This is a genomic window from Geodermatophilus sp. SYSU D01186 (genome assembly GCF_054050215.1).
Map to the genome: position 1 here is coordinate 1 of NZ_JBJGYW010000005.1, position 113289 is coordinate 113289.

Genomic DNA, 113289 nt, shown 5'->3' on the forward strand with positions numbered 1-113289 from the left:
ACCGGACCCCGCGGGGTCCGGTCCCCTCCCCTCGGTGCTGATCGCCAGACAGGGGCCGGACCGGGCCGTCAGTCAGGGAGCCGCTGGCTCCCCGGGCGCGGCAGGCCGGGTGGCGCGGTACAGCTGCAGGGCCATCTGCATCTCCAGGGCCCCCTGCGGTTCCCGCCAGCCGGCACCGCCGAGCACCCGGTCGACCCGCTCCAGCCGCTGGTAGACGGTGTTGACGTGCACCTGCAGCCGGCGCGCCGCCTCCGGCGGGCTCTGCCCGCAGGCGAAGTAGGCCTCCACGGTGTCGAACAGCGCCGCCGAGTGCTGGGTGTCGTAGGCGGTCAGCGGCCCGAGCACGCGGTCGACGACCCGCTGCACCCGCCCGGGTGTCGCGCCCTCCAGCAGCTGGCCGACGATGCCCAGCTCCTGCAGCGTCGCCCCGTCCCCCTCCCGCCCGAGGGCGAGCAGGAGCCGGTGCCCCCGGGCCGCCTCCCGGTGCAGGGCGCGCAGGTCGGTCGCCGTCGCCGCCTGCCCGGAGGCGCCCGCGGTGACCGGGGCGCCCACGGATCTGCCGAGCTCGGCGGCGACCGTCCGCGCCGCCGCCCCGCCGTCCGTGCCCGGCAGGAGGACGACCACCGACCCGCTGTGCTCGCTGGCCAGGCCGCTCGACCGCGCGGCCAGGTCGGCCGCGGCGGCCAGCAGCGCCGACAGCGGCACGTCGGTGGCCGAGCAGACCACCAGCGTCTGCGGCTCTCCCGGGCGCAGCACGCCGAGCCGCTCGGCGCGCCGGCGCACGACGTCCCGGTCCGGGGTCCCGTCGGCGAGCAGGTCGTCGAGGAGCTCGGCGCGCAGCTCCTCCTCCAGGAGCGCAGTCTGTCGCTCCATGAGGACCAGCAGGGCGGCGGTCTGCGCCGCGCGCTCCAGCGTCCGCGTCTCCGCCTCGGTGAGCGGGGTGACGCGGGTCAGACGCAGGCTGCCGAAGACCTCCTTGCCGGCCCGCACCCGGACGACCGCCGCCGCGGCCGGGCCGGCGTCGTCCCCGGCCGGGCCGTCCGCCGCGGCCAGCAGCCGGTCGTCGGTGTCCACGAGCTCGACGGCACCGTCCAGGATGCGGGCGACCGTCTCGGCGAACTGGCCGAGGTCGGCGCGGCTGAGGGCCAGCGGCATCAGCTGCTCGTGGGCCTCGCTGGCCCGCTCCAGCACGTGCCGCTGCGCGGACAGGCGGGCGTTGGCCTCGCGCAGCTCCTCGGTGGAGGCCCGCACGCCGGCGAACAGGCGGGCGTTCTCGATGACCACCGAGGCGTGGTCGGCCAACGACGAGAGCAGGGCGATCTCGGCCTGGTCGAACGTCCGCCGGCGGCGGTCGGCGGCGAAGAGCGCACCCACCACCTGCGAGCCCAGCTTCATCGGGACGCCGACGATGCCGACGATGCCCTCCTCGCGGACGGCCGCCGAGACCGAGGGCGAGAGCGTGAGGCGGGGATCGGCCAGGTAGTCGGCCGTGGCGATCGGCTGGCCGGTCTCGATGACCCGGCCACCGATGCCCCAGCCGCGCGGCTGGCGCACCGACTCGATCGGCACGGTCCGCGCGCCCGAGGTGACCCGCATGTACGCGTCGCCGGTCTCCTCGTCTACCAGCGCGATGTACGTGAGGTCCGCGCCCAGCAGCCGGCGCACGCGGTCCACGATCGCGTGCAGGGCGCCGTCGACGTCCCGCAGCGACGTGAGGTCGCGGGCGGTCTCGTACAGCGCCTGCATCTCCGCCTCGCGCCGCTTCCGCTGCGCGAGCAGCTCCCGGATGCGGCGGGCGTCCTCGGCGGCGAGCAGCAGCACCTGGCGGTCCGGGAGCTGCGGCGCCTCGCGCACCTGGGCGGCGAGGGCGTCGATCTCCGTGATCGGCCCCTCCTCGGCGAGCACGTCGAGCAGCCGGGCCAGGACGGCGGACGGCGCCGGGGCGCGGCCGGTCGGGGCGGGGCGCTGACCCGGGCCGTTCACGAGCCGACCAGCACCTCGATCGGGACCTGCTGGACGACCCGGTGGAGCTGCAGGGCCATCTGCATGGTCAGGGCGCCCTGCGGCTCGCGCCACGTCCGGTGCCCGAGGACGACGTCGACCCGCTCGAGGCGCTGGTAGACGGTGTTGGGGTGCACCCGGAGGGAGCGGGCCGCCGCCCGCGGGTTCTGCCCGGCGGCGAAGAAGACCGACAGCGTCTCGACCAGCGGGGTGCCGTGCTCCTCGTCGTAGCGGACGACCGGACCGAGGGTCTCGGCGAGCACCTGCTCCAGCTGCTCGCGCGAGGTGCCGCTGAGCACCAGGCCGATGACGCCGAGGTCCTCCACCCCGGCGGCCTGCCCCTCGCGGCCCAGCGCCAGCAGCAGCCGGTGGCACCGGTCGGCGCTGCGGTGCAGCTCGCGCACCGCGGCCGCCGAGGTAGCCGGCCCGGCCACGCCGCAGGTGACCTGCCCGCCGGTCATCCGGTCCAGCTGCGGCTTGACGGTGCGGCCGACGGTGGCCTCGTCGACCCCCGGCAGCAGCAGCACCACCTTCCCGGCGTGCTCGCTGGCCAGCCCGCGGCGCGTGGCCGCGTAGTCCGCCGTCGCCCGGAGCAGACGCCGGCGCGGCACTCCGCCCGCGGTGAGGACGAGCACGGTGTGGGGGACGTCGAAGTCGATGCCGCTGGCGCGCTTGGCCCGGCGGGTGAAGGAGTCCCAGCGGGGCTCCCGCTCGGCGAGCAGGTCGGCGATGACCTCTCCCCGGACGTGCTGCTCGGCCGCCGCCGCCTGCCGCTCCATCAGCAGCAGGAGCGCCGCCGTCTGCGCCGAGCGCTCGAGGACGCGCACGTCGGCCTCGAGCAGCGGCTCGGCGGCACGGAACACCAGGTGCCCGAAGGAGTCCGGGCCCGCCTGCACCGGCACCGCCCAGCTCTCGCCCCCGGCGTCGGCCGGCCCGTCGAGCCGGCGCGCGCCGCCCGGGCGGGCCGTCGCCGGCGCATCCGGTCCCGCGGCCGCCAGGTCCGCGGCCGGCGATCGGCCGCCGGCCCGGGTGGTGGCCACGACCTGGCCGTTCGGGTCGACGAACGCGACCTCACCCTCGAGGATCGCGCCGATCGCGTCGAGCAGCTCGGCGAGGTCCGCCCGCCGCAGCACCGTGCGCATCAGCTGCCCGTGCGCCGAGGTGCCGCGTTCCAGCGCCTGCCCCTGCACGCGCTGCTGGGCGTTGGCCGTCCGCAGCTCCTCTGCCGTCCGCTCCGCCCGCTCGAACAGCCGCACGTTCTCGATGACGATCGCGGCGTGGTCGGCGAGCGAGGACAGCAGCGCGACCTCGCTCGGCTCGAACGAGCGCTCGTACCGGTTGGCGCCGAACAGGGCGCCGACGACGTCCCCGCCGACCCGCAGCGGTGCGCCGATGATGCCGACGATGCCGTCCTCGACCACCGCGTCGGCGACGGAGGGATCCCGGTCCAGGCTCCGGTCGGCCTGGTAGTTGGCCGTCGCGTAGGGCCGGCCGGTCCGGATGATCCGCCCGCCGATGCCCTGCCCCGGTCGCTGGCGGACCGACTCGATCCGCGTGGTGACCGTGCCGAGGGTCAGCCGCATGTAGACCTCGCCGGTGTCCTCGTCCACCAGCGCCAGGTAGGCGGCGTCGGTGCCGAGCAGCTGGCGGGTCCGGTGCACGATCGCCTCGAGCACCTGCTCGCCGTCCCGCAGCGAGGCGAGGTCCCGGGCGCTCTCGTACAGCGCCTGGGTCTCCTTCTCCCGGCGCTTGCGGTGGGCCAGCAGCTCCCGCACCCGCCCCGCCCGCGCCAGCGCGGTCAGCGCGAGGTCCCGGTCGGCGGGGGCGGTCGCGTCCAGCACGCTGCGCGAGAGCCGGTCGAAGGCCTCGGCGGGCGCCTCCTCGGCGAGCAGGTGCAGCAGGTGGGCGATGGCCCGGTGCGCCGGCCCGGCAGCCCCGCTGCGCGGGAGCCCGCCGTTGCGGGCGGCCGGGACGGTGGCCGCGGGCACGCGCCGGCCCGACGCCGCGGCTGGTGCGCTGGTCATGTGGCCCGGGTCACCTCCGTGTCCTCACCGTACGGCAGCTCGCCACCCGGTCGGACGCGTCTCCGCAGGGGCGCCCACCCGTGTGACCGACCTCACGTCCGCCCAGTGTGCGGAGCAGGCGGACCGGCGGAACAGGGTTAACCGCACACACCTCACGCATGTGGGGTGGACATCTCTCCACCGCGGTCGTCGCCGTCGGTCGTCCGTCCGCGGTCGCCGGACGGGTGTGACGCTGCCCACCGCTCCCCGGGCACGAGTGGACGGACGTCCGTTGTCCGGGGCTGCCGGGCCGTTCGACAGTGGGCCCGTTCCCAGCGGCGACGAGGACGCGACAGTCCGGGATGAGGCGACGATGAAGTTCCACTGGTTCGCGGAAGTGACGTACGACGGGCTCCCTGACCAGTTCCCGGCCCCCGGCCAGGGGGCCTGGGTGGACAGCCCGATCGACATGGCCGACCCCGAGCGCGTCGGTGAGAACTACCGGATGTTCATCCGCCTCATGCAGCAGGCCGACCGGGACGGCTTCGACGGCCTGGCGGTCAACGAGCACCACCAGACGCCGTTCGCGATGACGCCGTCGCCCAACCTGCTGGCCGCCAGCCTCGCGAGCAGCACCGAGAACGCGGCGATCCTGGTGATCGGCGACTCCCTGGCGCTGTACAACCCGCCGACGCGGGTCGCCGAGGAGATGGCCTACCTGGACTGCCTGTCCGAGGGACGGCTCATCGCCGGCTTCGTCTTCGGCACCCCCATGGACTCCGCCTTCGCCTACGCCCGCACCCCGGTGGAGCTGCGCGACCGCTTCCACGAGGCGCGCCGGCTCGTCCTGCGCGCGTGGGAGGAGCGGGAGCCGTTCGCCTTCAACGGCAAGTACACCCAGCTGCGCTACGTCAACCTCTGGCCCCGGCCGATCCAGCCGCGGCCGCCGATCTGGATCCCCGGGTCGAGCAGTGTCGAGACGTGGGAGCTGGTGACCCGCGAGAACTACTGCTACGGCCACCTCTCCTTCTCCGGCCTCCAGGCGGCCAAGCCCCTGGTCGACGGCTACTGGGACTACGTCGCCGCCAACGACGGCGACATGAACCCGCACCGCATGGCCTTCACCCAGCTGGTCTGCGTGGCCGACACCGACGCCGAGGCGGAGGCCAAGTACTACGAGGCGGTCAAGTACTTCCAGCGGGTGCGCAACCCCGCCATGCGGTACGCCACCCCGCCCGGCTACAACTCGACGACCTCCCTCGCCCAGACGCTCAAGCACACGACCAACCCCGCGGCCGCCGCCGACCGCGAGCGGGCGGTGCGCGGGGAGATGAGCTTCTGGGAGTACGACGAGAAGGGCTACATCGTCGCGGGCACCCCCGACCGCGTGGCCCAGCGCCTGCGCGAGCTGGCCACCGAGCTGCGCGTCGGCCAGCTGATCGCCTCCCTGCACATGGGCAACCTCCCGGAGGAGACCGCGGCCGAGAACACCCACCTGTTCGGCACCCAGGTCATCCCGCAGCTGCGCGACCTGTGGGCCGACCAGCCCGACCACTGGACCCCGGAGGTCAGCCAGCGGCGGGTCGCCGCCGCGAGCCGGCCGGCCGTGCCGGCGGGGGCCTGACGTGGCCGCGGCGACCACCGCCCGCCCGGACCCGGGACGGGACGGAGCGCGGCCACTGCACGTCGTCGGCCTCGGCGGCACGGTGCGCCCCGGCTCGTCCAGCGAGCAGGCGCTGCGCACCGCGATGCGCCGGGTCGAGGCGCTCGGCGCCACGACCCGCGTCTTCTCCGGCGCGGAGCTCACCCAGCTGCCGATGTACGCCCCGGAGTGCGGCAGCGGTGGCCCCGTGGCCGAGGACCTCGTCGCCGAGCTGCGGCGGGCCGACGGGGTGATCGTCGCCTCGCCGGGCTACCACGGCTCGCTGTCGGGCCTGGTGAAGAACGCCCTCGACCACACCGAGGACATGCGGTCCGACCGGCTGCCCTACCTCGCCGACCGGTCGGTCGGGCTGATCGTGACCGCGTACGGCTGGCAGGCGTCGGTGACCACGCTGACCGCGCTGCGGGCGATCGTGCACGCCCTGCGCGGGTGGGTCACCCCGTACGGCGCGGCCATCAACTCCGCGCAGTGCAGCTTCGCGGACGGGACGTGCAGCGACCAGCGCGTCGTGGAACAGCTGCACACCGTCGCGGACGAGGTGGTCCGCTTCGCCGAGCTGGTGTCGGCCCGCCGCGACACCGCGGTGCCCGCCGGACAGGGGGCCGGGCGATGACCGTGCTGGCCGAGTGCCCGGAGCGGGTCGACGGTGTGCCCGGCGCCCTGGCGGCGCTGCGCCGCGGCGAGCCGGTGGTCCTCACCTGCGCCGGCGAGCGGCACCTGGTGATCGCCGCCGAGCGGGTCACCGGCGAGACCATGGCCCTTCTGGTCCGCTACAGCAGCGGCTTCGCCTGCGTGGCCCTCGAGGGGGAACGGCTGGCGGCCCTCGACATCCCTCTGATGGAGGCCGACGACGCCGGCCGTGAGGCGTTCGCCGTGTCGGTCGACGCGTGCGCCGGCCTAACCACGGGCATCTCCGCCCTGGAGCGCGCCCGGACCGCCCGCGCGCTGGCCCACCCGTCGACGACCCCGGCGGACCTCGTCCGTCCCGGGCACGTCGTGCCGGTGCGGGTGCGCCCGGGTGGCGTGCTGGAGCGCTCGGCGCCGCCGGAGGCCGCGACCGACCTGTGCCGCCTGGCCGGGCTGGTTCCCGCGGCGGTGCTGGCGGCGGTGCCGGAGTCGGGGTGGGAGCCCCTGCCGCCGGCGCTGGACGCCCTCGCCGCCGTCGACGTGGAGGACGTCGTCCGGCACCGGGAACGGGTCGAGTCCCCGGTGCGGCCGGCGGGCACCGTCTCCCTGACCACCCGGCACGGGGAGTTCCGGCGGCACGTCTACGTCGACGCGGCCGACGGCACCGAGCACCTGGCGGTCGTCGCCGGGGACGTCGACGGCGGCCACGCCGTGCCGGTCCGCGTGCACGTCGAGTGCCTGGCCGGTGACCTGCTCGGGTCGGTGCAGTGCCGCTGCGCCGGCGACCTGGACGCCGCGCTCACCGCGGTGCGGACGGCGGGCCGCGGCGTGGTGGTCTACCTGCGGGGACGCCGGCCGATGTGCGAGGACGGCGGCGACCCGGCGGAGGCCGCGCACCGCCTGACCGCGCACGTGCTGCGCGACCTCGGCGTCGGCTCGGCGGTCGTGCTCACCGACGACCCGGGCGACGCCGACGGCCTGGGCGGGTTCGGCGTCCCGGTCGTCGGTGTCGCCCAGCTGTAGGGCAGACGGCTCGGGGCGGGAACGCCCCGCTCAGCCGGCCGGCCGGGCGACCCGCCCGGCCGGCGGCTCCGGGACCGCGCCGGGGTGCAGCGCCCAGGCGAGGGCCTCGACCCCGTCGACGAGGCCCGGTCCGGCCTGCACCACGCAGCGGGCGGAGTCGATCGCCAGCAGGGGCATCCCCGGCAGCCGCTCCGCGACCGCCGCGCACTGCTCGAGCGCCGCCGCCAGGCCCAGCCCACACGGCGCGACGACGACCAGGTCCGCGGCCGGCAGGTCCGCCCAATCCGCCGCCACGCTGCGGTCGCCGTCGAGGGCCCCCACCGGCTCGCCCCCTGCCCGGCGGACGAGCTCGGGCACCCAGTGACCGGGGAGGTAGGGCGGGTCGGTCCACTCCAGGACGAGCACCCGCGGCCGGGGCCGGCCCGCGACCGCCCGCTCGACGGCGGCCAGCCGGCCGCGCAGCTCCCCCACCAGGTCCGCCGCGACGTCGGGGACGCCGGCCGCGCGCCCGACCGCCGCGAGCGCGTCGAGCACCTCGTCCAGGGTGTGCGGGTCGATCGAGACGACCTCGGCGTCGGTGCCGATCGCCCGGCACGCCTCCTCCACGGTCGCCGCCGGGAGCGCGCAGACCCGGCAGAGGTCCTGGGTCAGGATCAGGTCGGGGTCGGCCGCGGCCAGCGCCGGGCGGTCGAGCTCGTAGAGGGGCAACCCCGCGGCGACCCGGTCGCGCACCCAGGCGTCGACGTCCGCCGGCGCGAGCCCCTGCGGGAGGGCGGTGTCGACGACGACGGGGCAGCGCTGCCGGGCCTCGGCGGGACACTCGAAGGTGACCGCGACCAGCCGGTCGGCCAGCCCGAGTGCCGTCACCATCTCCGTCGCGGCCGGCAGCAGGGAGGCGATCCGCACCGCGCCACGGTAGCCACGCGGCGGGCAGGATGACGCCGCACCGGGACCGGCGGGAGGGGACGACGTGGCGACGATCGACCAGGTCCGGCAGCGCATCGCGGCGACGTCCGCGGAGGAGGTGCTCGCCGAGAGCCTGGAGCGGGCGCGCGCGATCGCCGACCTGGGCGCCTTCATCACCGTCGCCGACACCGCGGCGGGCGGGTCCGGGCCGCTGGCCGGCGTCCCGCTGGCGGTGAAGGACAACCTCGACACCCGCGACCTGCCCACCACCGGCGGGACCCCGGCGCTGCGGCACTCCCGGCCGGGCCGCGACCAGCACGCGGTCGAGCGGCTGCGGGCGGCCGGGGCGGCGGTGGTCGGCAAGACGAACCTGCACGAGCTGGCGCTCGGCGTCACCAGCAACAACGCCGCGTTCGGCCCGGTCCGGAACCCGCACGACCCGAGCCGCTCGGCCGGCGGCTCCTCGGGCGGTTCGGCGGTCGCCGTGGCCACCGGCGTCGTCCCCGTCGCGCTGGGCACCGACACCGGCGGCTCGGTGCGGGTGCCGGCGGCGCACTGCGGTCTGGTCGGCTGGCGCCCGACGGTCGGCCGCTGGGGCTCCGGCCGCACGGTGCCGATCTCCAGCACCCGCGACACCGCGGGGGTGCTCGCCACGACCGTCGCCGACGCCGCGCTGGTCGACGAGCTGGTCACCGGGCAGCAGGCACCCGCCCCCGACGACCGGCCGCTGCGGCTCGGCGTCCCCCGGATCGGCTTCCACGACGACCTCCACCCGGAGGTCGCGGCCACCACGCAGCGGGCGCTGGACCGGCTCGCCGACGCCGGCGTGGAGCTGGTCGAGGTCTGCGTGGCGGACGCGCACGCGCTGGACGCGGAGTGCGGGTTCCCGATCGTGTTCTTCGAGATCGCCCGCGAGCTGCCGGCCTACCTCGCCACGCTGCCCGGGCCGGAGAGCCGGCTGACCCTCGCCGACGTCCTGGCCCAGGTCGCCTCCCCCGACGTCCGCGGGGCGCTCGAGCTCGCCGCCGGCGGCTCGGTCACCGAATCGGTCCACCGGGAGAACCTCGCCGTCCGGGAGCGGCTGCGCGCGGCCTACGCCGCCGCGCTGCGCCTCCCGGACGGCGACCCGCTCGACGCGCTCGTCTACCCGACGGTGCCGATGCCGGCGCCACCGGTCGGGGACGACGACACGACCGAGCTGGCCGGCCGGCAGGTGCCGGTCTTCCTGACCACGATCCGCAACACCGGGCCGGGGTCGACCGCCGGGATGCCGTCGATCTCGCTGCCGGCGGGCGCGACGGCCGCCGGGCTGCCGATCGGCCTGTCCCTGGAGTCACTGCCCGGCACCGACGGCGCGCTGCTCGCGGCGGCCGCCCGGGTGGAGGCGGTCCTGGGTGCCGCCCGCCGGTAGCCGGCGTCCTCAGCCGCGGGCGGCGCACACCTCGGCGAGCCGGCGCAGCTCGTCGAGCACCACGTCGGGGCGCTCCAGGGGCAGGAAGTGCGACGTCGGGTACTCCCGGTACCGGGCGCCGGGGACCGCCGCGGCGGCGGCCCGCACGTCGGCGGCGTCGACGAGCACGTCGTAGCGGCCGGCCAGGAAGGTGGCGGGGGCGGCCAGCGGCGACAGGTCGAGCGGCGCGTGCTCGGCGGCCGCCACGGCCGCGTGCCGGAACCACGCCCAGTCCTGACCGGCGAACTCGTGCGCGACCTCCAGCAGCCCGGTCAGCCGGGCGGCCTCCGGCGCCCCGGGGTCGGCGCCGGCCATCGACAGCAGGGGCTGCCACTGCTGCAGGCCTGCGGTGACCAGCGGCAGGAACGGGCCGACCACCGGCAGCAGCCGGCTGCCGTGCCGGCCGGCCGTGGACCGCAGCCGGCGCGGCACGCCGAGCGACCCGAACAGCGACGAGAAGCTGCCGCCGGGCACCCCGGCCACGGCCAGCACGCCGCGGGCCCGCTGCCGGTCGGCCAGGGCCAGCTCGAAGGCGATGTTGACCCCCAGCGACCAGCCGACGACGAGCGCGGGCGGGAGGTCGAAGGCATCCAGGACGGCACGGGCGTCGGCGACGTGGTCCTCGACGCGGACGCGCTCGGGGTCGGCCGGACGCTCCGAGCCGCCCAGCCCGCGGTGGTCCCAGCCGACCACCCGGAAACCGCTGTCCGGGGCGAGCAGGGCCGACCACGCGGCGGGCGAGGCACCGAGGCCGTTGCACAGGAGGACGGGGACACCGTCCTGCTCGTTCGACCAGGCGCGCAGGAGCGTCCCGTCCGCACTCGGCACCGGGCGCGGGCGGACCGGGGGCTGACCAGCGGTGATGGGTGCCCTCCCCAGGACGGGCGCCCCGGACCGGTCCGCGGCCGGGGCTGGATCTGCGGCCGCCTCCGAGGCTAGGCCACCGGCACCGGGTCCGGCCGCGGTGTGGCAGAGCCGACAGGCCCGGGGCGGGTCAGCCGACAGCCGTCGCGCGCGGCCGGCCGAGGGCGAGCCCGGTCAGCGCGAGGACGAGGCCCAGTGCCGGGACGGCGACCATCGCCACCCCCACCGCTCCCCCGCCGGCCGTCCCGTGGTGCGCGTGCCCGGCCGCCACCAGCGGGTGGGCTCCCACCATGGCCGCGGACACGGCGGCGGCCTGCACCCAGGCGCGCCGGCGCGGGAGCAGGGCCAGGTGCACCGCGCAGGGCAGGCAGGCCATCGCCATGCCGAGGAGCACCAGCACCTGCGCCGACGACGGCGGGGCGCCGGTGGCGAGGGCGAGCACGTGCACCGCAGCCGACCCCAGCGCGGCCGCCGCGGCCGCCCCCCGGACAGTCCGCGGCACCGACCCTTCATTCGACTTTAGGGCACGGTCTTCACATAGCGAGACAGCACTTGTAACGTGGGTCACGCAGTCTTTCTACACCCGTAGAACCAAAACAGGGAGCCCCCATGGCCGCACCCACTGCCGCCCCCTCCGTCACCCACCCGCTCGAGCTGCTGACCGCCGAGGAGGTCGCCACCGCCCGGCAGGTGCTGGTGGACGCCGGCCTGGTCGCCGACTCCACGCGCTTCGTGTACGTGGGCCTGGAGGAACCGGAGAAGGCCGCGCTGTACACCGGCGCACCGGTCGACCGCCGGGTCCGGGTCCTGCTGCACGACGTCGAGCGGCCCGACGCCCACGACGTCGTCGTCTCGGTGAGCCGCCGGGCAGTCGTCTCCGACCGCGCGCTCGACGCCGCCACCGACGGGCAGCTGCCGGTGCTCGACGAGGAGTTCGCCCTCGTCGAGGAGGTGCTGGCCACCGACGAGCGCTGGCTGGCCGCGCTGGCCGCCCGCGGCCTCGACGTCGCCGACGTCCGGGTGGCGCCCCTGTCGGCGGGCGTCTTCGAGTACCCCGAGGAGACCGGGCGGCGCATCCTGCGCGGCCTCGCCTTCCGCCAGGACCACCCGCGCGACCACGCCTGGGCCCACCCCGTCGACGGACTGGTCGCCTACGTCGACGTCATGAACAGGACGGTCGACCAGGTCCTCGACCTCGGTCCGGTGCCGGTGCCCGAGGAGTCGGGCAACTTCGACGACCCGGCGGTCACCGGGCCGATGCGCACCACGCAGCGGCCGATCGAGATCACCCAGCCCGAGGGCCCGAGCTTCACCCTCGACGGCAACCTGCTGACCTGGGAGGGCTGGCAGCTGCGGGTCGGGTTCGACGCCCGCGAGGGCCTGACCCTGCACCAGATCGGCTTCGAGGACGGCGGCCGGCTGCGCTCGGTCGTCCACCGGGCGTCGATCGCCGAGATGGTCGTGCCCTACGCCGACCCGTCCCCCGTCCGCTCGTGGCAGAACTACTTCGACACCGGCGAGTACCTGGTCGGCCGGTACGCCAACGCCCTGGAGCTGGGCTGCGACTGCCTCGGCGACATCACCTACCTCGACGCGGTCATCGCCGACGAGCGCGGCAACCCGCAGGTGCTGCGCAACGCCATCTGCATGCACGAGGAGGACTTCGGGATCCTCTGGAAGCACACCGACGCGTGGGCCGGCTCGTCGGAGACCCGCCGCCAGCGCCGCATGGTGATCAGCTTCTTCACCACCATCGGCAACTACGACTACGGCTTCTACTGGTACCTCCACCTCGACGGCACCATCGGCTTCGAGGTCAAGGCCACCGGCGTCGTCTTCACCTCCGCGCACCCGGGCGAGGGCTACCCGTACGCCTCCGAGATCGCCCCGGGCCTGGGGGCGCCGTTCCACCAGCACCTGTTCAGCGCCCGGCTGGACATGGCCGTCGACGGCCCGACCAACACCGTCGAGGAGCTGGACTTCGTCCGGGTCCCGATGGGGTCGGGCAACCCGCGCGGCAACGCCTTCGCCCAGCGCCGGACGACGCTGCGGACGGAGTCCGAGGCGCAGCGGATGGCCGACCAGTCCGTCGGCCGGGTCTGGCACATCAGCAACCCGGACAGCCGCAACCGCCTCGGTGAGCCGGTCGCCTACGCGCTGCTGCCGGAGGGCCAGCCACCGCTGCTGGCCGACCCCGACAGCCCCATCGCCCGCCGGGCCACCTTCGCGACCAGGCACCTGTGGGTGACGCCGTACGACCCCGCGGAGCGCTACGCGGCCGGCGACTTCGTCAACCAGCACCCGGGCGGCGCCGGCCTGCCGGAGTACGTCGCCCGCGACCGCGGGGTGGAGGCCACCGACCTCGTCGTCTGGCACACCTTCGGGCTCACCCACGTCCCGCGGCCCGAGGACTGGCCGATCATGCCGGTCGACCACACGGGCTTCCGGCTCAAGCCGGTCGGCTTCTTCGACCGCAACCCCACCCTCGACGTCCCGCCCAACGCCAGTGCCCACTGCCGCTCCCGGTCCACCGGCGGCCCGACCGAGGGCGGTTCCTGCCATGAGTGAGCTCTCCCCCACCGCGACCCCGGCCGCCACCCCCACCGAGGAGCCGGCCGGCCGCGGCCTGCGCGGCTCGATCGGCGTCGTCGGGATCGTGTTCCTGGTCGTCGCCGCGGCCGCGCCGCTGACCTCGATCGGCGGCGCCCTGCCGGTCATGCTCGCGATCGGCAACGGTCCCGGGAGCCCGCTGGCCTACGTGGTGGCCGCCGTCGTCCTGCTGCTGTTCAGCGTCGGGTACGCGGCGATGAGCCGGCACGTCGTCGACGCCGGCGCCTTCTACGCCTACGTCAGCAAGGGGCTCGGCACGCCGGTGGGCGTCGGCGCCGCCGGGCTGGCCCTGCTCACCTACACCGCCATCCAGGCGGCGATCTACGGCCTGGCCGGCGCCACCGCCCGGGGCCTGGTCGTGCAGTACGGCGGCCCGGACCTGCCCTGGTGGGTCTGGTCGCTGCTGCTCATGGCGGTCGTCGGGCTGCTCGGGTACCGCAACATCGACGTCGGCGCCAAGGTCCTGGGCGTCCTGCTGACGCTGGAGATCGGGGTCATCGCCGTCGTGGCGATCGCCGTGCTGGTGCAGGGCGGGGCCGACGGCATCGACGTCCGGTCGTTCACGCCGTCGGAGTTCTTCTCCGGCGCACCCGGCATCAGCATCATGTTCGCGATCGCGTCCTTCATCGGCTTCTAGGCCACCGCCATCTACGGCGAGGAGGCGCGCAACCCGCGGCGGACGGTGCCGCTGGCCACGTACGTGGCCGTGGTCCTCATCGGCGGGTTCTACGCCCTGGCCAGCTGGGCGGTCGTGCTGGCCTTCGGCACCGACGGCGTGGTCGCGGCCGCCCGGGCCGACACCGCGGGACTGGTCTTCAGCGCGACCGCGCAGTACCTGAGCCCGGCCGTCGCCGACGCCATGGTGGTGCTCCTGCTGACCAGCCTGTTCGCCGCGCTCCTGGCGTTCCACAACGCGATCTCGCGGTACCTGTTCGCGCTGGGCCGGCAGGGCGTGGCACCGGCCGGGCTCGGCCGGACCCACGACCGCCACGCCTCCCCGCACGTCGGCTCGCTGGTGCAGACGGCGTCGGCGTTCGTGGTGGTCGCGGTCTTCGCCGTCGCTGGCTCGGACCCGGTGCTGCAGCTGTTCACCTGGATGTCGGGCCTGGCGACGGTCAGCGTCCTGCTGCTCATGGTGCTGACCAGCGTGGCCGTCCTGGCCTTCTTCGCCCGCAGCCGGGTGGACCGGCGCGTCTGGCACACCCGGGTCGCTCCGCTCCTGGGCACGCTCGGCCTGCTCGGCATCGTGGCGCTCGTGCTGGCCAACTTCACCACGCTGATCAGCGGGTCCGCCGGGCTGGCCGCCGTGCTGCTGGTCGTCATCGCCGTCGCGTTCGCCGCCGGCGTCGCCGTCGCGCTGGCCCGGCGGCCGCAGCGGACCGGCGCCTGATCCCGGCACCGCGGCCCCGTCCCCTCGTCGTCCAGACTGGGACGTCGGATCGTCGAGGGGACGGGAGCCCGGTGCCCAAGCTCGTAGACCACGGGACCAAGCGTCGCGAGATCCTCGAGGTGACGTGGCGGCTGATCGCCACCCGCGGCGCGGACGCCGCCACCATGCGGGAGATCGCCCGCGAGGCCGGCTACGCCAACGGCGCCCTCGCCCACTACTTCGCCAACAAGGACGCGCTGGTCGAGGCGGCCTACGGCTACGTCTTCGACCGGACCAACGACCGCATCCGGGCGGCCACCGCCGGGCTGCGCGGCCGGCCGGCCCTGCGCGCGTTCCTCGTCGAGGTGCTGCCCACCGCCGAGGTCACGCGGCTGGAGGCCCGGATCGTCCTGCCCTTCTGGAGCCGCACCGTCGCCGACCCGCGGTTCGCCGCCCTCAACGACGCGGCGATGCAGCAGTGGCGGGGGGAGCTGCGGCGCCTGCTGGCCGAGGCACGGGAGGACGGCGACGTCACGGTCGGCACGCCCGACGACGTCCTCGCCGAGCAGCTGCTCGCCATGGCCATGGGCCTGCAGGTCCTGGCCACCCTGCCGGAGAGCCCCACACCGGGGGCGACACAGCTCGCGCTGCTCGACACCTTCCTGGCCGGGCTCTCCGCCGGCTGACCGCCGGTCACGCCAGCGGGCCCAACAGCGCCCGCAGCCGCTGAGCTGCACCTAGCCCGCCGTCGGGCTCCCATCGCGCGACTCGGGAGTGAGCAACGAGAGCAGCCCGCGCAGGTACCCGAGGGCTGCCTGGGTCCGGTCCGGGTGACCGAGTGCGAGCTCCTGGAACACCATCCCGTCGACGGCGGCGAAGACCAGGTGGACGAGCGCGTCGTCGCAGTCGATGCCGGCGCACTCGAGCTCCCGCCGGAGCGCTGCTCGATACGCCGCGTACATCGCCTCGACGTGCGGGCGCAGCTCCGGCTGCCTCCGCGACTCCAGGATCAACTCGAACCCGAAGACCTGGTCGTCGGAGAAGTCCTCGAGGAGCTGGGCGAGGCCGGCGAACAGTGAGTCGATGTCCCCACTGCCGGGCCGCGTGCTGATCGACGCAACGCTGTTCTCCAGCGAGTACTCGAGTGCCGCCTCCAGGAGCGCGTCTCGCGTACCGAAGTGGTGCGCCACCAGCCCGTGAGCGACGCCGGCCTCCTGGGCGACGGCGCGGTACGTGAGGTGGCGCAGGCCCCGGGTGGCCACGACGTGGACGGCCGCGGCCAGGAGGGCGCGTCGCCCTTCGCCGTACCGGGGACCGGCACGCCCCGCGGGGGATGCGCTCGTCATGTCGCCTCTCTCCTGGGTCACGCCCCGCCCTCGCGACGCGGTTCGGTCCCGGACACGGTGCGTTGCGTTCGAGGTTGCCAGAGATGTCTGTGGCTGTCCACTTGACCAGTTTGCCGCCATGCGTCACCGTCTGTGCCACCGCTCACAACTGTCCAGATGGACAGTCCGAATGGAAGGCAGCCGCATGACGATCCCCACGACAACCGCGTTCAGCTGGGACAAGAACGACTGGACCGCCCTCAGCGACATGGCGGAGGGCTTCGACGAGTACCGACCCCCACTGTCGGCCGGCCTCGAGGGGCAGACCCTGACGCTCCGCTGCCGAGTGCCGGAGGTGACCGGCAGCGATCACACGCTCGTGCACGACTTCGGCGCACGCGAGCTGCGATGGACCCTGCTGGACGGCGACGGTCGGCACGAGGGCAGCGCACCCTACGAGTTGTTCGAGATGCAGCCGGGCCTGTTCTTCCTGCACTACCTCCGGGACGGCGGGGACCACCCGGTCGCGGTCAGCCTCGCGCTCGACACGACGACCGGTCAGGCGACGGGCGCAATCGGCGAGCTCGGCCTACAGCCCGAGCCGCACCGCGCTCGCCAGACCTGGTTCCAGGGATGGACGGGCGTGGCGGACACGGCGGTGGCCATTCCCCATCCGGCCACGACGGAGCTCATCGGTCACCGCATCCGCTACGCGTACAGCAGTGACGACGTGTACGACCACGTCTACCTCAACGAGCACCTCTTCACCTGGATCTGCGTCGGCGGGGCCGAGGCGGGACTGGGTGACACCGACCACTGCACCCACTGGAAGCTGCGCGACAGGACGTACCTCTTCTCCTGGTTGGAGAAGAACGTCGGCGTGGAGGGCATGGTCCTCATCGACCTGACGGCGCTGCGAACGGTGGGGATCCAGTTCGGTCTCGACCAGAAGACCGGCGAGCTCGTCAACATCACGATGGGCGCCTACGCCATCGACCTCGGCCGCGCACCCGGCATCGACTCGTGCCGACCCGGCCCCGCCTGACGAGGCGAGTGGTCACCGAACCGTGACCAGCACGCACGTACGAGTTCGACGGCGCACGGAGCGAGCCCTCATCCGTGACACCCGTCGGAGACCACGGCGCCGAGTCGGCACCCCTCCAGGTCGGCAGACCGGGAGAACCGTCCCGACTCCGGGCGAGCAGACACAGCCGCGCAGTCGTCAACCGAGAGCAGCAGCCATGACCGAGAACAACACCGCCCCTCGCCCACCAGCAGGCACGACCGACGGAGGAGCCGTGGCCGTCGACGAGCCGGCACCCACCCGCCTGGCGCCCGACAAGCTCGGCGTCCTCGCGATCGCCTTCTTCGTCGTCGCCGCCGCCGCCCCGATGGCGGCCGTCGTGGGGGCGAGTCCGGTGCTCTTCTCCGCAACGGGCCCCGGCACACCGGTCATCTACGCACTCGCCGCCCTGCTGATCGCGTTGTTCGCCGTCGGCTACCTGCGCATGAGCCACCACATCACCAACGCGGGAGGCTTCGTCGCCTACATCGCCAAGGGCTTGGGCAACGTCTGGGCCACCGGCGGCGCCGGCCTGGCCCTCCTGACCTACCTCGCCCTCCAGGTCGGCCTGTGGTCGCAGTTCGGCGTCTTCGCGCAGGGGCTCGTCGCGCAACTGTCCGGCATCGACATCCCCCCGCTCGCCTGGATCCTGACCGTCTTCGCCGCGGTCACGATGCTCACGATGCGCGGGGTCGACGCCAGCCTGAAGTTGCTGGGCGTCCTCATCGTCGGGGAGGCAGCCGTCGTCGCCATCCTGGTCGTGGTTCTGATCGTGGACCACGGATTCGGCGTCTTCAGCATCGCCGGGTTCACCGCTGACAACGTCTTCGGCCCTGGCCTCGGCATCGCGCTGCTCTTCGCACTCCTGTGTTTCACCAGCTTCGAAGCCACCGTCGTCTTCTCCGAGGAGGCCAGGGACCCCCGCCGCACGATCCCGCGAGCCCTGTACCTGGTCATCGCGTTCGTGGGCGTCTTCTACACGCTCTCGACCTGGGTGATCGGTGGCGCCGTCGGCATCGGCTCCATCCAGCAGACCGCCACCGCAGATCCCGCGGGCTTCATCTTCGGCCTGGCCGAGGACAACGGCGGCCACGCACTGAGCCTCGCCATGCAGATCCTGGTGGTGACGAGTTTCGTCGCGATGCTGCTCGGGCTGTGCAACATGTTCGCGCGCTACCTGTTCGCCCTGGGCCGCGCCGGCGTCCTGCCCAGGGGGCTGGCCGCCGTCTCGCGTCGCGGCAGCCCTGGCACCGCGGCACTCGTCAACAGCGCGACGGTCGCGGTCGTCATCAGCGCCTTCCTGCTCGGCGGCGCCGATCCCATCACCGTGGTCTTCGCGTGGTTCAGCGCGCTCGGCTCAGCGAGCTTCATCGCGATCCTCCTGCTCACCTCGGTGGCGGTCGTCGCGTTCTTCCTGCGTCATCGACTCGTCGACGACGTCTGGCAGACCGTCGTGGCGCCCGTGCTGTCGATCGCGGCATTCGCCTACGCCGGATACGTGACGCTCACCAACTACACCGTGCTGACCGGCTCCGGCGGCACCGCTCAGTGGCTCCTCGTCCTGATCCCGGCCGTCCTCCTCGCGGGCATGGTCCGCGGGTTGGGCAAGAGGTCCATCGACTACTCGGCACAGGTGTTCTGACCAGCGGGACGGCACGTCCGGGCTGCCGACCGCGGGAGTGCGCCGGCCTGCTGCCGGCGGACACGACCGAGCCGCAGCGCCATGGCCACCGCATCGATCGACATGGCCTGGATGCCGGTCGGCTGACCGCTCCCCGCCCCCGCGCCCGGGGCCGCCGAGGTCCACCTCGGCGACCCCGGGCGCCGTCGTCTCCAGGCGCCGACCGCCTCCGGGAGAACGGCCGTGGGGGTTGTGTCGGCGACCACAGCCGCGTACCGTTCGAGTCGGTAAGAGAACGTCGCATTCGTTTATCGAACATCTACCACTCACCCCCCAGGAGACCGACCCATGGCCGCGAAGCCCTTCGCCTCCTCCGCCGACCTGGGCGTGAAGGAACAGACCCTCGAGGTGCTCGCCGACGGCGTGTACGCGCTGACCGCGGAGGGCGACCCGAACCTCGGTGCCATCGAGGGCGAGGACTTCCTCGTCTGCTTCGAGGCGCTGGCCACCCCGGTCGCTGCCCGCCGCTGGCTGGCCAAGCTGCGCGAGCACACCGACAAGCCGGTGCGCTACCTGGTGCTCAGCCACTACCACGCCGTCCGCGTGCTGGGTGCCAGCGCGTTCGACGCCGAGGTGATCGTCAGCTCCGAGCAGACCAGGCACCTCATCGAGGAGCGCGGCCAGCAGGACTGGGAGAGCGAGTACGGCCGGATGCCGCGGCTGTTCGAGGAGCCCGAGTCCATCCCCGGCCTCACCTGGCCGACCATGACCTTCCGCGACAAGCTGACCATCGAGCTCGGCGGCGACCGGGGCGAGCTGGTCCTGGAGTTCCTCGGCCGCGGGCACACCGAGGGCGACATCGTCGCCTGGCTGCCCAAGCAGGAGATCGTCTTCGCCGGCGACCTGGTGGAGTCCCAGGCGGCGCTCTACACCGGCGACGCGTTCCACTTCGACTGGGCCGCCGGGACCCTCGACCGCGTCAAGGCCCTCGGCGCGCGGCAGCTGGTCGGCGGCCGGGGCGCCATCGCCCGCGGCCGCGACCAGGTGGACGCCGCCATCGAGCAGACCCGCGACTTCCTGCTCACCATGCAGCGCACCGTCGGCGAGGCGCACCGCTCCGGCGGCACCCTCAAGGACGCCTTCGCCGCCACCCACGAGGCGCTGGCCCCCCAGTACGGCACGTGGCCGATCTTCGAGCACTGCCTGCCGTTCGACGTCCAGCGGCTGTGGGACGAGTTCTCCGGCATCGAGCGCCCCGTGATCTGGACCGCCGAGCGCGACCGCCAGGTCTGGGACGAGCTGCAGGGTGCGGATCCCCGATGACCCCCGACCTCCCCGTGCTGGTCGTGGGCGCCGGCCCGGTCGGCCAGACCACCGCGCTGCTGCTGGCCCGCTGGGGCCTGCGGGTCGTCGTCCTCGACGGCCGTGCCGAGCGCGACGCGATCGGCAGCAAGGCGATCTGCCAGCAGCGCGACGTCCTCGACGTGTGGGACGCCGTCGGCGTCGGCGCCGAGGTGGCCCGCCGCGGCGTCACCTGGACGACGGCGCGCACCTTCCACCACGACACCGAGCTGTTCAGCTTCCGGTTCGCCGACCGCGGGCGCTCCCCGTTCCCGCCGTTCGTGAACATCTCCCAGTGCGAGACCGAGCGGCTGCTCGACGAGCGCATCGCCGCCGAGCCCCTCATCGAGGTGCGCTGGGGGCACCGGGTCACCGGCATCCGGCAGGACGACGCGGGCGTCACGCTGACCTGTGCGGACGGCCGGTCGGTGCGCGGCTCGTACGCGGTGGCCTGCCCCGGCCCCCGCAGCGACGAGGTGCGGTCGGCCCTCGGGCTCACCTTCGACGGCGAGACGTTCGACGACCACTTCCTCATCTGCGACATCCGCACCGACCTGCCCGGGTGGGAGACCGAGCGCCGCTTCTACTTCGACCCGGTGTGGAACCCGGGCCGCCAGGTGCTCATCCACCCCTGCCCGGACTCCACCTTCCGCATCGACTGGCAGGTGCCGCCGGACTTCGACCTCGCCACCGAGGAGGCCTCGGGCGGGCTGGACCGGCGCATCCGCCAGGTCATCGGCGATCGGCCCTACGAGATCGTGTGGAAGTCGGTCTACCGCTTCCACTCCCGGGTGGTCGACCGGATGCGGGTCGGCCGGGTGCTCGTCGCCGGCGACGCGGCGCACCTGGTCTCCCCCTTCGGCGCCCGCGGGCTGAACTCCGGCGTGCTCGACGCCGAGAACGCCGCCTGGAAGATCGCCTTCGTCCTGCGCGGGTGGGCGCCGGAGTCGCTGCTGGACAGCTACCACGCCGAGCGGCACGCCGCGGCGCTGGAGAACATCGAGGTCACCGGGGCGACCATGCGGTTCCTGGTGCCCGGCAGCGAGGCCGAGGCCCGGCACCGGCTCGACGTCCTGGAGCGGGCCGCCACCGACCCCGCCGCCCGGGCGCAGGTCGACTCCGGCCGGCTGGCCGAGCCGTTCTGGTACGTCGACTCCCCGCTCACCACCCCCGACGAGCGCCGGCCGTTCCCGGGCCGCCCCGCCCGCGGCGACGTCCCCGTCCCCGCGCCCGGCGTCCTGGTGCCCGACTGCCCGGTCACCGTGGCCGGCCGGCCGGACGTCGTCCGGCTGCGCCAGCTCGTCCGCGAGGGCGTCACCGTGCTCGTGGGGGACGACGCGGAGGTCCCGGCGCTGCCGCCGGCCTCCTCGCAGGGGCCCGCCGCGAGCTCGAGAGTGGCGGGGGGCAAGGAGGTCCTCCCACTGCCGGTGGCGGTGCACCGCATCCGCGACCTCGATCCCGGCCCCGTGCTCCGGGCGGCCCTCGGCGCCCGGCCCGACGAGGTCTGGGTGCTGCGCCCGGACGGTCACGTGGCCGCCGTCCTCACCCGCACCGCCGACGTCGCGCCCGCCGTGGCCCGGTTGCTCGCCCGCCCCGTCCCGACCCCCGTCCCGGCCTGAGACAAGGAGGCACACCCGATGGCGTTCTACCGGCAGGTGGGCAGCATCCCGCCGAAGCGGCACACCCAGCACCGTCGTCCCGACGGCGGGCTGTACTACGAGGAACTGGTCGGTGAGGAGGGCTTCTCCTCGGACTCGTCGTTGCTGTACCACCGCGGCGTCCCGTCGGCGATCGTCGACGCCCGCCCGTGGCAGCTGCCCGACCAGTCGCTCACCCCGAACGCGCCGCTGGTGCCCCGGCACCTGAGGCTGCACGACCTGTTCCCCGGCGAGGAGCACAAGGCCGTCGACCCGGTGACCGGCCGCCGGCTGGTGCTGGGCAACGCCGACGTGCGCATCTCCTACGCGGTGTCGTCGCTGCCCTCGCCGTACTACCGCAACGCGACCGGTGACGAGTGCGTCTACGTCGAGCGCGGATCCGCCACCGTGGAGACGGTGTTCGGCGCCATCGACGTGGCGCAGGGCGACTACCTCGTCATCCCGCGGACGACGACGCACCGCTGGATCCCGACCGGCAGTGAGCCGCTGCGCACCTACGCCGTCGAGGCCAACAGCCACATCAGCCCGCCCAAGCGCTACCTGTCCCGGTACGGGCAGTTCCTCGAGCACGCCCCGTACTGCGAGCGCGACCTGCGCGGCCCGGCCGAACCGCTGCTCGGTGAGGGCACCGACGTCGAGGTCTACGTCAAGCACCGCGGCAACGGCCCGGGCGGGCTGGCCGGCACGATCCACGTCGTCCCGGAGCACCCGTTCGACGTGGTCGGCTGGGACGGCTGCCTGTACCCCTACGCGTTCAACATCGCCGACTTCGAGCCGATCACCGGCCGGGTGCACCAGCCGCCGCCGGTGCACCAGGTGTTCGAGGGCGCCAACTTCGTGATCTGCAACTTCGTGCCGCGCAAGGTGGACTACCACCCGCTCTCGGTGCCGGTGCCCTACTACCACTCCAACGTCGACTCCGACGAGGTCATGTTCTACGTCGACGGCGACTACGAGGCGCGCAAGGGCTCGGGCATCGGCAAGGGCTCGATCTCCCTGCACCCGGGCGGCCACAGCCACGGCCCGCAGCCGGGCGCGGTCGAGAAGTCCCTCGGCGTCGAGTTCTTCGACGAGACCGCCGTCATGGTCGACACCTTCCGCCCGCTGGACCTGGGGGAGGCCGGCACCGCCTCGGACGACGGGAAGTACGCCTGGAGCTGGTCGGGCCGGGGGCCGTCGGCATGAGAAACCCCCACGACGACGCTCCGCCGGCGCTCCACGTCTCCGCGGGGACCCCGAGAGGGAGCTGGCTGGACCTCCCACCCGGCACCGGCTTCGGCCTGGCCAACCTGCCCTACGGCGTCTTCTCCACCGCCGGCACCGCACCGCGCACGGGGATCGCCATCGGCGAGCACGTGCTCGACCTGGCCGCCGCCACCGGGGACGACGTGCACGCCACCGGCTCGCTCAACGCGTTCATGGCCCGCGGGCCGCAGCCCTGGGCGCAGCTGCGGGAGCAGCTGACCGACTGGTTCACCGACGCCGCGCACCGGGAGGCGGTCGAGCCGCATCTCGTGCCGCGGTCCGAGGTGACGCTGCACCTGCCGGTGGAGGTCGCCGACTACGTCGACTTCTACAGCTCCCAGCACCACGCGGAGAACCTCGGCCGGATGTTCCGCCCGGACTCCGCGGCGCTGACGCCCAACTGGAAGCACCTGCCGATCGGCTACCACGGGCGCTCGGGCACCGTGCAGGTCTCGGGCACCCCCGTGCTCCGCCCCAGCGGGCAGCGCAAGGCGCCGGCCGACGACGCGCCCACCTTCGGCCCGTCGCAGCGGCTGGACATCGAGGCCGAGGTCGGCTTCGTCGTCGGGACGCCGTCCGAGCTGGGCCGGCCGGTGCCGGTGGCCGACTTCCCGCAGCACGTGTTCGGCGTCTGCCTGGTCAACGACTGGTCGGCCCGCGACCTGCAGGCGTGGGAGTACGTGCCGCTGGGCCCGTTCCTCGGCAAGTCCTTCCTCACCTCGGTGTCGCCGTGGGTGGTGCCGCTGGCCGCACTGGAGGCGGCCCGGGTGGCCGCCCCGGCCCGCGACGTGCCGCTGCTGCCCTACCTCGACGACGCCGAGCACCCCTGGGGGCTCGACCTCACCCTCGAGGTCCGGCTCAACGGCGAGCTCATCAGCTGCCCGCCGTTCGGCCAGCTGTACTGGACCCCGGCCCAGCAGCTCGCGCACATGACGGTCAACGGCGCCTCCCTGCGCACCGGCGACCTCTACGCCTCGGGCACCGTCTCCGGCCCCGGCAGGGACCAGCGCGGCTCGTTCATCGAGCTCTCGTGGGGCGGCACGGAGCCGCTGACCCTCGCCGACGGCACCACCCGCACGTTCCTCGAGGACGGCGACGAGGTCACCATCACCGCCACCGCGCCCGGGCCCGACGGCACCCGGATCGCCTTCGGCGAGGTGTCCGGCCGGATCGAGCCGACGCCGTGAGCTCCCCCTCCCCCACCACACCGAAGGACATCGGATTGACTCCGTACGAGAGCCTGCTGGCCGCCGTCACCGACCCCGCCGGCCGCGCGGTCCTCGACCCGGCGACCGGCGAGGTCGTGGGCCGGGTGGCGCTGCGCTCCACCGACGACCTCGACCGCGCCGTCGCCTCCGCCCGCGCGGCGCAGCCGGCCTGGGCGGCCCGCGCCGACGCCGACCGCGTCGACCTGCTGCTGCGCGCGGCGGACGCGGTCGAGGCGGCGGCCGAGCCGCTGGCCGAGTTGCTCTCCCGGGATCAGGGCAAGCCGCTCAACGGCCCCAACGCGCGTTTCGAGGTCGGCGCCTGCGCCGCCTGGCTGCGCGCGACCGCCGCCACCGAGCTGCCCGGCGGGACCGTGGTCGACGACGGGGAGACCTCCGCGGTGCTGCGCTACCGCCCGGTCGGCGTGGTCGGCGCCATCGGTCCGTGGAACTGGCCGATGATGATCACGATCTGGCAGGTCGCCCCGGCCCTGCGCATGGGCAACACCGTGGTGGTCAAGCCCTCGGAGTACACCCCGCTGAGCGTGCTGGCCCTCGTCGAGGTCCTGAACGGCGTGCTCCCCGCCGACGTGCTGAGCGTCGTCGCCGGCGAGCGGGAGGTGGGCGCCCGCCTGTCGGCCCACCCCGGCGTGGACAAGCTGGTGTTCACCGGCTCCACCGCCACCGGGCAGGCCATCATCCGCAGCTCGGCCGACACGGTGAAGCGGCTGACCCTGGAGCTCGGCGGCAACGACGCCGGCATCGTGCTGCCCGACGCCGACCCGCGCGCCATCGCCGAGGACCTGTTCTGGGGTGCGTTCATCAACACCGGCCAGACCTGCGCCGCCCTCAAGCGGCTGTACGTGCACGACGACGTGTACGACGAGGTGTGCGCGGCGCTGGTCGACGTGGCGAGGGCGATGCCGATGGGCCGCGGACTGGACGAGCGGAACGTGCTGGGCCCGCTGCAGAACCGCGCGCAGTACGAGGTCGTCGCGCGGCTGGTCGAGGCCGCCCGCGAGGCCGGCGCCAAGGTCCTGCTCGGCGGCGACCCCGACCCCGAGGCCCCCGGCCACTTCTACCCCGCGACGATCGTGGCCGACGTCGACGACGACAACCCGCTGGTGGCCGAGGAGCAGTTCGGTCCCGCGCTGCCGATCGTGCGCTTCGAGGACCTCGACGAGGCGGTCGCCATGGCCAACGGGCTCGACGTCGGCCTCGGCGCCTCGGTGTGGAGCGGCGACCGGGAGGCGGCCCGCGCCGTGGCGGCCCGGCTGGAGGCCGGCACGGTCTGGATCAACTCCCACGGCGGTGTGCACCCGATGGTCCCCTTCGGCGGGGTCAAGCGGTCCGGGTACGGGCTGGAGTTCGGCGTGGAGGGCCTCAAGTCGGTCGCGGTCCCCCAGGTGGTCAACGGCTGAGGGCACCCGGCGGCGCCCCGACACCTCCCGGTGCCGGGGCGCCGCCGCGTCGTCCCGAGCCGTACCCGGCTGCTACTGCGCCGTGTAGCCGCCGTCGACGGTGTACTGCGCTCCCGTGACGAACGCCGCCGCATCCGACAGCAGGAACGTGACCACCTCCGCCACCTCCTCCGCGGTGCCGAGCCTGCCGATCGGGTGCCGACCCGCCAGGGCGTCGTACAGCTCGGCGGGCACCTGCCGCAGCAGCGGGGTCTCGATGTAGCCCGGGTGCACGGAGTTGACCCGGATGCCGCGAGCGGCGTAGCCGAGGGCCGCCGCCTTCGTCATGCCCGCCACGCCGTGCTTCGCGGCGACGTACGGCAGCGACGCCGGGGTGCCGACGAGCCCGAGGATCGACGACACGTTGACGATCGCCCCGCCTCCGGCCTCGAGCATCGGCGGGATCTCGTACTTGAGCCCGAAGAACACCGAGTCGAGGTTGACGGCCATGAGCGCGCGGTAGCCGTCGACGTCGATGTCGGCGACGTCGCCCCTCGGCCCACCGATCCCGGCGTTGTTGACCGCGAGGTGCAGTCCACCGAACTCGCTGACCGCGAGCGCGACCGCGGACTCCACCTGCCCGGGGTCGGTGACGTCGCCGACCGCTGCGACCGCCCTGCCGCCCGCCGAGACGATCTGCGCGACGAGCCCGTCCGTGCCCTCCTGCGAGAGGTCGTTCGCGACGATGCTCGCCCCGCCCGCGGCGAGCTGCAGCGCGACGGCCCGGCCGATGCCCGATGCCGCGCCGGTGACGAGGGCCGTCCTGCCCGTGAAGTCGAATGCCATGCCCACGCTCCTCCTGTGTCGGGACCATGCACCTGTCGGGACCGTGCACGCCGCCGCCGATCGGTGGAGCCCCGCCCGTCGCACCCGGCGGAGCAGTGGACCAGCCCGGCCGAACGCCGGTCCACCCCGGTCCTGCGCCTCCGCCGCGGCCCCTGAGGGCGACCGTAGGCTGGACCAGCGGACGACTCCGGGAGGACGGCGATGGCGGCAGAGGACGGCGGGGGAACGCCCCAGTCGCAGACGTTGGACCGCGGGATCCGGATCCTCGAGCACCTCGCCGCCGTGGGCACCCCGCAGCCGATCGCCGACATCGGCCAGGCGCTGGGCCTTCACCGGTCGATCACCTACCGGCTGCTCCGGACGCTGGAGGACCACCAGCTCGTCGAGCGGGACGCCGTCGGGCACTACTGGCTGGGTCTGGGCGTCGCCGGGCTGGCCCGCGGCGTGCGGACCGACCTCCAGGCCGCCGCGCTGCCCCGGCTGAACGAGCTGGTCGCCGAGCTGGGCATGACCGCCTTCCTGGTGGTCCGCACCGGGGACGAGGCGGTCACCGTGACCAGCGTCGAGCCGCAGGACACCGCCGCGCACATCGTGTACCGCCCCGGCACCCGCCACCCCGTCGGCCGGGGGGCGCCCGGGCTGGCGCTGCTCATGCCCGACGCGCCGTCCCCCGAGGACCGTGCCGCGCTGACCGAGGCGCGCCGGGTCGGCTGGGCCAGCTCCCACGGCGAGGTGATCCCCGGCATCCGGTCGATCGCCGCGCCGGTGCTCGGCCCCGACGGCGGTGCCCGCGCCGCGCTCGCGGTGGTCTTCGTCGACGAGGGCGCCGACGCCGAGCGGGTCGGGCGGGCCGTGACCGCGGCCGCGCAGAAGGTCGCGGCCGGCCTCCGCTGAGCCCTCCCCGGGAGGGCCCTCTCCGTGCCGGACCCCGCCAGGCGGACGCGCCACGGACCCGGGGGCCCTCTGTCGCCCGCCCGGCGGGGCTGCACCCAGTGTGAGCAGGAACCGCGGGCGTCGCGACCCGGCGGCCGAGCAGCGCCGCGCGACCGCTCAGATGACGCCGAGCTCGCGGGCCTCGTCGACCATCCCGCTACGCGCGGTGACCGCGAGCTTGCGCCGGACCCGGCGGATCCGGGTGCGGACGGTGTTCCTCGTGACCGACATCCCCACGGCGATCTCGCGCGTCGACCGGCCCGCCGCCAGGTGCCGCAGCAGTTCGAGGTCGCGGTCGCCGAGAACCCGGGACCCGTCCGGCAGGGGTCCCGTCACGGCGCCTGCTCCCCCGTCGGAAGCCGCGCGGGGGCGCAGGACGTCCGGGCCGACTGCACCGGAGGGAGACGGCATCGGTCCTCCCGGGGGGGTGCACGGGCCGAGGGGCGGTGGGACACCTGACTCGGTCGCCCGCCATCCGACCGCGTCCACGCTAGCCAGGCGCGGCGTCATGGGCTTTACGCATCAGGTCCGGCTCCTTACCTTTTGGCGCATCGCGGAGGGGGAACGGCCATGCGCCCACGCGTCCGGACGGCCTCGCTCACCGGGTACGCCGGCCTGGCCCGGTCGCTGGGGCTGGACCCGGCGGACCTGACGGCCCGGGTGGGGCTGGACCTCGCCGACCTCGACGTCCCGGACCGGTGGGTCCCCGCCGCACCGGTGGCCCGCCTCCTCGAGCTCTCCGCCCGGGGATCGGGTCGCGCGGACTTCGCCCTGCGCCTGGCCGGGCTCCGCCGGCTGGGCACCCTCGGCCCGATCAGCGTGGTCCTCCGCGACGAGCCGGACCTGCGCAGCGCCATCGACCTGCTGATCCGGTACGAGCGCGCCTACAACGAGGCGCTGCACCTGCGCCTCGACCAGGTCGACGGCGCGGCCACGGTGGCGGTGTGGCTCGAGTTCGGCGAGCCGGTACCGGTCGGGCAGGCGCTCGACCTGGTCATGGGCGCCGGCCTGGGCGTCGTCCGCATGCTGGTCGGCGCGGACTGGAAGCCCCTCGCGGCCACCTTCGCCCACCCCGCGCCCGAGGACCCGGAGCCGTACCGCGCCCTGTTCGGCCCGGACGTGCGGTTCGACCAGGCGGTCACGGGACTCGTGCTGCCCGCGCGCGACCTGAGCGCCCCGGTCGTCACGTCCGACCCGTCCGTGCGGCCCTACGCCCAGCAGTTCCTGCACACCGTGGTCGCGCCCGCGGAGCCGACCGCCGCCGTCCAGGTGGCGGAGGCGGTGCAGCTGCTGCTGCCGCTGGGACGCTGCTCGATGGACGAGGTGAGCCGGCACCTCGGGCTGCGCCCGAGGGCGCTGCAGCACGCCCTGGCCGACGAGGGGCAGACCTTCTCCGCGGTCCTGCACGCCACCCGGGCCCGGCTGGTCGAGCGCTACCTGCCCGCCGACCGGTACTCACTGACCGAGGTCTCCCAGCTGCTCGGCTTCCGGGCGCCGAGCGCGTTCACCCGGTGGTTCCACGAGCGGTTCGGCACCAGTCCGAGCGAGTGGCGGCGGGCCGCTCGCGACGCGGCGGCCGAGGACGGAGACGGAGCGGGAACCGTCCGGGGAGGGTGAGCAGCAGGTCCGCCCCGGAGCGGGACCATCGCCGGACGGCGGCCCCGGGAGGTGCGTGGTGGCTTCGGTGCATGCCCGGCGGTGGTGGGCGCGAGCGTCCCTGGCCCTGGTCGCGGCGGCGTTCGTCCTCCTCCTGGCCTTCGCCGGGGACGGCGGCCTGTGGCTGGTGCTCCTGACCGCGGCGGGCGCCGCCCTCGTCGTGGCCTCGCTGTTCTGGTTCCTGCTGCACCGCGGGCCGGTGCGCTGGCTGGCCCTCGCCCTGGCCGTGGCCACACCGGTGGTGCTGGTCGTGGTCTTCGCCGCCGCCGACCTGCTGTGGGTGGCCGTGGTCGCCGCCGTCCTGCAGGCCGCCGGCGTGGCGTCCGCCCGCACCGCGCTGCGCCCGGACCGGTCGGAGTGGGCGCTGCCGGTCACCGAGGTCCCGGCACCCCAGCGGCCGTTCGTGCTGATGAACCCGCGTTCCGGGGGCGGCAAGGTCGGCCGGTTCCGGCTGCGGGAGCAGGCCGAGGAGCTCGGCGCGGAGGTGGCGCTGCTCGACCGGCCCGGCACCGACGTCCAGCAGCTGGCCCGGGACGCCCTCGCCCGGGGCGCGGACCTGCTCGGCGTGGCCGGGGGTGACGGCACGCAGGCGCTGGTGGCGCAGGTCGCGGCCGAGCACGACGTCCCCTTCCTGGTCGTCAGCGCCGGCACGCGCAACCACTTCGCCCTCGACCTCGGGCTGGACCGCGAGGACCCCAGCCGCTGCCTCGACGCGCTGCGCGACGGCGTGGAGGCCCGGATCGACCTCGGTGAGGTCAACGGGCGGCCGTTCGTCAACAACGCCTCCTTCGGCGCGTACGCGGAGATCGTCGAGAACCCCGCCTACCGCGACGACAAGCGCGGCACCACCCTGGAGGCGCTCCCCGACCTGCTGAGCCACCGGCGCGGGGCCCACCTGCAGGCCGTGGCCGGCGAGCTGGTCGTGGACGGGCCGCAGGCGGTGCTGGTGAGCAACAACCCCTACGAGGACTCCGACCTGGCCGGGATGGGCCGGCGGTCCCGCCTCGACCGCGGGGTGCTCGGCGTGATCGCGGTCCGGGTGGACACCGCCCGGCAGGCGGTCGGGCTGCTGCAGGGCGCCCACCAGCGCGGGGTGCAGGGCACCGAGGCCGCCGAGGTCGTGGTGACCGCCGACGTCCCCGAGGTGCCGGTGGGCATCGACGGCGAGACGGTGCGGCTGTCGACCCCCGTCCGCTGCACCGTCCGCCCCGGGGCGCTGCGGGTCCGGCTCCCGCGGGAGCGGCCGGGGATCCGGCCGCCGCGGGGGCGCCTGCAGTGGGCGGCGCTGTGGAACCTGGCGATGGGCCGGTCGCCCGCGCCTCCCGTCCCGGCTCCGGACCGGCCGGCCTCCGTGGGGCCGGAGGCCTGAGAGTGGGGCCTGAGGCCTGAGACCGCCCGGGCCGAGGTCCGGGCCCTCAGGACGCCGAGGTTCCGGCCCTCAGGACGGGGACGGCCGCGTCGGTGGCTCGAGGGCCTCCGGGGCGGGCGGCTCGAGGGTCTCCGAGGCCGGCGCGGGCCGGGGCACCGGCCAGGTGGCGCCGGTCTCCCGGCGGAACGCGTCCACCGCGGCCTCCACCGTGGGGAAGAAGTGCTGCGGCTGGATCTCGTGGGTCAGCCCGTAGCGCTCGATCTTGCGGCGGACCGGGTCCTTGAGCTCGGCGAACACCAGCGACTGCCCGCGCTCGTCGAGCAGCCGGTCGAGGTCCTCCAGCACGTCGGCGGCCGTGGTGTCGACGTCGGTGATCGGCTCGGCGGCGACCAGGATCCACCGTGGCGCGGGGTCGCTGCGGGCGATCGCGGTGACCTCGTCGCGGAAGGTCTTGGCGTTGGCGAAGAACAGCGGTGCGTCGAACCGGTAGATCACCAGCCCGGGGAGCCGGCGCGCGTCCGGGTAGGAGCGGACGTCGTGGTACCCGGCCACGCCGTCGGCCAGCCCGAGGACCGTCTGGTACGGCCGCCAGGCCCGGCGGAAGACGTTGAGGATGGACAGGCCGACCGCGATCGCGATGCCGGGCAGGACGCCGAGCAGCGCCACCCCGGCGAACGCGACGATCGACAGGCTGAACTCCACCCGGCGCTGGTGCCACAGGCGCGCGGTGCCCGGCAGGTCGGCCAGCGACAGCGACGCGGTGATCACCACGGCCGCCAGCGCGGACTGGGGCAGGTCCCGGAACAGGCCGGGCAGGAACACGATCATCACGATGATGAGCGCGGCACCGGTGACGCCGGTGAGCTGCGACCGCATGCCGGCCCGCTCGGCCACCGCCGTGCGGGAGGCGCTCGTGCTGACCGGGAAGCCCTGGAACAGGCCCGCGGCGAGGTTCGCCGCCCCGATGCCGATCATCTCCTGGTTGCCGCGCACCTCCTGGCCGGTGCGCTCGGCGAACGACGACGCCGTGGAGATGGTGTCCGCGAGGGAGACCAGCGCGATCGCGAACGCCCCGGCGAGCAGCGGTGCGACGTCGGACCAGGCGACCGCGGGAAACGTCAGGGGCGGGAACCCCTCCGGCAGGACGCCGACCAGGCTCACGCCGCGCTCCCCCAGGTCGAAGGCGCCGCTGACCGCGATGGCGAGGACCACCATGACCAGCACCCCCGGCACCCGGGGCGCCCACTGCCGCAGGGAGAGGACCACCGCGATGCCGCCGATCCCGACCGCCGCGGCGGCCGGCACGGTCTCGCCCCGCGCCACTCCCTGGACGAAGGCGGCGAACTCCGCGATCAGCCCGTCGGCGTCGACCGAGAACCCCAGCAGCTTGGGCAGCTGGCCGACCAGGATGGTGAGCGCCAGCCCGTTCATGTAGCCGATCATGGTCGGTTTCGAGAGCAGGTCGGCGACGAAGCCCAGCCCCGCGAAGCCGGCCGCGAGCATGACCGCCGCGGTCATCAGGGCCAGCATCGAGGCCAGCGCGACCGCCCGTTCCGGGTCCCCGCCCGCGACCACCAGCGGCAGCACCGTCGCGGCGATCATCGGGCCGAGCGAGGAGTCGGGCCCGAGCACCAGGACGCGGGACGGGCCGAACAGTGCGTAGGCGAGCAGGCAGGTGATCGTCGTGTACAGGCCGGTGATCGACGGCAGCCCCGCCAGCTGGGCGTAGGCCATCCCCTGCGGCACGAGGAGCGTGGTCAGCACGATCCCGGCCACGAGGTCCTTGACCAGCCACGCCCGGCGGTAGCCGGTCAGCGCACGGACGCCCGGGGGGACCGGTGTCATGGCCACCACCTCACGACGTGGGCCGGCCCCTGCTCAGCGGGCCGTCCCGCGGGTGCGGAACACGTCCCGCACGCGCTTCTCCACCAGGATCGGGACGAAGGCCTGCACGCGGGCGCCGGCGAACGTCGCGAGCGCCGCCGCGGCCAGGTCCCGCACCTCCTCGGGGTCTGCGCCGTACTCGCGGGCGACCCGGCCGGCCAGCAGGTCCAGGAACGACGCCCCCGGCGGGGCCGGCAGCAGGCCGTCCTCGTCCGGAGCGACTCCTGCGGCGACGACCGTCACGCTGCACCTCCTCGTGGCCCGGCCCGGGTCCGCCCACGGTCCCGGGCCGGCGTGCCGCGACGCCTCACCCGCGGCGGATGACCGGCGGGATGCGCAGGTCAGCCGCCGGGGGCGTCCAGGCGCCGGGCGAGCAGGCCGAACAGGACGCCGAGCGCGTTGGTCGCCCAGTGCGCCCCGGCGGCGGCCACCACGCTGCCGCTGCGCCGGCGCAGCTCGCCGAAGACCAGGCCGCCGACCGTGGTCAGGACGACGGCGCCCACGACGACCGCGGGGCTGCCCGCGCCCCCGACGGCATCGGAGACGCCGCGGTTGGTCCCGCCGACGTGCAGTGCGGGGAGCACGTGCCACAGCCCGAAGAGCACGGAGGTGGTGACCAGCACCTGCCACGGCCGGCAGTGGCGGGACAGCGCCCCCCACAGCACCGAGCGGAAGGCGATCTCCTCGAGGACCACCGTGCCGAGCGGGATGACCAGCAGCGCGGTGCCCAGCGCCTGCGGCAGCGGCAGGTCGTAGCGGTCGTCCTGGAACGCCGGCCGGGTCGCCGGGAGCAGCACCCCGACGACGTAGACGCCGGCCACCACGGCGACCGCCCCCAGCGCCCACCGGCAGCCCGACCGCAGGCGGTCGCGGCCCAGCCCGAGCTGCGCCCAGGTGAGCCCGTCGGCACGGGCGCAGGCGAGCAGGGCGGCCCCCTCCAGCCCCCGCACCCACCACGGCGGGTGCAGCAGGTGGTCGACGAGGTTGACCGCGACGAGGGTCAGGACGACGGCACCCGAGACCACCCGGTACCGGCGCCGGAGGGCGGCGGACGTCGTCACGCCGGTCCCGTCAGCCGTCACCGACGAGCTGCCGCAGCCGCTGGGTGTCGGCGTCGGTCCAGCCCGGCGGCTGTGCCACCTCCGCCCACGCGTCCACGTAGTCGGCCTCGTACTTGTGCCCGTGGCCGTCCGGCACGCCGGTCGAGAACGCCAGGTCGGCCGTCACCTGCCAGAAGGTCACCACGGGCAGCCAGAACATGTCGGGCGACACGTCCGGCCCCCGCTCGCCCTCGAGCCAGTCGGGGCGGGACAGGAGCAGGCGCGGCGACCACCACACGATCGGGTCGGAGGCGTTCTGCAGGTAGGCGACCCTGGGCTCCTCCCACGGTGCCGGCGGCGCCCCGAGGTCGGGCGCCTCGTCGGCGAACCGCGCGGTCCGGCCCTCGTCGTACACCGGGAGCCACTCCGGCGAGCCGGCGTCCCGGTCGGCCACGAGCCCGCGCCACAGCTCGTTGAAGTTCGGCGGCCCCGCCCACACCACGCCGGCGGTGCGGTTCTCGATGTCGGCCAGCCCGCTGAAGGCGGCCTCCCCGCCGAAGGTGCCCAGGCTCTCCCCGAAGACCAGCAGCAGCGGCCGGTCGTCCGGGGGCAGCTGCGACCAGGTGCCGTACACCGCGTCGAACAGCGCGCGGCCGGCGTCCCGGGCCTTGGCCTGGTCGACGAGGAAGGACAGCCAGCTGGGCAGGTACGAGTACTGCACGGCCACCATCGCGGTGTCGCCGTTGAACTCGTACTCCAGTGCGGCGCTGGCCGCGGGGTCGACCCAGCCGGTGCCGGTCGTGGTGACCACCGCGAGGACGGACCGGTCGAAGCCGCCGGCCCGCTGGAGGTCCCGGACGGCGAGCGCCGCGCGGTCGGCGACGTCGTCGGCCGACGCCAGCCCGGCGTAGGCGCGGACCGGCTGGAGCGCCGGCCGGCCGGAGAAGGCGGTGAGCTCCTCGGGGGTCGGGCCCGCACCGGCGAAGTTGCGGCCCTGCAGTCCGAGGTCCTCCCACGGCACCAGGGAGCCGGGGCCGCCGGACCGCTCGGGGACGGTCGGGCGGACGGCGCCGGCCTCCGTGCCGTCGTCCTTGACGCCGAACGCGGAGTTCGCGGCCCCGACCAGGCCCTGGAAGAGGACCCCGTTGAGCAGGAAGACCACCAGGGCGGTGACCACGACGACGCCGAGCGGCCGGGCCAGCCGCCGCGGCAGGAGCCGGCCGAACCCGCGGACCAGCCGGCGGGCCAGCCACCCCACCCCGCGCGCGATCGCGACGAAGAGCGCGAACACCGCCACCGCGACGACGACGATGCCGATCGAGGAGTACCCCTCGGGCGGCTCGACGCCCATGAGCAGGTGGATCTCCCGCTGCCAGTACGCGCCGAACCCCAGGGCGATCAGGACGAGCGCCGGCCCGACCACGGCCAGGACCTGCCACGCGCGGCGGCGGAGCCGGGCGGACACCCGGCGGTCGGTGACCTCCGCGACGGACCAGGCCACGGCGACCCCGAGGCCGTAGCCGATCGCCGCGGTCACCCCGCCGATGACGCCCTGCAGCAGCCAGCCCCGGGGCAGCAGCGACGGGGTGAGCGAACTGCAGCCGAACAGGACCGCCCCCACCGTCCCGCTCCAGGTGTAGCGCGGCAGCCACCGCGTCCACCGGCGGGCCGGACGCCCCGCGGCCCCGTCAGGGACGTCGACCGGCGGGGCGACGTCGGGCTCGCCGGACAGGGGCCTCGTCGCCGGCTCGGTCGTCATTCCGCACTCCCTCCGGGGAGGGCCGACGCTACGGATCCACCCGCCGCCGGAACTCGCACCAGGAGGATGAGTCGCGGACGGCGGCCCGGGACCACCATCCCGGGCATGCGAGCTGGCGTGCGGACGGGACGACGGTCAGCAGTGCGGCTGCCGGGGCCGGGCTCCCCGCCGGACGTCGCCCTGCTCCTCGCGGCGGCGACCGCCCCCGGCACGTTCGCGCGGTCGCTGTCCCCCCGGAGCGCACTGGACCAGGGCCTGGTGACCGGGCTGGCCACGGGACTGCAGTACCTGCTGTCGGTCGGGGCGCAGGACGTGCTCGAGGCCACCGCCCGGACCCTGGTCCGCGGGACACCGTCCCCGGCCGCCCGGCGCGCCGGCACCATCGCGGTCGACTGCGCGGCGGTGCCCGTCGGGCTCGCCGTGCTGCGTGCCCTGCCACCGCGCGCCGATGACCCGCTCCGGGGCGCCGTGCGGCAGACCGCCTGGCGGCTCGGTGCGACCGGCCTCAGCGGCGCGCTGCTCGGCGGCGCCCAGCTCGGCGCGCACGCACTCGACGACCGCCTCCGGCTCGGCGGGCGCCTGGCCGCCGTCCCGCTGGCGGTCCCCGTCGGCCTGGGCCTGGCCTACGTGCTGGACCGGATCCGTGCGGACCGGCCGGCCGGGAGCACCGACGAGTCGGAGGGTCCGCCGGCGCTGTCCTCCCTGGCCGTCGCGTCGGGCATCGTCGGGTCCCTCGCCGCGGCCGGGTACGCCGAGCACGTCGTCAGCGACCTCGCCGCCCGCCGGCTGGCCGCGGTCCTGCCCGGGCCGCCCGAGTTGTGGCGGCTGGCGGGCCACGCGGGCGCCCTCGCCGGGCTGGGGCTCGGCGTCTCGACGCTGTGGCACCGGGCGATGCGGCGGATCGAGGCGACGACGGCGGCCGACGTCCCGGTGTTCGAGGTGGGCGAGGGCGACCGGTGGGTGCCGCCGACGGTCAGCGGTGGCCCCGGCAGCCTCGTCTCCTGGGAGGGCATGGGCCGCGACGGCCGGCTGCACGCGCTCGCCTCGGTGCGCCCGCGGCCGGTCGCCGACCGACCCGAGGGCGTGCCGGACCTGTCGATCGAGACCGTCATGGGCACGCCCGCACTCGCCGCCCCCGTGCAGGTGTACGTCGGGCTGGACAACGCCCCCACCCCGCGGGCCCGGGTGGACCTCGCGATGGCGGAGCTGGAGCGGACCGGCGCGTTCGACCGGCCGCTGCTGGTCCTCGTCTCGCCGACCGGCACCGGCTACGTCAACTACGTCGCCGTCGCCGCCCTGCAGTACCTCGCGCTGGGCGACGTCGCGACCGTGGCCCTGCAGTACTCCCGCCGGCCGTCGCCGCTGTCGCTCGGCATGGTGCCCCGGGCCCGGGAGCAGAACCGGTTGCTGTGGCTGCGGGTCCTCCAGCGCCTGCGGGAGCGCCCGGGTCGCCGTCCGCGCGTGGTGGTGTTCGGAGAGAGCCTCGGCGCGCACACGAGCCAGGACGTGTTCCTGCACTGGGGGACGCTCGGTCTGGACGCGATGGGGATCGACCGGGCGCTGTGGATCGGGACGCCGTACGGGAGCGGCTGGATGCGCGAGGTCACCCGCGGCAACCGCCTCGACGTCGACCCCGACGCCGTCGCCGTCGTCAACGACCACGCGCAGCTCGTCGACGTCGTCGCGCGGCGTGGCTGCTCGCCGCGCTTCGTCCTGCTCAGCCACGACAACGACGGCGTGACGAAGTTCGGCCAGGACCTGCTCTGGTACCCCCCGGACTGGCTGGGCCCCGCGCGACCGACCCCGCAGGCCGTCGCGGCGGGCAGCCCGCGCGGCATCCCCCCGGCCATGCGGTGGCGGCCGGTGACGACCTTCTTCCAGAGCCTCGTGGACATGAAGAACGCGCAGACCTCCGGGGCGTTCGGCGCGTGGCAGCACGACTACCGCGCGGACCTGCCGCGCTTCCTCAGCACCGTGTTCGAGCTACCCGCGTCCGAGGAGCAGCTCGTCCGGATCGAGGAGACCCTGCAGGTGCGCGAGACCGTGCGCGAGCGGCTGTTCGCCGTCGTCCCCGGGGCCGTCGGCTGACCCGGAGGCCGCGGACATCCTCCTCCAGGGACGGTGCGCCGCCGGTGGGGCGGAGCGAGGCTGCGCGGCATGCGGGCGAGCCTCCAACAGCACCTCGGGTCCCGGCAGGTCGGCAGGGTGGTCTACGGCTCGATCATCGGGCTGGCGCTCGTCGTGGCGCTGGAGAAGCACCCGCCGGCGCCGGGGGTCATGACCGTGTGGCTGCTCGGCACCGCCCTGGCGGTGGGGCTGGCCGAGATCTACAGCGAGATCGTGGGCGTCGAGACGAGCACCCGCCGGCCAGTGACGCGGGCGCAGTTCGGGCACATGGCCGAGGACGCCGGGGCGGTCGGCTTCGGCGTCGCGTTCCCCGCCCTCTTCTTCCTGCTGTCCGCGCTCGGGCTGTTCGCCGTCGACACCGCCTTCACCATCGCGAAGTGGACGGGCCTGGGCCTGATCGGCTTCTACGGGTACTGGGCGGCCCGCTTCGCCGGCGCGGCGCCGCACCGGGCGCTGGTCAAGGGCGCGCTCGTGGCGCTCGTCGGGGCCGGGCTGATCGCGCTCAAGGCGCTCGTGCACTGACCGGCCGGACTCGCCGGATCCGAGCGCCTCACTCCTGAGCCGGCCGCGGGTCGGGCTGCGCCACCTCCGCGGCGTGCCGCCCGGCTCCCCCGCGGTGCGCTCGACGACGGCGCGGCAGTCCCCGCACCGGCAGGTCGGGGACAGCGCCGCCGCGTTCCGGACCGCGGGCCGCCGCGCTCCGGCCGTAGCGCGCGGCCAGCGGCGCGGCGCTGGACCCGTGTGCGAGGACGCTGAGGAGCACGGTGCCCGCGATGACGGCCACGGCCTCGTCGGCGGCCGGGCCCAGCTCCTCCAGCGCGAGCAGGGCGAAGACCAGGGACGCCAGGCCCCGTGGCCCGAACCAGCCGATGAAGGACACGGTGACCCGGTCCAGCCCGGAGCCGGTCAGGGCCAGCGTCACCGGGACCATCCGCACGGCGGTCAGGCTGAGCACCGCGTACAGCGCGAGCGACCACGTCACCCGGTCGAACAGGATCGGTACCGCGATGGCGCCGAACGCCGACCACACCAGCAGCGAGAGCAGGCCGCCGGTCTGCTCGGTGAAGGCCAGCTCGGTGGGGCCGCGCCTGCCCACCGTGGCGCCGAAGGCCAGCCCGCCGCAGAACGCCGCGACGAACCCGTTGCCGTGCACGACCAGCGCCGCGGCGTACGCCGCGAGGGCCAGCGCGAGCACGGCGGGCCCTGCGAAGTCCTCCGCCACCCACCCTCGGTCCCGCGCCCGGCGCAGCGACCACCCGCCGGCCGCGCCGACGGCCACCCCGGTGGCCACGCCGATCGCCAGCTCGAGCAGCGCCTGCGCCAGCCCGGGGGCCTCCACCCGTGACCCCGTCGAGATGGCTCCGGCCAGGGCGAACAGGACGACGGGCGTGGCGATCCCGTCGTTGAGCCCGCTCTCCACGTTGATCAGCCGCCGCACCCGGGACGGCACCGCCGGGTTGGTGATCACCGGCAGGCCCAGAGCGGCATCGGTGGGTGCCAGGGCTGCGCCCACCAGCAGGGCGAGCCAGAGCCCGAGGCCGGGGAACAGCCACGCCGCCAGTGCCCAGCCGGCCACCACGGTCAGCGGCAGCCCCACCGCCAGCAGCCGCACGTACCGCCCGGCGTCGGAGCGCAGGTCGTGGACCCGGACCCGGGCCGCATCGGCGAACAGGACCCAGACGAGGGTGAGCTCGACGAGGGGCGTGAGGGTCTCCGGGGCGGCGCTGGCGTCGACCAGGCCGGCCGCTGCCAGACCGGCGCCGACCACCACGAACACGATCGGGGCGCTCAGGTCCGCCCGCTCGAGCCGCGCCGACACCACGCCCCACAGGAAGACCGCCGCGGCGACGACGAGGACGGCCACCTCCACGGTCGCCCGCCCGCGCCCTCAGCGCCCACCGCGCGCAGGCCGTCGACCCCGCCGCATGGCCGCCTCCTCGCTCGTGTCCGGCGCCGAGCGTCCTGCCCGCGCGCCGACCGCGCCTCGTCCGCTCCGGGCGACCGGGCACCGGGGCTCCGGCGGGCGCACGTCATCCGCGCGGGGGGACGCCGGTCGGTACCGGTGGCCTCCTACCGTCGGCTCCGGCGGGGCCGGGGGGTCGGCACGGCCGTCGCCGCCGTCGCCGGGTGCGCGTCGACGAGGGAGCCGGGATGCGGACAGTCCACGACCTCCGGACGGCCGGGCGCCGGCTGGAGACGACGGTGCCAGGCCGCTCCGTCCGCTCCTTCGTGGCCCTCCAGGGGATCGACCGCGCGACCGCCATCGCCGCCCAGGCGTTCACCGCGTTGATCCCCCTGGTCCTCCTCGCCTCCGGGCTGGCGCCGACGGAACACCGCGACCTGGTCTCCGATCTGCTCGTCCGCAAGTTCCACCTCGAGGGTTCGGCCGCCGACGCGGTGCGCGAGCTCTTCGCGCACCCCTCCACCGCCTCGACCGGCGTGTTCAGCGTGGTGCTGCTCGTCTTCTCCGGCGTCTCGCTGACCCGGCGGATGCAGCGGATGTACCAGGACGCCTGGCGGCTCCCGCCGCGCCGCGGGGTCAGGGGATCGCTCAACGCTGCCCTCGCCCTCGCCGTCCTGCTGGTGGAGATCAGCCTGCTCTTCCTGGTCCGCACGCTGGTCGGCGCGCTGCCGGCCGGCTGGGCGGTGAGCGGGACGATCTCCGTCCTCGGGAGCGTGCTGCTCTGGACGTCCATCCCGTGGCTCCTGCTGGACCGGCGGGTCTCCTGGCGCCGGCTGCTGCCGACCGGGGCGCTCACGGCCGGCTGTGCGGGCGTCTACGCCCTGGCCACCACGGTCTACATGCCCCGGCTGATGTCCACCTACAGCCTGCGGTACGGGCTCTTCGGCGTGACGCTCGCGCTGATCGGGTGGCTGCTGTGCGTCGCGTTCATCTTCGTCACGACGACGATCCTGGCCGCCGAGTTCGACCGCTCCCCCGAGCGCTGGGCCACGCGCGTGCGGACCCGGCTCGGCCTGGAGCAGCCGGCGCGCGAACAGGCGGCCGTGGGCGGCCCCCCGCCGGCGGGCGAGGAGTTGCCCCCCGGCGACGTCCGCCCCGTGCACAGCTGCCCCTCCGCCCCGGGGGCTCGGCGTCTTCCTCGCCACCCGGGTGTCCCCGGGGACCCCGGTCAGGGTCCGGCGACCGGCGAGAAGGACCGGATCTCCTGATGACCGTCGCGGACCAGCGCCCATGACGCCTCCGGCACCTCGGGCCACGCTCCCGGAGCTCACGCAGCGGCTCGGAGACGACGAAGCGGGTGGTGGTGCCGAGCTGGTCGAGCGCTTCCCGGTCGGGGTACAGCTGCCGGGCCTGGGTCACGTCGACGGAGTGGAGCGCGAGCTGGTGCACAGGGTCTCGGTGTCGGTCCATCCCTCGGGGGCCGGTACAGCGACGGGTCGACCGCCGGCACGAGGTCGCGTTCGACCTCGGCGACCGGGCCAGCGACCCGCCCGGTCCACGCGACGTCGACGCAACCAGGACCGCTCGGCGCACACCTCACCCGCGGAGGACGACGCCGCCCGCGGGCCCTCCACGCTGAGCTGCGGGACTCCGCCGGTCGGACCGGGCAGTGCACGCACAGGGCCCGGCTGCCGCAGCAGCCGGGCCCCGGCCCGTGGTCGCGCTCAGCTCGTGGGTGCCGGCGTCCGCGGTGCGGGCGTCACCTGCTCCTCCGCGAACACGTCGCGCAGCTTCTCCTCCTGGTCGTGGCTGAGGTTCGTCTCGACCAGGACCATCTGCTGGCCCGCGAACGCCTCCTTGACCTTGTCCACCACGGCGTCGGACGACAGGACGAACAGCGCGGAGGTCCCCGGCTGGATCTCGTCGCGCATCCGGCGGATGAAGGAGTCGTCGATGCCGACGTCGGCCATGCTGCCGGTCAGGGCCCCCATCGCCGCACCGATCGCCATGCCCAGCAGCGGGATGAAGAAGATGAGGCCGAAGAGCATGCCCCAGAAGGCGCCGCCGAGGGCCCCGGCGCCCGCGAGGTTGGTGAGCTGACGCGTCTTCGGCTTCCTCGCTCCCTCGGGGTAGCTGACGACCGCGGCATCGTGGATCTTGATCAGTTCCCTGCGCTGCAGGTCCCTGAGGGTCGCCTCGGCCCTGTCCGCGCCGTGGGCGGTCGGGAACTTCCAGACGGTCATGGTGGCCATCGACTTCTCCTCTGGTGTGCGCGACCGGACCGGGCGGTCCGGGGTCAGGAGTTGAGGATCTGGCTCTTCTGGAGCTCGAACTCGGCGTCGTCGAGGACGCCGGAGTCCCGGAGCTGGGCCAGCTCGCGCAGCTGGGCCAGCTTCGTGTTGGTGTCCGTGCGCGGCGGGGCCGCCGGCTCGGCGTACTGCGGCTCGGGCGCGTACCGGGCCTGCTGCTCGGCCCACCGCCCGGCCTGGCGGCGGGAGACGCGGTTGGACACGGCGGTGGCCGTGCCGGCGACGACGGCGGTGCGGGCCATGCCCCGCAGCAGTCCTGGCATGTCGACTCCTCTGCGTTGGTCGGTGTTGGTCGGTGCACGGTCGGTCGGTGCGCGCCGGCCCGGCCGGCGCGACGACTGCTCAGCTCGTCGACTGCTCAGCTCGTCGACGAGAGGCCCGGCTCGGTCGCCGGGCGCCAGAACGCGGCGGCCATCAGCACCAGGCCGAGGAAGAGGACCTGCACGCCGAAGACGACGCACAGCACGAGCACGGTCGCCTGCGGCCAGGCGATGGCCAGCACGCCGACGACGACGTTGACGACGCCGAGCGCGAGCAGCCATCCCCAGCCCGGGATCTCGTCCCGCCCGACGACGGCGAGGCCCGCCCGGCCGGCCCCGTGGACGATCAGGGACAGCCCGGTGATCAGCACCAGCGACCACAGGGTGATGCCCGGCCAGACCGCGGCCAGGATGCCGCCGACCACCAGCACGGCCCCGAGCACGACCGACCCCCACCGGTGCCGCTCGGAGTCCCACCCGGCGGCGATCTCGAGCAGGCCGCCGACGACGAAGGCCAGGCCGAGCAGCAGCGCCAGGCTGCGCGCGGCCGCCACGGGGTTGAACAGCAGGGCGATCCCCACGGCCACGACCACCAGGCCGAGCAGCCCGACCGCGATCCGGGCCCCCCTGCGTCCCGGGGGCGCGGTCGCGTAGGGACTGGAGACGTCAGCGGTCATCTCGATTCCTCCCCCGGGTCGCAGTCCAGGGCCCGAGACTCGCCCCCGGCGGGGACCGTGACCTCATCCCCCCTGGATGACGCAGCACCCCCGGCCGGACGGGCACCGTCGCGTCATGAGGCTCAGCTGCGCAGCCGGGATCGGGGCCGCCGTCGTCGCGGCGGCGCTCACCGCGTGCTCGAACTCGTCCTCGCCGTCGGAGGCAGCATCGACGACCGCGGCGTCGTCGGCGTCGTCCAGCGCGGCGGTGTGCCAGGCCGCCGACGAGCTGCGGTCGTCGGTCGCCGCACTGGGCGACGTCAACGTCGTCCAGGAGGGCACCGCCGGCGTGAGCACGGCGTTCGACTCGGTGGAGAGCGCCCTCGCGCAGGTCCGTACGGACGCCGGGGCGGAGTACGCCGACGACGTCGACCGCGTGCAGGCCGACGCCGACTCGGTGCGCTCGGCCCTCGACACGGCGCTGGCCGACGCCTCCGCGCAGACCCTGGGCGCCCTCGCCTCCTCGGTCGGGGTCCTCCTCTCCGACGCCCGGAGCCTCGTCGACGAGATGAGCGCGACGTGCTGACCGCGACCACGGCGTCCCGCGACGCGCGTCCCCTCCGCGACGCCGTCCCGTCCGCGCGACCCACCCCGCGCGAGCGGCGGGCCGCGGGCAAGGCACTGCGCGCCGTCGCCCCCCTCGACGCCCACGCCGAGTCCCCGCGCGCGACCCGCACCCGCGACCCGCTGACCCTGCTCGAGCAGCAGGCGGCCGACCGGCTGGCCGAGCTCGGCCCCATCCGCTACGGGCGGATGCTGGAGTCTCCCTTCGCCTACTACCGCGGCGCCGCACGGGTCATGGCCGCCGACCTCGCCGGCGCGCCCCGGTCCGGCTTGACGGTGCAGATGTGCGGCGACGCGCACGCGGCCAACTTCGGCCTGTACGGCTCGCCGGAGCGGCGGCTGGTGTTCGACGCGAACGACTTCGACGAGACCCTGCCGGGGCCGTTCGAGCACGACGTCAAGCGGCTGGTCGCCAGCCTGGAGATCGCCGGCCGGCACAACGGCCTGTCCCGCAAGCAGCGCAGGGGCCTCACCCTCGCCGCCGCGGCGCGCTACCGCACGGCCATGGCGGAGTTCGCGGCCGCCCGGGACATCGAGGTCTGGTACTCGCGGATCGACGCCGACGAGATGCGCACCGAGCTCGCTCCCCTGCTGGGACCGGCCGCGCGCAAGCGCCTGGACCGGGCGCTCGAGCGGGCGCGGACGCGGGACACCCTGCAGGCGTTCGGCAAGCTGACCGAGGCGGTCGACGGAGGGCTGCGGATCAAGGCCGAGGCCCCGCTGCTCGTACCGCTGCGCGACATCGCCCCCGGAGCGGAGGGCGACAACCCGATCGAGACCTTCCAGACCCTGATCCGGCAGTACCGCGGCTCGCTGCAGTCCGACCGCCGCACCCTGCTGGAGCGCTACACCTTCGTCGACATGGCCCGCAAGGTCGTCGGCGTGGGCAGCGTGGGCACCCGCTGCTGGGTCGTCCTGCTGGTCGGCCGCGACGAGGACGACCCCCTGCTGCTGCAGATCAAGGAGGCCGGCCCCTCGGTCCACGCGGAGTTCGTGGGCCGCAGCCGGTACGTCAACCAGGGGCAGCGGGTGGTGGCCGGCCAGCGCCTCATGCAGCAGGCCAGCGACATCTTCCTCGGCTGGCAGCGGACCGCCGGTGTCGACGGGGTCGAGCGAGACTTCTACGTCCGGCAACTGCGGGACTGGAAGGGGTCGATCGAGATCGACGACCTACGACCCCAGGGGCTGGAGATCTACGGCGGACTGTGCGCCTGGTGCCTGGCCCGGGCGCACGCGCGCTCCGGCGACCGGATCGCGATCGCCGGGTACCTCGGCTCGTCGGCAGCCTTCGACACCGCGCTCGCGGACTACGCCGAGGCCTGTGCCGACGTCAACGAGGACGACCACCGCCAGCTGGCCGAGGCCGCCGCCGAGGGCCGCGTGCAGGCCCGCAGGGACATCTGACGGCGATCTGGCCGCGGGTCGGCACGTCGGACATGCGGACATGTCGGCGGAGGCCCTGCTCGGGTCTGAGCCGGGCATCACCCGGAACTGTCTTAGGTCGAACGTATGTTCGTTTCGTGATCTCGACGGCTGTGCGGCAGACCCCGTTGGAGGGCCGGCTGGTCGCGTGGCTGGGTGAGCGGCCGCTGCTGGGTGGGCGGTTGCCGGTGGCGGCGTTGACCCGGTCGCAGCGGGCCGCGGAGTTGCAGCGGGTGCAGCGGGCGCGGGCGATGTGCGCGGCGTACGAGGCGGAGCTGGTGCTGGGCCTGGCCGAGGACACCCCCGCCACCCTCGATCCGCCGCCGGGGACGCCGGGGGCGCGGACGGGGTCGTGGGCGGCGGACGGGGAGTTGCCGGGGGTGTCGGAGTTCTTCACCCCGGAGCTGGCGGTGGTGCTCAACTGCGGTCGGGGCACCGCCGCGCACCTGGCGGCGCGGGCGTGGGTGTACCGGGGGCATCTGCCGGCGACGTGGGCGGCGCTGGCCGCCGGGGCGCTGGACGAGCCGCGCGCCAAGGTGCTGGCCGAGGTGCTGGAGCACACCGCCCCGGCGGTGGCCCGGTCGATCGAGGCCGAGCTGCTACCCGAGGCCGCCGGTCTGTCGCTGGGGCGGCTGCGGCGGCGGGCGCTGGCGCTGCTGCTGGCGCGCGACGCGGCTGCGGTGGACGCCCGCCGCGAGGACGCCCAGCGGCAGGCCGACGTGCGCGTCTTTCCCTCGCCGCTGGAGGGCATGTCCACGCTGGCCGCCGAGCTGCCCGCCGAGGAGGCCGCCGAGGCCTACGACCTGGTCGACCAGCTGGCCCGGACGGCCCGGGCCGACGGTGATCGGCGGCCGATCGGGCAGCTGCGGGCGGAGGTCTTCTCCGCCCTGCTGCGCCGCCCGGCCGACTCCGGGCTGCCCGCCGTCACCGCGCGCGTGGTGATCACCGCCGCCCTGGCCGCGCTGGAGGGCAGCACGGCCACACCCGGCGCGGTCGACGGGCTGCCGATCACCGCCGGCCACGTCCGCGAGCTGCTGGCCCGCCTGGACGCCCTGGGCCTGCGGGCACCGGCGGGCGGGTCGCTGGGCGTGGCGGTCACCGACGCCGGCGGGCGGCTGCTGGCCACCGCGTCGGCGGCGCAGCTGGCCCGGCTGGCCCGCCGCGGCTGCCCCGCCCACCCCGGCGGGAACTGCGGCTGCCCGGTGCTGGACCGGCCGCCGGCCACGCCGGCCTACGCCCCGACCGCCGCCCAGCGGGGGTTCGTGACCACCCGCGACCGCGGCTGCCGGTTCCCCGGCTGCGGCCAGCCGGTGGGTTTGGCCGACCTGGACCACGTGGTCGCACACGCCGGCGGCGGGGCGACCGACTGCGCCAACCTGTGCTGCCTGTGCCGCTCGCACCACCGGCTGAAGACCTTCGCCCGCGGCTGGCGGTTCGTCCTGGACGACGACGGCACCCTGCACGTCACCACCCCGTCGGGGATCACCCGCAGCACCCGACCACCCGGGCTACGACGGGATGCGCCGCGCGCACCGGCACTCGCACCGCCGTCGGACGAGCCCCCACCACAACCGCCACCGCCGGACCACGACCCGCCACCGTTCTGACCACAGGGCAGGCGATCCGCCGACATGTCCGCATGTCGACGTGCCGACCTGTCGATCCCGAGGTCGGGCGTCGCCCTGAGGACTCTTGGGCAACGTGGCAGCTCTGGGCGACGTGGCTGCTCTGGCGAGGTGGCTGCGCGGGGCGGCTGGCGGATCGGCACGGCAACTGTTGCCGCAGACGACCGGCACACCGCACAGCGGCCCGCTCACCCGGCGCGGGTGATCCTCGGGGGTCACCGGGACCTCAGCATCAGGCGGATGGAGGGTCCCGCGCGCACCCATCGGCTCCCGGGACCGGGCACAGGGGCCGGCGCGCCGACGGTGTCGCCGTCCGGGGTGCCCGGGCGCCGTCCGCTGCTGGTGGGCGTCGCGCGGACGCTGCTCACCACCATCGGGCTGCTCGTCGTCTACTTCCTGCTCCCCCTCGACCGTGAGTTCACCGCCGGGACGGTCGCCGGGCTGGCCGCCGGCGTGGTGGCCGTGGGGCTGCTGGTCGCGTGGCAGGTGCGGGCGATCCTGCGCTCGCCCCACCCGGCGCTGCGGGCGGTCGAGGGCATCGCGCTGTCACTCCCGCTGTTCCTGCTGATGTTCGCCACCACCTTCGTCCAGCTCTCGGACACCGACCCGGACGCCTTCACCGAGCCCGTCAGCCGCGTCGACGGCCTCTACTTCGTCGTCACCGTCTTCGCCACGGTGGGATTCGGCGACATCGCCCCCGTCAGCGAGGTGGCCCGGGTCCTCACCACACTGCAGATGGTCGGCGACCTGATCCTCATCGGGCTGGTGCTCAAGCTGTTCCTCGCCGCTGTCGACCGCCGCCGCCGGGCCACCGGCGACCCGGGGTCGCCGGTGGACGCGGGCTGAGCCGCCGAACGCGGGCTGAGCCGCCGGGCCACCGGCGACGCCGCCGGCCGCGAGCTGAGCCGCCGGGCCACCGGCGACGCCGCTGGCCGCGGGCTGACCGGGGTCACACGCCGAGCAGCCGGGCCTTCTCCTGCCGGAACTCCTCCTCGGTGAGGACGCCGGCGTCACGGGCGCTGCCCAGTCGCACGAGCAGGTCGAGGCGGTCGCTGAGCGCGGTCATCGTCTCGGGGGTGAGCGCCGCCGGCACCAACCGCTCCGGCTCCGGCACAGCTGGGGCAGGAGCGCCCACGGCCGGTGCGGCCGCCTCGACCGCGGTCGCGACCAGCGTGCCGCCGGCCGCAGCCTGCGTCGCGCCGCCGGACGGCACGGCCCCGCCGGACGGCACGGCCCCGCCGGAGGGCACGGCCCCGCCGGACGGCACGGCCCCCGGCCGCGGCGGCGGGACGACGGCCACGGTCGCCGGGACCGCGCCGGCGGCGCCGTCGGGCCCGGCCGCCGCAGGGACGGCGGTCCCGATGGACTCCGCCGACGCGGGAGCCGACGCGGGAGACGACGCGGGAGTCGGCGCCGGCGCCCGGTTCTGGAGCCACTCGAGGGCACCGAGGTAGAGCGCGACCAGGGCGGCGATCCAGATCAGCACGGACAGCGTGGGCGCAGGCCAGAAGAGCAGCACCAGCGCGCCGATGGTGATGCCGGTCCACCGCGCCGGGCCGAGGTGCGCCTGCACGACCCCGCCGAGCCGGGCCGACCGCTCCGGCAGGTCCAGCCCGTCGGCGAAGCCGCGGGCCCAGACCGACACCCGGCGGGTCCAGGGCTCGCCGGCGGCAGCGGCGGCCACGGCCGGCTCCGCCCCCTCGGCCGCGGCGGCCGCCCGGGCCGCCTCCCGCCGCTGCTGCACCCGCGCCCGCGCGGCCGCGACGCCGCGCCGCGCGCCGGCCACGATGCCCAGCCGGCCCCACACGAGGGTCAGCACGAGGACCAGCAGCACGGCGGCGAGCAACCACAGCGTCCAGGACCGCAGGCTGGCGGCGAGCACGTCGTAGACCGCCCCGACCGCGTCCCGGTTGCCCTCCCGGGCCTGCGTGACCAGCAGCCCGCGGCCGATGCGGAGGGCCAGCAGCACCAGCAGGGTGAGCACGGTCGTCGTCACCGCCCACGCGCGCAGGGTGCTGCGTCGGCGCCGGGAGGTGCCCAGCGCGCCGGCGAGCGTGCCCAGCGCCAGCAGCCCCAGCCACCACCAGACCGACCTCAGCAGGTCGATCGCGGTGTAGACCTGGGGGGCGTCGGCCGGGGTCAGGATGGTGATCCCCACGTCGTCCGGCAGCAGGTCGAGGATCTGCCCGGCGATGCCGTCCCTCGCGGAGTCGGGGACCCGGTCCTTGGCCTGGCCGAGGGTGAAGCGCACCGCCTCCCCGGCGACCAGTTGGTCGTGCGCGGAGGTGAGCGCGGCCTGGGTCAGCGGCCGGAAGGGGTCGTTGGTCAGCAGCCGCTGCACGCCGGTCGCCACAAGCGAGCGGACGCCCTCCTCCACGGTCGGCCGGAAGCTCTGCAGGCGGGGCGGGAGGAGGGTGAGCGCGTCGTCGACGGCCCGCTGCACCTCCGGGTTGCTCATCACCGTGGACGTGACACGTTCGGTGATGAGCGCCTCCACCTGCGGCAGGTCCACCATCGTCTCGACGTTGGTGACGAAGACCTGCGTGTTGACCACGTTCCGGCGGGTCCACAACGAGGTGCTGGCCAGGACCAGTGCGACGGCGCTGACCAGGACCAGCAGACCGACGACGAAGCGGCGCATGGCCCTCTCCCCTCCCGTGGGCCGGCGGGCGCGGGTGCCCGGCGACGGCGGCCCAGCCTGGTTCCGGAGGACGGCGCGACTCATCACCCCCGGGGGATGAGGCGTCCGGCGACCCGCGCGCAGCACGGTCGCCGGCATGACCGAGACCGCCATGCCCCCGATCGCCGTGCCCGAGACCGCCATCGCCGACCACGGGCTCATCGGCGACCTGCAGACCGCCGCGCTGGTCACCACCGACGGGTCGATCGACTGGTTCTGCGCCCCGCGGTTCGACTCCCCCAGCGTCTTCGGCGCGCTGCTGGACGACGAGCGCGGCGGCCACTTCCGGATCCGCCCGGCGGGCATCGAGTACACCTCCAAGCAGATGTACCTGCCGGACACCGCCGTCCTCGTGACCCGGTTCTTCACCGAGGCCGGGATGGGGCAGGTCGTGGACTTCATGCCGCCGGCCGGCGCCGTCGCCACCGACACCCACCGCATCGTGCGGATCCTGGACTGCGTCCGCGGCCGGATGACCTTCGCGATCGACGTCGCCCCGCGCTTCGACTACGGGCGGCAGGCGCACCGGGTGGACGTGTCGGCCGACGGCGCCGTCCTCACCGCCAACGGGCAGCAGGTCACCCTGCACGTCGTCCGCGAACCCGACGACGAGCGGCTGGCCCAGCTCCGCCTCGGCGACGCGGACCTGCACGCCGAGGTCACCCTGGAGGCGGGCCAGACCCGCGGCGTGGTGCTGGAGTACGGCGGGGACGGCCGGCCGCGGGAGGTCCGGCCCGCCGAGGTCCGGGCGCTGTTCCAGCAGACGGTCGACTTCTGGCGCGCCTGGGTGTCCCACTCCACCTACCGGGGCCGCTGGCGGGAGGACGTCCAGCGGTCGGCGATCACGCTGAAGCTGATGACCTACGCGCCCAGCGGCGGCCTCGTGGCCGCGCCCACCGCGGCGCTGCCCGAGCAGGTCGGTGGGGAACGGAACTGGGACTACCGCTTCACCTGGGTGCGCGACGCCTCCTTCTCGGTGCACGCGCTGCTCAAGCTCGGCATGACCGAGGAAGCGGCGCACTTCGGCCGCTGGATGGGTGACCGCATCCGCGAGCGGGTCGGCTCCGACAGCGGACCGCTGAACATCATGTACCGCATCGACGGCTCCTCCGACCTCAAGGAGGACGTGCTCGACCACTGGCGCGGATACCGCGGTTCGGCCCCGGTGCGCATCGGCAACGGGGCGGCCGAGCAGCTGCAGCTGGACATCTACGGCGAGGCGCTGGACAGCGTGTACGCCGCCCTCCGGGCGGGCCTGCCGCTGCCCCACCAGGGCTGGACGGCGATCGCCCGGGTGCTGGACTGGCTGGCGGACAACTGGGACCAGGACGAGGAGGGCATCTGGGAGACCCGCGGCGGCCGGCAGCCGTTCACCTACGGGCGGGTGATGAGCTGGGTGGCCTTCGACCGCGGCATCCGGATGGCGGCCCAGCACGCCCGGCCCGCCCCGCTGGAGCGCTGGACCACCGAGCGGGACCGGATCTACCAGCAGGTCATGGAGCGGGGCTTCCACTTCTCGCGGCAGGCCTTCGTCCAGCACTACGACACCGACGTCCTGGACTCCGCGCTGCTGCGGATGCCCACCGTCGGGTTCATCGACGGCCGCGACCCGATGTGGACCACCACCCTGGCGGCGATGGACGGCGAGCTCGTGACCGACAGCCTGGTCTACCGCTACGACCCCGAGGCCTCCCCCGACGGGCTGCGCGGCTCGGAGGGCACGTTCTCGCTGTGCACGTTCGCCTACGTCGACGCGCTCACCCGCGCGGGACGGCTGGACGACGCCCGCACCGCCTTCGAGAAGATGCTGACCTACGGCAACCACGTGGGCCTGTACTCCGAGGAGATCGCGCTCACCGGCGAGCAGATCGGCAACTTCCCCCAGGCGTTCACGCACCTGGCCCTCATCGACGCCGCGACCACCCTCGACGCGGCCCTCGACGGGCACCCACCCCGCTGACCCGCTGCCTCGTCCTGAGCGGGTGAGGACGGGCGTCCGCCGTCGCATCGACCCTGGACGCCCATCCACACCCGTCCAGGAGGAGCCATGACCCAGACCGCACCCGACGACGCACTCGGCCGCATCGCCCAGGGCGACGCGCCGGTCCTCGAGACGCTGCTCGCGATGAACCTCGACGCGGCGGAGCGGTCGGGGCTCGACGCGGAGACCTACCTGCTCGTCCGGCTCGCCGCCCTCGTCGCCATGGACGCCGCGCCGGTCTCCTACGCGATCACCCTGGGCGCCGCCGCGGAGGCCGGACTGACCGCGGAGAAGGCCCAGGCCGTCCTGGTCGCCATCGCCCCCGTCGTCGGCAGCGCGCGGGTGACCGCGGCGGCCGGCGCGATCCTGCGCGGGGTCCTCGGTGCGGCCGCCCTGGCCGACCAGGTCCCCGAGCAGCGCAGCTCGTAGTACGACCGCACACCGCCGCCCGGCGCCGATCCCGCGGAGGACCCACCATGACCAGGACCGGTGCCGGCGCGGCGACGACGACGGCGGGGGCCGTGGTCCTCCCGCTCGCCCTCGCCCAGTTCATCGCCAGCTACGCCGCGTCGAACATGAACGTCGCGATCACCACGATCGCCGACGACCTGGACACCGACGTGGCGGGGATCCAGACCACCATCACCCTGTTCACGCTGACGATGGCGGCGCTGATGATCCCGGGGAGCAAGCTCACCGACATCTTCGGCCGCAAGAACTGCTTCATCCTCGGTCTGGTCATCTACGGGGCCGGCGCGCTGCTGGCCGCGCTGTCCCAGGGCCTGGGCATGCTGACCGTCGGCTACTCGCTGCTCGAGGGCGTCGGCTCGGCGCTGCTGATCCCGCCGATCTACATCCTCATCACCGTGGTCTTCGACGACCTGAAGACCCGCGCCAAGTGGTTCGGCGTCGTCAGCGGCGCCGCCGGGCTCGGCGCCGCCGCGGGCCCGCTGATCGGCGGCCTGATCACCAGCTACGTCAGCTGGCGGGCCTCGTTCCTGCTCCAGGTGGTCGTCGTCGCGGCGATCGCGCTGATGGCCCGCCGCATCGACGACCCGCCGCTCCCGGCCGAGCGGCCGCGCTTCGACCTCCTCGGCGCGGTGCTGTCGGCGGCCGGGCTGTTCTTCCTCGTCTTCGGCGTCCTGCAGACCAACTCCCACGGCTGGGGCAGCGCCCGGGTGTGGCTGTACATGGCCCTGGGCGGTGTGGTCCTGGCGGCGTACTTCCTGTACGCCCGGGCCCGCGAGCGCGGCGGTCGCACGCCGCTGGTGTCGGTGCGGCTCTTCGGCAACCGGACGTCGAACCTCGGGCTGGTCACCCAGACCGTCCAGTGGCTGGTCATGCAGGGCTCGTTCTTCGTGATCTCGGTGTTCCTGCAGCAGGAGCGGGGCTACTCGGCGATCCAGACCGGGCTCATGCTGGTGCCGGCCACCGTCGGCATCCTGCTCTCCTCCGCGATGGCGCAGCGGATGGCGAGCCGGCACCCGCAGCGGCTGCTGATCCGGTCCGGCTTCACGCTGACCGTCGGGGGCCTGGCGCTGCTGCTGGCCCTGGCCCGGGTGGACTCCGCCGTGTGGACCTACTGGCCCGGTCTGTTCCTCATGGGGTTCGGCGTCGGGGCCATGCTCACCGCGTCGGTCAACGTCGTGCAGTCGGCGTGGCCGGAGGAGGTCCAGGGCGACATCTCCGGCGTCTCCCGGAGCGTGTCGAACCTCGGCTCGTCGCTGGGTGTCGCGATCGCCGGCTCGGTCCTGGTGGCGGCGGCGGCCGGCGGGAACCCGCCGTTCCTGACCGCGATCGTGGTCGTGGGGGCCTTCGCCGTCATCGGGTGGGTCGCCGCGCTGCTGCTCCCCCGCGCACCGCGCCCCGTCCCCACCACCTGACGCACGACAGCGGCACCCCGGCCGGGGTGCCGCTGTCGTGACGGGCCGGTCAGCGGGGCTGCTGCGGCACCATGCGGTCGTACTCCTCGCGGGTCACGGCACCGCTGTCCAGCAGGTCCTGAGCCGTCGCCCGCTGCCGCGGCACCGCGTCGGCCGCCACCGACCGGATGTAGGCGTCGGTGGCCTCGCGCTGCCGCTCGATCGCGCGCTCGGAGCGCTCGGCCATCGACCGGCCCTGGGAGATCAGGTACACGAAGACGCCGAGGAACGGCAGCAGGATCGTGAACAGCACCCAGCCGGTCTTCGCCCCGCCCCCGATGTCGTGGCGCGAGAAGAGGTCCGCGTAGACGCGGAACAGCAACCAGAACCACAGGACCCAGCAGAAGAAGAGGAACATCGTCCAGAAGATGTCGAGCAGCGGCATGGGTCCTCCCTCGTCGGCGCGTGACCGCAGCGTGGCCAGGCGGCGCGCACTGCTCATCACCCCGGTGGGATGACCCCCCCAGGGCTCAGCTGCCGCGCTCGCGGGGCGCGTCCGGGAGGCCGGACAGCGCCGCGGTGAGGAAGGGCCCGACCAGCCGGCCGGCGTCCTGGTGCGCCACCGCGATCTCCAGCCCGTAGCCGTCGTGGGAGGTGAACCGGAGGGCGACCGGCTGCCGCCCCAGCCCGCGGACCTCGCCGGGCCCCAGGTCCTCCACCGTCACGTCCCGGGCGATCCCGAGGGGCAGCGGCGTGACCCAGAGCCGGAGCGCGCCGGACCGGAGCAGCAGCACGTCGTCGACCCAGGCCGCGCGCGTGCGCCGGACCGCCCAGCGCGCGCTGTACCGCCGGGACCGTGAGGTCGGCGGTCCGACACGGCACCGGAAGGACGCCAGGTCCCGGGTGAAGCGGACGCGAGCCCACACGGCCACCACGAGGACCGTTCCGCCCACGAGGACGACGGCGCCGAGCACCGCCAGGAGGGGGGACATCGGGCACCACGCTCCCTCGCGCGAGGGCCGGCCACGCGCGTGGCCGGCCGATGGGTACGCGGCCGGGTGCGGTTCACGACGAGCGTTCGACGTGGGGCTCCGGCCCGGTCGTGCGGACCTCCAGGAGGTCCAGGCCCAGGCTCCGCAGGCGCTGGAGCATCCCGTGCAGACCGGGCTGGTCCGTGGGACCCGTCCGCAGGATGGTCAGGGGCGGCTCCTCGCCCAGGTCCTCCGCGCCGATCTCCTCGAGGAGTTCGGCGGGGACCGGTCCACGCACGCGCAGCTCGTACACCTGGCGTCCCATGCGCTGCTCCTTTGCTCGAGGCGCGTGCTCCGCGGGACGGGATCGGTCGCGGACGCAGCTCACCGAGCCGGACGACCACCGCAGCCGGGACCCCGGGGACGCGGGAGGTCCGGTCCGACTGACTGAGCCTCGTCCGCCCGGCCGCCGCTCTGCCTCGTCCTGCACGGACGAGGCGACACTCTCGCCCGCGGATTGCCCGTCGGGCCCGGTGACGACCCCGCCGCCAGCCGGCCGGCTCCACCGCCGGGCGTCGGAGAGTCATCCGGGCGGGGCGATGGTCCCCGTGCGCGGCGTCCGCATGCTGGCGGGACACGACCCGTCCCGGAGGTGGGCCATGGTCATCGCCGCCGACGACTACCCGCTCGTCGACCTGCTGTGGACCTTCGTCCTGTTCTTCGCCCTGATGGTCTACTTCTGGCTGCTGATCACCGTGTTCGGCGACCTCTTCCGCCGCCGGGACGTCTCCGGCTGGGGCAAGACCGGCTGGGTCGTCTTCGTCGTCGTCCTGCCGCTCATCGGATCGCTGACCTACCTGATCTCGCAGGGCCGGTCCATGGACGACCGGGCCGCGCAGCAGGCGGCGGTGCTCAAGCAGCAGGCCGACGACCACATCCGCTCGGTGGCCGCCCCGGGGTACCGCGGGGTCGACGAGATCGCCCGGGCGAAGGCACTGCTCGACCAGGGAGCGATCAGCCAGGAGGAGTTCGAGCAGCTCAAGCGGCGCGCCCTGGTCTGACCACGACGGTCCCGCTCGAGGGGAGGGCCGCGGGATGACCGGGCCGGAGGACACCTGGCTGCACCGCTCGCTGCGGCGGTTCGCCCTGGGCTCAGGGCCGCTGAAACGCGGTTCGGACCGCGTGGAGGTCGCCGGCCGGCTGGTCGTCGCCGCCTCGCTCGTGGTGGCCCCGCCGCTGGCGGTGGCCGCGACCACCGTCGCCACCGACCACCTGGAGTCGCTGGCCGCGGTGCAGGCGGCGGAGCGGCACCCCGCCTCCGCCGTCCTGCTCGAGGACGCCCGGCGCGTGGACGGCGCCGACGTCACGGACCCGGTGTCGACGGCCGTGCCGACGCCGGCCGTCTGGACCGCCCCGGGCGGGGCCTCGCACGAGGGCGAGGTGCAGGTCCGCCCGGGCACCGCGGCCGGGACCGCCGTGCCGGTGTGGGTGGACGACGACGGCGACCTCACCTCGCCGCCCCTGGACGCGGCCGGCATCCCGGCCTCGGCCATGGCGGTGGGGGCCGTGTTCCTCATCGGGGTGCCCCTGGGGACGTGGACGCTGCACGTCGTCCTCTGCTGCGCCCTGGACGTCCAGCGCGACCGCCGCTGGGAGCGGGGCTGGGCGGCGGTCGAACCGGACTGGGCCACCCGGCTGCTGTGAACCGGCCGCGGGGTGCGGCCCCCGCGCCCCGGTCAGCCCACGGGGCCGGCCGGCTGACGCGACGGATCGGCCGGCTCCCGCGGCGCGGGCGGCCGCTGCTCGTCGGCCTCCAGGGCGTCGAGCGCGGCCACGAGCGCCTGGACCGGGATGTGCCCGGACGCGACCAGCTGACCGCCGGAGCGCCGCAGCGCGGTGGCGAACGGGGTCGCCCAGACGTTCTCGTAGACGAGGATGCCCGCCGCGGTCCCGGGGTCCAGCGCCGCCGCGGCCTCGGCGAGGTCCTCCGCCGCCAGGAGGCCCGAGGCCGCGCCCTCGAACAGCAGGGCCTCGATGACCTGCATCCGCTCCAGGTCGACCTGGGTGAGCGTCGTGACGGTGCCGTCGGGGTCCTTGCGGAGGAACACCAGGTCGAGGATGCGGATGATCCCCCGGTCGACGAGCTCGACGAGCAGGGGGAAGGCCTCGCCGGTCATCCGGTCGGTCGGGAAGGCCACGACGATGTAGTCGACGGGTCCCATCTGGTCGAGGTCGGGGGTCTGCTCCAGGTCTGCGGTCATGTCTCCCCCAGGGGACGAGGAACGGTGTTCGGCGTCCCCACGGTGCCGGGGCCGCCGGCCCCCTACGTCACCCGGCGCGGACGATCCGGGGACGACAGCGGGCGCCCGCCCCCGGAGGGACGGGCGCCCGCGCCAGCAGCGGTTCAGCGGTATTCGCTCTTGAGCTCGCGCCCGTGGACGATGATGGCGTAGATCACGATCACGTCCAGCGTGATCAGGATGACCGACCACACGGGATAGGCGGAGATGAACGCCAGGTTCACCAGGGCGCTCAGGAACGCGATCCCGACACCGACCACCCGGGCGGCCATGTTCCCGGCCAGCAGACCCACGCCGGCCAGGACGGCCACGATCCCGAGGATGAGGTGAGCCCATCCCCAGGTGTTGTAGTCCACGTTGACCACGAGACCGTTCGGGCGGACCAGGTAGAAGCCGTCGTCGAACAGGGCGATGAGCCCCTCGATCGCCTGGAACGTCCCCACCATGATCAGCATGACACCGCCGAAGACGACCCACCCCGCCCAGGCGGTGGGTCCCGGCTCGTAGCGCTCGTCAGTGGCCGGCGAGCGGCCGCGCGAGGTGTCCGTCATCTGCCTGTCCTCCTTGGTCCGCCTCCGACCCGGGGCCGGCGGTCGGGTTCTGGGTCGTGTGCGGCAGCAGCCTGCGACCGCTGCCACGGCCCGGCATCGTCCGCACCGCATGAACCGGCCGCGGCTGCCGGTGCGGCGCCCGCCCGGGGAGGAGCCGGGTCAGCCCCGTCCCGTCCGGCGGCGCGGCCCCCGGTCACACCTCGGGGCCCGAGCGGCGGGCACGCCGGCTCGGGGCCGCAGGGGGACGACGACGCCGTCGCCGGTCTCCTCGGGCCGGCGGGCCGGCCCCTGCCCGTCGCGGCCCGGCTCGGTGAACCGGCGGATCTCGAGCAGGTCCACGTCCCGCTCGGTCAGGCGGTGCACCACCTCGGTGAGGTCGCAGTCGGCCGGGACGCGGAAGCGGAACACCGTGTTCCGGGGTACCGGCGTGGGCTCGACCGGCACCCCGAACGTCGCGAGGGCCGCGGGGCTCACGACCGTCTCCACTCGTAGCTCGTACCGGTTCGGCTCCGCCTGCATGGCCACCGCTCCTCCGTCCGCCGCCCCTGACCGGCCCGCCGCCGGGCTTTCTGGCTCGCGCCGGTCGTGTGGTCGTCACCGGCGAGGGTGGGGCGGCTGCCGGTCCCTCGCCTCGTCCGCCGTGCATGAGGCCGCCGGAGAGGTCAGAGCAGGCCGCGCTCCCGAGCCCGCCGGACCGCCTGGTTCCGCCGGCTGACCGCCAGCTTGCGCAGGATGCTGCGGATGTGCGTGCGCACCGTGTTCACCGAGATGAACATGGTCGCCGCGATCTCGGCGGTGGACAGCATCTCCGCGAGGTGCTGGAGGACCTCCATCTCGCGGTCGCTGAGGTCCTGGACCACCTCCGCCGCCCCGTCCGTCGCGGTGGCGCGACCCTCGCCGGGGTGCGGCTGAGCGGTCGACGAGGGGCTCAGCCACGCGGCAGGCTCCTGCAGCCGGGGGTGGGTGCGCAGCAGGCGGCGCGCCTGGGGCGGGGTGTCGATGAAGGGCCAGCGCAGCAGCTCCGGCCGCGCGAGCTCCAGCGCCACCGCGAGCTCCTCCGCCGCCGCCGTCACGCTGCCGCCCTCCAGCAGCTGGCACGCCCGGATCACGGTGCCCTCCACCGCGGCGGCCGGGTGCCCCGCCCGCTGCGCCTCGGCCGGCGTCGCGGGATCGGGGTCCCCCGACAGCAGGCCGACCGTCGCCTGCAGGCGACGCCGCCACGGCTCACCGGTGCCGCCGTCCCGGAGGATGGCGAGCCCCTCCTCGACGTGACCCCGCGCGACGGCGAGCCGGACCACCTCGCTGACGACCTGCTCGGCGACCCACCGGGGCAGCCGGGGGCCGCGCAGGTACGGGCTCAGGCACCGCTCCGCCGAGTCGTGCTCGTGCCGGAGCCGGAACAGCTGGCTCTGCAGCACCGCGACCACCGCCGCCTCACCGCCGGCGGACGCGCGGTCGCGAAGTCGGGCGCGCGCCCGGCCCAGCCACTCCCGCGCCTCGGCGAGGGCGTAGCGGCGCAGGTGGACCCAGGCCAGCGTGGTCGCGGCGGCCGGCTCCCGGTCGGCCTCGTCCCGGCCCTCCTCCCCAGCCAGGGCCTCGGCCTCGGCGGCCAGGTGCGCGGCCCGGCTCAGGCGGCCCTCCAGCGCCTCCAGGAGCGCCAGGTGCGCGACGGTGCAGCCGCGCAGCCGGCGTGAGGCCGCCGCCTGGGCCGCCGACGCGGCGGCACGCAGCCCGGAGGTGAGTTCCTCGGAGGGCGCGTCCGTGCCGAGGGCCGCGAGCGCACGCCGCGTGCTCAGCACCGCGGCGCACTCCCGCCGCTCGCGCCGGTCGTCGTCGGGCAGCTCGGCCACCAGCGCCGCGGCGGCGTCGGCGTCGGCGAGCAGTGCGCCCGGCTCGGCGCCCGCTGCGGCGTCCGCCGTCAGGATGGTGAGCGCGGCCGAGACGCGCAGCGTCGTGCGGTCGCCCTCCTCACGCGCGGTCGCCACGGTGGCGAGGTCGGCCGGGGTGGGGGCGCCACCTCGGGCCAGGGCGACGGCGGCACGGATGACGGCGGCCTCCGGACCGGGGAACCCGGTCGGCAGCGACTGCAGCCCGCGCAACGCGGGGTCGGACCCGTGGGCGAGGAGGCGCATGACCAGCAGGTCGTCGATGAGCAGCCGCGTGGCGAAGCCCCAGTCCTCCGCGGCCACGGCGTGCCCCACCGCCTCCGGTGCCCGGCCCGCCGCGGCGTACCAGGCCGCGCAGGTGCGGTGCAGCGCGGCGACCTCGCCCGGGTGGTCGTAGGCCAGCTGGGCCTGCAGCATCTCGCGGAACAACGGGTGGATCCGGAACCCACCGGGTGCGCCGGGTGCCTCCTCCACGAACGCGTTGGCGCGGGCCAGCCCCGCGAGCACGCGCCGGCCGACCGGACGGCCGCAGAGCCGGTCCACGAGGTCGGGCCAGAGCTCCGCGGTCACGCTGACCCGCAGCAGGAAGGTCCGGACCCGGGACGCCTGCCGCTGCAGGACCTCCGCGAACAGGTACTGGGCCACGCTCCCGTCGTCGTGGGCCAGGGACGTCACCAGGCGCTCCGGCGGCGCGCCCTGCTTGAGGGAGGCGGCGGCCAGGCGCAGCCCGACCGCCCAGCCCTGCGCCTCCACGCACAGCGCCGAGGCGGCCTCGGGCGACACCGGGGCACCCATGGCGGTCAGCAGCTCGTGGGTCTCCTCGGGCGTGAAGGCCAGGTCGTCGCCCCGGATCTCCGCCATCGTCCCGGCGAGCCGGTACTGGTGCAGCGGCAGCAACGGGTCGGCGCGGGCAGACAGCAGCAGCCGCAGCCGGTGGCCCGCGTTCCGCAGGAGCAGGTCGAGACCGCCGGTGATCGACCGGTCCGTGACGTGGTCGGCGTCGTCGACGACGAGGACGACCGGCCGGGGCAGCGCGGCCACCTGCGCGGTGAGCCGCGGGACGAACCAGGTCGGCGGCGGCTCCCCGGGCACGAGTGACGGGAGGTCGGTGCACGGGATCCCGGCGGTGGCCAGCGCCCCGACGACGTAGTTCCAGAAGCAGGCAGGGTCGTCGTCGTAGTCGTCCAGCGTGAGCCAGGCGACCGGCCGGCCGTCGGTCTGGGTCCGCAGCCACGTGGACGCGAGGACCGTCTTCCCGGAGCCCGCGGGCCCGCTGAGCAAGGTCAGCGGGGAGCGCTGGACCGCGCGCGACAGCAGGGTGGTCAGGCGGGGGCGGAGCACGGTGGCGTGCGCCGGGTCGGGTGGGGTCAGCTTGGTGGCCAGCAGGCCGGCCGTGTACGACGCAGGAGCCGGCACCGCCGCACCCGGCGGGTGGGTGTGGGTCGGCGACGGACTCGCCATGACGCGTCCTCCAGCGTGCGGTCCGAACCGTCCCCGGTGTCGCCTGCTCCCTCCGGGCGACCCGACCCGGACGTGGGTCGTTCGCAGGCCAGCGTCGTCCGGTCCCCGGCGGCGCCGCAGAGCCGAAGGTCCTCCCGGCCGCCGTGCTGCGGGAACCGGGGGACGGGGACGCAGGACCCGTCGCAGGATGCCGCGCCGCGGCGGGCGACCGGCTCACCCGTTCCGGATGAGGGAGGGCTCCCGCCTCTGCCCGATGCTGGCGGCTCCGACGCACGGGAGGGCGCATGACGCTGACAGTGGACGGCGGTCCCCGGTGGCCGTGACCCCGGTGCACCCGCCCGTCCGGGGCCTCCGCCCGGTCGGGCCGGCCGGCTCCTCCGGTCGGTCCCCGGCCTCCGCGTCCCCGGCCTCCACGTCCGGGGAGGGCAGCGCGACCGCCGACGCGGTCGACGGCGCCCTCGCCGTCCTCGCGGTCGCCTCGGAGCTCCTCCGGTACCTCGTGGAGACGACGGTCCAGGGCCGCTCCGCCCTCGTCGCCCGCCTGCCGCTGACCGCGGATCGTCTCCCGGGAGTCGTCGCCCACCCGGCCTCGGCCACCCTCCGTGCTCTGGGCGGGATCGCCGACCGCGTGGTCCCCCGCGTGGCCCGCGGGGTGCTCGCCCGCCTCGACGTCCCGGCGCTCGTCCGGGAGTTCGTGGACCTGGACCGGCTGGTGGCGATGGTCGACGTGGACGCCGTGGTGGCACGGGTGGACCTCGACGCCGTCGTGGACCGCGTCGACGTCGAGCGCGTCGTGGACCGCGTGGACCTCGACCGTGCCGTCGCCCGCGTCGACCTCGACGCCGTCGTGGACCGGGTGGACGTGGCCCGCGTGGTCGACCGGGTCGACGTCGAGCGCGTCGTGGACCGGGTGGACCTCGACCGCGCCGTCGCCCGCGTCGACCTCGACGCCGTCGTGGACCGGGTGGACGTGGCCCGCGTGGTCGACCGGGTCGACGTCGAGCGCGTCGTGGACCGGGTGGACCTCGACCGCGCCGTTGCCCGCGTCGACCTCGACGCCGTCGTGGACCGCGTGGACGTCGAGCGCGTCGTGGACCGGGTGGACCTCGACCGCGCCGTTGCCCGCGTCGACCTCGACGCCGCCGTCGCCCGGGTGGACGTCGAGCGCGTCGTGGACCGGGTGGACCTCGACCGCGCCGTCGCCCGCGTCGACCTCGACGCCGCCGTCGCCCGGGTGGACGTCGAGCGCGTGGTCGACCGCGTGGACCTCGACGCCGTCGCCGCCCGGCTCGACCTCGACGCCGTCGTCGCCCGGCTCGACCTCGCCGGGCTGGCGCGGTACGTCGTCGAGGTGATCGACCTGCCCGGCCTCCTGCGCGCCTCGAGCGGCTCGGTCACCTCGGAGATGGCGCGCACCGTGCGCGTCCAGGGCGCGGACGCCGACCGGGCGGTGGAGCGGGTCGTCGACCGGCTGCTGCGCCGGCACGGCGGCCGCGGCGCGACGGGCGACGGCGCCGGCCCCGCGGGACGGGAGCCCCTCCCGTGACCCGGGCCGACGAGCGGCGTCCCCCGGACGGCGGGTACCCGTGGCACGACGCCGCGCTACCCGCCGTCCCGCGCTCCCCGGCCGCGGTGCCCGGCGCGCGGGCCGGCCTGGTCACGCGCTCGCTGGCGAACGTGGTGGACGTGCTCGTCGTCGTGCTGCTTCTGGCCGGCGGGTACGCGGCGGTCGCTGTCGGCCGCTTCCTGCTGGGCCCGACCACCTTCACGTTCCCCGCGCCGCCGCTCGCGACGCTGCTGCTGCTCGGGCTCTGCGTGCAGGCGCTCTACTTCGCCGCGACCTGGGCGGAGATCGGGAGCACCTACGGCGACCGGCTGCTCGGCCTGCACGTCGGGGACGACCTGGGCGAGCGGCTGGGCTGGGGCCGGTGCACGGTCCGCGCGGTGCTCTGCGCCTTCTTCCCCGTCGGGTTGCTCTGGGTGCTGGTGAGCCGCAGCAACCGCTCGGTGCAGGACGTGCTGCTGCGGACCTCCGTCCTGTACGACTGAGGCCCGATCACCCTCCCGAGGGGACGCTGCGGCCGACCGCGATCGCCATCGTGGGCGGCATGCCGGAGCCCGAGGTCCGACGCGCCCTGCCGCTGTGGCTCACCGTGGTCCTCGGCACCGCCGGCGCGGCCGTCGCGCTCTGGGGCGTCTCCACCTACGCGGGCTTCCTCGCCCCCGTCCTCCTGGCGTTCGTGCTGGTCGTCACCGTCCACCCGCTCGTGGGCGCGCTGGTCCGCCGCGGCGTGCGGCGGGGCCTCGCGGTCGGGCTGGCCGTCCTGCTGGTGGACGGCGGACTCCTCCTCTTCACCGCCGCCCTCGTCGTGTCGGTCGGCCAGCTCGCGACCGTGCTGCCGCAGTACTCCGACGAGTGGCAGGGGCTGCTGGACGGCGTGCGCAGCGCCCTGACCGCGGCGGGCATCGGCCGGGACCAGGCGGAGTCGATGCTCGGTTCGCTGGACCTCTCCTCGGTCGTCTCCGCCGTCGGCGGACTGCTGGCCGGCGTGACCCGGTCGGTCGGTGCCCTGGTCCTGGTGCTCGCCACGGTGCTGTTCATGACGGCCGAGAGCGCCGGGATGCCCGAGCGGCTGGCCGCGGTGCCCGGCACGTGGCGGCTGCGGGCGGCCCTCGGCGGCTTCGCCCGCAACACCCGGCGCTACCTGGTCGTGACGACCGTGTTCGGCTTCGCCGTGGCCGTCGTCGACACGGTCGCGCTGGTCCTGATGGGCATCCCGCTGGCCCTGCTGTGGGGACTGCTGTCCTTCCTGACCAACTACGTCCCCAACATCGGGTTCTTCCTCGGGCTGGCGCCGCCGACGTTGCTCGCCCTCCTGGTCGGCGGGCCGCGGCTGGCGGTCCTCGTGGTCGTCGTCTACGCCGCGGCGAACTTCGTGCTGCAGTCGGTCATCCAGCCGGTCGTGGTGGGCGAGTCGGTCGGCCTGTCGGTCACGCTGACCTTCCTGTCGGTCATCGTCTGGACGGTGGTCCTGGGGCCGATGGGCGCGATCCTGGCGATCCCCCTCACGCTGTTCGTGCACGCCCTCCTCGTCGTCCAGGACCCCGACCGGCGGTGGGCCAGGGTCCTGCTCGCAGGGCTCTCCGGCGCCGAGCCGGCCGGTGGGCGGGCGCGGGGCGATCGGCGGCGGCGGGCGGACCACGGCGTGCCGGCTCCCCGGGCGGGGTCGTCTGCGCCGGACGATGCCCCGCAGCCGGTGTCGGGGCCAGGCTCGCGACGTCCGGGGACGCCGCAGGACGTCGCGCTCGAACCGGAGAGCGCGCAGCCGGACCGACCGGCGGGAGGTCTGCCATGACGACGGTCGCGCCCAGTCCGGATCGCTTCGGCGTCCTGGACAGCCTCATCGTCCGTGCCCTGGCCGAGCTGCGAGCGGCGCGACGTGCCTGCGGGAGCGGGAACGACCCCGCGCGCCTCGACCGCCGGACGCGGGCGGAGAACGACCTCAACGCCCTCCTGGAGTACCGCCACGCCGCACACCAGCGGTGACACGCCCAGCCACCATCCGCCGCGGATGAGGCGCCGCCGTCGGCGGCCGGGTGTCCTCGGTGTCCGACACCCGCCGGACCGGGGAGAGAAGCGCGTGCCACCGCAACAGGACCGTCCCGGGACGGCGGAGAGGACGCGCCGGGCGACCGACGAGCTCGTCTCGTACCCGCTGATCGTCGACGAGGCCCGCTGGCTGGCCACCCGCCTGCTGTGCCTCTCGGGGCTGCGCTGGCAGCACGCCCGGGCCGTGGCGCGTCGCGCGAGGTCCGTGTCGGCGGTGGTCGCGCCGGCCGACCGGCCCCTGCTGGTCGCCGCCGCCTGGGTCCACGACATCGGCTACGCCCCGAGTGTCCGGCGCACCGGCTTCCACGCCCTGGACGGCGCCCTGTACCTGCGCGACCACGACTGGCCGGCGGTCGTCGTGGGGCTGGTGGCCCACCACTCCGGCGCGCGGTTCGTGGCCGAGAGCTGGGGTCTGGGGGAGCTCATGCGGGAGTTCGACGCCGACGTCCACGGCTGCGGCCCGCTGGCCGACGCGCTGACCTACGCCGACCAGACCACCGGCCCCGACGGCCGGCCCATGCGGGTCGACGACCGGCTCGCCGACATGCTGCGCCGGCACGGTCCCGACAGTCCCAACGGCCGCGCCCACCCGCTGCGCGCGCCGGCCGTCCGCGCCGCCGTCCGCCGGACCGAGCAGCGCCTGCAACGGGTCCGGGCGGAGTCCGACACCCGCGCACGGGCGTGGTGACGCCGCTCCCGGCGGCTACGTGACGGGGACGGCGAGCTCGAACCAGACCGTCTTGTCCGCGCTGCCGCGGCGGCGGCGCGCGCCCCAGCGGTCGGCGAGGGTGGCGACCAGCCGCAGCCCGCGACCGTGCTCGGTGGTGACCGCCGGGTTGCGCAGCAGCGGCTGCCCGGGGCCGTCGTCGGTGACGCCGATCCACAACCGGCCCTCGGCGGGCAGGTAGCGCACGTCCACGACGAACTGGCGCACCCCGGCGTGGCGGATGGCGTTGGTGGCCAGCTCGGAGACCAGCAGCGCCGCGGTCTGGCACAGCGCGGGCGGGACGGAGGCCAGCAGGTCGGTGACGTAGCCGCGGGCGGCCGGCACCGAGTCCGGCCACGCCGTGAAGGTCCGGCTGGTCATGTCAGGCTCCGTCCAGGCCGAGCCGGTCGGCCAGGCCGAGCACCTCGATGACGCGGCGGACCGGCGGCGCGGCCGCGCGGGTCCGCACGGGCGAGAAGCGGTTGGCCAGCCGGATGAGCACCGCCACGCCGGAGGAGTCGAGGAACCGCAGGTCGGCCAGGTCGACCAGCAGCGGCTGCACCTCGCGGGCCAGCAGCTCCTCCAGCGGCGCGGCGACGTCGGCGACGCCGGCCACGTCCAGCTCGCCGCCCAGGGTCGCGACCAGGCCACCGGATCCGGGGTCGGGTGCGACGCGGAGCCGCGCCCGCGGGGTCGCCACTACCTCGTCCATCGCATCCCCAGCAGAACGGTGTCGTCCTTCCCACCCCCGGCGGTGAGGGTGGCCAGCACATCGTCCACGGTTCCGGTCAGCGGCCGGGAGTCGGCCTCGGCCGCGGCGGCGACCAGCCGCTCCAGCCCGGTGTCGATGACCTCGCCGGAGCGTTCGACGAGCCCGTCGGTGAACGCCAGCAGCGTCGCCGGCCCGGACACCGTCACCGTCGACGGCTCGGGCCCCGCGGCGGTCCCGACGCCGATCGGCGGGGTCAGCGGGCAGTCCAGCAGCCGCGCCCGGCCGCCGCTGACGAGCACCGGCGCGAAGTGCCCGGCCGAGACCAGCCGCACCCGGCCGGCCCGGGCGTCGAGCTCGCCGAGCAGCACGGTGGCGAACTGGTGGTCGACGTCGACGTCGAGCAGCCCGCGCAGGCGGGTGAGGACGGCGGCGATGTCGTGGCCCTCGGCGAGGTAGGCGCGCACCGCGAACCGCAGCGCGGCCATCGTCGTGGCCGCGGGCAGGCCGCGGCCGGAGACGTCCCCGACGACGAAGACCACGCAGCCGGGACCGCGGGTGATGACGTCGAACCAGTCACCGCCGACCTCGAGGGCGTCGACGCCGGCGACGTAGCGCGCGGCCACCTCCACCCCCGCGACGGCGGGCACGGTCGGCAGCAGGGCGTTCTGCAGCGTGCCGGCGATGCCCCGCTGCTCCCGGTACAGCCGCTCGTTCTCCGCGGCCAGCCCCTCGGCGACCGTGCGCCGCCGCGACACGTACTCGAGGGTCGCCGCACCGGTGGCGGCCAGCGCCAGACCGGCGCCGAGGACGATCCACGGCAGCGCCGAGGCGAGTGCCCCGGTGAGCGGGGTCGGCGACGCACCGACGATCGTGACCTCGGCACTGCCGAACGGCACCGACGTCGTCCGGGTGTCCCCGCGGATGGGCAGGGGCGCCGTGGACTGCAGCAGCTGCTCCGGCTCCGTCCCCGACCCGAGGTACAGGGCGAGGTCCAGGCCCTCGACCGGCGAGTCCGGGGTCACCTGCATCCGGCGGTCGGGCGCCAGCGGCGACTCGGCGTAGATGACCAGGTCGGTGTTGTCCTGCGCCGGCATCAGCGCGTAGGCCAGCCGGTCCGGGGAGCCGGACACGATGCCCAGGATGACCAGGTCCCCGGTCGGCTCCAGCTCGCTCAGGACGTCGGGCCCGCCGTCGGGCAGCAGCGGCTCGACGCCCTGGACGGCCACCTGCTCGGCGGTGGAGTCCGTGGTCCGCCACAGAGACAGCGACTGCCCCGTCCGCGTCAGCTCGCCGGCGGCCCAGCGGGCGAAGACGTCGGGGTCGGCCTCGGTGTTGACCGCGACCTGGGCGATGTCGGCCAGCTGCACCCGGAGCACCGCCGCCTGGGTGGTCAGCAGCGTGCCGACCTGGTCCAGCTGGCGGTCCAGCAGCCGCTGCTCGCTGTGCTCGGTGACCTCCCAGGTCAGGACGGTCAGCCCGGCCGTGATCGCGACCAGCAGCAGCGCGACGAGGACGCTCATCCGGCGTCGCGCGGCCATCCCCATGTCCGGGCCAGGGTAACCAGCCCGGCCTGCGGGTCCGGCGGGCCACGCCGCCGCCCGGGCGGGACGGCGCGGGAGCACCCGGCGGGTTCCGACCTACGTCGTTCCGATTACGGACGGCGATGACGCGCCCACGTCTGGTTGACGTGTGCTCGCCGACCCGGATTGATTTCCCCATCGGGCGCCACAGGGGGTGCCTCTTCCCCGAGGAGTGCGGGATGCCGGTGTGGACGGTGCAGATCGCAGGCGGCGCGGACGAGACCGTGGAGGCCGAGCTGATGACCACTGACGGCGGGGCGCTGGTCGCGCTGTCCGAGGACGGCCTGCTGCTCCGGGCGTGGGCAGTGGGCCAGTGGCGGACGGTCCAGCACCGCGCCGACGTGCACCGGCACTCGCCGGGGCCGGCGCACCGCGGGGAGGGCATCCCGGTCGGCCTCCCGCGCCGCTGATCCCCGTCCGGGGCGGCTGACGCGGCGCTCGCCCCTCGCTGCTCGGCGCGGCCTCCGCGTCGACATCTATTCACTCGGTGTCTACTCGTGGTGTAGACAGCCACCGTGTCCCTTCCCGAGCTGCACCTCGCGCTGCTGACCGGTGGACCGCGCCACGGCTACGACCTCAAGCAGGAGCACGACGCCTGGTTCCCCGACAGCCGTCCGCTGCCGTTCGGCCAGGTGTACGCGACCCTCGGCCGGCTGCAGCGCGACGGCCTGGCCGAGGTGGTGGAGACGCGGGTGGAGGGCGGCCCCGAGCGGACGGTCTACGCGCTGACCGAGCAGGGCGAGCGGCGGCTGCGGGCGTGGCTGGCCGAGCCCGCGGCACCCACCGGCTCCGGCACCGAGGAGATCGTCCGCAAGACGGTCGCGGCCCTGCACACCGGTCTCGGCGTGCGCGATCTCGTGGCCCGCCAGCGAGCGGCGCACCTGCGCCGGATCCGCGAGCTGCAGCGCACCCCGGCCGGCACCGGCCCCGCCGAGCGGCTGGTCCGTGAACACCTGATCGCCCATCTGGACGCCGACCTGCGCTGGCTGGAACTGGCCACCGAGCTCCTGCCCCCGCCCGCCGGCGACCGGCCGGCCGACCCCGACCTCGAGAGGACGACACCATGAGCCCGACACCCGCCGCCGCGGTGCACCTGACCGGCGTCAGCCACTCCTACGGGACGACCCAGGCCCTGCGCGACGTGTCGCTGACGGTGGCCGCCGGGGAGGTCCTCGCGGTCACGGGCCCGAGCGGCTCGGGCAAGTCGACGCTGCTCCTGCTGGCCGCCGGCGTGCTCCGGGTGCAGACCGGGCGGGTGGCGGTCGGCGACACCGAGCTGGCCGACCTGGACGAGGCGGGCCGCGCGCGGCTGCGCCGGCGGTCGATCGGCCTGGTGCTGCAGTTCGGGCAGCTGGTGCCCGACCTGCCGCTGCTGGACAACGTCGCCCTGCCGCTCCTGCTGGAGGGGCACGAGCCGCGGCAGGCCCGGGCGGCCGCGGCCGGCTGGCTGGAACGCGTCGGCCTCGACGTGGACCCGCGCACCCTGCCCGACGCGCTCTCCGGTGGGCAGGCCCAGCGCGCGGCGATCGCCCGCGCACTGCTCCCCGGCCCGGCACTGGTGCTGGCCGACGAGCCCACCGCGAGCCTGGACGTCGCCGCCGGCCGCGGGCTGCTGGACCTGCTGATCGGCACGACGACGGCCGCCGGCGGCGCGGTCGTCCTGGTCACCCACGACAACGCGGTCGCCGCCCGGGCCGACCGGGAGCTGCGCCTGCTCGACGGCGCCGTGGCGCACGAGGTGACGCTGTCGTGAGGCTCCCCACCGCCTGGCTCCTCGCTGCCCCTGGTTCCGCGGCGGGCAGCACCCGGACCCGCCTCGTGGCGGCCGGTACCGCTGTCGCCGGCGGGTTGCTGATCGCCGCCCTGGCCGTCCTGCGGGTGCCCACGGTCGCCGTGCAGGACGTCGGCACCGCGTCGATCGACCCGACGTACTCCCCGCTGGTCCACGAGGCGGGGCTGCGGCCGGGTGTGGTCACCGGCTTCGTGCTCCTGCTCCTGCCCGCCCTGGTGCTCACCTGGCAGGCGGTCACCACGGGCAGCGCCCGGCGGGCCGCCGTCCACCGGGCGCTGGCGGTCGCCGGGGCCGCGCCGGGCGAGCTGCGCCTGGTCGCCGCGGTGGGCGCCGGCGCCGCCGCGCTGCTCGGCGGCGCGCTGGCCGGTCCCGTGTACCTGGTGCTGTGGCTGGGGTTCGGCGCGTCCGCAGGGCCGGTGCGGCTGCTCCCGCCGCTGGGCGCGGCCGACCTGGCGGCGTGGCTGCTCGTCGCCGTCCTGGCCGCCGGTGTCGGTGCGGCCGCCGGGGCGCGGGCGGCGGCGCGCCGGCCGCGCCGTCGCCCCCGCACGGCGGTCCGGCTGGCCGCGGTCGGCCTCGCCGTCGCGGCGCTGTTCGCGGCGGTCCAGCCGACCGGGCTGGGGCGACAGGCCCAGGTGGTCGTCGTCTGCGCCGCCGTGGTCGCGCTGCTCGGCACGGTCCTGCTGGCCGGCTCGGCGTGGGTGGAGTGGCGGCACCGCCGGCTGGTCCGCAGCCGGCGGCCGGTCGACGTGCTCGCCGCCGGTGGGCTGCGGGCCCTCGCGGGGCCCGCCGGCCGGGCGGCGGGAGCGGTCACCGCCTCCGGGGTCGCCCTCGGCGTCACGGCCGCCCTCGCCGGCGTCTTCGCCCGGCTCACCGCCACCTTCGACCCGCTGGCCGCGAGCGGCCTGCTGCTGGCCGCCTCGGCGGCCGCGCTGGCGGTGCTGGCGGCGACCGCGGCGATGGCGCTCGCGGCCGCCGACGACCTGGTGACCAACGCCCGGTCGCTGGCCTCGGTCGCCGCCCTGGGCGCGGAGCCGGCGGTGCTCGAGCATGTCCAGCTGCGCCGGCTGACCGCCACCACCGTCACGCCGCTGGTCGCGGGCACCCTCGTCGGCGGCCTGGGGTACGCCCTGCTCGACTCCGGGTTCCGGCCCAGCGCCCCGGTCGGGTTCGTCCTCGTCACCGCGGTCGTCGCCGGGGTGCTCGCCCGCGGCCTGTGCGCACTGGTCACCCGGGCGCTGCGCGGCCGGCTGCGCGACGCCGCCGACGCGACCAACCTGCGGATCGCCTGATGGAGCCGGAGCCGCAGCACCCCGCCGAGCCGGCCTGGATCGTCGCGGCCCGCCAACTGGCCGACGAGGCCCGGACGGACCCGCGGAGGGCCGGGGCGCGGGCGTCGTCCCGCCGACGTCCCCGACGCCTCCGGGCGGCCTCGCCGAGCCGACGGGACGCCGACGACGGGGACCACCACGCCGGGCCGTCATCCCACGGGACCGACCACCGTGCGCCCGTCCTCCAGGACCGCCAGGACCTGACGGCGGATCTCCAGGTCCTCGCGCGCGGTGACGACGACGGTCCGTGCGGCCGCACCCGGCGCGGTGATCTCACCGTCGCCGGTGGTCGCGCGGTTCCGTTCCTCGTCGACGCCGAGCCCGAGGTGGCCCAGGGCCGCCCCGACCGCGGCGCGGACCGGTGGGGCGTGCTCCCCCACTCCCCCGGTCACGACCAGCAGGTCGAGGCCTCCGGTGGCGGCGGTCATCGCCGCGATCTCGCGGGACAGCCGGTGCACGTACACGTCGAAGGCGAGGGTGCAGTCCGGATCGCCGTCCGCGCGTCCGGCGAGGACCTCGCGCAGGTCCCCCGACGTCCCCGACAGCCCCCGGAGCCCGGCGTGGTGCTCCAGCACGTCGGCCAGTTCCGCTACGGGGACGTCCCCGTGCTGGAGGAGCCACAGCAGCAGTCCCGGGTCGAGCGTGCCGGGGCGGGTGTTCATGACCAGACCGGCCAGCGGGGTGAACCCCATGGTCGTGTCGACCGACCGGCCGGCCCGCACGGCGGCCAGCGAGGCCCCGGCCCCGAGGTGGCAGGAGACGATGCGCAGGTCCTCGGCGGACCGGCCGGCCAGCTCCGAGCCGCGGCGGACCGCCCAGGCGTGGGACAGCCCGTGGAAGCCGTACCGGCGCAGCCCCCATCGGCTGTTCCACTCCCGCGGCACGGCATAGGTCCGCGCGGCCGGGGGCAGCGACGCGTGGAAGGTGGTGTCGAAGCAGGCGACCTGCGGCACACCGGGCAGCAGGCCGGTCGTCGCCTCGATGCCGGCGAGGGCACGCGGGTTGTGCAGCGGGGCCAGGTGGCTGACCGACCACAGGTGGCTGGTCAGCAGGTCGTCGACGAGGGCCGGGCCGCCGTGCCGGGGGCCGCCGTGCACCACCCGGTGGCCGACGGCGTCGACGTCCCCGTGGTCGGCGAGGAACGCCCGGAGCGGCTGCAGGTGCCCGGCGCCCGCCCACGGCTGCACCGTCCGGCTCCCCGCGACGCCGCCATCGTCGGCCAGGAGGGACAGCTTCAGGCTGCTGGAGCCGGCGTTGACGACCAGGACCCTCACGAGGACGCCGGCTCGTGCAGCGGCTCGTCGCGGCCGACGACGGTGGGGCCCGCGCCGGCGCCCCACTGCCAGTCGCGGATCTCGGGCAGGTCCTCGCCGTGGGCCCGCACGTACTGGCGGTGCCGGATGAGCGTGGTGCGCAGCCGGTCCCGCAGGTGGGCCGCCCGTGTCCGCAGCCGCGGCACCCGGTCGATGACGTCGATGGCCAGGTCGAAGCGGTCCAGCCCGTTGAGGACGCACATGTCGAACGGCGTGGTGGTGGTCCCCTCCTCGACGTAGCCGCGCACGTGGACGTTGTCGTGGTTGCGGCGGCGGTAGGTCAGCCGGTGGATCAGCCACGGATAACCGTGGTAGGCGAAGATCACCGGCTTGTCGGTGGTGAAGTAGGAGTCGAACTCGGCGTCGGAGAGCCCGTGCGGGTGGGCGCGGTCGTCCTGCAGCCGCATCAGGTCGACGACGTTGACCACGCGGATCCGCAGGTCGGGGAAGGCCCCGCGGAGGATGTCGACGGCGGCGAGGGTCTCCATCGTCGGGACGTCGCCCGCGCACGCCATGACGACGTCCGGCTCGGACCCCGCGTCGGTGCTGGCCCACTCCCAGATGCCGAGGCCCTTGGTGCAGTGCGCGATCGCGGCGTCCACGTCCAGGTACTGCAGCGCCGGCTGCTTGCCCGCGACGATCACGTTGACGTACTGGCGGGTCCGCAGGCAGTGGTCCGCGACCGAGAGCAGGGTGTTGGCGTCCGGCGGCAGGTACACCCGGATGACGTCGGCCTTCTTGTTGACCACGTGGTCGATGAAGCCGGGGTCCTGGTGGGAGAAGCCGTTGTGGTCCTGTCGCCACACGTGCGAGGTGAGCAGGTAGTTCAGCGACGCGATCGGCCGCCGCCACGGGATGCCGTTGGTGGTCTTCAGCCACTTGGCGTGCTGGTTGACCATCGAGTCGACGACGTGGATGAACGCCTCGTAGCAGGAGAAGAACCCGTGCCGGCCGGTGAGGAGGTAGCCCTCCAGCCAGCCCTGGCAGAGGTGTTCCGACAGCACCTCCATGACCCGCCCGTCGGGCGCGAGGTGGTCGTCGTCGGGCTCCCGCCGCGCCATCCAGGCCCGGTCGGTCACCTCCAGGACCGCGCCGAGCCGGTTGGAGTTGTTCTCGTCGGGCGCGAACACCCGGAAGGTGGTGGGGTTCCGCCGCACCACCTCCCGCAGGAAGGTGCCGAGCACGCGGGTGGCCTCCACCGCGCCCGTGCCCGGCTCGGGCACCGGCACGGCGCAGTCGCGGAAGTCGGGCATCCGCAGCGGCTGCAGGAGCGCGCCGCCGTTGGCGTGCGGGTTGGCACTCATCCGGCGCTGCCCGTGCGGGTGCAGGTCCCGGACGGCGGCGACGGGGGCGCCGGTCTCGTCGAACAGCTCCTCCGGTCGGTAGCTGCGCATCCACGCCTCGAGCACCTCCCGGTGGCCGTCGTCCTCGCGGGCGTTGGCGAAGGGCACCTGGTGGGCGCGCCAGGTGCCCTCGACGCGGTGGCCGTCGACGTCGGCGGGACCGGTCCAGCCCTTCGGGGAGCGCAGCACGATCATCGGCCAGCGCGGCCGCGTCAGGTCGCCGTCCCCCCGCGCCCGCCGCTGGATGGCGGCGATCTGGTCCAGGCACTCGTCGAGGGCGGCGGCGAACCCCTGGTGCATGCGCGCCGGGTCGGAGCCCTCGACGAGGTGCGGCGTGTAGCCGTAGCCGCGGAACAAGGCCTCGAGTTCCTCGGGCTCGATGCGGGCCAGCACGGTGGGATTGGCGATCTTGTAGCCGTTGAGGTGCAGGATCGGGAGGACGACGCCGTCGCGGGCCGGGTCGAGGAACTTGTTGCCGTGCCAGCTGGTGGCCAGCGGCCCGGTCTCCGCCTCGCCGTCCCCCACGACCGCGGCCACGAGGAGGTCGGGGTTGTCGAACGCGGCGCCGTGGGCGTGCATCAGGGCGTAGCCGAGCTCGCCGCCCTCGTGGATCGAGCCCGGGGTCTCCGGGGCGACGTGGCTGGGGATCCCGCCCGGGAAGCTGAACTGGGTGAACAGCCGCTTCATCCCGGCCGCGTCCAGGGAGACCTCCGGGTAGACCTCGCTGTAGGTGCCCTCCAGCCAGGCCGCCGCGACCGGTCCGGGGCCGCCGTGACCCGGGCCCATCACGTACACCGTGTCCAGGTCGCGGGCGGCGATGGCCCGGTTGAGGTGGGCGTACACGAAGTTCAGGCCGGGGGTCGTGCCCCAGTGGCCGAGCAGCCGGGGTTTGACGTGTTCCGGCCGCAGCGGCTCCCGCAGCAGCGGGTTGTCCATGAGGTAGATCTGGCCCACGGAGAGGTAGTTCGCCGCGCGCCACCACGCGTCGAGCGCCGCCAGCTCCCCCTCGGTCAGCGGCCCGGCCGGGTCGGTCACCGGCCCCTCCCTCCGGTTCGCAGGCCCCGTGCAGCGGGGCGCGGGGTCCTCCACCACATCGCCGCCACCGACCCTCGGGCCAGGGACGGAGGTCCCGTCCGTCGGGTCGTCGGTCTCGGCCGGTCCCCGTGCGCCGGTCCCCCACGCGCGGGCCCAGCGCCCCGTCCCCCGTGGGCGTCGGACCCTGTTCCGCGCACCACGGGCGGCCGCACGGTGGGCCGGTGGCACTCCCCCGGCTGCGCGCCGACGAGCTGCTGAACGTCTGGGCCGACGACCGGCGGGCCCCGATGCAGATCGCCCTGCTCGGCATCTTCGACGCCGCCCCGTTCCGGCGGCCCGACGGCGCCCTCGACACCCCCGGCATCCGCGCGGCGCTGGCGGCCCGCGCGCACCGCGTCCCGGCCCTGCGCAAGCGGGTGGTGTGGACCCGGGTCGGTGAGGGCCGGCCGGTCTGGGCCGCCGACCCGTCGTTCGACCCGCTGCGCCACGTCGTGCAGGCGACACTGCCCCCGGGCGCGCACCTCGGGACCTGGGCCGCCAACCGCGTGCTCTGCCCGCTGGAGCGGGACCGGCCGCTGTGGCGGGCCGAGGTCGTCGACGGTCTGGACGGCGCCCGGTTCGCCGTCCTCGTCGTCCTCTCCCACGTCCTCGCCGACGGGCGCGCCGGCATGGCACTGGCCGGGCAGCTGCTCGACCCGGCACCCGACGCCACCCCGGCCGCGCCCGCCTCACCAGCAGTGCCGCCGCTGCCGACGCACCGGGAGCTGGTGCGCGACCGGCTCCAGCAGGTCGTCGCGCAGCTGCGGGGGCCCCGCGACCGGGCCCGCGGCCGGGCCCTCGGCCGGCAGGGACTGCGGCAGCTCCGCGACGTCGTGACCGAGCTGGGGGTCCCGGTGCCGGCCACCTCCCTGCCGCGCCGGGTGGGCCCGGACCGGCGGCTGGCGGTCCACCAGCACCGGCTGGAGGACCTGCAGCGCACCGGGCACGCCCTGGGGGTCACCCTCAACGACCTGCTCCTGACCGCTGTCGCCGGCGGCCTGCGCGACCTGCTCGACGGCCGCGGCGAGCGGTTGCCCGGTTCCGTTGTGCGCGCCAGCGTCCCGGCCGCCACCGGCGCCCCCGGTGGGCAGGTGGTGGGCCTGCTGCTCGTCGACCTCCCGGTCGGTGAACCGGACCCGCTGCGACGGCTGGCGCTGGTCCGCCGCAGCACCACCGCCGGCAAGACCCGGCTGCGCGCGGCCGCCGGCAGCGTCGTCGACATCCACTTGCCGGCCGCGGTGGCCCGGCCGGTCGTCCGCTGGGGACGCCGCTTCGGCAGCCGCAGCATCCGGCTGTCGATCACCGACGTCACCGGCCCGCCGGAGCCGCTGTGGCTGGCCGGGGCCCGCCTGGTGGAGGCGGTGCCGATCGCGCCGCTGGTCCCGGGGGTCCCGATCGCGGTCGCCGCGCTGTCCCACGCCGGCGCACTGGCCGTGTCCGTCGACGCCGACGGCGCCCTCGGCGACCTCGACGTGCTCGCCGACGGCACCGCCCGGGCGCTGACCGGCCTGACGCAGCGGGCCCGCACCGGCGCCCGGGTGCCGTCGCTGCCGGCGCCCCTCGTCCGCGCCGGCCGCAGGGTCGTGGAGGCCGCGGTCGATGTCGACCGCGATCCCGCCGAGGTGTTCGCCCTCTGCAGCGACCCGTGCTCCGAGCCGGCGTGGAACCCGCAGGTCGTCGCGGTCCAGCAGCTCACCGCCGGGCCCGTCGGACCGGGGTCCCGCTACCGGCTGCGGTTCCGCTCGGGCGTCGGCGACAGCACCGTGGAGGTGCTCGGCTTCGACCCACCCCGGGCGTGGACCTCGACCAGCACCTCGGCCCGCCTCGACGTCCGGTTCGAGGGCGAGGTCGTGCCCGACGCGGGCGGGTCCTCCCTCCGGTTCCGGGCGGAGCTGCGGCCGCGCGGTGCCCTGCGGCCGCTCGCCCCCGTGCTCCGCCGGGTGCTCCGCCGGCGCTGGGAGCAGGACCTCGCGACGCTGCGCGCGCTGCTGCAGGAGCGGCCGCCGAGCGGCGTGCGCCCCGGCGCCACCCCGGTCCCCTGACCGCCTCCGGTCCGGCCGGTCGGTGGCGGTCAGGGACCGAGGTCCCCCGCGGCTGCGCCCGGCGACCCTGGGGTGGGCAGCCCCGCCTGCCTAGCGTGGCGCCGTGCAGGCCAGGGACGTCATGACCCGCTCCGTCGTCACCGTGGGACCGGAGACCTCCGCCAAGTACGCGGCGGAGGTCATGGCCGAGCGCGGCTTCGCGGCCCTGCCCGTCGTCGACGACGCCGACCGGCTGGTCGGCATCGTCGCCGAGGCCGACGTCCTCCGGGACCGGCTGCCCCAGGACCCCCGGCTGCACCTGCGCCGCGACGGCGACGCGCCGGCGGCCCCGGCGCTGCTGGTGCACGGGGTGATGACCGGCGAGGTCCGGACGGTCCAGGGCACGGCGGACATCGCCGACGTCGCCCGGCTGTTCGTCGACGAGCGGCTGCGCAGCGTGCCCGTGCTGGACGGCGACCGCCTCGTGGGCATCGTCAGCCGGCGCGACCTGCTGCGGACCCTGGTCCGTCCGGACGCGGAGATCCGGCACGACCTCCTGCACCTCGTGGAGGGCTACACCGGGTCGGTGGACGCGTGGGCGGTCGCGGTCGCCGACGGCGTGGCCACGATCCAGCGCACCCGGGGGACGCCCGACCCGTCCCCCGAGGTCGAGGAGCGGGCCCTCTCCGAGCTCGCCCGGACCGTCGGCGGGGTGGTCAGCGTGCGGGTTCTCCCGGCGGAGGCGCCGAGCCGTTCGTGACCGGTGCGCTCGCGCGGGCGCGTGCCCGGCATCACCGCACGGGCGCGGAATGGTTGAACGGTCAAGTGCCTTCAGGACGGGCGTGACCCACGGAACGGACGCCACGACGGCGACGAGCTCGCCCGTCTCGAAGGCCGCGACGACCGCCGCGCCGCTGCACCCGCTGCTCGCCGAGCGGTGGAGCCCCCGCGCGCTCGACCCCCGCCACGACCTCACGGTCGACCAGCTCACCGCGCTGCTCGAGGCCGCCCGCTGGGCGCCGAGCGCGTCGAACACCCAGCCGTGGCGGTTCGCCGTCGCCCGGCGCGGCAGCACCGAGTACGCCGCCCTGCTGGAGGCGCTCGCACCGGGCAACCAGGCCTGGGCGCACGCCGCCTCGGCGCTCATCGTGGCCGCGGCCGAGACGGCCGGCCCCGACGGCGCGGTCCGCCCGTGGGCCGTCTACGACACCGGGCAGGCGGTGGCGCACCTGTCGGTGCAGGCCCAGCACGAGGGTCTGGCCGTGCACCAGCTCGGCGGCTTCGACCGGGACCGGGTCGCTGCACTCCTGGCCACGCCGGACGGCGTCGTGCCCCTGGTGGTGCTGGCTGTCGGCCGGCGTGACGACGAGGTGCAGCTCGGCGAGCCGTTCGCCAGCCGGGAGTCGGCCGCCCGGGACCGGCTGCCGCTCGACCAGCTCCTGCTGCCCCTGTAGCCCGGTCGTCCGGGGCCGCCGGTCAGGGAGGGCCGTCCCGGCCGGACGGCGACGGCGCCCCCGCGCCCGGGGCGACGTCTGCGCCCGGGGCGACGTCTGCGCCCGGGGGCGCGGCGCCCCGGCGGGGCAGCGTGGCGGACGCGCAGGCCGCAGCGAAGGCGGCCGCGGCGGCGACCAGGAACGCCGCCGTGAAGCTGCCCGTCCGGTCGGCGATCCACCCGCCGAGCTGCGGACCCGCCAGCTGCGCCGCCCCGAAGACGAGGGTGACCGCGCCGAAGGCGGCGGCGAAGCGCCGGGGGTCGAGCCGGTCGGCCAGGTGGGCGGCCAGCACGGCCGGGGCCCCGGACATCGCCAGGCCGAACACGAGCGCGGAGAGGACGGCCCAGGGTTCGCCGCCGACCGGGACCAGCAGGATCGCCGCGGTCATCCCCACGTAGGCCCACGTCATGGCCGCCCGCCGTCCCACGCTGTCCGACCAGCGGCCGAGCACCACCCCGCCGAACGCGATGCACACACCGGTCAGCGCGAAGACCGCAGCGGCGTGGCCGGTGCCGAAGCCGGCGTCGTCCTCGTACGCGGCGACCAGGAAGGTCATGTAGACCGAGATCGCCAGGCCGTACCCGCCGTAGGAGAGGGTCGCGCCGATCCAGCCCGGGACGGCTCGCAACGCCGAGATGCGGACCGGACCGGAGACCGGGGCGACCGGCGGACGCAGCCACCGCAGCGCCGCGACCGCGACGAGCGCCGCCAGCACCGCCTGGATCCCCCACACGGGCCGCCACGAGCCGGCGCCGCCGACGGCGTGCACCAGGGCGGTGAGGATGCTGCACGCCAGCACCCCCAGACCCACCCCGCTGCCGGTCAGCCCGATGGCCAGGCCCCGGCGGGACCCGCGCACGGCGGATCCGGCGATGCCCGGGGCCGGCACCCAGATCATCGCCCCGCCGAAGCCGGCCAGGACCATGCCCGCCACCAGGACCGGCACCGACGGCGCGAGGGAGAGGACCACCAGCCCGGCCGTGGTGCACAGCAGGCCGGTGCGCACCGAGGTCGCCGGCGCCATGCGGCCGGCGGTGAGGCTGACCACGAGGGTCCCCGCGAGGTACGCGGTGAGGTTGAGCGTCCCGAGCAGTCCGGCCACGACGTAGGAGTGCACGAGGTCGGCGGTGACGGCGGGCAGCAGGAGCGCGTAGCCGAAGCGCCCGAAGCCCTGGGCCACGGCGGCGGCCAGCACCAGCACCGGGAGCAGGACCCGTGGCCCCACCACGGAGCCGCGGCGCCCCGCAGCCCGAGCGCGCAGTGGTCGCACCGGAACCGTCGGTACGGGCGCTATGCCGTGGTGGTGACCGCGGCCAGCACGGCGGGGAAGGCGTCCTCGGCGGCCCGGCGCAGCTCGGCGTCCGTGCGGTCCTGGACCGGGTGCGGGACCAGCACGTACGGCGCCGCGAAGCCGAGCGCCACGCCCTGCAGCCGCGCGGCCTCCTCGAACGCCCGGCTGGCGAGGAAGACCCCGACCACGCCTCGGCGCTCGAGGTCGGCGATGTCGTGCACACTGCACGACGTGCACGAGCCCTAGTCGGCCAGCGCCTCGATGACCACCTCGCACTGCTCGGTGATCTGGTGCCGCAGATCGACCGGGGCGACCCGCGCGAACGTCGGCTTGCGGTAGCGGCGCACCGTCGCGCCCTGGTCCACGAGCAACTGCTCGAGCCGATCCAGGACGACGTCCCCGCGGGCCTTGCTGATGTCGAGCAGCCCCACCGCGCGGCCCCGCAGCGAGGGCGGGCGCGGCAGCGGCGCCCGGACCGGCGCCCGGCGTTCACCGGTGGGATCGAGGACCGTCGTCATGCCCGTACCTCCTGTGTCACCGGGACGCTCCCCGTCTCACCGGCCACCCAACCACCGACGATCGCACTGAACAGGCCGGCGTCGCCCCCCGCGGAGACGACGAGCAGCCCGCCCGGCCGGAACTTCGGCAGGTCGTCGGCGGCGACCCCGGACGGCAGGCCCTCGGCCATGCCGCCGGCGCCCCGCACCAGCTCGCCGGCCGGCAGCCGCAGGAGGCCGTCCAGCTCGGCCAGCAGCCGCGGCCGGTCCCACCCGGCTTCACGGAAGACCCGCCCGTGTTCCGGGGAGACGACGAGCATCGCGTCGAAACCCATCGTCAGCTTGGGGTGCGCGTTGACGCGCAGGCACGCGGCGAACGAGCGGGCCAGCGACTCGGGGTCCCGGCTGAGCTGGTCGACCACGGGCTGCACACCCGATCCGGCGAAGACGGTCACGGCGTCGCCGGGCACCCCGCGCTCGGCCGCCAGCGGGAGGAACGGGCTGTCGTGCTCGCGCTCGGCGAAGCAGAAGGTGAACTTGCCCGGGTTGCCCAGGGTCGCCCGGTCGACCTCCCCGGGACGGCCGCCCCCGACGTTGCGCACCACGAGTTGCAGCGCCCGGCCGATCGTGGCGTTCGCACGGTTGCCCTGCCCGAGGGCGTTGACCCCGCTGTTCATCCCGATCCGGGCGGCGACCGGCCCGTTGACGACGACCACCGGGCCCGCGAAGTAGGTGGTGGCGAGCACGCCGTGCAGCGCGAACTCCTCGGCGCACGCCGCCTCCAGCGCCGCGAGGACCACCGGCAGGTACTCAGGCAGGCAGCCGGCCATCACCGCGTTGACCGCGACCTTCTCGACGGTGCACTCCACGAGGTCCGGCGGGACGACGGCCACCACCTCACCGGGGTCGCGGGCCGTACCGCGCAGCATCCGCAGCACCCGCTCGGGAGTCGGCGGCACCACCGGCAGCCCGTCGGTCCACCCCCGGTCGAACAACGCCTCGTGCTCGTCCTCGAGGTCGGCCAGCTCCACCCGGCGGCTGGTCAGCCCGGTGCTCCCGTAGCGCGCCTCCAGCGCGTCCACCCGGGCCGGGTCCACCGACAGGGACCCGCAGCCCGGCCGGTGCTCGGGCAGGTCCGCGCCCAGCCCGGCGACGCCGGTCAGCGCCTCCCACTGCTCGCGGCTCCAGCCCACCACCCGGGCGGTCTCCACGCCGTTCTCGACCCGCAACAGGGTGGGGACGGTCTCGACGTCCAGCCGGTAGGACACCTCGAGGGCGGTGTCGTCGTGGTCGAACCAGTCCGGGTCGTCCTGGCACCACACCGCGGCGCCCAGCCGCCGCAGCACCGGTTCGACCAGCACGCAGGTCGGGCAGTCCCGCTTCACCACCGCGACCAGCCCGTCCGGCACCTGCACGGGGGCGACCCTAGCGGCCTCCGCGGTCCCCTCGCAGTGCGCGACGCAGGAGCACCGCGCAGGGACGCACGACGTCATCGAGGAGGAGGATCGGCGCCCACGCCGCTCCCGCGGAGGAGGCCCGCATGGCGAGGTACCTGGTGAACGACGCCGGCCTCGCCCACGCGCGGGAGCTCATCGCCGCGCGCCGGTACGTCCTGCGCAGCGAGTGGGGCCGCGTCCAGCCCTCCGCCGAGGACGAGAACGCGTTCCTCGCGCGGCACTCGTGGACGGACTACTCCGCCTGGCACCTCGCACTCACCGAGGGCGCCACCGAGGGCACCAAGGCGCGGTACGCCTTCGTGTACGGCGACTTCCGCCGCGTGCACCGGATGGGGATCATCGCCTGCCACTACCGGGCCGCGGAGTGGGGCCACAAGGAGATCGAGCTGGCGGCTCACGACCTGCTGCAACTGCTCGACGCGACGCGGGCGTGAGCCCCGTCGCCGGGAGCCGCGGACCCGCGGCGGAGCTCCCCCGATCGGACTCGAACCAACAGCCCCGCGAGTTGATCTCGTGGTCGTTGGCAGCGGTGAGTCAGCTATGAACGTGGAGCTCGGACAACGTGCGACTACCGGTATCGGTTGACAGCCGTCTGCACTCAACGGCGGTTTGTTGGTCGTGAGTTGGTCGTCGAAGCGATGCTGGATCCGATCGGCACCCATGACCGGGCGAAGGCGGATCCGTCACCCATCGGCCTCGAAGCCCACGTGCAGATGGCCTCGATGCCGGATCGACACCGGACCGGGGCACGGGATCACGATGCGGGTCTTCCTGGTCGCTGGCTGCGGCGGTGCATGACGACGTCGCCGCCGCCTCTGACGCCGCTCAAGACGGCGCCGCCGCCCAGATCATCTGCGGGCTCGCCACACCGATGGCCCCGCCTCTGCAGAGCCCGACCATGAGGCGCGCCGGACGACGACGCTCCCCGGTGACAGGGGTCAGCTCTCAGGCGCCGTCGACACGGTTGCACACCCCTCGTCGCCTTGACCCTGCGAAGGCCCCTGGCTAGCTTCGAACACCGTCCATCCGTGGTGTGCATCACACGCATTGGTGCACCTCCGTCATCCCACGGTCTCGCCCCCGGTCGCGGCGTGTGTCGCCGTTGGGGCGCCCATGAGCGGAGAAGCATGCCCGAGGAACCCTTGACTCCCGATACACGGCCCGCCGGACTCTCCCGCCGGGCCTTCGTCGGCATGGTCGGTGCCACGGCGGTCGGCGCGGTGGCGGCTTCAGCCGGCACCGCCGCCGCGCACGAACGGCCGTTCACGCCCGCCGCCCCTCCGGACGGCGGGGAGCGACCCAACATCCTCATCATCATCGCTGACGACCTGGGCTGGGCCGATCTGTCCAGCTACGGGGCACCGCACATCTCGACGCCGAACCTGGACCGGCTGGCGAAGGAGGGCGTCCGGTTCACCGACGGCTACGCGGGGTCGTCCACGTGCTCGCCCACGCGGATCAGCCTGTACACCGGGCGGTACCCGGGGCGCCTGTATGCCGGGTTGCGCGAACCGATCGCCGGGCCGGATGCGACCGATCCGCAGCGCGGCATCCCTCCCGAGCACCCCACCATCGCCTCGCTGCTGCGCAACGTCGGATACGCCACGGCGATGTTCGGCAAGTGGCACTGCGGCCACCTGCCGTGGTTCAGCCCGCTGAGGTCCGGCTGGGAGGAGTGGCTGGGCAACCTCAGCGGCGGCGTGGACTACTTCTCCAAGGTCAACCGCGGGGGCAGCTACGACCTGTACGAGAACGAGGTGCCCTACCAGGACCTGCGGTACTACACCGACATCCTCACCGAACGCACCGTGGAGTACCTCCACCGGGGCCACCAGAAGCCGTGGCTGCTCAACCTCAACTACACGACGCCGCACTGGCCCTGGGAAGGCCCCGGGGACCAGGCCCTCAGCGCCGAGCTCACCGCCCGCGCGACGTCCGGCGACAGGGCGGCCCTGTTCCACCACGACGGCGGCTCGGTGGCCAAGTACGTGGAGATGGTCCAGGACATGGACACCTCGATCGGAGCAGTGCTCCGGGCACTCCGGGACACCGGTCAGGACCGGAACACCATCGTGCTGTTCAAGAGCGACAACGGCGGAGAACGGTTCTCCTACACGTGGCCGCTGCGCGGAGCGAAGATCGACGCCCTGGAGGGCGGCATCCGCATCCCGACGATCCTGCGGTGGCCGGCGGGGGTGTCCGGCGGGCAGGTCTCTGACCTCCCGGTGATCACCATGGACTGGACCCGCACGCTCCTCTCGGCCGCGGGCGTCGCCCCGGATCCCGGCTACCCGATGGACGGCCGCGACCTGAGCCAGTACCTCTGGGGCTCAGGGCAGCCCCCCTCGGAGGACCTCTTCTGGCGAGTCGTCGACCAGGGCGCGCTGCGGCGCGGGAAGTGGAAGTACTGGGTCTCGCACAACGTCGACCGCAGCGTGCGAGAGGAGGCACTGTTCGACCTCACCGCCGACCGGCGAGAGGAGGCCAACCTGGCCGCGAAGGAGCCGACGCTGCTGGCCGACCTGCGCAACGCCTGGAACCGGATCGAGGAGACACTCCTCGACTACCCGCCAGGCGCTGTCCGCGGAGAATGACCCGCCATCTCGACGCTGGGACCCCACGGTGACGCGTTGCTGCTGCGAGCGGCGGCCGAGCGGGCATCCGCGCGTGCTGCGCGCGACCGGGCCCTGACGGCGCGGGCGCGCCTTGCCGCCCCACCCGCAACGGGCCCGCAGGGCTGAGTCAGCCGATGGTTCGTCGGTCGCTCGCCGGTCGTCGGGCCAGGCTCTGATCACGTACCAGCCCGCTCGCCGGCGGTGTTGCTCCCCCGATTGGACTCGAACCAATAACCCTGCGATTAACAGTCGCATGCTCTGCCAATTGAGCTACGGGGGATCGGCGGGACGGACCCGCGCGCCTGGACAAGAGTACCCGACGCCGTCCGAGGGCCCGCGCAGGGGGCTGTCGCGTCGCGCACACCCGGACGCCCCGTTACGGTGATCACTCCCTTCCGAGTCAGCAGGAGGTCCCCGTGGCGAAGCTGTCCTTCCTCGCCGGCTTCGGTGCCGGGTACGTGCTCGGCGCGAAGGCGGGCAAGGAGCGTTACGAGCAGATCCGCAAGGCGTGGGAGAACGCCAAGGACAACCCGCAGCTGCAGGGCGTGGCCGGCATGGCCCAGGCCCGCGCCGACGCGGTCGTCAACTCGGTGAAGGCCCGCATGGGCCGCGACAGCGGGCCCGGGCGACCGACGGGCTCCACCGCGCCGGGGCCGGTGCCCCCGCCGCGCTGAGTCATCCCACCTGGTCGGCGGCCACGGCCTCGGCGAGCTTCTGGCGGGCGGCCTCCCGCGCGACCGGGTCGCTGCGGTCGGCGTCGTCGTCGAAGACGACCGTCCACTCCCGGGCGGCCTGACCGGGCACCCGTCGCGCGACCAGCACGACCTCCCCGCGGCCGGGCAGCGGCGCCCGCCGGCTGGCGACCACCGTCTGGTCCACCCGCCGGCGGACGACGGCCGGCAGGTCCCCCGCGTCGCGCAGCGCGTGCCGCTCCACCGGCAGCCGCGCCTGCACCCCGGGCTCCACCTCGGTCAGTGCGGTGACCTCGAACCGGCCGCCGCCGTCACCGGTCGCCGTCCACCGGGCCGACGCCACCTCGTGCCACGGCAGGACGCCGACGCGGCCGGCCTCGGGCAGGGGCAGGTCGGCCGGAACCCGGCGCAGCCCGCGGGACGTCGCGACCAGCCAGCCCTCGTCGCGCACGAGCGCACCCCACGCGAGCACCCGCTCGTCGGGATCGGTCGAGGCGAGCACCACCGCGCGGACCGGCTCCGGCGGCCGGGTGAACCGCCGCCGAACCCTGTCGAGCACACTCACTGGGCCAGCCCGCCCATCGCCCGCTGCCGCAGCGAGATCGCCTGCTGCTCGAGCGCCATCAGCTGGCTGAACGCCTTCATGTACTCGTCGGCGGCCTCGACCGGGTTCATCCGCTGCAGCCGGCCCTTGAGCGCGGCGACCTGCCGCACCGTGTGCATCTCCTCCAGCCGGGCCAGCACCGCGCTCACGTACGCGGCGTCCGCCTCGTGCGCGGAGCGCAGTGGCTCGACGGCCAGCGCGGTGAGCTGCGCCCGGGCGCTCTCGCTCGTGCAGTGCGCGGCGACCTCGTCCAGCCAGGCCGGGCCGGTGACGCGGGTGGCCGCCGCTCCCCCGGTGCCGGCGACCGCCGCGGCCACCGCGGCGTAGTCGGGGTCGGTGTAGGCCTCGACGGGGATCGCGTCGAACATCGGACCGGCGAGCTCGGGCACCTGCAGCGCCGTCTTCACCGCCTCCCGCTCCACCGCGACGGCGATGTCGTCCGGCGACCGCTTCGGCGTCCGGGGACCCCGCGGACGCTGCGGTGCCGCCCCCTCCCCCGTCAGCCGGCGCACCCGCTCCAGCACCTCGGCCTCGTCGGTGTTGCCGATCATCCCGGCCAGCTGGCGGGCGTAGGCCGGCCGCAGCGCGTGGTCCTTGATCTGCGCGACCAGCGGGACGGTCTTCTCCAGCGCCGCGACCCGGCCCTCGACCGTGTCCAGGTCGTAGCCGGCCAGCGTCGTCTTCAGCACGAAGGCGATCAGCGGCGTCCGCCGGGCCACCAGGTCGCGGACGGCGGTGTCCCCGTGCGCCTGGCGCAGCTCGCAGGGGTCCCGGCCGTCGGGCTCGACGGCGACGAAGGTCTGGCCGACGAAACGCTGGTCCTCGGCGAAGGTCTTCATCGCCGCGTTCTGCCCGGCCGCGTCGCCGTCGAAGGTGTAGATGACCTCACCGCGGAACTCGTCCTGGTCCATCAGCAACCGGCGCAGCACGCTGATGTGCTCGGGCCCGAACGCGGTGCCGCAGGAGGCGACGGCGGTGGTGACGCCGGCGAGGTGGCAGGCCATCACGTCGGTGTAGCCCTCGACCACCACGGCCTGGTGCCGGCGGGCGATGTCGCGCTTGGCCCGGTCGACGCCGTAGAGGACGGTGCTCTTCTTGTAGAGCGGGGTCTCCGGGGTGTTGAGGTACTTGGGGCCCTGGTCGTCGTCCATCAGCTTGCGGGCGCCGAAGCCGATGACGTCGCCGGTGATGTCGCGGATCGGCCAGACCAGCCGGCGGTGGAACCGGTCGATGAGCGTGCCGCGGGAGGACTCCTTGGCCAGCCCCGCGGTGACCAGCTCCTGCTGGGTGAAGCCCTTGCCGCGCAGGTGGCGGGTGAGGGTGTCCCAGCCGCCGGGGGCGTAGCCGCAGCCGAAGTCCAGCGCCACCTGCCGGTCGAAGCCGCGGTCGGCGAGGAACTGCCGGGCCGGCGCCGCCTCCGGCGAGCCCAGCTGCTCGGCGTAGAAGGCCGCCGCCGCGGTGTTGGCCGCGACCAGCCGGGCCCGCTGCCCGGCCTGCTCCCGGGAGGGCGCCCCGGTGGGCCGGCCGCCGTCGTCCTCGTAGTGCAGCTCGACGTTGGCCCGCCCGGCCAGCAGCTCGACCGCCTCGGTGAAGGAGAGGTGGTCGACCTCCTGCACGAAGCGGATGACGTCGCCGCCCACGCCGCAACCGAAACAGTGGTAGAGCCCGCGACTGGGCGTGACGTGGAAGGACGGCGACTTCTCGTCGTGGAACGGGCACAGGCCCTTGAGCGAGCCACCCCCGGCGCGCTTGAGCTGCAGGTGCTCACCGACGATGTCGTCGATCTTGCTGCGCTCGCGGACCAGCGCGATGTCCGCGGCCCGGATGCGTCCCCGCCCGGCCATCAGCTGCCTCCCGCGGCCACGGCACCACCGGCGATCGCCGCGGTGGCGGCGGCCTGGTCCCGGCGGGCCATCACCAGCGCCAGCCACAGCAGGAAGACCTGGTGGTCCAGCGGCAGCGACTCCTCGGCGGTCAGCGTCGGTCGCGGTGACCAGCCGCCCGTCGTCCCGGTCTCGGCGACCTCCCGCCCGGCGGAGAGGTAGCGGTACCCGCCCTTCCAGCGGGACACCACCTCGGCCACGAGCGGCGTGCCCTCCAGGTCGGCCGCCCAGGTGCCCTTCCAGAACGACGTCTGCCGCGCCCGCAGGCGGGTGGCGTCCTCCGGATCGACCGCCCAGCGGCCGGTGAGCTCCCTCGTGCGCTTCGCGAGCACCCACTCGCGATCCCCGACGACGGCCGTGGCCGCCTCCTTCCAGTTCGAGGCCCGCAGCGTCGCGACGACGACGCCGTCGCGCAGCACGGGCAGCACGCCCTTCGCGACGCCGGCCGAGCCGGCCTTCCCGAGTTCCAGCACGGGTGCTCCTCAGCCGATCCCGGGCGCGCCGGCGACGCTCTCGCCGGTCGCGCGGTAGAGCAGGTAGGCCGCCGTCTCGCGCAGGATGTAGCGGAACTGCGTGGTGCGCGTCTGCACCGCCGGGCCCTGCCGGGTCGGCGAGCTGTCGGCGGTGATGCCGGCGTCCTCGGCCATCCGCTCCGCCCGCATCGCGTGCCACGGGTCGGTCACCAGCACCGCGGAGCTCCAGCCGCGCTCGTCGAACGCCGCACCGACCGCGCGCATGCTCTCCAGCGTGTCCACGCCCTCCTCTACCGGGAGCAGCGCGTCCGCCGGGACGCCGGCGTCGGTCAGGTAGTCCGCACCCGCCTCCGCCTCGGTGAACTGGTCTCCGGCGGCCTTGCCGCCGACGGTCACGATCACCGGGGCGACGCCGGCCTCGTACAGCCGCAGCGCGTGCTCCAGCCGAGCCTCGAAGATCGACGACGGGACGCCGTTGTACTGCGCCGACCCGAGCACCACGATCGCGTCCGACGCCGGGCGGGCGTCCTGCCGCGCCGTCCACCAGATCGCGGTCGCGGTCGAGACGACGAGCAGGAAGAACGCCAGGACGGCGGCACCGACCGCCCGGCCCACCAGGCTCCCCGCACGCACCGCCACGAGTCATGGGTACCACGCGCTGCTGTCGCTCCGGCGGCGCCCGCGACGGTGCGTCCCGCCACCCCGCTCTCAGGAGCCGGCGCGCTCGGCTCCCAGCGCGGCGCGACCGGCCTCCAGCCGGGCGACCGGAACGCGGAACGGCGAGCAGGAGACGTAGTCCAGCCCGACCTGGTGGAAGAAGTGCACCGAGTCGGGGTCGCCGCCGTGCTCCCCGCAGACGCCGAGCTTGAGGTCCGGCCGGGCCCGGCGCCCGCCCTCGACGCCGACCTCCACGAGCCGGCCGACCCCGGGCCGGTCCAGCGACTCGAACGGCGAGACGCCGAAGATCCCCTTGTCCAGGTAGGCGTGGAAGAACGCCGCCTCGACGTCGTCCCGGGAGAAGCCCCACGTCATCTGGGTGAGGTCGTTGGTGCCGAAGGAGAAGAACTCCGCGGCCTGCGCGATCTCGTCGGCGGTCAGCGCGGCGCGCGGCACCTCGATCATCGTGCCGATGAGGACGTCGAGCTCCAGGCCGCACTCCTCGAACACCGCGGCCAGCACCTGCTCGGACTCCTCACGGATCGCCTCGAGCTCCTGCACCGCCCCGACCAGCGGGATCATGATCTCCGGCCGCGGGTCGCCGCCGGCCGCCCGGCGCTCGCAGGCCGCCTCGGCGATCGCCCGCACCTGCATGGCGAACAGGCCGGGGACGACCAGCCCCAGCCGGACGCCGCGCAGCCCGAGCATCGGGTTCTGCTCGTGCAGCCGGCGGACGGCGGTCAGCAGCCGCAGGTTGGCCTCGTCGGGGTGCCCCTCGGCCTCGGCGACGGCCACCCGCACCGACAGGTCGGTGAGGTCGGGCAGGAACTCGTGCAGCGGCGGGTCCAGCAGCCGGACGGTCACCGGCAGCCCGTCCATCGCCTCGAAGATCTCCAGGAAGTCCTGCTTCTGCAGCGGTGCGAGGGCGTCGAGCGCCTCCTGCTTGCCCTCGTCGTCCTCGGCGAGGATCAGCTTCTCGACCAGCTGCCGGCGGTCGCCGAGGAACATGTGCTCGGTGCGGCACAGGCCGGTGCCGTGCGCCCCGAAGCGCCGCGCCCGGGCGGAGTCCTCCGGGGTGTCGGCGTTGGTCCGGACGTCCATCCGCCGCCGCGCGTCGGCGTGGGTCAGGATCCGGTGCACGCTGCGCACGAGGTCGTCGGCGTCGGCGGACTCCGGGTCGATCTCGCCCTCGAAGTAGCGGACCACCGACGACGGCTCGACCGGCACCTCGCCGAGCCACACCCGGCCGGTCGAGCCGTCGATGGAGAGGACGTCGCCCTCGCCGACCTCGACGCCGCCGGGCGCGGTGAACCGCCGCGCCTTGGTGTCCACCTGCAGCTCCTCGGCGCCGCAGACGCACGTCTTGCCCATGCCGCGGGCGACGACGGCGGCATGCGACGTCTTCCCGCCGCGGCTGGTCAGCACGCCCTCGGCGGCGATCATCCCGGCGAGGTCGTCAGGGTTGGTCTCCCGCCGGACCAGCACCACCTTCTCGCCGCGCCCCGCCCACTCGACCGCGGCCTCCGACGAGAAGACCGCCTTGCCGACGGCGGCGCCCGGGGAGGCGTTCATGCCCTGGGTGAGCTGCTGGGCATCCCCGCCGGAGACGAACCGCGGGAACATCAGCTGGGCCAGCTGGTCGCCGGTCACCCGCCGGACGGCCTCGTCCATGTCGATGAGGCCCTCGTCGACCAGCTGGGTGGCGATGACGAACGCCGCGGCCGCCGTCCGCTTGCCCACGCGGGTCTGCAGCATCCAGAGCTTGCTGCGCTCGACGGTGAACTCGATGTCGCACAGGTCGCGGTAGTGCGATTCGAGCCGGCTCATGATCGACATGAGCTCCCGGTACGCGCCCTCGTCGATCCGCTCGAGCTCGGGCAGCGGCACGGTGTTGCGGATGCCGGCGACGACGTCCTCCCCCTGCGCGTTCTGCAGGTAGTCGCCGTACACGCCCTGGGCGCCGCTGGACGGGTCGCGGGTGAACGCCACCCCGGTACCGGAGTCCGGGCCGAGGTTGCCGAACACCATCGAGCAGACGTTGACGGCGGTGCCGGCGTCGCTCGGGATGCGCTCGCGGCGGCGGTAGAGGATCGCCCGCTCGGAGTTCCACGAGTCGAAGACGGCGGTGATGGCGAGGTCCATCTGCTCGCGCGGGTCCATCGGGAAGTCGCGGCCGCACTGCTCGGCGACGATCGCCTTGAACCGGCCGACGACGTCCTCCAGGTGCGCGGCGTCCAGGTCGAGGTCGGAGTCGGTGCCCTGCTCGCGCTTGGCCTCGTCGAGGGCGTGCTCGAACAACTCGCCGTCGATGCCGAGCACGGTCTTGCCGAACATCTGGATCAGCCGCCGGTAGGAGTCCCAGGCGAAGCGCTCGCTGCCGGACTGGGCGGCCAGCCCGCGGACCGAGTCGTCGTTGAGGCCGACGTTGAGGACGGTCTCCATCATCCCGGGCATGGACGCCGCGGCCCCGGACCGCACGGACACCAGCAGCGGGTCCGACGGGTCGCCGAGGGTCTTGCCCATCGCCTTCTCCAGGGCCGTCAGGTGCTCGGTCACCTGGTCGGCCAGCTCCGGCGGGGTGCTGCCGTGCTCGAGGTAGTGGCGGCAGGCGTCGGTGGTGATGGTGAACCCCGGCGGCACCGGCAGCCCCAGGTTGGTCATCTCGGCGAGGTTGGCGCCCTTGCCGCCCAAGAGGTCCTTCTGGTCCTTGTTGCCCTCGCTGAAGTCGTAGACCCAGGTCGTCTGCCCCGATCCGCCCACCGTGCACCTCCGCGCTGGCTGCGAGCACGGCCCCGAGACCTAGACGTCTCATACGTCCTATCGGGACCTAGGAGGGCGATCCTGGCCCACCCGGGAGGCGGGCACCAGCCTCCCGTGCCGCCGGCACCCGACCGGAGGACCCCGGCGTCAGCCGGCGGCGACCCCGCACACGCGCGGGCCGTCCTGGCTGACGACGGTGAACGTCGAGGTGCTGCCGTCGGCCCAGCCGATCTCCACCCGCTGCACCGGCACGCCGTCGACGTCCGCCGCGGAGGTGCCGGTGATCTCGCCGTCGCCGGCCGCGGCGTACTCGGCCGCCATCTCGGCGGCGGGCACGCGGGCCCGCTCCTCCTCGCACAGCAGCTGGTGGGCGGTCTCGGTGTCGCCGTCGGCCAGCGCGTCGAGGAAGACGCCGGTGACCTCGCGCGCCTGCTCGTCCGGGGTGCCCTTCACCAGCGGCAGGCCGACCGCCATGGCGACGGCGACCAGCACCGTCCCGCCGAGGACGGCCAGGATCAGCCCCCGCGCGCCGCGGGGGGTGCCGGTGTGCAGCGCCTCGGGGCCGTCGTCGTACAGGTAGGGACCCTGGACTCCGCTCATTGCTCGACTCCGGTCTCGATCCGCTCCTCGCGCGACACCGCGGGTCGCCTCCGCGCTCGCTCCGCTCCTCGCTCGCCGGCGCTCGCTGCGATGCCCACTCGCTGTCGGCTCCGGGCGGCATCTCGCTGCGATGCTGCCCCGACCGTCGTTCTCGCGGCACTCATCCGCCACTCACCATCAGCTCGGCCCCGGCCGGCGGCCGGGGGTCGTCACGGTCGGCCAGCCAGCCCTCGGGCAGCGCCACCGGACGCGGCGGGCTGGTCCGCCCGCGCGGCCCGCCGAGGACGGCGGTCGGGTACGGCTGCTCGGGGATGCCGGCGAGCAGCTCGGCGAGCTCGTCCAGGGAGCTGACCATCGCCAGCGAGCGCCGGACGTCCGACCCGACGGAGAAACCCTTGAGGTACCAGGCGACGTGCTTGCGGAAGTCGGTGCAGCCGTGCAGCTCGCCCTGCTCCTCCGACAGCAGGGTGGCGTGCCGGTGCATCACGGCGGCGACCTCGCGCAGGGTCGGCAGCGCCCGCTGCGCCCGCCCGGCGAAGGCCGCTGCGAGGTCGCCGAACAGCCACGGGCGACCCAGGCAGCCCCGCCCGATGACGACGCCCGCGCAGCCGGTCTCGGCCACCATGCGCAGGGCGTCGTCGGCCTCCCAGATGTCGCCGTTGCCCAGCACCGGGATGTCGACGGTCTCCACCAGCCGGGCGATGGGCGCCCAGTCGGCGGTGCCGCTGTAGAGCTGGTCGGCGGTGCGCCCGTGCAGGGTGATCGCCGCGGCGCCCTCGTCCTGCGCGATGCGGCCGGCGTCGAGGTAGGTGACGTGGTCGGCGTCGATGCCGATGCGGGTCTTGACGGTGACCGGCACGTCGCGGGCGGCGGCGACCGCGGCCCGGACGATGTCGCGGAAGAGCACCCGCCGCCACGGCAGCGCCGACCCGCCGCCCTTGCGGGTCACCTTGGGCACGGGGCAGCCGAAGTTCAGGTCGACGTGCGCCGGGCGGGTGCCGGCCACGCCCTCGTCGACGAGCATCTCGACGGCGCGGCCCACGGTCGCGGGGTCGACGCCGTAGAGCTGGACGGAGAACGCGTCCTTCTCGTCGGGGGTGGCGCGCACCATCTGCAGCGTCTTCTCGTTGCGCTCCACCAGCGCCCGCGTGGTGATCATCTCGCAGACGTAGAGGCCGGCGCCGAACTCGCGGCACAGCGTGCGGAACGCCGGGTTGGTGATGCCGGCCATCGGCGCGAGCACCACCGCGGGGTCGACGGTGAGCGCGCCCAGGCGCAGCGGCGCGGTGGCCGTCGCTGGCTCAAGCGTGCTGGTCACGTCTCCCAGGGTAGGCGGCGGGCCGGGGTGTCCCACGCCACCGGTCGCGGCGCGGCACCGGCACGAGCGGGTGCGCTGCCGCCCGGTTCCGAGGGCGGGAACCGGGCGGCAGCGCACCCACTCAGGGCGGTCGGACCGCTCAGCAGACCGGCAGCTTGGCCTTGAGGTAGCTCTCCACCTGGCCGAGGGCGATCCGCTCCTGGCTCATCGAGTCCCGCTCGCGCACGGTCACCGCGTCGTCCTCGAGGGTGTCGAAGTCGACGGTGAGGCAGAACGGCGTCCCGATCTCGTCCTGGCGGCGGTAGCGGCGGCCGATCGCGCCGGCGTCGTCGAAGTCGACGTTCCAGCTCGCCCGCAGCGTCGCGGCGAGGTCGCGGGCCTTGGGCGAGAGGTCGGCGTTGCGCGACAGCGGCAGGACGGCGGCCTTCACCGGCGCCAGCCGCGGGTCCAGCCGCAGGACGGTGCGGGTGTCGACGCCGCCCTTGGCGTTGGGCGCCTCGTCCTCGGTGTAGGCCTCGATGAGGAAGGCCATGAGCGAGCGGGTGAGACCGGCCGCGGGCTCGATGACGTACGGCGTCCAGCGGGTGTTGGTGCCCTGGTCGAAGTAGGTGAGGTCGGCGCCGGAGTGCTCCGAGTGCGTCTTCAGGTCGAAGTCGGTGCGGTTGGCGATGCCCTCCAGCTCACCCCACTCCGAGCCCTGGAAACCGAAGCGGTACTCGATGTCGACGGTGCGCGTCGAGTAGTGGGAGAGCTTCTCCTTGGGGTGCTCGTAGTGCCGCAGGTTCTCCGGGGCGATGCCCAGGTCGGTGTACCAGCGGGTGCGCTCGTCGATCCAGTACTGGTGCCACTTCTCGTCGGTGCCGGGCTCGACGAAGAACTCCATCTCCATCTGCTCGAACTCGCGGGTGCGGAAGATGAAGTTGCCCGGGGTGATCTCGTTGCGGAAGGACTTGCCGATCTGCCCGATGCCGAACGGCGGCTTCTTGCGCGCGGCGCCCATGACGTTGGCGAAGTTCACGAAGATGCCCTGGGCGGTCTCCGGGCGCAGGTAGTGCAGGCCGGACTCGTCCTCCACCGGGCCGAGGTAGGTCTTGAGCATCATGTTGAAGTCGCGCGGCTCGGTCCACGCGCCCTTCGTGCCGCAGTTCGGGCAGGAGATGTCGGCCAGGCCGTTCTCCGGCAGCCGCCCCTTGCGCGCCTCGAACTCCTCCTCGAGGTGGTCGGCGCGGAACCGCTTGTGGCAGCTCTGGCACTCGGTCAGCGGGTCGGTGAAGACGCCGACGTGACCGGAGGCCACCCACGTCTGGCGGGGCAGGATCACCGAGGAGTCCAGGCCGACGATGTCGTCCCGGCTCTGGACGACGGTGCGCCACCACTGCTTCTTGATGTTCTCCTTGAGCTCGACGCCCAGGGGCCCGTAGTCCCAGGCGGAGCGGGTGCCGCCGTAGATCTCGCCCGACGGGAACACGAAGCCCCGTCGCTTGCAGAGGTTGACCACCTTGTCGAGGCGGGCGGGGTCGTGCTTGGCGGTGCTGTCGCTCACGGCGAGAGGCTCCATCCGGCTGGCGGTCGGCGGGTTGACCCGTCCACGGTAGTTGCCGCCCTGCACCGCCCCGCGCGGCAGTGCTGCAGGGATGGTCGCGCTCTGCCCATCAGGGTGGGCAGAGCGCGAGCATCCGCGGAGCCCTCAGGCCTCGCGGCCGGCGTCCTCGCCCGGCAGGTAGACCCCGGGCTCGTCGATCGCGTGCACCCACACCGGCGCGCCGGCGATCTTCACCTCGGCGGCGGAGAGCGCGCGGCGGTAGGCACCGACGCCGTCCCAGCGGGTGACCAGGGCCCACAGCGCCGGGTCGTCGGCGCAGCGGCCGAGCTCCCCGTCGCGGAAGCCGGGCCGCGCCGCGAAGGCGGCCAGCAGGGCACCGACGTCGGCGGTCAGGGCGGCGCCGTCCCCCTCCGACACCCGCAGCCGGGTCACCGCGAACACCAGGACTCCCCTCGTCCGGACCGGAGCGCCGATGGTCGCAGACGGCGACCGGACCGCGGCCTGCCTCAGGCGCTGCCGAAGCGGCGCTGCCGCGACGCGTACTCCTCGCAGGCCGCCCACAGGTGCCGCCGGTCGAAGTCCGGCCACAGGGTGTCGAGGAAGACGAACTCCGCGTAGGCCGACTGCCACAGCAGGAAGTTGCTGGTGCGGTTCTCCCCCGAGCTGCGGACGAACAGGTCGACGTCGGTCATGTCCGGCTCGTCGAGGAACCGGGCGACGGTCTTCTCGTCGACCTTGTCCGGGTCCAGCCGGCCGGCGGCGGCCTCCCGGGCGATCGCCGCGGCGGCGTCGGCGATCTCCGCGCGTCCACCGTAGTTGACGCACATGGTCAGCGTCAGGACGTCGTTGTCCTGGGTGAGCTCCTCGGCGATCTCGAGCTCCTTGATGACGCTGCGCCACAGCCGGGGACGACGCCCGGCCCAGCGCACCCGCACGCCGAGCTCGTGCATCTCGTCGCGGCGGCGGCGGATCACGTCGCGGTTGAAGCCCATGAGGAAGCGGACCTCCTCCGGGCTGCGCCGCCAGTTCTCGGTGGAGAAGGCGTAGGCGCTGATCGCGGTGATGCCGAGCTCGATCGCGCCCTCGACGCAGTCGAACAGCGAGGACTCCCCCGCCTCGTGCCCGGCGGTGCGGGGCAGGCCCCGCTGTTTGGCCCACCGGCCGTTGCCGTCCATGACGATCGCGACGTGGCCGGGCACCTTGTCGGCCGGGATCTGCGGCGGCCGGGCCCCGGAGGGGTGCGGGTTCGGGGCCTTCACCTCACGCCTCACGCAGCAGACCCACTTCCCGGGGCGTCGACTCGGACCGGTCCACCAGCGGCAGGGAGCGCAGGCCCCGCTCCAGGTGCCACTGCAGCAGCGCGGCGACCAGGCCGCTGCCCTCCCGCCGGGTGGGGCCCTGGCTGGCCTCGGCGGCGTCCCAGTCGCCGGTCAGCAGCGCCTCGAGCAGCTCGATGGTGACCGGATTGGGCATCGCCGAGCCGGCCGGGCGACAGGGCGGGCAGACCGTGCCGCCGGCCGGCACCGAGAAGTGCCGGTGCGGCCCCTCCTCGCCGCAGCGGGCGCAGCCGGTCAGCGCCGGCTCCCACCCGGCCACCGACATGGCCCGCAGCAGGAAGGCGTCGAGCACCAGCCCGGCGGGGTGGGTGTGCTCGGCAAGCGACCGGAGCGCGCCGATGACGAGGAGGAACAGCCGCAGCGACGGCTCCTTCTCCTCCGCGGTCAGCCGGTCGGCGGTCTCCAGCACGGCGGTGCCGGCGGTGTAGGCGGAGTAGTTCCGGGCGATCGGCTGACCGTAGGACCGGATCGTCTCGGCCTGGCTGACGATGTCGAGGTTCCGGCCGGTGTAGAGCTGCAGGTCCACGTGGGTGAACGGCTCCAGCCGGGCACCGAACTTGCTCTTGGTGCGGCGCACGCCCTTGGCCACCGCGCGCACCTTGCCGTGCCGGCGGGTGAGCACCGTGACGATGCGGTCGGCCTCACCCAGCTTCTGGGTGCGCAGGACGACGCCCTCGTCGCGGTAGAGCGCCTTCGGCGTGGTGGACATCGGTCAGTACCCGAGCCGGTTGAGCTTCTTGGGGTCGTCCTGCCACTCGCCCAGCACCGTGACGTGCAGGTCCAGGTGCACCCGCGCGCCGAGCAGCGTCTCCATGCCCTGGCGGGCCTCGGTGCCGATCGCCTTGATGATCTCCCCGCCGCGGCCGAGCAGCATCGGCTTCTGGCTCGGGCGCTCGCAGTGCAGCAGCGCGTGCACCTCGACCAGCTCGCCGCCGGGCCGCCGGGGGTCCGGACGGCGGGTCATCTCCTCCACGGTGACGGCGAGGGAGTGCGGCACCTCCTGGCGCACCTTCTCCAGCGCGGCCTCGCGCACCAGCTCGGCGACCTGCCGCTCGACGTCCTCGTCGGTGGTCTGCTCCTCCGGGTACAGCGGCGGCCCCTCGGGCAGCAGCCCGACCAGGAGGTCCTCCAGCAGCTCGACCTGGTCGCCGGCCACCGCGCTCACCGGCACGACCTCGGCGGCCTCGACCAGCGCGCTGGCGGCCACGAGCTGCTCGGCGATCTGCTTCTTGCTCGCCGCGTCGGTCTTGGTGACCACCACGACGAACGGCGCCTTCACCTCGCGCAGCTGGCGGGCGATGAACCGGTCGCCGGTGCCGACGGGCTGGTCGGCCGGCACGCAGAACACGACGACGTCGACCTCGGACAGGGTGTCGCGGACGACGTCGTTGAGCCGGCGGCCGAGCAGGCTCTTGGGCTTGTGCAGGCCGGGGGTGTCGACCAGCACCAGCTGCCCACCCGGGCGGTGGACGACGCCGCGGATCGCGTGCCGGGTGGTCTGGGGGCGGTTGCTGACGATGCCGACCTTCTCGCCGACCAGCGCGTTGGTGAGCGTGGTCTTGCCGGCGTTGGGGCGGCCCACCAGACAGGCGAAGCCGCTGCGGTACGGCTGGTCCGGTGCGCTCACGCCGTCCAGTCTCCCACCGGGGCCCGACACCCCCGCACACCTCCGCCGGACACCCGCCGGGACCGGCCAGGGAGGATCGGGGCATGGCTGGTCGGAGGCGGCGGGAGCAGGACGAGACCCTGGCGGTGCGGGCGCTGCGGGAGCAGGAGCGGCACGCGGTCCAGGTCGCGGCGTACGGCTTCTTCCCCGCCCGCGGTCCCCGGCGGTCGGCCACGGTCACCCCGGCGCCGCTGCACTACTGGCAGTACGACCCGCCCCGGCCCTGGCTGCTGGTCACCGCGGCGCTGTTCGTCGCCGCCTGGCTGGCCCTGTTCGCCTGGACCGGCGGGACGTCGGCGGTGCTCGGCGAGCTGCCGCTGGCGCTGCTGCTGGGCCTCGCGGTGGTCGTGCTGTCCACGGCCCGGCTGACGGTCTCGGACTCCGGGCTCTCCTTCGACATCGCCGGGCTGCGGCGGACGTCGTCCCTGCACGTGGTGCCCCGCAGCCTGGTGCGGGAGGTCCGCCGCGGCGCCCCGCCCGCGGGCTGGCCCAAGGCGCGCTCGCGGGGCGGCTGGTGGCCCGGGCGGACGCGGGTCGCCGTCCGGCACCTGGCGACCGACGGCGAGAAGGCGTTCACCGTGTGGGTCCGCGACCCCGCGGCGTTCGCCGACGCCCTCGGGGTGCCGCTGCGGTGACCGGGGCGGGTGTGTCCGTGCGGACGGACCCGCTCGTCCGGCGACCCCCGGCCCCGTCCGGGGTCCCGCCCTGAGCCTGCGAAGGGTGGGGAGGACGGGGTCCTTTCTCAGGCGGTGGCGCGGACGGCGCCGTCGGGGCCGGCCAGGAACACCGGCGCGGACGGCGTGAGGTCGCGCACCGCGGCCAGCCCCGCCTCCTCGACCGCGTCGGCGCGGGACACGATCGCGGCGGCCTCGAGCCCCTCGACCCCGCTGGACACCGCGGCGGCGACGGCGGCCTGCAGCGCCGACAGCGCCAGCGACGGCAGCGCGACCGAGGCGGCCACGTAGGTGCGGCCGTCGGTGTCACGCACGGCCGCTCCCTCGGGCGCGCCGGTGCGGCCGCGGGCCGAGCGGGCGAGGGTGACGAGCTTGGCGTCCTCGGGCTGCAGGTCGGTCACGACGGGTCAGCTTTCCACGGCCGCCGGCACGTCCGCCCGGGTGGCCCCCGCCTCCGGGGTGTCCCCGGTGTCGGGCTCGGTCGCGCGGCAGACCAGCAGGGTGTCGATCCGGTTCCGGCGGCCCCCGGTGCTCTCGGCGACCAGCCGCAGCCCGGCGACCTCCGCGGCCGACCCCTCGATCGGCACCAGGCCCAGCTCCCGGGCGAGCAGCCCGCCGACGGTCTCGACGTCGTCGTCCTCGGGCAGCTCGACGTCGAACAGCTCGGCGAGGTCGCCGACCGGCAGCCGGGCGGTGATCCGGACCGAGCCGTCGTCCAGGTGCTCGACCGGCGGCCGCTGCACGGCGTCGTGCTCGTCGGCGATCTCGCCGACGATCTCCTCGAGGATGTCCTCGATGGTGACCAGCCCGGCGAAGCCGCCGTACTCGTCGACCACGATCGCGATGTGGATGCGCTGGGCCTGCATGTCCCGGAGCAGCTCGTCGACCGGCTTGGACTCCGGCACGAACGTCGGCGGGCGCATGAGCTCCTCGACGCGCGGGCCGTTCTTCGGGTCGTGCACGCCCTGGGCCCGGCGGACGAGGTCCTTGAGGTAGACCACGCCGACCACGTCGTCGACGTTCTCGCCGATGACCGGCAGCCGGCTGAACCCGCTGCGCAGGGCCAGCGCGAGGGCCTGGCGGACGGTCTTGCTGCGCTCGATCCAGACGACGTCGGTGCGCGGCACCATGACCTCGCGGGCGATCGTGTCGCCCAGTTCGAAGACCGAGTGGATCATGTTCCGCTCGCCGGACTCGACGACGCCCCGTTCCTCGGCCATGTCGACCAGCTCGCGCAGCTCGACCTCGGAGGAGAACGGCCCGTCGCGGTAGCCGCGGCCGGGCGTGATCATGTTGCCGACGAGGATCAGCAGCGTCGCGACCGGTCCCAGCAGCCGCCCGAGCAGCCGGACGACGCCGGCGGTGCGCAGCGCGAAGCCGTACGCGTGCTGGCGTCCCAGCGTGCGCGGGCCGACACCGACCAGCACGTAGCTGACGACGGTCATGACGCCGGCCGCGGTGAGCACCGTCTGCCAGCCGCCGCCCCACATCCGGTACAGCACGACGGTGCCCACGACGGCGGCGACCATCTCGCAGGCGATCCGCAGCAGCAGGAGCAGGGAGACGTGCCGCGCCCGCTCGGTGACGACGTCCTCGAGGACCGCCGCCCGCTTGACCCCGTCGCGCCGCATCTCCTCGACGCGGGCGCGGGACACGCGCTGGAGGGCGGCGTCCATCGCGCCGAAGACGCCGGCGAGCGGGATGAGGCAGACGGCGATCACCAGGAGGGTGATCTCGCCGGAGCTCATCGGGGGCCCGGCCCCCCGTCGACGGCCTCACCGGTCATCGGCGCCCGCGGGGCCGAACGCCAGCCCTCGAGCAGGGAGGACTGCAGGCCGAACATCTCCTTCTCCTCCTCGGGCTCCATGTGGTCGTAGCCGAGCAGGTGCAGCACGCCGTGCGTGGCGAGCAGGAGGAGCTCGTCGTCCATCGTGTGCCCGGCCGCGCGGGCCTGGCGGATGGCGACCGACGGGCACAGCACCACGTCGCCGAGCAGCGCCGGGCCCGGTTCGGGCTCGTCGGGACGGCCGGTGTCCAGCTCGTCCATGGGGAAGGCGAGGACGTCGGTCGGGCCCTTCTCCCCCATCCAGCGCTCGTGCAGCGTGCTCATGTAGTCCGGGTCGACGCACAGCACCGACAGCTCGGCCATGGGGTTGACCCCCATCTCGGCGAGCACGTAGGTGCAGACCGCGGCGAGCGAGGACTCGTCGACGGCGATCTCGGACTCGTTGGCGACCTCGACGGGCACGGCGATCAGCTCCCCTGGCGGCGCGGCCGCGTGGGGCGCACCGGCGCCTGGCCGGTGGCCGGGCGGCTCTGCTGGTGGGCGGCGTCCCAGCGCTCGTAGGCGTCGACGATGTCGCCGACCAGGCGGTGGCGGACGACGTCGGAGCTGGTGAGGTTGGCGAAGTGGACGTCCTCGATGCCGTCGAGGATCTCGCGGACGATCTTCAGTCCGCTCTGCGCGCCGCCGGGCAGGTCCACCTGGGTGACGTCGCCGGTGACGACGATCTTGGAACCGAAGCCGAGCCGGGTGAGGAACATCTTCATCTGCTCGGCGGTGGTGTTCTGCGCCTCGTCGAGGATGACGAACGCGTCGTTGAGCGTGCGCCCGCGCATGTAGGCCAGCGGGGCGACCTCGATCGTGCCCGACTGCATCAGCCGCGGGATCGACTCCGGGTCGACCATGTCGTGCAGCGCGTCGTAGAGCGGCCGCAGGTAGGGGTCGATCTTCTCCGACAGGGTGCCGGGCAGGTAGCCCAGCCGCTCCCCGGCCTCGACCGCGGGTCGGGTGAGGATGATCCGGTTGACCTGTTTGGTCTGCAGCGCCTGCACGGCCTTGGCCATGGCCAGGTAGGTCTTGCCGGTGCCGGCCGGGCCGATGCCGAAGACGACGGTGTGCGCGTCGATCGCGTCCACGTAGCGCTTCTGGTTCAGCGTCTTGGGCCGGATCGTGCGCCCGCGGCGGCTGATGATGTCCAGGCTGAGCACGTCGGCCGGGCGCTCGGCGCCACCGGCGCGCAGCATGCCGATGACCCGGCGCACCGAGTCCGGCCGCAGCGTCTGACCGGTGCCGAGCAGCGCGATCAGCTCGTCGAAGACGGCTACGGCGAAGGCGTTGTCGGCCGGCTGGCCGGTCACGGCGATCTCGTTGCCGCGCACGTGGACGTCGGTGTCGACCTCGTCCTCGACCAGCCGGAGCAGCTCGTCGGCGGACCCCAGCAGGGCGACCATGGGAACGGAGTCGGGGACGGTGATCGTCGTCCGCACCGCCGCGGGGACGCCCGCGAGGCCGGTGGCGGACTGGGCGGGCGTACCGAGATGGCCGTCCGCCGCTGCGGCCTGTGCCGAGGCCTCACGGGACGTGAGGGCGCCGGGCACGGGGACGTTCGGGGAGGAGTCGGGCAAGAACCCTCGACCCTGCCTTCCTGCGGGAGGGGGTGCGGACGCGTCGAGTCTACCCGCGCGGCACCCCCCGAACCGCCGTCCGAGGCGCAGGTCACCGGCCCGAGTAGGTGGCCTTCCCCGGTCCGTCGGCGAGGAAGGAGCGCACCGCACCGCGCAGGTCCTCGGTGCCGAACAGCGGCCCGGAGACCTCGGGGACCAGGTCGTCGGCGGCGCGCGCGCCCTGCCGGACGGCGGTGGCCACCAGCGTCTTGGTGGCCGCGTGCGCGACCGTCGGGCCCGAGGCGACCAGCCGGGCGTACGCGCGGGCGGCCTCGGCGAACCCGTCGTCGGGGAGCACGCGGTTGACCACGCCCCACCGTTCGAGCACCGCGGCCGGGTGGCGCTCGCCGGTGAAGACCAGCTCCTTGGCGCGGGCCGGCCCGGCGCGCTCGGCCAGCCGCTGCGGCCCGCCCATCGACGGGGTCAGCCCGACGACGATCTCGACCAGCCCGAACGACGCGCGCTCCGCGGCGAGGAGCACGTCGCAGGCCAGCGCCAGCTCGAAGGCGGCGGTGAGGGTGAGCCCGTGCGCGGCGAACACCGTCGGCACCGGGAGGTCCTCGAACGCCTGGGCCACCCGCAGGAGGCGGCGCCAGAGCTCGGCGCCCCGCTCGGTGGGCTCCGGCCCCTCGGCGATGTCGCGGAAGAAGGTCACGTCGACGCCGCCGGAGACGACCTTGCCGCGGGCCTCGACGAGCACCGCGCGGGCCCGGCCGGGGTCGCCCGGGTCGGTGAGGGTGGCCAGCTCGCCGGCGACCCGCTCGACCGCGTCGAAGACCGGGGCGTCGAAGAGGTTCAGCGGCGGGTTGTCCAGGACGACGACCGCGACGTCGCCGTCCCGCTCGATGCGCACGGGCTCGGTCATGGCGCCACCCTGTCGCCGCCGGACCGGCGCGGCCACTCAGGGGGACGGCGCGGCCCGGCGGCTCGTCAGCCGGGCGGCCAGTTCATGTGCCGGCCGCCCAGCACGTGCAGGTGCACGTGGTGCACCGTCTGCCCGGCCGCCGGGCCGGTGTTGGTGACCACCCGGTAGCCGGGCTCGACGTCGTACTCGGTGGCCAGCCCCTCCTGCACCGCCACCGCGTGCGCGGCCCCGACGACCGCGGCCAGCAGGCCGGGATCGGCCGCGGCCAGCGCCGCCGCGGTCGGGTGGTGGTCCTTGGGGATCACGAGCACGTGCGTCGGCGCCTGCGGGTTGATGTCACGGAAGGCGAGCGTCCGGTCGGTCTCGTGCACGACCGTGGCCGGGACCTCGCCGGTGACCATGCGGCAGAAGAGGCATTCCACCTCCCGGACCTTAGGCGGCGGGGCACCGGCCGGGTGGGTGAGGATGACCGCGTCCCCGTCCCCACCTGGAGGTGTCCCGTGCCCGTCCCCCACCCCTGCTCGAGGACGTAGTGGGCGCCCGTCGCGTCGCCCGGTCGGGTGTCCTCGAGTCCCAGTCCCTCCTCCCCCCGCTCTCCCGCCGCTCCCTGCTGGCCGGCGCCGGCGTCGCCCTCGCCGCCGCGATCCCCGGCTGCGGCCGCTCCTCGCCGGTCGCGGCGTCCACCACGGACCCGGCTGGCCCCCTGCGCATCGGCGCCATCCCCGACCAGGACCCCGAGGTCCTCCAGCGCCTGTACGCCACCGTCGCCGACTCCGTGTCGGCCGCGCTGGACCTCGACGTGGAGTACCGCCCGGTCACCGACTACGGCGCGGCGGTCTCCCTCTTCCGCACCGGCGACCTCGACCTGGTCTGGTTCGGCGGGCTCACCGGCGTCCAGGCCCGGCTGCAGACCCCCGGCGCCGAGCCGGTCGCCCAGCGCGACATCGACGAGCGCTTCACCTCGGTGTTCGTCGTCAACGCCGGCACCGGGCTGGTCCCGTCGGACGACCTCCCCGCCCTGGCGCCGCTGCGGTTCACCTACGGCAGCGAGACCTCGACCTCCGGGCGGCTCATGCCGGCGTACTTCCTCCGCGAGGCCGGCGTCGACCCGCAGGGCTTCCCGGGCGGGCCCGGCTTCTCCGGCTCGCACGACGCCACCCTCGAGCTGGTCGCCTCGGGCAGCTACCAGGCCGGCGTGCTCAACGAGCAGGTCTGGGCGTCGCGGTCGCAGGAGGGCGCCGTCGACCCGGCCGTCGTCCTGTACACCGAGACGGCGCCGTACCACGACTACCACTGGCTGCTCGGCCCGCGGGTCGCCGAGCGGCTCGGCGCCGACGACCTCCGCGACCGGCTGACCGGTTACTTCACCGGCCTGTCGGCCGCCGACCCGGCCGACGCCGAGGTGCTGGAGCTGTTCGGCGCGGGATCCTTCCTCCCGACCGAGGCCGCGAACTACGACCAGATCGAGGAGATCGGCCGCGACCTGGGGCTGGTCAGCTGACCGCCGTCCTGCGGCTCTCCGGCGTCGAGGTGCGGTACGGCGGGACGACGGCGCTGGCCGGGGTCGACCTCACGGTCGGCCCCGGCGAGCGGGTCGCCCTCGTCGGCGCCTCCGGCGCGGGGAAGTCGACGCTGCTGGGGCTGGCCAACGGGTCGGTGACGCCGACGGCCGGCGAGGTCCGCGTGCTGGACGCCGACCCCGCCGCGCCCTCCGGCCGGCGGCTGCGTGCCCGGATCGGCACCGTGCACCAGCACCTGGAGCTGGTCGGGTCGCTGCGGGTGGTGCACAACGTCAACGCCGGGCGGCTGGGCCACTGGTCGGCGGCCCGGGCGGCGTGGTCGCTGCTGCGGCCGCAGGGCGTCGCCGACGTCGTGGCCGCGCTGGAGCGGGTGGGCCTGGCCGACCGCCTCTTCGAGCGCACCGACCGGCTCTCCGGCGGGCAGCGGCAGCGGGTGGCGATCGCCCGGCTGCTCGTGCAGCAGCCCGACATCGTCCTCGCCGACGAGCCGGCGTCCGCCCTCGACCCGGTGCTGGCCGACCAGGCACTGGCGCTCCTCGGCGAGCTGGCCCGGGCCCGCGGCGGCGCGCTGGTCGCCTCCCTGCACGACCCGGGGCTGGTGCTGCGGCACTGCGACCGGGTGGTGGGCCTGGCCGGCGGGCGGGTGGTCCTCGACCGGCCCACGGCGGCGCTTGCCCCCGCCGACCTCGCCGGCCTGTACGGCGCGCCGGCATGACGACCCTGCTCGACCGTCCGGTGCGGCCCGCCGTCCCCCGGTTGCGGCGGGACCGCCGGCGCTGGGCCTGGGCGCTCGGCTCGGCCGCGGTGCTGCTGTGGTCGCTGGCCGGCGCGGGGCTGTTCACCGGGGAGGTGGTCAACCCCGGCGGCGTGGCGCAGTTCGGCCGGTTCGCCGCGGCCGCCCTCTCCCCAGCCCTGGACGCGGAGTTCCTCGCCGTCCTGGCCACGTCGGCGCTGATCACCGTCGCCTACGCCGCGCTGGGCACCGCGCTCGCGCTGGTCCTCGGCGCGGCCGGTGCGGTGCTCGTCTCCCGCACCACCTGGGGACGGCGCCGGCTGGGCTGGGCGCTGTCCCGCGGCGTCCTCGCCGTGCCCCGCGGCCTGCACGAGGCGGTGTGGGGCCTGCTCCTGGTCAACGTGCTGGGCCTGGACCCGTGGGTCGGCATCCTCGCGATCGGCATCCCCTACGGCGCGGTCACCGCCAAGGTCTTCGCCGACCTGGTCGACGAGGTGCCCCGCGGCGGCTGGTCCGCCCTCCTGGCCGCGGGCGCCGGGCGGGCGTCGGCCGCGCTGTACGGGCTGCTGCCGCCGGCCGCGGGCGGGCTGCTCTCGTACTCCTTCTACCGGCTGGAGTGCGGGGTCCGCTCCGCCGTCGTCCTCGGCATGGTGGGCGCGGGCGGGCTGGGCTACCAGCTGACACTGTCGTTCGCGTCCCTGCGGTGGGAGCAGGTGTGGTCCTGCGTCTACGCCCTGTCGCTGCTGTGCCTGGCCGCCGACGTCGCCGGGCGGGCGGTGCGGCGCCGGCTGGCCGCGCCGGCACCCGGCCCGCACCGGGACCCGCTGCTGACCGGCGCGGTCGCCGGCACGCTCCTGCTGGTCGCCTGGTCGTGGTGGTACCTGGCCGTGTCGCCGGCGACGCTGGTGTCCGCGCGCACCGGCGAGCAGCTGGCGTACGTCCTCGGCGCGGCCTGGCCGCCGGCAACCGACGGCGCGCTGCTGCAGACGGTCGCGGCGCTCGCCGTGGACACGGTGCAGATGTCGGTGATCGCCATCGCCGTCGCGACGCTCGGGGCGGTGCTGATGGCGGGGGTGGCGGCCCGCCCGCGCCGCCGGCCGTCCCCGGTGCGGTGGGCCGCCGGCGCCGCCGTCCGGATCGGGCTGCTGCTCCTGCGGGCCGTGCCACCGCCGGTCTGGGCACTGGTGCTGCTGTTCGTGCTGCTCCCCGGGGTGCTGCCGGGCGCGCTGGCGCTGGGCGTCCACACCCTCGGCGTCCTGGGCCGGCTCGCCGCGGAGGCCACCGAGGAGCTCGACCCGCGGCCGCGGGCGGCCCTGGGGGCGCTCGGTGCGCGGCCGGTCGGGGCGTGGCTGTACGGGGTGCTGCCCGGCGCGGCGGGCCCCGTGCTGGCCTACGCCCTGTACCGGTGGGAGGTCGTCATCCGCGACACCGTGCTGGTCGGCCTGCTGGGTGCCGGCGGGCTGGGTGCGCTGCTGGCCTCGGAGGTGGCCGCGTTCGACTGGGCCGCGGTCACCACCGTGCTGGCCGCGGTCGTCGTCCTGACCTTCCTGGTCGACCTGGTGAGCGACCGCGCCCGGCACGCGCTGCGCTGACCGCCGTCCCGTCGGCTGCCACGGGGACACCTCGTGGTCGCCTGCCCCGCGGTGTAGCGCGCGGTGGGCGACCACACGGTGCGGGGGGCGCCCCGCGGAGCTCAGGCCCAGCGGGTGCGGACCGACAGCGCCGCGAGCGTGGCCGCGCCCGCGGTGGAGGTGCGCAGCACCTCGGGGCCGAGCCGCACCGGCCGGGCGCCGGCGGCGCTGAGCGCGACGACCTCGCCGTCGGTGAGCCCGCCCTCCGGGCCGACGATGACCGCGATCGTGCCCTCGGCGGGCAGGTCCACCCGCGACAGCGGGTGCCGGGCCTGCTCGTGCAGCACCAGCGCGAGGTCGGCGTCGGCCAGGGCGCCGCACACCTGCCGGGTGGTCATGACGTCGGTGACCTCGGGCACCCGCGGCCGCCGGGACTGCTTGCTCGCCGCCCGCGCCGCAGCCCGCCACTTCGCCACGCCCTTGGCCGCACGGTCAGCCCGCCAGCGGGTCACGCAGCGGGCGGCCGCCCAGGGGACGATCCGGTCGACGCCGAGCTCGGTGGCCAGCTCCACGGCCAGCGTCCCGCGCTCGCCCTTGGGCAGGGCCTGCACGAGCACCAGCTGCAGCGCCGGCGGGGGCACCTCGTGCCGCGCCGACACCCGCACCCGCAGGCCCTCGGGCCCGGCGGCGGTGACCTCGCCGTCGACGACGGTGCCGCGGCCGTCCCCGACCCGCACCGACTCACCCGGCGTCAACCGCAGGACGTCGACGGCGTGCCGCCCCTCGGCGCCGTCGACCAGCACCTCCGCGGCGTCGGGCAGCTCGTCGAGCAGGAACAGCGGGCTGCCGTCGAGCTCGGGCACGCGGTCGTCGGTCGCGACCGTCACGAGACCTCCTCGCTGGCGCTCGTCGATCTCGTTCCGGGACGTGCTGTGCCCACTCGTGAGCTCGCGAGCTCGCTCACTTCAGCGCGTCCCGCAGTTTGGAGAACAGCCCGCCCTGCCCCTCGGACGACGACGCCGGCCGGTCCTCCCCGCGCAGCGCCGCCAGCTCACGCAGCAGCTTCTCCTGCTCGGCGTCCAGGCGGGTCGGCGTCTCGACCTCGACGTGCACCATGAGGTTGCCGCGCCCGGTGGCCCGCAGCCGCGGGGCACCCTTGGCGCGGAGGGTGAGCACGCTGCCGGACTGCGTGCCGGGCCGGATGTCGACCTCCTCCTCGCCGTCGAGGGTCTCCAGCGTGAGGGTGGTGCCCAGGGCCGCGGCGGTCATCGGCAGGGTGACCCGGCAGTGCAGGTCCTCCCCGTCGCGGGTGAACACCGCGTGCGGGCGCTCGACGATCTCCACGTACAGGTCGCCGGCCGGACCGCCGCCGGGGCCGACCTCGCCGTGGCCGGTGAGCCGGATCCGCATGCCGTCCTCGACGCCGGCCGGGACCTTCACCGGGATGGTGCGCCGGGCGCGGACCCGCCCGTCGCCGCCGCACTTGGGGCACGGCTCGGGGATGACCTGGCCGGTGCCGGCGCAGGTCGGGCAGGTGCGGGTGGAGACGACCTGGCCGAGGAAGGAGCGCTGCACGCTCTGCACCTCGCCGCGGCCCGAGCAGGTGGTGCAGGTGGTCGGGTGGGTGCCGGGCGCGGTGCCGGCCCCGGTGCAGGAGTCACAGAGGACGGCGGTGTCGACGGTGATGTCCCGGGTGGTGCCGAACACCGTCTCGTCGAGGTCCAGCTCGACCCGGATGAGGGCGTCGCCCCCGGCGCGCACCCGGCTGCGCGGGCCCCGCGACGACCCGCCGCCACCGAAGAAGGCGTCCATGATGTCGCCGAGACCACCGAAGCCCGCCCCGCCGAAGGGGTTGCCCGCACCGGCGCCCGCGCCGTTGTCGAAGGGGTCACCGCCGAGGTCGACGATCCGGCGCTTCTCCGGGTCGGTCAGCGCCTGGTAGGCGCGGCTGACCTCCTGGAAACGCTCCTTGGCCCCCGGGTCGGGGTTGACGTCGGGGTGGAGGTCACGGGCCAGCCGGCGGTAGGCCTTCTTGATCTCGTTGTCGGAGGCCCCGCGGGTCAGCCCCAGGACGCCGTAGTAGTCGGTTGCCATCGAGAAGTCTCAGCCTCAGCTCTCGGCCAGGATCTGGCCGACGTAGCGGGCCACGGCGCGAACCGCGGCCATGTTCGTTGGGTAGTCCATCCGGGTGGGGCCGACGATGCCCAGGCCGCCGAGCGCGCGGTCGGCCGAGCCGTAGCCCACGGAGACCACCGACGCCCCGGTGAGGGCCTCGTGCGCGTTCTCCTCGCCGATGCGCACGAGCACCGCGCCGCCGGTGTCCACCTCACTGATCAACCGCAGGACGACCACCTGTTCTTCCAGGGCCTCCAGCAGCGGGCGCAGGCTGCCCGGGAAGTCGACCGCGGCGCGTGCCAGGTTCGCCGTCCCGCCGATCACCAGGCGGTCCTCCCCCGGCTCGACCAGCGTCTCGACCAGGGCCGCGCTGACCGACGCGACCAGCGGGCGCAGGTGCGGCGGCGCGGTGTCGAGCAGGTCGGGCACCTTGCCGCCGGCGTCGGCCAGCTTCGCCCCGCTGAAGGCGGAGTTCAGCAGCGCCCGCAGCTCGGCGACGTCGTCGTGGGCTACGTCGACCGGGCACTCGATCAGCCGCTGCTCGACCCGGCCGGTGTCGGTGATCAGCACCAGCAGCAGCCGGGAGCCGGCCACCTGCACCACCTCCAGGTGCCGCACCGCGCTGCGCGCCAGCGTCGGGTACTGGACGACGGCGACCTGGTGGGTCAGCTGCGCGAGCAGCCGCACCGTCCGGCTGAGGACGTCGTGCAGGTCGAGGGCACCGTCGAGGAAGCGCTCGATCGCCCGGCGCTCGGCCATCGACAGCGGCTTGACCGCCGACAGCCGGTCGACGAACAGCCGGTAGCCCTTGTCGGTGGGCACCCGGCCGGCGCTGGTGTGCGGCTGGGTGATGTAGCCCTGCTCCTCGAGCACGGCCATGTCGTTGCGGATGGTGGCCGGCGAGACGCCCAGGTCGTGCCGCTCGGCGAGCGCCTTGCTGCCCACCGGGTCGTTGGTCGAGACGAAGTCCTGGACGATGGCCCGCAGCACCTGCAGGCGGCGTTCGTCGTGCGCCACGGTGACACCTCCCCGTACCGGTCGACGCGTCGTGCGACACCCTCGCGGAGGCACCTCGGGCGCTGCCGGCACCTGACCCTCGGACGGCTGGCACTCGCGCGGACAGAGTGCCAGACCAGCATACTTCAAGGACCCCGTCCTCCTCACCGCTCGCAAGCTCGCGGCGAGCCTCCGGACGGGGCCGCCGGGTCGCGACGCGGGGGTCGATAGGCTCGACGGGCCGGCGTCCGCGCCGGCACGCGCAGAGCGGAGGTCGGTGCCCTGATCTTCAAAGCGGTCCGGAACGGCCGGCCCTATCCCGACCACGGTCTGTCGACGCGGGACTGGGCGATGATCCCGCCGCGGCAGATCCGGCTCGACACCCTCGTGACCACCAAGAGCGAGCTGGCGCTGGACACGCTGCTGGCCGACGACTCCACGTTCTACGGCGACCTGTTCCCGCACGCCGTCCAGTGGCAGGGCGAGCTCTACCTCGAGGACGGCCTGCACCGGGCGCTGCGGGCGGCGCTGCAGCAGCGCAACGTCATCCACGTGCGCGTCCTCGACCTCGACGCGCTGATGCCGTCACAGGTCGCCGGCCCCACCACCGCCGCGATCCAGGTCCAGCCGCCGGTCCCAGATCGCCCCCGGGAGTAACACGGCCTCTCCTGCTCCCCTCGGGCCCCGTCCAGAGGCTCGCCCCGAGCCTGCGAGGGGTGAGGAGGACGGGGTCCTTCTACAGCCAGCCCTTCTCCTCCGCGACCCGGGCGGCCTCCACCCGGGTGCGGGCGCCGGTCTTGCCGATCGCCGAGGACAGGTAGTTGCGGACCGTCCCCTCGGAGAGGAACAGCCGGCGGGCGATGTCGGCGACCGTCGCGCCGTCGGCGGCCGCACGCAGGACGTCGGCCTCCCGGCCCGACAGCGGCGTCGCGCCCAGCGCCAGCGCGGCCGCGGCGAGGTCGCGGTCGATGACCCGCTCGCCCGCCACCACCGCCCGGATGGCGCGGGCCAGCTCGGCGACGGGGGCGTCCTTGACGAGGAACCCGGCGGCGCCGACCTCCATGGCCCGGCGCAGGAACCCGGGTCGGCCGAAGGTGGTGAGGACGACGGCCCGGCAGTCGGGCACCGCGCCCGCCAGCGCGCGGGCCGCCTCGATGCCGTCGCACCCGGGCATCTCGATGTCGAGCAGCGCGACGTCCGGCCGGTGCTCGCGGGCGGCGTCGACCACCAGGTCGCCGCGGCCGACCTCGGCCACGACCTCGATGTCCTCCTCCAGGTCCAGCAGCGCCCGCAACGCCCCGCGGACCATCGTCTGGTCCTCGGCGACGAGCACCCGGATCACGCCGCGCCCACCCGCGCCGCGGCCGACACCCGCGCGCACAGCCGGAAGCCGCCCGCGGGGACGGGGCCGGCCTCCAGCCGGCCACCGAGCTGCGCCAGCCGCTCCTCCAGGCCGGCCAGGCCGGCACCGCTCCCGGCGACCTCCCCGGCCGGACCGCGACCGTCGTCGGCGACCGTCAGCGCGACCTCCCCGTCGGTGACGGCGACGTCGACGGTGACCGTGCGCGCGCCGCTGTGCCGCAGCGCGTTCGTGGTCGCCTCCCGGACCACCCAGCCGAGGACGGCGTCCACCGGCCCGGGCAGCGGGGGCGTCCCGGACGGCGTCCTCAGGGTGATGCCCGCGGCCGACAGCGCGGCCCGGGCCTCGGCGAGGGCGAGGGACAGGCCGACCTGGCGGTACCCGCTGACCGCCTCCCGCACCTCGGCCAGCGCCCGCCGGGCCGCGGTCTCCACGTCGGCCATCTCCGCGCGCGCCCGCGCCGGGTCCCGCTCGGCCAGCCGGCCGGCGAGCTCGCTCTTGAGCGCGATCAGCGACAGGCTGTGGCCGAGCAGGTCGTGCAGGTCGCGGGCGAAGCGCAGCCGCTCCTCGGCGACGGCCGAGCGCGCCAGCTCGTCGCGGGCCTCGACCAGCTCGGCGTTGACCGAGACCAGGTACCGGGTGCCCCGCAGCGCGAAGGCGGTGAGCACGCAGATCACCGGCAGGATCAACAGCTCGCCGAGCATGTCGTGGGCGGCGAGCACCGAGGCGCACACCGCTGCCGCCCCGCCGATCGCCGGCCACACGAACCGCTCGGGCAGCGCCGCGGCCGAGGCCGCCGACACGTAGATCATCAGCCCCGCCCAGGACGGCCCCAGCCAGACCGCCAGGGCCACCCCGAGGACGGCGACGACGAGCAGCTCCCGCCACGGCCAGGGGCGGTCCCTGCGGCCGAACGTCCGGCTGAACACGACGAGGTAGGCGGCGGTGAACGCCAGCAGCCCCGCCACCGCCACCACCCGGACGCCGACCGGGTGGTGGGTGGTGAACAGGTCGGCGAGCGGGAACACCTGGAACAGCAGCCAGGGCACCGCCCAGCCCATCCGCTGCCACGGGGTGCGGGGGTCCACGACCGTGGACGCTAACCCGCTCAGCCGGCGACGGCGTGCAGCGGACGACGCCGTGCGACCGTCGTGGTCAGGACGGCGAACCCGGCGGTGAACCCGGCCACCGCCAGCACCGTGGTCGGCGACGGCGCACCGAGGGCGACGACGTCGCGGCCCAGCTGCGCGTACCAGTACGAGGGCAGCGTGGAGGCCAGCGCGCGGAGGGACTCGGGGAACACCTGCACCGGCACCCACAGCCCGCCGAGCGCGGCCAGCACCACGCCGAGGATGCCGATCGCGCCGCCGGCGGCCTTCTCGTCGAGGGCGTGGCCGACCAGCAGGCCCAGCGCGACGAACGCCCCGGAGCCCAGCCAGAGCACGGCCACCAGCCCGACCCAGGTCAGCGGGGCCAGCTCGACGCCGTTGACCAGGCCGCCGACCAGCGCGACGACGAGCAGGCTCGGCAGCGTCAGCAGCATCCCGACGACCACGTCGACGGTGACGACCGACGACGTCGGCACGGGCGTCACCCGCAGCTGCCGCAGCCACCCCGACGCCCGGTCGAAGGAGATCCGGATGGTCGCGCCGAGCGCGGCGCCCAGGGCTCCGTAGGCCATCATCGAGACCATCGACGTGGTGGCGTACGCCTGGTACTCCGCCCCGCTGCCGGCCTGAGCGCCGAAGATCTTCGTGAAGAAGACGGTGAACAGCGCCGGCAGCAGCACGGTGAAGAAGAGGAACTGCCGGTTGCGGCCGACGCGGCGCAGCTGGAAGGCGAGCAGGGTGCTCATCGGTCGGCTCCGATCGGGGTCGCGGCGGGCTGGGCGCCGGTGAGGGAGAGGACGGCCTCCTCGAGGCTCGCGCCGCGGACCTCCAGGTCCGGCAGCCGCCCGCCGCCGGCCAGCAGGGCCAGCAGGGTGGCCTCGGCGTCGTCGGTGCTGAGGCTGACCCGGTCGCCCTGCCGGGTCGCGGCGGTGACGCCGGGCAGGCCGTCGAGGCGGGCGCCCTCCGGTGGGGTGAAGGTGACCGTGCGGCCGGTGATCCCGGCCTTGACCTCCGCTGCGGTGCCGTCGGCGACGACCCGCCCGCCCGCGACCACGACCACGCGGTCGGCGACGGCGTCGGCCTCCTCGAGGTGGTGGGTGGCGAAGACGACGGTGGTGCCGCGGTCTGCCAGCCCGCGCATCGTCGTCCAGAAGGCGCGGCGGCCTTCGACGTCCATGGCGGAGGTGGGCTCGTCGAGCAGCAGCAGCGGCGGCTGCCCGGCCAGCGCGAGGGCCAGCAGCACCCGCTGGCGCTGCCCCCCGGAGAGCGCCTCGACGGGCCGGTCGAGCAGTCCGTCGATGCCCGCGGTGACCGCGAGGTCGGCCAGCGGCCAGGGGCGCGGGTAGCTGCTGCGGACCAGTCCGAGCACCTCGCCGACGCGGGTCTCGCCCGGCAGCCCGCCGTGCTGCAGCATCGCGCCGACGCAGCCGGCCCGGATCGCGGCGGCCGGCGGCCGGCCGAGCACGCGGACGGTCCCGGTCGAGGGCACCAGCCCCAGGACGGCGTTGACGACGGTGGACTTCCCCGCGCCGTTGGGCCCGAGCAACGCGACGGTCTCCCCGGCGCGCAGCTGCAGGTCCAGGCCGGAGACGGCGGCCGTGCCGCCGTAGCGGACGGTCAGGTCGCGGATGTCGAGGGCGGTCTCTCCAGGCACCCGACCAGGCTGCTGGGGTCGGCGTCCGGGCAGTAGTGCGGGACGTCGGGACCCCGGCCTGACAGATGTCAGACCGGGGTCGCGCCCGTCAGGACAGCGGGTCGGACGGCGTCAGCGGCGCTGCGAGCAGGCCACGCACCCGGTGGCGAAGGGCCGCAGCTCCAGCCGCTCCTCGGGGATGGCGGTGCCGCAGTGCACGCACCGGCCGTAGGTGCCGGCCGCGATGCGACCGAGGGCGGCGTCGATGTCCTCGATGGTGCGCTGCAGGCTCGCGGCGCGGGAGACCGCGACGTCGTCGGGCAGCGACTGCACGGTGTCGGCCAGCGCGAGCTCGCGCTCCTTGACGCACTCGGCGCGCTGCGATTCCAGGCGCACCCGGAAGTGCTCCCACTGCGGGTCGCCGGTGGCGGGCACGGGGGCGGGGGCGGTGCTGGTCATGGGAACTCCTCGGGCAACACGGGGAGACGCGGTCACCGGTGCGGTGCGCGTCAGGACGGGCCGTTGCGACTCCACGGACGGAGTCAGGAGGAGCGCGGCGGAGCCCTGTCCTGGCTGCGGCGGAGGACGTCGAGACCTCGCAACCCGCGGGCGCGGCGGTTCATCGCCAGGGCCAGCAGCATGCCGCCGGAGAGCTGCATCGGCGGGACGGCGGATCGGAGGCGTCCGAGGGCGTGCGGGGACGTGCGTGTGACCACTGCTGACCACCCCCTGGACCGATCCGGCGCCGTTGCCGGAACGGGCACCATAGCCCGCGAGGGGGACCAAGCGGAACTAGTCCGTCAGCTCCCGGACGACGGCGTCGGCGAGCAGCCGCCCGCGGTCGGTGAGGACGGCGCGGCCACCGGCGTGCGCGGCCGCGTCGAGCAGCCCCCGGGCGACGGCGCCGGCGGCGCGGTCCCGGCCGGCGTCGGACAGCGCGGTGAGCGTCAGCCCCTCCCGCAGCCGCAGGCCGAGCATGATCGTCTCCAGCGCCCGGTCGTCGTCGTCCAGGAGCTCGGAGTCCTGCGCCGGGCTGTCGCCCTGCAGCAGCCGCCCGGCGTACGCGGCCGGGTGCTTGACGTTCCACCAGCGCAACCCGCCGACGTGGCTGTGCGCGCCCGGGCCCACGCCCCACCAGTTGGCATTGGCCCAGTACAGCTCGTTGTGCCGGCACCGGGCGGCGTCGCCGGTGGCCCAGTTGGACACCTCGTACCAGTCGAACCCGGCGCCGCGGAGGGTGGCGTCGGCCTGCTCGTAGCGGTCGGCCAGGACGTCGTCGTCGGGCATGGGCAGCTCGCCGCGGCTGATCCGGCGGGCCAGCCGGGTGCCCTCCTCGACGATGAGGGCGTAGGCGCTGACGTGGTCGACCGGGGCCGCGAGGACGGCGTCGAGCGAGGCGGCCCAGTCGGCGTCGGTCTCGCC

General features: G+C 75.1%; 106 protein-coding genes, 1 tRNA gene and 2 pseudogenes (1 of these 109 only partly in view). 49 read left to right on the forward strand and 60 right to left on the reverse strand.

What is annotated here, in order from left to right; genetic code table 11:
* Positions 1-72: 72 nt before the first annotated feature.
* Both ACI784_RS05195 and ACI784_RS05200 read right to left on the reverse strand, forming a co-directional pair.
* Positions 73-1983, reverse strand: a complete 1911-nt coding sequence (locus tag ACI784_RS05195) for a helix-turn-helix domain-containing protein (RefSeq protein WP_457012707.1) — start codon at positions 1981-1983, stop codon at positions 73-75.
* Positions 1980-4025 carry a helix-turn-helix domain-containing protein gene (locus ACI784_RS05200; RefSeq protein WP_457012708.1) on the reverse strand — a complete coding sequence of 682 codons (2046 nt, stop codon included), beginning with the start codon at positions 4023-4025 and terminating at the stop codon, positions 1980-1982. The genes ACI784_RS05195 and ACI784_RS05200 overlap by 4 nt, the downstream gene beginning before the upstream one ends.
* 352 nt (positions 4026-4377) lie before the next feature.
* Here ACI784_RS05200 and ACI784_RS05205 point away from each other — a divergent pair, with 352 nt between their 5' ends.
* From ACI784_RS05205 to ACI784_RS05215, 3 genes are read left to right on the forward strand one after another with little or no spacing between them, the layout of a single operon-like run.
* Positions 4378-5628 (forward strand): LLM class flavin-dependent oxidoreductase, encoded by a 1251-nt coding sequence (locus ACI784_RS05205; RefSeq protein ID WP_457012709.1) that lies wholly within the window; start codon positions 4378-4380, stop codon positions 5626-5628.
* A gap of 1 nt (position 5629) precedes the next feature.
* On the forward strand, positions 5630-6280 hold the full coding sequence (locus tag ACI784_RS05210; protein ID WP_456925712.1) for an NADPH-dependent FMN reductase: 651 nt from the start codon (positions 5630-5632) through the stop codon (positions 6278-6280).
* The gene (locus tag ACI784_RS05215; protein ID WP_457012710.1) at positions 6277-7317 is read left to right on the forward strand and encodes a 3,4-dihydroxy-2-butanone-4-phosphate synthase; all 1041 of its coding nucleotides are present in this window, start codon (positions 6277-6279) and stop codon (positions 7315-7317) included. The genes ACI784_RS05210 and ACI784_RS05215 overlap by 4 nt, the downstream gene beginning before the upstream one ends.
* 30 nt (positions 7318-7347) lie before the next feature.
* On the opposite strand, the gene ACI784_RS05220 is transcribed toward ACI784_RS05215, so the two are convergent.
* Positions 7348-8223, reverse strand: a complete 876-nt coding sequence (locus tag ACI784_RS05220) for an ABC transporter substrate-binding protein (RefSeq protein ID WP_457012711.1) — start codon at positions 8221-8223, stop codon at positions 7348-7350.
* A 64-nt stretch (positions 8224-8287) separates the two neighbouring features.
* Here ACI784_RS05220 and ACI784_RS05225 point away from each other — a divergent pair, with 64 nt between their 5' ends.
* Entirely contained in the window at positions 8288-9634 is a 1347-nt protein-coding gene (locus ACI784_RS05225; RefSeq protein WP_457012712.1) for an amidase family protein, read from the forward strand.
* 9 nt (positions 9635-9643) lie between these two features.
* On the opposite strand, the gene ACI784_RS05230 is transcribed toward ACI784_RS05225, so the two are convergent.
* Both ACI784_RS05230 and ACI784_RS05235 read right to left on the reverse strand, forming a co-directional pair.
* Positions 9644-10501: an alpha/beta fold hydrolase gene (locus tag ACI784_RS05230; protein ID WP_457012713.1), complete on the reverse strand. Its 858-nt coding sequence runs from the start codon at positions 10499-10501 to the stop codon at positions 9644-9646.
* 166 nt (positions 10502-10667) lie between these two features.
* Positions 10668-11039: a hypothetical protein gene (locus ACI784_RS05235; protein ID WP_457012714.1), complete on the reverse strand. Its 372-nt coding sequence runs from the start codon at positions 11037-11039 to the stop codon at positions 10668-10670.
* A gap of 107 nt (positions 11040-11146) precedes the next feature.
* Here ACI784_RS05235 and ACI784_RS05240 point away from each other — a divergent pair, with 107 nt between their 5' ends.
* From ACI784_RS05240 to ACI784_RS05250, 3 genes and pseudogenes are all read left to right on the forward strand, one after another.
* Complete coding sequence (locus ACI784_RS05240; protein ID WP_457012715.1) at positions 11147-13105, forward strand: primary-amine oxidase; 1959 nt, start codon at positions 11147-11149, stop codon at positions 13103-13105.
* Positions 13098-14537 (forward strand): annotated as a pseudogene (locus ACI784_RS05245) (APC family permease). The gene ACI784_RS05240 and the pseudogene ACI784_RS05245 overlap by 8 nt, the downstream one beginning before the upstream one ends.
* Before the next feature lie 71 nt (positions 14538-14608).
* Positions 14609-15202 carry a TetR/AcrR family transcriptional regulator gene (locus ACI784_RS05250; protein ID WP_457012716.1) on the forward strand — a complete coding sequence of 198 codons (594 nt, stop codon included), beginning with the start codon at positions 14609-14611 and terminating at the stop codon, positions 15200-15202.
* A gap of 51 nt (positions 15203-15253) precedes the next feature.
* On the opposite strand, the gene ACI784_RS05255 is transcribed toward ACI784_RS05250, so the two are convergent.
* Complete coding sequence (locus ACI784_RS05255; RefSeq protein ID WP_457012717.1) at positions 15254-15862, reverse strand: TetR/AcrR family transcriptional regulator; 609 nt, start codon at positions 15860-15862, stop codon at positions 15254-15256.
* Positions 15863-16046: 184 nt separating this feature from the next.
* Between ACI784_RS05255 and ACI784_RS05260 the strand changes: the two genes are divergently transcribed.
* The 7 genes from ACI784_RS05260 (at position 16047) to ACI784_RS05290 (ending at position 25395) form a co-directional block, all read left to right on the forward strand.
* A complete protein-coding gene (locus ACI784_RS05260) occupies positions 16047-16886 on the forward strand; it encodes a MoaF C-terminal domain-containing protein (RefSeq protein WP_456925722.1) in 840 nt (279 codons plus the stop codon).
* Between the two features lie 253 nt (positions 16887-17139).
* Positions 17140-18546 (forward strand): APC family permease, encoded by a 1407-nt coding sequence (locus ACI784_RS05265; RefSeq protein WP_456925723.1) that lies wholly within the window; start codon positions 17140-17142, stop codon positions 18544-18546.
* A gap of 327 nt (positions 18547-18873) precedes the next feature.
* Positions 18874-19848, forward strand: coding sequence for an MBL fold metallo-hydrolase (locus ACI784_RS05270; RefSeq protein ID WP_457012718.1), 975 nt, complete (start codon positions 18874-18876; stop codon positions 19846-19848).
* Entirely contained in the window at positions 19845-21485 is a 1641-nt protein-coding gene (locus ACI784_RS05275) for an FAD-dependent monooxygenase (protein WP_457012719.1), read from the forward strand. The genes ACI784_RS05270 and ACI784_RS05275 overlap by 4 nt, the downstream gene beginning before the upstream one ends.
* 18 nt (positions 21486-21503) lie before the next feature.
* On the forward strand, positions 21504-22709 hold the full coding sequence (locus tag ACI784_RS05280; RefSeq protein ID WP_457012720.1) for a cupin domain-containing protein: 1206 nt from the start codon (positions 21504-21506) through the stop codon (positions 22707-22709).
* A complete protein-coding gene (gene fahA / locus ACI784_RS05285; RefSeq protein ID WP_457012721.1) occupies positions 22706-23956 on the forward strand; it encodes a fumarylacetoacetase in 1251 nt (416 codons plus the stop codon). Before ACI784_RS05280 ends, fahA begins: the two co-directional genes overlap by 4 nt.
* Positions 23957-23991: 35 nt before the next feature.
* Positions 23992-25395, forward strand: a complete 1404-nt coding sequence (locus tag ACI784_RS05290) for an aldehyde dehydrogenase family protein (RefSeq protein ID WP_457012722.1) — start codon at positions 23992-23994, stop codon at positions 25393-25395.
* Positions 25396-25467: 72 nt separating this feature from the next.
* Here ACI784_RS05290 and ACI784_RS05295 read toward each other — a convergent pair whose 3' ends face one another.
* Positions 25468-26220 carry an SDR family NAD(P)-dependent oxidoreductase gene (locus ACI784_RS05295; protein ID WP_456922520.1) on the reverse strand — a complete coding sequence of 251 codons (753 nt, stop codon included), beginning with the start codon at positions 26218-26220 and terminating at the stop codon, positions 25468-25470.
* 201 nt (positions 26221-26421) lie between these two features.
* Here ACI784_RS05295 and ACI784_RS05300 point away from each other — a divergent pair, with 201 nt between their 5' ends.
* A complete protein-coding gene (locus tag ACI784_RS05300; RefSeq protein WP_456922521.1) occupies positions 26422-27114 on the forward strand; it encodes an IclR family transcriptional regulator in 693 nt (230 codons plus the stop codon).
* 156 nt (positions 27115-27270) lie between these two features.
* Here ACI784_RS05300 and ACI784_RS05305 read toward each other — a convergent pair whose 3' ends face one another.
* Positions 27271-27489: a LuxR C-terminal-related transcriptional regulator gene (locus tag ACI784_RS05305; RefSeq protein ID WP_456922522.1), complete on the reverse strand. Its 219-nt coding sequence runs from the start codon at positions 27487-27489 to the stop codon at positions 27271-27273.
* Between the two features lie 234 nt (positions 27490-27723).
* Here ACI784_RS05305 and ACI784_RS05310 point away from each other — a divergent pair, with 234 nt between their 5' ends.
* Positions 27724-28770 carry an AraC family transcriptional regulator gene (locus ACI784_RS05310; protein WP_457012723.1) on the forward strand — a complete coding sequence of 349 codons (1047 nt, stop codon included), beginning with the start codon at positions 27724-27726 and terminating at the stop codon, positions 28768-28770.
* Between the two features lie 58 nt (positions 28771-28828).
* Entirely contained in the window at positions 28829-30178 is a 1350-nt protein-coding gene (locus ACI784_RS05315) for a diacylglycerol/lipid kinase family protein (protein ID WP_457012724.1), read from the forward strand.
* A gap of 69 nt (positions 30179-30247) precedes the next feature.
* Here ACI784_RS05315 and ACI784_RS05320 read toward each other — a convergent pair whose 3' ends face one another.
* The 4 genes from ACI784_RS05320 to ACI784_RS05335 form a co-directional block, all read right to left on the reverse strand.
* Positions 30248-32023 (reverse strand): SulP family inorganic anion transporter, encoded by a 1776-nt coding sequence (locus tag ACI784_RS05320; protein WP_457012725.1) that lies wholly within the window; start codon positions 32021-32023, stop codon positions 30248-30250.
* 33 nt (positions 32024-32056) lie between these two features.
* Complete coding sequence (locus ACI784_RS05325) at positions 32057-32305, reverse strand: three-helix bundle dimerization domain-containing protein (protein ID WP_457012726.1); 249 nt, start codon at positions 32303-32305, stop codon at positions 32057-32059.
* Positions 32306-32403: 98 nt separating this feature from the next.
* Positions 32404-33123 carry a CPBP family intramembrane glutamic endopeptidase gene (locus tag ACI784_RS05330; RefSeq protein WP_457012727.1) on the reverse strand — a complete coding sequence of 240 codons (720 nt, stop codon included), beginning with the start codon at positions 33121-33123 and terminating at the stop codon, positions 32404-32406.
* 10 nt (positions 33124-33133) lie between these two features.
* Entirely contained in the window at positions 33134-34861 is a 1728-nt protein-coding gene (locus ACI784_RS05335; protein ID WP_457012728.1) for an alpha/beta hydrolase, read from the reverse strand.
* A gap of 105 nt (positions 34862-34966) precedes the next feature.
* On the opposite strand from ACI784_RS05335, the gene ACI784_RS05340 reads away from it, so the two are divergent.
* Together ACI784_RS05340 and ACI784_RS05345 are read left to right on the forward strand one after the other, a co-directional pair.
* Entirely contained in the window at positions 34967-36949 is a 1983-nt protein-coding gene (locus ACI784_RS05340) for an alpha/beta-hydrolase family protein (protein ID WP_457012729.1), read from the forward strand.
* Between the two features lie 69 nt (positions 36950-37018).
* Positions 37019-37510: a hypothetical protein gene (locus ACI784_RS05345; RefSeq protein WP_456922530.1), complete on the forward strand. Its 492-nt coding sequence runs from the start codon at positions 37019-37021 to the stop codon at positions 37508-37510.
* A gap of 28 nt (positions 37511-37538) precedes the next feature.
* Here the strand turns inward: ACI784_RS05345 and ACI784_RS05350 are convergent, their stop codons facing one another.
* Entirely contained in the window at positions 37539-38858 is a 1320-nt protein-coding gene (locus ACI784_RS05350; protein WP_457012730.1) for a cation:proton antiporter, read from the reverse strand.
* A gap of 281 nt (positions 38859-39139) precedes the next feature.
* On the opposite strand from ACI784_RS05350, the gene ACI784_RS05355 reads away from it, so the two are divergent.
* Positions 39140-40159: a YhjD/YihY/BrkB family envelope integrity protein gene (locus ACI784_RS05355; protein WP_457012731.1), complete on the forward strand. Its 1020-nt coding sequence runs from the start codon at positions 39140-39142 to the stop codon at positions 40157-40159.
* 456 nt (positions 40160-40615) lie between these two features.
* On the opposite strand, the gene ACI784_RS05360 is transcribed toward ACI784_RS05355, so the two are convergent.
* From ACI784_RS05360 to ACI784_RS05370, 3 genes are all read right to left on the reverse strand, one after another.
* Positions 40616-41143, reverse strand: coding sequence for a DUF1269 domain-containing protein (locus ACI784_RS05360; protein ID WP_456922533.1), 528 nt, complete (start codon positions 41141-41143; stop codon positions 40616-40618).
* Positions 41144-41187: 44 nt separating this feature from the next.
* Positions 41188-41463 (reverse strand): SHOCT domain-containing protein, encoded by a 276-nt coding sequence (locus ACI784_RS05365; RefSeq protein ID WP_456922534.1) that lies wholly within the window; start codon positions 41461-41463, stop codon positions 41188-41190.
* Between the two features lie 95 nt (positions 41464-41558).
* Positions 41559-42137: an HdeD family acid-resistance protein gene (locus ACI784_RS05370; RefSeq protein WP_456922535.1), complete on the reverse strand. Its 579-nt coding sequence runs from the start codon at positions 42135-42137 to the stop codon at positions 41559-41561.
* A gap of 115 nt (positions 42138-42252) precedes the next feature.
* On the opposite strand from ACI784_RS05370, the gene ACI784_RS05375 reads away from it, so the two are divergent.
* The 4 genes from ACI784_RS05375 to ACI784_RS05390 all read left to right on the forward strand — a co-directional run bounded on the left by ACI784_RS05375 (position 42253) and on the right by ACI784_RS05390 (position 46633).
* Positions 42253-42702, forward strand: coding sequence for a hypothetical protein (locus ACI784_RS05375; protein ID WP_457012732.1), 450 nt, complete (start codon positions 42253-42255; stop codon positions 42700-42702).
* A complete protein-coding gene (locus ACI784_RS05380) occupies positions 42696-44144 on the forward strand; it encodes a DUF2252 domain-containing protein (protein ID WP_457012733.1) in 1449 nt (482 codons plus the stop codon). The genes ACI784_RS05375 and ACI784_RS05380 overlap by 7 nt, the downstream gene beginning before the upstream one ends.
* 116 nt (positions 44145-44260) lie before the next feature.
* Entirely contained in the window at positions 44261-45769 is a 1509-nt protein-coding gene (locus ACI784_RS05385; RefSeq protein ID WP_457012734.1) for an HNH endonuclease signature motif containing protein, read from the forward strand.
* Between the two features lie 336 nt (positions 45770-46105).
* Entirely contained in the window at positions 46106-46633 is a 528-nt protein-coding gene (locus ACI784_RS05390) for a potassium channel family protein (RefSeq protein ID WP_457012735.1), read from the forward strand.
* A 103-nt stretch (positions 46634-46736) separates the two neighbouring features.
* Here ACI784_RS05390 and ACI784_RS05395 read toward each other — a convergent pair whose 3' ends face one another.
* Positions 46737-48428 (reverse strand): SHOCT domain-containing protein, encoded by a 1692-nt coding sequence (locus ACI784_RS05395; RefSeq protein WP_457012736.1) that lies wholly within the window; start codon positions 48426-48428, stop codon positions 46737-46739.
* A 136-nt stretch (positions 48429-48564) separates the two neighbouring features.
* Between ACI784_RS05395 and ACI784_RS05400 the strand changes: the two genes are divergently transcribed.
* The 3 genes from ACI784_RS05400 (at position 48565) to ACI784_RS05410 (ending at position 52331) form a co-directional block, all read left to right on the forward strand.
* The gene (locus ACI784_RS05400; RefSeq protein ID WP_457012737.1) at positions 48565-50427 is read left to right on the forward strand and encodes a glycoside hydrolase family 15 protein; all 1863 of its coding nucleotides are present in this window, start codon (positions 48565-48567) and stop codon (positions 50425-50427) included.
* Between the two features lie 87 nt (positions 50428-50514).
* Positions 50515-50877 carry a carboxymuconolactone decarboxylase family protein gene (locus ACI784_RS05405; protein ID WP_456922543.1) on the forward strand — a complete coding sequence of 121 codons (363 nt, stop codon included), beginning with the start codon at positions 50515-50517 and terminating at the stop codon, positions 50875-50877.
* A 47-nt stretch (positions 50878-50924) separates the two neighbouring features.
* Entirely contained in the window at positions 50925-52331 is a 1407-nt protein-coding gene (locus ACI784_RS05410) for an MFS transporter (RefSeq protein WP_457012738.1), read from the forward strand.
* A gap of 49 nt (positions 52332-52380) precedes the next feature.
* On the opposite strand, the gene ACI784_RS05415 is transcribed toward ACI784_RS05410, so the two are convergent.
* From ACI784_RS05415 to ACI784_RS05425, 3 genes are all read right to left on the reverse strand, one after another.
* On the reverse strand, positions 52381-52755 hold the full coding sequence (locus ACI784_RS05415; protein WP_456922545.1) for a PLD nuclease N-terminal domain-containing protein: 375 nt from the start codon (positions 52753-52755) through the stop codon (positions 52381-52383).
* A gap of 85 nt (positions 52756-52840) precedes the next feature.
* Positions 52841-53302, reverse strand: coding sequence for a hypothetical protein (locus ACI784_RS05420; RefSeq protein WP_457012739.1), 462 nt, complete (start codon positions 53300-53302; stop codon positions 52841-52843).
* Positions 53303-53375: 73 nt separating this feature from the next.
* Positions 53376-53606 carry a hypothetical protein gene (locus ACI784_RS05425; RefSeq protein ID WP_456922547.1) on the reverse strand — a complete coding sequence of 77 codons (231 nt, stop codon included), beginning with the start codon at positions 53604-53606 and terminating at the stop codon, positions 53376-53378.
* A 334-nt stretch (positions 53607-53940) separates the two neighbouring features.
* Here ACI784_RS05425 and ACI784_RS05430 point away from each other — a divergent pair, with 334 nt between their 5' ends.
* Together ACI784_RS05430 and ACI784_RS05435 are read left to right on the forward strand one after the other, a co-directional pair.
* Positions 53941-54342 carry an SHOCT domain-containing protein gene (locus ACI784_RS05430; protein WP_457012740.1) on the forward strand — a complete coding sequence of 134 codons (402 nt, stop codon included), beginning with the start codon at positions 53941-53943 and terminating at the stop codon, positions 54340-54342.
* Positions 54343-54376: 34 nt separating this feature from the next.
* On the forward strand, positions 54377-54985 hold the full coding sequence (locus ACI784_RS05435) for an Rv1733c family protein (protein WP_457012741.1): 609 nt from the start codon (positions 54377-54379) through the stop codon (positions 54983-54985).
* A 32-nt stretch (positions 54986-55017) separates the two neighbouring features.
* Here ACI784_RS05435 and ACI784_RS05440 read toward each other — a convergent pair whose 3' ends face one another.
* From ACI784_RS05440 to ACI784_RS05455, 4 genes are all read right to left on the reverse strand, one after another.
* Positions 55018-55542 carry a DUF6325 family protein gene (locus ACI784_RS05440; RefSeq protein ID WP_456922550.1) on the reverse strand — a complete coding sequence of 175 codons (525 nt, stop codon included), beginning with the start codon at positions 55540-55542 and terminating at the stop codon, positions 55018-55020.
* A 143-nt stretch (positions 55543-55685) separates the two neighbouring features.
* On the reverse strand, positions 55686-56132 hold the full coding sequence (locus tag ACI784_RS05445; RefSeq protein ID WP_456922551.1) for a DUF7144 family membrane protein: 447 nt from the start codon (positions 56130-56132) through the stop codon (positions 55686-55688).
* A gap of 159 nt (positions 56133-56291) precedes the next feature.
* Positions 56292-56651, reverse strand: a complete 360-nt coding sequence (locus ACI784_RS05450; protein WP_456922552.1) for a hypothetical protein — start codon at positions 56649-56651, stop codon at positions 56292-56294.
* A gap of 143 nt (positions 56652-56794) precedes the next feature.
* Positions 56795-59479, reverse strand: coding sequence for a LuxR C-terminal-related transcriptional regulator (locus ACI784_RS05455; protein ID WP_457012742.1), 2685 nt, complete (start codon positions 59477-59479; stop codon positions 56795-56797).
* 313 nt (positions 59480-59792) lie between these two features.
* On the opposite strand from ACI784_RS05455, the gene ACI784_RS05460 reads away from it, so the two are divergent.
* The 5 genes from ACI784_RS05460 (at position 59793) to ACI784_RS05480 (ending at position 63777) form a co-directional block, all read left to right on the forward strand.
* On the forward strand, positions 59793-61025 hold the full coding sequence (locus ACI784_RS05460; protein WP_457012743.1) for a hypothetical protein: 1233 nt from the start codon (positions 59793-59795) through the stop codon (positions 61023-61025).
* Positions 61022-61528 (forward strand): RDD family protein, encoded by a 507-nt coding sequence (locus ACI784_RS05465; protein WP_456922555.1) that lies wholly within the window; start codon positions 61022-61024, stop codon positions 61526-61528. Before ACI784_RS05460 ends, ACI784_RS05465 begins: the two co-directional genes overlap by 4 nt.
* 59 nt (positions 61529-61587) lie before the next feature.
* The gene (locus tag ACI784_RS05470; protein WP_456922556.1) at positions 61588-62835 is read left to right on the forward strand and encodes an AI-2E family transporter; all 1248 of its coding nucleotides are present in this window, start codon (positions 61588-61590) and stop codon (positions 62833-62835) included.
* Positions 62832-63026, forward strand: a complete 195-nt coding sequence (locus tag ACI784_RS05475) for a hypothetical protein (protein ID WP_456922557.1) — start codon at positions 62832-62834, stop codon at positions 63024-63026. The genes ACI784_RS05470 and ACI784_RS05475 overlap by 4 nt, the downstream gene beginning before the upstream one ends.
* A 94-nt stretch (positions 63027-63120) precedes the next feature.
* The gene (locus tag ACI784_RS05480; RefSeq protein WP_456922558.1) at positions 63121-63777 is read left to right on the forward strand and encodes an HD domain-containing protein; all 657 of its coding nucleotides are present in this window, start codon (positions 63121-63123) and stop codon (positions 63775-63777) included.
* Positions 63778-63792: 15 nt separating this feature from the next.
* On the opposite strand, the gene ACI784_RS05485 is transcribed toward ACI784_RS05480, so the two are convergent.
* Genes ACI784_RS05485 through ACI784_RS05495 form a run of 3 tightly spaced genes read right to left on the reverse strand, consistent with a single transcriptional unit; the run spans position 63793 to position 66051 of the window.
* Complete coding sequence (locus ACI784_RS05485) at positions 63793-64176, reverse strand: ATP-binding protein (protein ID WP_456922559.1); 384 nt, start codon at positions 64174-64176, stop codon at positions 63793-63795.
* A 1-nt stretch (position 64177) separates the two neighbouring features.
* Complete coding sequence (locus ACI784_RS05490; protein WP_456922560.1) at positions 64178-64507, reverse strand: STAS domain-containing protein; 330 nt, start codon at positions 64505-64507, stop codon at positions 64178-64180.
* Positions 64495-66051, reverse strand: coding sequence for a PP2C family protein-serine/threonine phosphatase (locus ACI784_RS05495; RefSeq protein ID WP_457012744.1), 1557 nt, complete (start codon positions 66049-66051; stop codon positions 64495-64497). Before ACI784_RS05495 ends, ACI784_RS05490 begins: the two co-directional genes overlap by 13 nt.
* Positions 66052-66266: 215 nt before the next feature.
* Between ACI784_RS05495 and ACI784_RS05500 the strand changes: the two genes are divergently transcribed.
* The 4 genes from ACI784_RS05500 to ACI784_RS05515 all read left to right on the forward strand — a co-directional run bounded on the left by ACI784_RS05500 (position 66267) and on the right by ACI784_RS05515 (position 69168).
* A complete protein-coding gene (locus ACI784_RS05500; RefSeq protein ID WP_456922562.1) occupies positions 66267-66497 on the forward strand; it encodes a hypothetical protein in 231 nt (76 codons plus the stop codon).
* A gap of 105 nt (positions 66498-66602) precedes the next feature.
* Positions 66603-67154: a PadR family transcriptional regulator gene (locus ACI784_RS05505; RefSeq protein ID WP_457012745.1), complete on the forward strand. Its 552-nt coding sequence runs from the start codon at positions 66603-66605 to the stop codon at positions 67152-67154.
* Positions 67151-67840 carry an ABC transporter ATP-binding protein gene (locus ACI784_RS05510; protein ID WP_456922564.1) on the forward strand — a complete coding sequence of 230 codons (690 nt, stop codon included), beginning with the start codon at positions 67151-67153 and terminating at the stop codon, positions 67838-67840. Before ACI784_RS05505 ends, ACI784_RS05510 begins: the two co-directional genes overlap by 4 nt.
* Positions 67837-69168 (forward strand): hypothetical protein, encoded by a 1332-nt coding sequence (locus ACI784_RS05515; protein ID WP_457012746.1) that lies wholly within the window; start codon positions 67837-67839, stop codon positions 69166-69168. Before ACI784_RS05510 ends, ACI784_RS05515 begins: the two co-directional genes overlap by 4 nt.
* A 188-nt stretch (positions 69169-69356) precedes the next feature.
* On the opposite strand, the gene ACI784_RS05520 is transcribed toward ACI784_RS05515, so the two are convergent.
* Both ACI784_RS05520 and ACI784_RS05525 read right to left on the reverse strand, forming a co-directional pair.
* Positions 69357-70481 carry an acetate/propionate family kinase gene (locus ACI784_RS05520; RefSeq protein ID WP_457012747.1) on the reverse strand — a complete coding sequence of 375 codons (1125 nt, stop codon included), beginning with the start codon at positions 70479-70481 and terminating at the stop codon, positions 69357-69359.
* Positions 70478-72898 carry a phosphoketolase family protein gene (locus ACI784_RS05525; protein ID WP_457012748.1) on the reverse strand — a complete coding sequence of 807 codons (2421 nt, stop codon included), beginning with the start codon at positions 72896-72898 and terminating at the stop codon, positions 70478-70480. The genes ACI784_RS05520 and ACI784_RS05525 overlap by 4 nt, the downstream gene beginning before the upstream one ends.
* A 221-nt stretch (positions 72899-73119) precedes the next feature.
* On the opposite strand from ACI784_RS05525, the gene ACI784_RS05530 reads away from it, so the two are divergent.
* The 3 genes from ACI784_RS05530 to ACI784_RS05540 all read left to right on the forward strand — a co-directional run bounded on the left by ACI784_RS05530 (position 73120) and on the right by ACI784_RS05540 (position 76412).
* Complete coding sequence (locus tag ACI784_RS05530; RefSeq protein ID WP_457012749.1) at positions 73120-74979, forward strand: wax ester/triacylglycerol synthase domain-containing protein; 1860 nt, start codon at positions 73120-73122, stop codon at positions 74977-74979.
* 103 nt (positions 74980-75082) lie between these two features.
* The gene (locus ACI784_RS05535; protein WP_456922569.1) at positions 75083-75718 is read left to right on the forward strand and encodes a CBS domain-containing protein; all 636 of its coding nucleotides are present in this window, start codon (positions 75083-75085) and stop codon (positions 75716-75718) included.
* 82 nt (positions 75719-75800) lie between these two features.
* Positions 75801-76412 (forward strand): nitroreductase family protein, encoded by a 612-nt coding sequence (locus ACI784_RS05540; protein ID WP_457012750.1) that lies wholly within the window; start codon positions 75801-75803, stop codon positions 76410-76412.
* A gap of 22 nt (positions 76413-76434) precedes the next feature.
* On the opposite strand, the gene ACI784_RS05545 is transcribed toward ACI784_RS05540, so the two are convergent.
* The 3 genes and pseudogenes from ACI784_RS05545 to ACI784_RS05555 form a co-directional block, all read right to left on the reverse strand.
* Positions 76435-77676, reverse strand: a complete 1242-nt coding sequence (locus ACI784_RS05545; RefSeq protein WP_457012751.1) for a YbfB/YjiJ family MFS transporter — start codon at positions 77674-77676, stop codon at positions 76435-76437.
* Between the two features lie 65 nt (positions 77677-77741).
* Positions 77742-78260, reverse strand: a pseudogene (locus ACI784_RS05550) (UGSC family (seleno)protein).
* Complete coding sequence (locus tag ACI784_RS05555) at positions 78257-79654, reverse strand: thioredoxin family protein (RefSeq protein ID WP_457012752.1); 1398 nt, start codon at positions 79652-79654, stop codon at positions 78257-78259. The pseudogene ACI784_RS05550 and the gene ACI784_RS05555 overlap by 4 nt, the downstream one beginning before the upstream one ends.
* Positions 79655-79779: 125 nt before the next feature.
* Between ACI784_RS05555 and ACI784_RS05560 the strand changes: the two genes are divergently transcribed.
* Entirely contained in the window at positions 79780-80130 is a 351-nt protein-coding gene (locus tag ACI784_RS05560; RefSeq protein ID WP_457012753.1) for a hypothetical protein, read from the forward strand.
* 708 nt (positions 80131-80838) lie between these two features.
* Positions 80839-82290 (forward strand): sulfatase family protein, encoded by a 1452-nt coding sequence (locus tag ACI784_RS05565; RefSeq protein ID WP_457012754.1) that lies wholly within the window; start codon positions 80839-80841, stop codon positions 82288-82290.
* A gap of 228 nt (positions 82291-82518) precedes the next feature.
* Here the strand turns inward: ACI784_RS05565 and ACI784_RS05570 are convergent.
* A tRNA-Asn gene (locus ACI784_RS05570) sits at positions 82519-82591 on the reverse strand.
* Between the two features lie 136 nt (positions 82592-82727).
* On the opposite strand from ACI784_RS05570, the gene ACI784_RS05575 reads away from it, so the two are divergent.
* Positions 82728-82985: a hypothetical protein gene (locus ACI784_RS05575; RefSeq protein ID WP_456922575.1), complete on the forward strand. Its 258-nt coding sequence runs from the start codon at positions 82728-82730 to the stop codon at positions 82983-82985.
* Position 82986: 1 nt separating this feature from the next.
* On the opposite strand, the gene ACI784_RS05580 is transcribed toward ACI784_RS05575, so the two are convergent.
* The 12 genes from ACI784_RS05580 to era all read right to left on the reverse strand — a co-directional run bounded on the left by ACI784_RS05580 (position 82987) and on the right by era (position 95805).
* The gene (locus ACI784_RS05580; RefSeq protein ID WP_457012755.1) at positions 82987-83568 is read right to left on the reverse strand and encodes a hypothetical protein; all 582 of its coding nucleotides are present in this window, start codon (positions 83566-83568) and stop codon (positions 82987-82989) included.
* On the reverse strand, positions 83565-85451 hold the full coding sequence (gene dnaG / locus ACI784_RS05585; protein ID WP_456922577.1) for a DNA primase: 1887 nt from the start codon (positions 85449-85451) through the stop codon (positions 83565-83567). Before dnaG ends, ACI784_RS05580 begins: the two co-directional genes overlap by 4 nt.
* Positions 85451-85963, reverse strand: coding sequence for a hypothetical protein (locus ACI784_RS05590; RefSeq protein WP_457012756.1), 513 nt, complete (start codon positions 85961-85963; stop codon positions 85451-85453). The genes dnaG and ACI784_RS05590 overlap by 1 nt, the downstream gene beginning before the upstream one ends.
* Before the next feature lie 9 nt (positions 85964-85972).
* The gene (locus ACI784_RS05595; RefSeq protein ID WP_456922579.1) at positions 85973-86602 is read right to left on the reverse strand and encodes a YdcF family protein; all 630 of its coding nucleotides are present in this window, start codon (positions 86600-86602) and stop codon (positions 85973-85975) included.
* A 69-nt stretch (positions 86603-86671) separates the two neighbouring features.
* Positions 86672-89380 (reverse strand): pyruvate, phosphate dikinase, encoded by a 2709-nt coding sequence (gene ppdK, locus ACI784_RS05600; RefSeq protein ID WP_457012757.1) that lies wholly within the window; start codon positions 89378-89380, stop codon positions 86672-86674.
* A 147-nt stretch (positions 89381-89527) separates the two neighbouring features.
* Positions 89528-89980, reverse strand: a complete 453-nt coding sequence (locus ACI784_RS05605; RefSeq protein ID WP_457012758.1) for a hypothetical protein — start codon at positions 89978-89980, stop codon at positions 89528-89530.
* A gap of 160 nt (positions 89981-90140) precedes the next feature.
* Positions 90141-91298: a tRNA dihydrouridine synthase DusB gene (gene dusB, locus ACI784_RS05610; RefSeq protein WP_457012759.1), complete on the reverse strand. Its 1158-nt coding sequence runs from the start codon at positions 91296-91298 to the stop codon at positions 90141-90143.
* 139 nt (positions 91299-91437) lie between these two features.
* The gene (locus ACI784_RS05615) at positions 91438-92841 is read right to left on the reverse strand and encodes a glycine--tRNA ligase (RefSeq protein WP_457012760.1); all 1404 of its coding nucleotides are present in this window, start codon (positions 92839-92841) and stop codon (positions 91438-91440) included.
* Positions 92842-92985: 144 nt separating this feature from the next.
* Positions 92986-93282: an antibiotic biosynthesis monooxygenase family protein gene (locus tag ACI784_RS05620; protein WP_457012761.1), complete on the reverse strand. Its 297-nt coding sequence runs from the start codon at positions 93280-93282 to the stop codon at positions 92986-92988.
* 65 nt (positions 93283-93347) lie between these two features.
* Positions 93348-94100, reverse strand: coding sequence for an isoprenyl transferase (locus ACI784_RS05625; protein WP_457012762.1), 753 nt, complete (start codon positions 94098-94100; stop codon positions 93348-93350).
* A 1-nt stretch (position 94101) separates the two neighbouring features.
* The gene (gene recO, locus ACI784_RS05630; protein WP_456922586.1) at positions 94102-94887 is read right to left on the reverse strand and encodes a DNA repair protein RecO; all 786 of its coding nucleotides are present in this window, start codon (positions 94885-94887) and stop codon (positions 94102-94104) included.
* Between the two features lie 3 nt (positions 94888-94890).
* Positions 94891-95805, reverse strand: a complete 915-nt coding sequence (gene era, locus ACI784_RS05635) for a GTPase Era (protein ID WP_457012763.1) — start codon at positions 95803-95805, stop codon at positions 94891-94893.
* 83 nt (positions 95806-95888) lie between these two features.
* Between era and ACI784_RS05640 the strand changes: the two genes are divergently transcribed.
* Positions 95889-96479 carry a hypothetical protein gene (locus ACI784_RS05640; RefSeq protein WP_456922588.1) on the forward strand — a complete coding sequence of 197 codons (591 nt, stop codon included), beginning with the start codon at positions 95889-95891 and terminating at the stop codon, positions 96477-96479.
* Between the two features lie 107 nt (positions 96480-96586).
* Here the strand turns inward: ACI784_RS05640 and ACI784_RS05645 are convergent, their stop codons facing one another.
* From ACI784_RS05645 to ACI784_RS05670, 6 genes are all read right to left on the reverse strand, one after another.
* Positions 96587-96919: a cytidine deaminase gene (locus tag ACI784_RS05645; RefSeq protein WP_457012764.1), complete on the reverse strand. Its 333-nt coding sequence runs from the start codon at positions 96917-96919 to the stop codon at positions 96587-96589.
* 6 nt (positions 96920-96925) lie between these two features.
* On the reverse strand, positions 96926-98266 hold the full coding sequence (locus tag ACI784_RS05650; protein WP_456922590.1) for a hemolysin family protein: 1341 nt from the start codon (positions 98264-98266) through the stop codon (positions 96926-96928).
* Positions 98263-98766: an rRNA maturation RNase YbeY gene (ybeY, locus tag ACI784_RS05655; protein WP_457012765.1), complete on the reverse strand. Its 504-nt coding sequence runs from the start codon at positions 98764-98766 to the stop codon at positions 98263-98265. The genes ACI784_RS05650 and ybeY overlap by 4 nt, the downstream gene beginning before the upstream one ends.
* Positions 98767-98771: 5 nt before the next feature.
* Positions 98772-99926, reverse strand: coding sequence for a PhoH family protein (locus tag ACI784_RS05660; RefSeq protein WP_456922592.1), 1155 nt, complete (start codon positions 99924-99926; stop codon positions 98772-98774).
* Positions 99927-100017: 91 nt separating this feature from the next.
* Positions 100018-100830, reverse strand: a complete 813-nt coding sequence (locus ACI784_RS05665; RefSeq protein ID WP_457012766.1) for an enoyl-CoA hydratase/isomerase family protein — start codon at positions 100828-100830, stop codon at positions 100018-100020.
* Between the two features lie 65 nt (positions 100831-100895).
* Entirely contained in the window at positions 100896-101252 is a 357-nt protein-coding gene (locus tag ACI784_RS05670) for an HIT domain-containing protein (protein WP_456922594.1), read from the reverse strand.
* A gap of 110 nt (positions 101253-101362) precedes the next feature.
* On the opposite strand from ACI784_RS05670, the gene ACI784_RS05675 reads away from it, so the two are divergent.
* The 3 genes from ACI784_RS05675 to ACI784_RS05685 are packed head-to-tail and all read left to right on the forward strand — an operon-like array spanning position 101363 to position 104675.
* Positions 101363-102331 (forward strand): putative selenate ABC transporter substrate-binding protein, encoded by a 969-nt coding sequence (locus ACI784_RS05675; RefSeq protein WP_457012767.1) that lies wholly within the window; start codon positions 101363-101365, stop codon positions 102329-102331.
* Positions 102332-102360: 29 nt separating this feature from the next.
* Positions 102361-103065: a phosphonate ABC transporter ATP-binding protein gene (locus ACI784_RS05680; protein WP_457012768.1), complete on the forward strand. Its 705-nt coding sequence runs from the start codon at positions 102361-102363 to the stop codon at positions 103063-103065.
* Positions 103062-104675, forward strand: coding sequence for a PhnE/PtxC family ABC transporter permease (locus ACI784_RS05685; protein ID WP_457012769.1), 1614 nt, complete (start codon positions 103062-103064; stop codon positions 104673-104675). The genes ACI784_RS05680 and ACI784_RS05685 overlap by 4 nt, the downstream gene beginning before the upstream one ends.
* Positions 104676-104776: 101 nt before the next feature.
* On the opposite strand, the gene ACI784_RS05690 is transcribed toward ACI784_RS05685, so the two are convergent.
* From ACI784_RS05690 to hrcA, 3 genes are all read right to left on the reverse strand, one after another.
* Positions 104777-105541 (reverse strand): 16S rRNA (uracil(1498)-N(3))-methyltransferase, encoded by a 765-nt coding sequence (locus tag ACI784_RS05690; protein WP_457012770.1) that lies wholly within the window; start codon positions 105539-105541, stop codon positions 104777-104779.
* A gap of 73 nt (positions 105542-105614) precedes the next feature.
* Positions 105615-106748, reverse strand: coding sequence for a molecular chaperone DnaJ (gene dnaJ / locus ACI784_RS05695; RefSeq protein ID WP_456922599.1), 1134 nt, complete (start codon positions 106746-106748; stop codon positions 105615-105617).
* A 15-nt stretch (positions 106749-106763) separates the two neighbouring features.
* Positions 106764-107786, reverse strand: coding sequence for a heat-inducible transcriptional repressor HrcA (gene hrcA / locus ACI784_RS05700; RefSeq protein WP_457012771.1), 1023 nt, complete (start codon positions 107784-107786; stop codon positions 106764-106766).
* A gap of 264 nt (positions 107787-108050) precedes the next feature.
* Here hrcA and ACI784_RS05705 point away from each other — a divergent pair, with 264 nt between their 5' ends.
* A complete protein-coding gene (locus ACI784_RS05705; protein WP_457012838.1) occupies positions 108051-108422 on the forward strand; it encodes a type II toxin-antitoxin system VapB family antitoxin in 372 nt (123 codons plus the stop codon).
* 79 nt (positions 108423-108501) lie between these two features.
* Here ACI784_RS05705 and ACI784_RS05710 read toward each other — a convergent pair whose 3' ends face one another.
* The 6 genes from ACI784_RS05710 to hemW all read right to left on the reverse strand — a co-directional run.
* On the reverse strand, positions 108502-109107 hold the full coding sequence (locus ACI784_RS05710; RefSeq protein WP_457012772.1) for a response regulator: 606 nt from the start codon (positions 109105-109107) through the stop codon (positions 108502-108504).
* Positions 109104-110213 carry a sensor histidine kinase gene (locus ACI784_RS05715; protein WP_457012773.1) on the reverse strand — a complete coding sequence of 370 codons (1110 nt, stop codon included), beginning with the start codon at positions 110211-110213 and terminating at the stop codon, positions 109104-109106. The genes ACI784_RS05710 and ACI784_RS05715 overlap by 4 nt, the downstream gene beginning before the upstream one ends.
* 20 nt (positions 110214-110233) lie before the next feature.
* Complete coding sequence (locus ACI784_RS05720) at positions 110234-110980, reverse strand: ABC transporter permease (protein ID WP_457012774.1); 747 nt, start codon at positions 110978-110980, stop codon at positions 110234-110236.
* Complete coding sequence (locus ACI784_RS05725) at positions 110977-111888, reverse strand: ABC transporter ATP-binding protein (protein WP_457012775.1); 912 nt, start codon at positions 111886-111888, stop codon at positions 110977-110979. Before ACI784_RS05725 ends, ACI784_RS05720 begins: the two co-directional genes overlap by 4 nt.
* A 111-nt stretch (positions 111889-111999) precedes the next feature.
* The gene (locus ACI784_RS05730; protein WP_457012776.1) at positions 112000-112326 is read right to left on the reverse strand and encodes a TraR/DksA family transcriptional regulator; all 327 of its coding nucleotides are present in this window, start codon (positions 112324-112326) and stop codon (positions 112000-112002) included.
* Positions 112327-112659: 333 nt separating this feature from the next.
* Positions 112660-113289 carry the 3' portion of a radical SAM family heme chaperone HemW gene (gene hemW, locus ACI784_RS05735; RefSeq protein ID WP_457012777.1) on the reverse strand. Its footprint extends 591 nt past the window's final position, so the window shows 630 of its 1221 coding nt (coding positions 592-1221); its start codon lies off the right edge, out of view — the gene reads right to left on this strand; its stop codon occupies positions 112660-112662.

Excerpts from the sequence above, each read along its gene's own strand:
- ACI784_RS05685 (WP_457012769.1), top strand. The coding sequence starts at position 103,062 with ATGACGACCCTGCTCGACCGTCCGGTGCGGCCCGCCGTCCCCCGGTTG.
- ACI784_RS05280 (WP_457012720.1), top strand. The coding sequence starts at position 21,504 with ATGGCGTTCTACCGGCAGGTGGGCAGCATCCCGCCGAAGCGGCACACC.
- ACI784_RS05640 (WP_456922588.1), top strand. The coding sequence starts at position 95,889 with ATGGCTGGTCGGAGGCGGCGGGAGCAGGACGAGACCCTGGCGGTGCGG.
- ACI784_RS05490 (WP_456922560.1), bottom strand. The coding sequence starts at position 64,507 with ATGGACGAGGTAGTGGCGACCCCGCGGGCGCGGCTCCGCGTCGCACCC.
- ACI784_RS05485 (WP_456922559.1), bottom strand. The coding sequence starts at position 64,176 with ATGACCAGCCGGACCTTCACGGCGTGGCCGGACTCGGTGCCGGCCGCC.
- ACI784_RS05310 (WP_457012723.1), top strand. The coding sequence starts at position 27,724 with ATGCGCCCACGCGTCCGGACGGCCTCGCTCACCGGGTACGCCGGCCTG.
- ACI784_RS05560 (WP_457012753.1), top strand. The coding sequence starts at position 79,780 with ATGGCGAGGTACCTGGTGAACGACGCCGGCCTCGCCCACGCGCGGGAG.
- ACI784_RS05275 (WP_457012719.1), top strand. The coding sequence starts at position 19,845 with ATGACCCCCGACCTCCCCGTGCTGGTCGTGGGCGCCGGCCCGGTCGGC.
- ACI784_RS05400 (WP_457012737.1), top strand. The coding sequence starts at position 48,565 with ATGACCGAGACCGCCATGCCCCCGATCGCCGTGCCCGAGACCGCCATC.
- ACI784_RS05295 (WP_456922520.1), bottom strand. The coding sequence starts at position 26,220 with ATGGCATTCGACTTCACGGGCAGGACGGCCCTCGTCACCGGCGCGGCA.
- ACI784_RS05240 (WP_457012715.1), top strand. The coding sequence starts at position 11,147 with ATGGCCGCACCCACTGCCGCCCCCTCCGTCACCCACCCGCTCGAGCTG.
- ACI784_RS05395 (WP_457012736.1), bottom strand. The coding sequence starts at position 48,428 with ATGCGCCGCTTCGTCGTCGGTCTGCTGGTCCTGGTCAGCGCCGTCGCA.
- ACI784_RS05255 (WP_457012717.1), bottom strand. The coding sequence starts at position 15,862 with ATGACGAGCGCATCCCCCGCGGGGCGTGCCGGTCCCCGGTACGGCGAA.
- ACI784_RS05405 (WP_456922543.1), top strand. The coding sequence starts at position 50,515 with ATGACCCAGACCGCACCCGACGACGCACTCGGCCGCATCGCCCAGGGC.
- ACI784_RS05605 (WP_457012758.1), bottom strand. The coding sequence starts at position 89,980 with ATGAGCGGAGTCCAGGGTCCCTACCTGTACGACGACGGCCCCGAGGCG.
- ACI784_RS05340 (WP_457012729.1), top strand. The coding sequence starts at position 34,967 with ATGCGAGCTGGCGTGCGGACGGGACGACGGTCAGCAGTGCGGCTGCCG.
- ACI784_RS05720 (WP_457012774.1), bottom strand. The coding sequence starts at position 110,980 with ATGAGCACCCTGCTCGCCTTCCAGCTGCGCCGCGTCGGCCGCAACCGG.
- ACI784_RS05205 (WP_457012709.1), top strand. The coding sequence starts at position 4,378 with ATGAAGTTCCACTGGTTCGCGGAAGTGACGTACGACGGGCTCCCTGAC.
- dnaJ (WP_456922599.1), bottom strand. The coding sequence starts at position 106,748 with ATGGCAACCGACTACTACGGCGTCCTGGGGCTGACCCGCGGGGCCTCC.
- ACI784_RS05320 (WP_457012725.1), bottom strand. The coding sequence starts at position 32,023 with ATGACACCGGTCCCCCCGGGCGTCCGTGCGCTGACCGGCTACCGCCGG.
- recO (WP_456922586.1), bottom strand. The coding sequence starts at position 94,887 with ATGTCCACCACGCCGAAGGCGCTCTACCGCGACGAGGGCGTCGTCCTG.
- ACI784_RS05300 (WP_456922521.1), top strand. The coding sequence starts at position 26,422 with ATGGCGGCAGAGGACGGCGGGGGAACGCCCCAGTCGCAGACGTTGGAC.
- ACI784_RS05270 (WP_457012718.1), top strand. The coding sequence starts at position 18,874 with ATGGCCGCGAAGCCCTTCGCCTCCTCCGCCGACCTGGGCGTGAAGGAA.
- ACI784_RS05445 (WP_456922551.1), bottom strand. The coding sequence starts at position 56,132 with ATGACGGACACCTCGCGCGGCCGCTCGCCGGCCACTGACGAGCGCTAC.
- ACI784_RS05495 (WP_457012744.1), bottom strand. The coding sequence starts at position 66,051 with ATGGGGATGGCCGCGCGACGCCGGATGAGCGTCCTCGTCGCGCTGCTG.
- ACI784_RS05215 (WP_457012710.1), top strand. The coding sequence starts at position 6,277 with ATGACCGTGCTGGCCGAGTGCCCGGAGCGGGTCGACGGTGTGCCCGGC.
- ACI784_RS05260 (WP_456925722.1), top strand. The coding sequence starts at position 16,047 with ATGACGATCCCCACGACAACCGCGTTCAGCTGGGACAAGAACGACTGG.
- ACI784_RS05365 (WP_456922534.1), bottom strand. The coding sequence starts at position 41,463 with ATGCCAGGACTGCTGCGGGGCATGGCCCGCACCGCCGTCGTCGCCGGC.
- dnaG (WP_456922577.1), bottom strand. The coding sequence starts at position 85,451 with ATGGCCGGGCGGGGACGCATCCGGGCCGCGGACATCGCGCTGGTCCGC.
- ACI784_RS05370 (WP_456922535.1), bottom strand. The coding sequence starts at position 42,137 with ATGACCGCTGACGTCTCCAGTCCCTACGCGACCGCGCCCCCGGGACGC.
- ACI784_RS05335 (WP_457012728.1), bottom strand. The coding sequence starts at position 34,861 with ATGACGACCGAGCCGGCGACGAGGCCCCTGTCCGGCGAGCCCGACGTC.
- ACI784_RS05200 (WP_457012708.1), bottom strand. The coding sequence starts at position 4,025 with ATGACCAGCGCACCAGCCGCGGCGTCGGGCCGGCGCGTGCCCGCGGCC.
- ACI784_RS05375 (WP_457012732.1), top strand. The coding sequence starts at position 42,253 with ATGAGGCTCAGCTGCGCAGCCGGGATCGGGGCCGCCGTCGTCGCGGCG.
- ACI784_RS05470 (WP_456922556.1), top strand. The coding sequence starts at position 61,588 with ATGCCGGAGCCCGAGGTCCGACGCGCCCTGCCGCTGTGGCTCACCGTG.
- ACI784_RS05665 (WP_457012766.1), bottom strand. The coding sequence starts at position 100,830 with ATGACCGAGCCCGTGCGCATCGAGCGGGACGGCGACGTCGCGGTCGTC.
- ACI784_RS05420 (WP_457012739.1), bottom strand. The coding sequence starts at position 53,302 with ATGTCCCCCCTCCTGGCGGTGCTCGGCGCCGTCGTCCTCGTGGGCGGA.
- ACI784_RS05455 (WP_457012742.1), bottom strand. The coding sequence starts at position 59,479 with ATGGCGAGTCCGTCGCCGACCCACACCCACCCGCCGGGTGCGGCGGTG.
- ACI784_RS05345 (WP_456922530.1), top strand. The coding sequence starts at position 37,019 with ATGCGGGCGAGCCTCCAACAGCACCTCGGGTCCCGGCAGGTCGGCAGG.
- ACI784_RS05435 (WP_457012741.1), top strand. The coding sequence starts at position 54,377 with ATGACCGGGCCGGAGGACACCTGGCTGCACCGCTCGCTGCGGCGGTTC.
- ACI784_RS05450 (WP_456922552.1), bottom strand. The coding sequence starts at position 56,651 with ATGCAGGCGGAGCCGAACCGGTACGAGCTACGAGTGGAGACGGTCGTG.
- ACI784_RS05430 (WP_457012740.1), top strand. The coding sequence starts at position 53,941 with ATGGTCATCGCCGCCGACGACTACCCGCTCGTCGACCTGCTGTGGACC.
- ACI784_RS05510 (WP_456922564.1), top strand. The coding sequence starts at position 67,151 with ATGAGCCCGACACCCGCCGCCGCGGTGCACCTGACCGGCGTCAGCCAC.
- fahA (WP_457012721.1), top strand. The coding sequence starts at position 22,706 with ATGAGAAACCCCCACGACGACGCTCCGCCGGCGCTCCACGTCTCCGCG.
- ACI784_RS05475 (WP_456922557.1), top strand. The coding sequence starts at position 62,832 with ATGACGACGGTCGCGCCCAGTCCGGATCGCTTCGGCGTCCTGGACAGC.
- ACI784_RS05440 (WP_456922550.1), bottom strand. The coding sequence starts at position 55,542 with ATGACCGCAGACCTGGAGCAGACCCCCGACCTCGACCAGATGGGACCC.
- ACI784_RS05500 (WP_456922562.1), top strand. The coding sequence starts at position 66,267 with ATGCCGGTGTGGACGGTGCAGATCGCAGGCGGCGCGGACGAGACCGTG.
- ACI784_RS05415 (WP_456922545.1), bottom strand. The coding sequence starts at position 52,755 with ATGCCGCTGCTCGACATCTTCTGGACGATGTTCCTCTTCTTCTGCTGG.
- ACI784_RS05410 (WP_457012738.1), top strand. The coding sequence starts at position 50,925 with ATGACCAGGACCGGTGCCGGCGCGGCGACGACGACGGCGGGGGCCGTG.
- ACI784_RS05650 (WP_456922590.1), bottom strand. The coding sequence starts at position 98,266 with ATGAGCTCCGGCGAGATCACCCTCCTGGTGATCGCCGTCTGCCTCATC.
- ACI784_RS05730 (WP_457012776.1), bottom strand. The coding sequence starts at position 112,326 with ATGACCAGCACCGCCCCCGCCCCCGTGCCCGCCACCGGCGACCCGCAG.
- ACI784_RS05425 (WP_456922547.1), bottom strand. The coding sequence starts at position 53,606 with ATGGGACGCCAGGTGTACGAGCTGCGCGTGCGTGGACCGGTCCCCGCC.
- ACI784_RS05355 (WP_457012731.1), top strand. The coding sequence starts at position 39,140 with ATGCGGACAGTCCACGACCTCCGGACGGCCGGGCGCCGGCTGGAGACG.
- ACI784_RS05360 (WP_456922533.1), bottom strand. The coding sequence starts at position 41,143 with ATGGCCACCATGACCGTCTGGAAGTTCCCGACCGCCCACGGCGCGGAC.